General features: G+C 65.7%; 108 protein-coding genes, 13 tRNA genes, 1 other RNA gene and 1 pseudogene (2 of these 123 only partly in view). 39 read left to right on the plus strand and 84 right to left on the minus strand.

The genetic code is table 11. From position 1 onward, the window contains the following. The 3 genes from QE395_RS13840 to QE395_RS13850 all read right to left on the minus strand — a co-directional run. Positions 1-144, minus strand: the start of a protein-coding gene (locus tag QE395_RS13840) for an AraC family transcriptional regulator (RefSeq protein WP_306989630.1). Its footprint begins 237 nt before the window's first position; only the first 144 of its 381 coding nucleotides appear in the window; it begins with the start codon at positions 142-144; the stop codon falls past the left edge of the window. A gap of 109 nt (positions 145-253) precedes the next feature. Next, positions 254-640 carry a hypothetical protein gene (locus QE395_RS13845; RefSeq protein WP_306989632.1) on the minus strand — a complete coding sequence of 129 codons (387 nt, stop codon included), beginning with the start codon at positions 638-640 and terminating at the stop codon, positions 254-256. 112 nt (positions 641-752) lie between these two features. Beyond that, positions 753-1,178 carry a hypothetical protein gene (locus QE395_RS13850; protein ID WP_306989634.1) on the minus strand — a complete coding sequence of 142 codons (426 nt, stop codon included), beginning with the start codon at positions 1,176-1,178 and terminating at the stop codon, positions 753-755. 98 nt (positions 1,179-1,276) lie between these two features. Here QE395_RS13850 and QE395_RS13855 point away from each other — a divergent pair, with 98 nt between their 5' ends. The 4 genes from QE395_RS13855 (at position 1,277) to QE395_RS13870 (ending at position 4,208) form a co-directional block, all read left to right on the plus strand. Next, on the plus strand, positions 1,277-1,648 hold the full coding sequence (locus tag QE395_RS13855; RefSeq protein WP_306989637.1) for an H-NS family nucleoid-associated regulatory protein: 372 nt from the start codon (positions 1,277-1,279) through the stop codon (positions 1,646-1,648). Between the two features lie 20 nt (positions 1,649-1,668). After that, entirely contained in the window at positions 1,669-2,523 is an 855-nt protein-coding gene (locus QE395_RS13860) for a hypothetical protein (protein WP_306989639.1), read from the plus strand. 17 nt (positions 2,524-2,540) lie between these two features. Then, positions 2,541-3,770: a VCBS repeat-containing protein gene (locus tag QE395_RS13865; RefSeq protein WP_306989641.1), complete on the plus strand. Its 1,230-nt coding sequence runs from the start codon at positions 2,541-2,543 to the stop codon at positions 3,768-3,770. A 90-nt stretch (positions 3,771-3,860) separates the two neighbouring features. Beyond that, the gene (locus tag QE395_RS13870; protein ID WP_093533296.1) at positions 3,861-4,208 is read left to right on the plus strand and encodes an RcnB family protein; all 348 of its coding nucleotides are present in this window, start codon (positions 3,861-3,863) and stop codon (positions 4,206-4,208) included. A 181-nt stretch (positions 4,209-4,389) separates the two neighbouring features. Here the strand turns inward: QE395_RS13870 and QE395_RS13875 are convergent, their stop codons facing one another. Continuing rightward, the gene (locus tag QE395_RS13875; RefSeq protein WP_306989643.1) at positions 4,390-5,100 is read right to left on the minus strand and encodes a hypothetical protein; all 711 of its coding nucleotides are present in this window, start codon (positions 5,098-5,100) and stop codon (positions 4,390-4,392) included. After that, a complete protein-coding gene (locus QE395_RS13880; protein ID WP_068849669.1) occupies positions 5,100-5,333 on the minus strand; it encodes a cyclase in 234 nt (77 codons plus the stop codon). The genes QE395_RS13875 and QE395_RS13880 overlap by 1 nt, the downstream gene beginning before the upstream one ends. 192 nt (positions 5,334-5,525) lie before the next feature. Between QE395_RS13880 and QE395_RS13885 the strand changes: the two genes are divergently transcribed. Continuing rightward, positions 5,526-6,035: a DUF3011 domain-containing protein gene (locus QE395_RS13885; RefSeq protein ID WP_306989645.1), complete on the plus strand. Its 510-nt coding sequence runs from the start codon at positions 5,526-5,528 to the stop codon at positions 6,033-6,035. A 10-nt stretch (positions 6,036-6,045) separates the two neighbouring features. On the opposite strand, the gene QE395_RS13890 is transcribed toward QE395_RS13885, so the two are convergent. Then, complete coding sequence (locus QE395_RS13890; RefSeq protein WP_306989647.1) at positions 6,046-6,441, minus strand: hypothetical protein; 396 nt, start codon at positions 6,439-6,441, stop codon at positions 6,046-6,048. A 92-nt stretch (positions 6,442-6,533) separates the two neighbouring features. Continuing rightward, positions 6,534-7,367, minus strand: a complete 834-nt coding sequence (locus QE395_RS13895) for an oxidoreductase (protein ID WP_095363696.1) — start codon at positions 7,365-7,367, stop codon at positions 6,534-6,536. A 169-nt stretch (positions 7,368-7,536) separates the two neighbouring features. Between QE395_RS13895 and QE395_RS13900 the strand changes: the two genes are divergently transcribed. Further along, on the plus strand, positions 7,537-8,418 hold the full coding sequence (locus QE395_RS13900; protein ID WP_255220493.1) for an AraC family transcriptional regulator: 882 nt from the start codon (positions 7,537-7,539) through the stop codon (positions 8,416-8,418). Here QE395_RS13900 and QE395_RS13905 read toward each other — a convergent pair. The 22 genes from QE395_RS13905 to QE395_RS14010 form a co-directional block, all read right to left on the minus strand. Continuing rightward, positions 8,407-9,093, minus strand: coding sequence for a hypothetical protein (locus tag QE395_RS13905; protein WP_306989651.1), 687 nt, complete (start codon positions 9,091-9,093; stop codon positions 8,407-8,409). The two genes, QE395_RS13900 and QE395_RS13905, sit on opposite strands and share 12 nt — an antisense overlap. Before the next feature lie 247 nt (positions 9,094-9,340). Beyond that, on the minus strand, positions 9,341-11,308 hold the full coding sequence (locus tag QE395_RS13910; protein WP_255220492.1) for a PEP/pyruvate-binding domain-containing protein: 1,968 nt from the start codon (positions 11,306-11,308) through the stop codon (positions 9,341-9,343). Further along, positions 11,308-12,417, minus strand: coding sequence for a hypothetical protein (locus QE395_RS13915; protein ID WP_141236245.1), 1,110 nt, complete (start codon positions 12,415-12,417; stop codon positions 11,308-11,310). Before QE395_RS13915 ends, QE395_RS13910 begins: the two co-directional genes overlap by 1 nt. 68 nt (positions 12,418-12,485) lie before the next feature. Beyond that, positions 12,486-12,827 carry a hypothetical protein gene (locus QE395_RS13920; protein WP_306989654.1) on the minus strand — a complete coding sequence of 114 codons (342 nt, stop codon included), beginning with the start codon at positions 12,825-12,827 and terminating at the stop codon, positions 12,486-12,488. 134 nt (positions 12,828-12,961) lie between these two features. Further along, positions 12,962-13,315: a hypothetical protein gene (locus QE395_RS13925; RefSeq protein ID WP_095363692.1), complete on the minus strand. Its 354-nt coding sequence runs from the start codon at positions 13,313-13,315 to the stop codon at positions 12,962-12,964. Then, entirely contained in the window at positions 13,308-13,616 is a 309-nt protein-coding gene (locus QE395_RS13930) for a hypothetical protein (protein ID WP_095363691.1), read from the minus strand. Before QE395_RS13930 ends, QE395_RS13925 begins: the two co-directional genes overlap by 8 nt. A 939-nt stretch (positions 13,617-14,555) precedes the next feature. Beyond that, positions 14,556-15,044, minus strand: coding sequence for a hypothetical protein (locus tag QE395_RS13935; RefSeq protein WP_095363689.1), 489 nt, complete (start codon positions 15,042-15,044; stop codon positions 14,556-14,558). A gap of 146 nt (positions 15,045-15,190) precedes the next feature. Then, a complete protein-coding gene (locus QE395_RS13940) occupies positions 15,191-15,508 on the minus strand; it encodes a HigA family addiction module antitoxin (RefSeq protein WP_306989656.1) in 318 nt (105 codons plus the stop codon). A gap of 135 nt (positions 15,509-15,643) precedes the next feature. Then, positions 15,644-15,718, minus strand: a tRNA-Val gene (locus QE395_RS13945). A 65-nt stretch (positions 15,719-15,783) separates the two neighbouring features. Then, the gene (locus QE395_RS13950; RefSeq protein WP_068849648.1) at positions 15,784-16,137 is read right to left on the minus strand and encodes a PilZ domain-containing protein; all 354 of its coding nucleotides are present in this window, start codon (positions 16,135-16,137) and stop codon (positions 15,784-15,786) included. Next, positions 16,134-17,090 (minus strand): DNA polymerase III subunit delta', encoded by a 957-nt coding sequence (locus QE395_RS13955; protein WP_306989659.1) that lies wholly within the window; start codon positions 17,088-17,090, stop codon positions 16,134-16,136. Before QE395_RS13955 ends, QE395_RS13950 begins: the two co-directional genes overlap by 4 nt. After that, entirely contained in the window at positions 17,083-17,751 is a 669-nt protein-coding gene (tmk, locus tag QE395_RS13960; protein WP_306989660.1) for a dTMP kinase, read from the minus strand. The genes QE395_RS13955 and tmk overlap by 8 nt, the downstream gene beginning before the upstream one ends. Next, complete coding sequence (mltG, locus tag QE395_RS13965) at positions 17,748-18,812, minus strand: endolytic transglycosylase MltG (RefSeq protein ID WP_306989663.1); 1,065 nt, start codon at positions 18,810-18,812, stop codon at positions 17,748-17,750. The genes tmk and mltG overlap by 4 nt, the downstream gene beginning before the upstream one ends. A 74-nt stretch (positions 18,813-18,886) precedes the next feature. Then, complete coding sequence (locus QE395_RS13970) at positions 18,887-20,242, minus strand: aminodeoxychorismate synthase component I (protein ID WP_306989664.1); 1,356 nt, start codon at positions 20,240-20,242, stop codon at positions 18,887-18,889. Between the two features lie 86 nt (positions 20,243-20,328). Next, positions 20,329-21,591, minus strand: a complete 1,263-nt coding sequence (gene fabF / locus QE395_RS13975; RefSeq protein WP_068849639.1) for a beta-ketoacyl-ACP synthase II — start codon at positions 21,589-21,591, stop codon at positions 20,329-20,331. Between the two features lie 136 nt (positions 21,592-21,727). Further along, a complete protein-coding gene (gene acpP / locus QE395_RS13980; RefSeq protein ID WP_068849637.1) occupies positions 21,728-21,967 on the minus strand; it encodes an acyl carrier protein in 240 nt (79 codons plus the stop codon). A 153-nt stretch (positions 21,968-22,120) separates the two neighbouring features. Next, entirely contained in the window at positions 22,121-22,864 is a 744-nt protein-coding gene (gene fabG, locus QE395_RS13985; protein WP_093533269.1) for a 3-oxoacyl-ACP reductase FabG, read from the minus strand. 76 nt (positions 22,865-22,940) lie between these two features. Further along, positions 22,941-23,885, minus strand: a complete 945-nt coding sequence (fabD, locus tag QE395_RS13990; protein WP_095363789.1) for an ACP S-malonyltransferase — start codon at positions 23,883-23,885, stop codon at positions 22,941-22,943. Positions 23,886-24,002: 117 nt separating this feature from the next. Then, positions 24,003-24,785 (minus strand): serine/threonine protein phosphatase, encoded by a 783-nt coding sequence (locus tag QE395_RS13995; RefSeq protein WP_095363684.1) that lies wholly within the window; start codon positions 24,783-24,785, stop codon positions 24,003-24,005. A 63-nt stretch (positions 24,786-24,848) separates the two neighbouring features. Continuing rightward, on the minus strand, positions 24,849-25,826 hold the full coding sequence (locus QE395_RS14000; protein ID WP_068849631.1) for a beta-ketoacyl-ACP synthase III: 978 nt from the start codon (positions 25,824-25,826) through the stop codon (positions 24,849-24,851). Between the two features lie 66 nt (positions 25,827-25,892). After that, positions 25,893-26,090, minus strand: a complete 198-nt coding sequence (gene rpmF, locus QE395_RS14005; RefSeq protein ID WP_068849629.1) for a 50S ribosomal protein L32 — start codon at positions 26,088-26,090, stop codon at positions 25,893-25,895. Positions 26,091-26,199: 109 nt separating this feature from the next. Next, on the minus strand, positions 26,200-26,709 hold the full coding sequence (locus tag QE395_RS14010; protein ID WP_068849627.1) for a YceD family protein: 510 nt from the start codon (positions 26,707-26,709) through the stop codon (positions 26,200-26,202). A 102-nt stretch (positions 26,710-26,811) separates the two neighbouring features. Between QE395_RS14010 and QE395_RS14015 the strand changes: the two genes are divergently transcribed. Further along, positions 26,812-27,384 (plus strand): Maf family nucleotide pyrophosphatase, encoded by a 573-nt coding sequence (locus tag QE395_RS14015; protein WP_306989667.1) that lies wholly within the window; start codon positions 26,812-26,814, stop codon positions 27,382-27,384. A gap of 15 nt (positions 27,385-27,399) precedes the next feature. Here QE395_RS14015 and QE395_RS14020 read toward each other — a convergent pair whose 3' ends face one another. Then, positions 27,400-29,241, minus strand: coding sequence for a glycosyltransferase family 39 protein (locus tag QE395_RS14020; RefSeq protein ID WP_306989669.1), 1,842 nt, complete (start codon positions 29,239-29,241; stop codon positions 27,400-27,402). Between the two features lie 40 nt (positions 29,242-29,281). Here QE395_RS14020 and QE395_RS14025 point away from each other — a divergent pair, with 40 nt between their 5' ends. From QE395_RS14025 to QE395_RS14040, 4 genes are read left to right on the plus strand one after another with little or no spacing between them, the layout of a single operon-like run. Continuing rightward, entirely contained in the window at positions 29,282-30,235 is a 954-nt protein-coding gene (locus QE395_RS14025) for a MoxR family ATPase (RefSeq protein ID WP_306989671.1), read from the plus strand. Positions 30,236-30,277: 42 nt separating this feature from the next. After that, a complete protein-coding gene (locus QE395_RS14030; RefSeq protein WP_306989673.1) occupies positions 30,278-31,192 on the plus strand; it encodes a DUF58 domain-containing protein in 915 nt (304 codons plus the stop codon). Then, positions 31,185-33,131 (plus strand): transglutaminaseTgpA domain-containing protein, encoded by a 1,947-nt coding sequence (locus tag QE395_RS14035; protein WP_306989675.1) that lies wholly within the window; start codon positions 31,185-31,187, stop codon positions 33,129-33,131. Before QE395_RS14030 ends, QE395_RS14035 begins: the two co-directional genes overlap by 8 nt. Continuing rightward, complete coding sequence (locus QE395_RS14040) at positions 33,128-33,652, plus strand: Slp family lipoprotein (protein WP_068849617.1); 525 nt, start codon at positions 33,128-33,130, stop codon at positions 33,650-33,652. The genes QE395_RS14035 and QE395_RS14040 overlap by 4 nt, the downstream gene beginning before the upstream one ends. Positions 33,653-33,682: 30 nt before the next feature. Here QE395_RS14040 and QE395_RS14045 read toward each other — a convergent pair whose 3' ends face one another. From QE395_RS14045 to dnaX, 4 genes are read right to left on the minus strand one after another with little or no spacing between them, the layout of a single operon-like run. Next, positions 33,683-34,042 carry a histidine triad nucleotide-binding protein gene (locus QE395_RS14045; RefSeq protein WP_306989677.1) on the minus strand — a complete coding sequence of 120 codons (360 nt, stop codon included), beginning with the start codon at positions 34,040-34,042 and terminating at the stop codon, positions 33,683-33,685. A gap of 34 nt (positions 34,043-34,076) precedes the next feature. Continuing rightward, positions 34,077-34,673, minus strand: coding sequence for a recombination mediator RecR (recR, locus tag QE395_RS14050; RefSeq protein WP_093533261.1), 597 nt, complete (start codon positions 34,671-34,673; stop codon positions 34,077-34,079). 2 nt (positions 34,674-34,675) lie between these two features. Next, positions 34,676-34,996 carry a YbaB/EbfC family nucleoid-associated protein gene (locus tag QE395_RS14055; RefSeq protein ID WP_095363678.1) on the minus strand — a complete coding sequence of 107 codons (321 nt, stop codon included), beginning with the start codon at positions 34,994-34,996 and terminating at the stop codon, positions 34,676-34,678. A gap of 6 nt (positions 34,997-35,002) precedes the next feature. Next, the gene (gene dnaX, locus QE395_RS14060; RefSeq protein WP_306989679.1) at positions 35,003-36,919 is read right to left on the minus strand and encodes a DNA polymerase III subunit gamma/tau; all 1,917 of its coding nucleotides are present in this window, start codon (positions 36,917-36,919) and stop codon (positions 35,003-35,005) included. Between the two features lie 133 nt (positions 36,920-37,052). Between dnaX and QE395_RS14065 the strand changes: the two genes are divergently transcribed. The 3 genes from QE395_RS14065 (at position 37,053) to QE395_RS14075 (ending at position 38,949) form a co-directional block, all read left to right on the plus strand. Next, positions 37,053-37,145: transfer RNA gene (locus QE395_RS14065), tRNA-Ser, on the plus strand. 85 nt (positions 37,146-37,230) lie between these two features. After that, positions 37,231-38,688, plus strand: coding sequence for a site-specific integrase (locus QE395_RS14070; protein WP_306989681.1), 1,458 nt, complete (start codon positions 37,231-37,233; stop codon positions 38,686-38,688). A gap of 27 nt (positions 38,689-38,715) precedes the next feature. Continuing rightward, complete coding sequence (locus tag QE395_RS14075; protein WP_306989683.1) at positions 38,716-38,949, plus strand: hypothetical protein; 234 nt, start codon at positions 38,716-38,718, stop codon at positions 38,947-38,949. A gap of 187 nt (positions 38,950-39,136) precedes the next feature. Here the strand turns inward: QE395_RS14075 and QE395_RS14080 are convergent, their stop codons facing one another. From QE395_RS14080 to QE395_RS14095, 4 genes are all read right to left on the minus strand, one after another. Beyond that, a complete protein-coding gene (locus QE395_RS14080; protein WP_306989685.1) occupies positions 39,137-40,042 on the minus strand; it encodes a DNA adenine methylase in 906 nt (301 codons plus the stop codon). 2 nt (positions 40,043-40,044) lie between these two features. Beyond that, entirely contained in the window at positions 40,045-41,385 is a 1,341-nt protein-coding gene (locus QE395_RS14085) for a hypothetical protein (RefSeq protein ID WP_306989687.1), read from the minus strand. Between the two features lie 1,290 nt (positions 41,386-42,675). Then, complete coding sequence (locus QE395_RS14090) at positions 42,676-43,080, minus strand: H-NS family nucleoid-associated regulatory protein (protein ID WP_306989689.1); 405 nt, start codon at positions 43,078-43,080, stop codon at positions 42,676-42,678. 100 nt (positions 43,081-43,180) lie between these two features. Continuing rightward, entirely contained in the window at positions 43,181-43,720 is a 540-nt protein-coding gene (locus QE395_RS14095; protein ID WP_306989690.1) for a hypothetical protein, read from the minus strand. 464 nt (positions 43,721-44,184) lie between these two features. On the opposite strand from QE395_RS14095, the gene QE395_RS14100 reads away from it, so the two are divergent. After that, positions 44,185-44,805 carry a cation transporter gene (locus QE395_RS14100; RefSeq protein WP_249833820.1) on the plus strand — a complete coding sequence of 207 codons (621 nt, stop codon included), beginning with the start codon at positions 44,185-44,187 and terminating at the stop codon, positions 44,803-44,805. Positions 44,806-44,826: 21 nt separating this feature from the next. On the opposite strand, the gene sugE is transcribed toward QE395_RS14100, so the two are convergent. Beyond that, positions 44,827-45,144: a quaternary ammonium compound efflux SMR transporter SugE gene (gene sugE / locus QE395_RS14105; protein ID WP_306989692.1), complete on the minus strand. Its 318-nt coding sequence runs from the start codon at positions 45,142-45,144 to the stop codon at positions 44,827-44,829. A gap of 354 nt (positions 45,145-45,498) precedes the next feature. Here sugE and ffs point away from each other — a divergent pair. After that, positions 45,499-45,595, plus strand: an RNA gene (ffs, locus tag QE395_RS14110) — signal recognition particle sRNA small type. 38 nt (positions 45,596-45,633) lie between these two features. Here ffs and QE395_RS14115 read toward each other — a convergent pair. Beyond that, a complete protein-coding gene (locus tag QE395_RS14115) occupies positions 45,634-46,389 on the minus strand; it encodes an MBL fold metallo-hydrolase (RefSeq protein ID WP_068849606.1) in 756 nt (251 codons plus the stop codon). After that, positions 46,389-47,139, minus strand: a pseudogene (locus QE395_RS14120) (3-deoxy-D-manno-octulosonic acid kinase). The gene QE395_RS14115 and the pseudogene QE395_RS14120 overlap by 1 nt, the downstream one beginning before the upstream one ends. 21 nt (positions 47,140-47,160) lie before the next feature. Between QE395_RS14120 and QE395_RS14125 the strand changes: the two are divergent. Further along, positions 47,161-48,213, plus strand: a complete 1,053-nt coding sequence (locus QE395_RS14125) for a glycosyltransferase family 9 protein (protein WP_306989694.1) — start codon at positions 47,161-47,163, stop codon at positions 48,211-48,213. Here QE395_RS14125 and QE395_RS14130 read toward each other — a convergent pair. Together QE395_RS14130 and QE395_RS14135 are read right to left on the minus strand one after the other, a co-directional pair. Beyond that, complete coding sequence (locus QE395_RS14130; RefSeq protein WP_306989696.1) at positions 48,195-48,599, minus strand: DUF6165 family protein; 405 nt, start codon at positions 48,597-48,599, stop codon at positions 48,195-48,197. The genes QE395_RS14125 and QE395_RS14130 overlap by 19 nt on opposite strands. 238 nt (positions 48,600-48,837) lie before the next feature. Next, a tRNA-Ser gene (locus QE395_RS14135) sits at positions 48,838-48,928 on the minus strand. Between the two features lie 171 nt (positions 48,929-49,099). Here QE395_RS14135 and QE395_RS14140 point away from each other — a divergent pair. Next, positions 49,100-49,804, plus strand: a complete 705-nt coding sequence (locus QE395_RS14140) for a protein phosphatase 2C domain-containing protein (protein WP_068854556.1) — start codon at positions 49,100-49,102, stop codon at positions 49,802-49,804. Positions 49,805-49,850: 46 nt separating this feature from the next. Here the strand turns inward: QE395_RS14140 and dnaQ are convergent, their stop codons facing one another. Genes dnaQ through QE395_RS14155 form a run of 3 tightly spaced genes read right to left on the minus strand, consistent with a single transcriptional unit; the run spans position 49,851 to position 51,690 of the window. Further along, positions 49,851-50,576, minus strand: a complete 726-nt coding sequence (gene dnaQ, locus QE395_RS14145) for a DNA polymerase III subunit epsilon (RefSeq protein ID WP_068849589.1) — start codon at positions 50,574-50,576, stop codon at positions 49,851-49,853. A 4-nt stretch (positions 50,577-50,580) separates the two neighbouring features. Then, a complete protein-coding gene (gene rnhA / locus QE395_RS14150) occupies positions 50,581-51,033 on the minus strand; it encodes a ribonuclease HI (protein ID WP_068849587.1) in 453 nt (150 codons plus the stop codon). A 12-nt stretch (positions 51,034-51,045) separates the two neighbouring features. Continuing rightward, positions 51,046-51,690, minus strand: a complete 645-nt coding sequence (locus QE395_RS14155; protein ID WP_306989698.1) for a methyltransferase domain-containing protein — start codon at positions 51,688-51,690, stop codon at positions 51,046-51,048. An 11-nt stretch (positions 51,691-51,701) separates the two neighbouring features. On the opposite strand from QE395_RS14155, the gene gloB reads away from it, so the two are divergent. Continuing rightward, the gene (gene gloB / locus QE395_RS14160) at positions 51,702-52,469 is read left to right on the plus strand and encodes a hydroxyacylglutathione hydrolase (protein ID WP_306989700.1); all 768 of its coding nucleotides are present in this window, start codon (positions 51,702-51,704) and stop codon (positions 52,467-52,469) included. After that, positions 52,466-53,668, plus strand: a complete 1,203-nt coding sequence (locus tag QE395_RS14165; protein WP_306989702.1) for a lytic transglycosylase domain-containing protein — start codon at positions 52,466-52,468, stop codon at positions 53,666-53,668. Before gloB ends, QE395_RS14165 begins: the two co-directional genes overlap by 4 nt. Positions 53,669-53,740: 72 nt before the next feature. Here the strand turns inward: QE395_RS14165 and QE395_RS14170 are convergent, their stop codons facing one another. The 16 genes from QE395_RS14170 to QE395_RS14245 form a co-directional block, all read right to left on the minus strand. After that, the gene (locus tag QE395_RS14170) at positions 53,741-55,714 is read right to left on the minus strand and encodes a peptidyl-prolyl cis-trans isomerase (protein WP_184124957.1); all 1,974 of its coding nucleotides are present in this window, start codon (positions 55,712-55,714) and stop codon (positions 53,741-53,743) included. Between the two features lie 134 nt (positions 55,715-55,848). Next, positions 55,849-55,925 (minus strand) — tRNA-Asp (locus tag QE395_RS14175). An 88-nt stretch (positions 55,926-56,013) separates the two neighbouring features. Continuing rightward, a tRNA-Asp gene (locus QE395_RS14180) sits at positions 56,014-56,090 on the minus strand. Between the two features lie 101 nt (positions 56,091-56,191). Next, positions 56,192-56,268, minus strand: a tRNA-Asp gene (locus QE395_RS14185). A 27-nt stretch (positions 56,269-56,295) separates the two neighbouring features. Further along, positions 56,296-56,370 (minus strand) — tRNA-Val (locus QE395_RS14190). A gap of 11 nt (positions 56,371-56,381) precedes the next feature. Beyond that, positions 56,382-56,654: an HU family DNA-binding protein gene (locus tag QE395_RS14195; protein ID WP_068849578.1), complete on the minus strand. Its 273-nt coding sequence runs from the start codon at positions 56,652-56,654 to the stop codon at positions 56,382-56,384. A 205-nt stretch (positions 56,655-56,859) separates the two neighbouring features. Continuing rightward, positions 56,860-59,325 (minus strand): endopeptidase La, encoded by a 2,466-nt coding sequence (gene lon, locus QE395_RS14200; RefSeq protein WP_068849576.1) that lies wholly within the window; start codon positions 59,323-59,325, stop codon positions 56,860-56,862. A 141-nt stretch (positions 59,326-59,466) separates the two neighbouring features. After that, positions 59,467-60,756, minus strand: coding sequence for an ATP-dependent Clp protease ATP-binding subunit ClpX (gene clpX / locus QE395_RS14205; protein WP_068849575.1), 1,290 nt, complete (start codon positions 60,754-60,756; stop codon positions 59,467-59,469). Between the two features lie 125 nt (positions 60,757-60,881). After that, positions 60,882-61,508 (minus strand): ATP-dependent Clp endopeptidase proteolytic subunit ClpP, encoded by a 627-nt coding sequence (gene clpP, locus QE395_RS14210; protein ID WP_038690153.1) that lies wholly within the window; start codon positions 61,506-61,508, stop codon positions 60,882-60,884. Between the two features lie 65 nt (positions 61,509-61,573). Then, positions 61,574-62,869, minus strand: a complete 1,296-nt coding sequence (gene tig, locus QE395_RS14215; RefSeq protein ID WP_068849573.1) for a trigger factor — start codon at positions 62,867-62,869, stop codon at positions 61,574-61,576. Positions 62,870-63,060: 191 nt separating this feature from the next. Continuing rightward, a tRNA-Leu gene (locus QE395_RS14220) sits at positions 63,061-63,145 on the minus strand. 124 nt (positions 63,146-63,269) lie between these two features. Continuing rightward, a tRNA-Lys gene (locus QE395_RS14225) sits at positions 63,270-63,345 on the minus strand. Between the two features lie 179 nt (positions 63,346-63,524). After that, a tRNA-Lys gene (locus QE395_RS14230) sits at positions 63,525-63,600 on the minus strand. An 84-nt stretch (positions 63,601-63,684) separates the two neighbouring features. Beyond that, positions 63,685-63,761 (minus strand) — tRNA-His (locus tag QE395_RS14235). A gap of 47 nt (positions 63,762-63,808) precedes the next feature. Then, a tRNA-Arg gene (locus tag QE395_RS14240) sits at positions 63,809-63,885 on the minus strand. 46 nt (positions 63,886-63,931) lie between these two features. After that, a tRNA-Pro gene (locus QE395_RS14245) sits at positions 63,932-64,008 on the minus strand. 162 nt (positions 64,009-64,170) lie between these two features. Between QE395_RS14245 and QE395_RS14250 the strand changes: the two genes are divergently transcribed. Further along, the gene (locus QE395_RS14250; RefSeq protein WP_068849571.1) at positions 64,171-64,929 is read left to right on the plus strand and encodes a Bax inhibitor-1/YccA family protein; all 759 of its coding nucleotides are present in this window, start codon (positions 64,171-64,173) and stop codon (positions 64,927-64,929) included. A gap of 171 nt (positions 64,930-65,100) precedes the next feature. Here the strand turns inward: QE395_RS14250 and QE395_RS14255 are convergent, their stop codons facing one another. The 3 genes from QE395_RS14255 to grxC form a co-directional block, all read right to left on the minus strand. After that, complete coding sequence (locus tag QE395_RS14255; RefSeq protein WP_068849569.1) at positions 65,101-66,108, minus strand: isocitrate dehydrogenase; 1,008 nt, start codon at positions 66,106-66,108, stop codon at positions 65,101-65,103. Between the two features lie 190 nt (positions 66,109-66,298). After that, positions 66,299-66,691, minus strand: coding sequence for a carboxymuconolactone decarboxylase family protein (locus QE395_RS14260; protein WP_095364540.1), 393 nt, complete (start codon positions 66,689-66,691; stop codon positions 66,299-66,301). Beyond that, positions 66,688-66,984 carry a glutaredoxin 3 gene (gene grxC, locus QE395_RS14265; RefSeq protein WP_068849564.1) on the minus strand — a complete coding sequence of 99 codons (297 nt, stop codon included), beginning with the start codon at positions 66,982-66,984 and terminating at the stop codon, positions 66,688-66,690. The genes QE395_RS14260 and grxC overlap by 4 nt, the downstream gene beginning before the upstream one ends. A gap of 107 nt (positions 66,985-67,091) precedes the next feature. Between grxC and QE395_RS14270 the strand changes: the two genes are divergently transcribed. From QE395_RS14270 to lpxH, 9 genes are all read left to right on the plus strand, one after another. Beyond that, the gene (locus tag QE395_RS14270; RefSeq protein WP_095364538.1) at positions 67,092-68,732 is read left to right on the plus strand and encodes a M48 family metalloprotease; all 1,641 of its coding nucleotides are present in this window, start codon (positions 67,092-67,094) and stop codon (positions 68,730-68,732) included. 112 nt (positions 68,733-68,844) lie between these two features. After that, positions 68,845-69,534, plus strand: coding sequence for a phosphate regulon transcriptional regulator PhoB (gene phoB, locus QE395_RS14275; protein ID WP_068849561.1), 690 nt, complete (start codon positions 68,845-68,847; stop codon positions 69,532-69,534). A gap of 18 nt (positions 69,535-69,552) precedes the next feature. Beyond that, on the plus strand, positions 69,553-70,893 hold the full coding sequence (gene phoR / locus QE395_RS14280; protein ID WP_068849559.1) for a phosphate regulon sensor histidine kinase PhoR: 1,341 nt from the start codon (positions 69,553-69,555) through the stop codon (positions 70,891-70,893). Then, positions 70,890-72,971: a polyphosphate kinase 1 gene (gene ppk1, locus QE395_RS14285; protein WP_068849557.1), complete on the plus strand. Its 2,082-nt coding sequence runs from the start codon at positions 70,890-70,892 to the stop codon at positions 72,969-72,971. Before phoR ends, ppk1 begins: the two co-directional genes overlap by 4 nt. 125 nt (positions 72,972-73,096) lie before the next feature. Beyond that, positions 73,097-74,623, plus strand: a complete 1,527-nt coding sequence (ppx, locus tag QE395_RS14290; protein WP_095364536.1) for an exopolyphosphatase — start codon at positions 73,097-73,099, stop codon at positions 74,621-74,623. 345 nt (positions 74,624-74,968) lie between these two features. Further along, a complete protein-coding gene (locus QE395_RS14295; protein ID WP_306989716.1) occupies positions 74,969-77,887 on the plus strand; it encodes a TonB-dependent receptor in 2,919 nt (972 codons plus the stop codon). Positions 77,888-78,033: 146 nt separating this feature from the next. Beyond that, the gene (locus QE395_RS14300; RefSeq protein WP_093533244.1) at positions 78,034-79,170 is read left to right on the plus strand and encodes a glycosyltransferase family 1 protein; all 1,137 of its coding nucleotides are present in this window, start codon (positions 78,034-78,036) and stop codon (positions 79,168-79,170) included. After that, positions 79,151-79,690 (plus strand): phosphatase PAP2 family protein, encoded by a 540-nt coding sequence (locus QE395_RS14305; protein WP_068849550.1) that lies wholly within the window; start codon positions 79,151-79,153, stop codon positions 79,688-79,690. The genes QE395_RS14300 and QE395_RS14305 overlap by 20 nt, the downstream gene beginning before the upstream one ends. Before the next feature lie 67 nt (positions 79,691-79,757). After that, positions 79,758-80,498: a UDP-2,3-diacylglucosamine diphosphatase gene (gene lpxH, locus QE395_RS14310; RefSeq protein WP_093533243.1), complete on the plus strand. Its 741-nt coding sequence runs from the start codon at positions 79,758-79,760 to the stop codon at positions 80,496-80,498. A 47-nt stretch (positions 80,499-80,545) separates the two neighbouring features. On the opposite strand, the gene QE395_RS14315 is transcribed toward lpxH, so the two are convergent. After that, entirely contained in the window at positions 80,546-81,802 is a 1,257-nt protein-coding gene (locus QE395_RS14315) for a zinc-dependent metalloprotease (RefSeq protein WP_068849546.1), read from the minus strand. A gap of 217 nt (positions 81,803-82,019) precedes the next feature. On the opposite strand from QE395_RS14315, the gene QE395_RS14320 reads away from it, so the two are divergent. Beyond that, positions 82,020-83,507, plus strand: coding sequence for a DUF2235 domain-containing protein (locus QE395_RS14320; protein ID WP_306989720.1), 1,488 nt, complete (start codon positions 82,020-82,022; stop codon positions 83,505-83,507). 313 nt (positions 83,508-83,820) lie between these two features. Here the strand turns inward: QE395_RS14320 and QE395_RS14325 are convergent, their stop codons facing one another. The 7 genes from QE395_RS14325 to QE395_RS14355 form a co-directional block, all read right to left on the minus strand. Further along, a complete protein-coding gene (locus tag QE395_RS14325) occupies positions 83,821-84,621 on the minus strand; it encodes a ferritin-like domain-containing protein (protein ID WP_095364543.1) in 801 nt (266 codons plus the stop codon). Positions 84,622-84,693: 72 nt separating this feature from the next. After that, positions 84,694-86,160 carry an amidophosphoribosyltransferase gene (gene purF, locus QE395_RS14330; RefSeq protein ID WP_068849542.1) on the minus strand — a complete coding sequence of 489 codons (1,467 nt, stop codon included), beginning with the start codon at positions 86,158-86,160 and terminating at the stop codon, positions 84,694-84,696. A gap of 29 nt (positions 86,161-86,189) precedes the next feature. Beyond that, positions 86,190-86,987 carry a CvpA family protein gene (locus QE395_RS14335; protein WP_095364534.1) on the minus strand — a complete coding sequence of 266 codons (798 nt, stop codon included), beginning with the start codon at positions 86,985-86,987 and terminating at the stop codon, positions 86,190-86,192. Between the two features lie 16 nt (positions 86,988-87,003). Continuing rightward, positions 87,004-88,041: an SPOR domain-containing protein gene (locus QE395_RS14340; RefSeq protein WP_095364533.1), complete on the minus strand. Its 1,038-nt coding sequence runs from the start codon at positions 88,039-88,041 to the stop codon at positions 87,004-87,006. Positions 88,042-88,142: 101 nt separating this feature from the next. After that, complete coding sequence (gene folC / locus QE395_RS14345; RefSeq protein WP_306989723.1) at positions 88,143-89,417, minus strand: bifunctional tetrahydrofolate synthase/dihydrofolate synthase; 1,275 nt, start codon at positions 89,415-89,417, stop codon at positions 88,143-88,145. Between the two features lie 60 nt (positions 89,418-89,477). Then, positions 89,478-90,122, minus strand: a complete 645-nt coding sequence (locus QE395_RS14350; protein WP_306989725.1) for a histidine phosphatase family protein — start codon at positions 90,120-90,122, stop codon at positions 89,478-89,480. Between the two features lie 568 nt (positions 90,123-90,690). Beyond that, positions 90,691-92,856, minus strand: coding sequence for a S46 family peptidase (locus tag QE395_RS14355; RefSeq protein WP_306989727.1), 2,166 nt, complete (start codon positions 92,854-92,856; stop codon positions 90,691-90,693). A gap of 344 nt (positions 92,857-93,200) precedes the next feature. On the opposite strand from QE395_RS14355, the gene tdh reads away from it, so the two are divergent. After that, positions 93,201-94,223, plus strand: coding sequence for an L-threonine 3-dehydrogenase (gene tdh, locus QE395_RS14360; protein ID WP_093534614.1), 1,023 nt, complete (start codon positions 93,201-93,203; stop codon positions 94,221-94,223). Between the two features lie 116 nt (positions 94,224-94,339). On the opposite strand, the gene QE395_RS14365 is transcribed toward tdh, so the two are convergent. Further along, positions 94,340-95,041 carry a TorF family putative porin gene (locus QE395_RS14365; RefSeq protein ID WP_095364530.1) on the minus strand — a complete coding sequence of 234 codons (702 nt, stop codon included), beginning with the start codon at positions 95,039-95,041 and terminating at the stop codon, positions 94,340-94,342. Positions 95,042-95,189: 148 nt separating this feature from the next. On the opposite strand from QE395_RS14365, the gene kbl reads away from it, so the two are divergent. Beyond that, on the plus strand, positions 95,190-96,401 hold the full coding sequence (gene kbl, locus QE395_RS14370) for a glycine C-acetyltransferase (RefSeq protein ID WP_068849526.1): 1,212 nt from the start codon (positions 95,190-95,192) through the stop codon (positions 96,399-96,401). A gap of 13 nt (positions 96,402-96,414) precedes the next feature. Here kbl and QE395_RS14375 read toward each other — a convergent pair whose 3' ends face one another. The 4 genes from QE395_RS14375 to QE395_RS14390 all read right to left on the minus strand — a co-directional run bounded on the left by QE395_RS14375 (position 96,415) and on the right by QE395_RS14390 (position 99,451). Continuing rightward, positions 96,415-96,759 (minus strand): hypothetical protein, encoded by a 345-nt coding sequence (locus tag QE395_RS14375; RefSeq protein WP_095364542.1) that lies wholly within the window; start codon positions 96,757-96,759, stop codon positions 96,415-96,417. A 55-nt stretch (positions 96,760-96,814) separates the two neighbouring features. After that, on the minus strand, positions 96,815-97,654 hold the full coding sequence (locus QE395_RS14380) for a pseudouridine synthase (RefSeq protein ID WP_095364529.1): 840 nt from the start codon (positions 97,652-97,654) through the stop codon (positions 96,815-96,817). A 19-nt stretch (positions 97,655-97,673) separates the two neighbouring features. Beyond that, a complete protein-coding gene (locus QE395_RS14385) occupies positions 97,674-98,192 on the minus strand; it encodes a hypothetical protein (RefSeq protein WP_068849519.1) in 519 nt (172 codons plus the stop codon). Positions 98,193-98,371: 179 nt separating this feature from the next. Continuing rightward, positions 98,372-99,451 (minus strand): OmpA family protein, encoded by a 1,080-nt coding sequence (locus QE395_RS14390; RefSeq protein WP_068849517.1) that lies wholly within the window; start codon positions 99,449-99,451, stop codon positions 98,372-98,374. A 371-nt stretch (positions 99,452-99,822) separates the two neighbouring features. On the opposite strand from QE395_RS14390, the gene QE395_RS14395 reads away from it, so the two are divergent. The 5 genes from QE395_RS14395 (at position 99,823) to QE395_RS14415 (ending at position 105,105) form a co-directional block, all read left to right on the plus strand. Further along, positions 99,823-100,848 carry a zinc-binding alcohol dehydrogenase family protein gene (locus QE395_RS14395; RefSeq protein ID WP_095364528.1) on the plus strand — a complete coding sequence of 342 codons (1,026 nt, stop codon included), beginning with the start codon at positions 99,823-99,825 and terminating at the stop codon, positions 100,846-100,848. Between the two features lie 100 nt (positions 100,849-100,948). Further along, positions 100,949-101,560 (plus strand): hypothetical protein, encoded by a 612-nt coding sequence (locus tag QE395_RS14400; RefSeq protein WP_068849513.1) that lies wholly within the window; start codon positions 100,949-100,951, stop codon positions 101,558-101,560. Positions 101,561-101,621: 61 nt separating this feature from the next. Then, the gene (locus tag QE395_RS14405) at positions 101,622-103,655 is read left to right on the plus strand and encodes an NADPH-dependent 2,4-dienoyl-CoA reductase (protein ID WP_306989731.1); all 2,034 of its coding nucleotides are present in this window, start codon (positions 101,622-101,624) and stop codon (positions 103,653-103,655) included. 290 nt (positions 103,656-103,945) lie between these two features. Then, positions 103,946-104,404, plus strand: coding sequence for a cell wall hydrolase (locus QE395_RS14410; protein WP_068849509.1), 459 nt, complete (start codon positions 103,946-103,948; stop codon positions 104,402-104,404). Positions 104,405-104,493: 89 nt separating this feature from the next. Next, complete coding sequence (locus QE395_RS14415) at positions 104,494-105,105, plus strand: glutathione S-transferase N-terminal domain-containing protein (protein WP_249833803.1); 612 nt, start codon at positions 104,494-104,496, stop codon at positions 105,103-105,105. A gap of 19 nt (positions 105,106-105,124) precedes the next feature. Here the strand turns inward: QE395_RS14415 and QE395_RS14420 are convergent, their stop codons facing one another. From QE395_RS14420 to QE395_RS14435, 4 genes are all read right to left on the minus strand, one after another. Next, entirely contained in the window at positions 105,125-106,198 is a 1,074-nt protein-coding gene (locus QE395_RS14420; protein WP_306989733.1) for a suppressor of fused domain protein, read from the minus strand. Between the two features lie 66 nt (positions 106,199-106,264). Beyond that, positions 106,265-106,759, minus strand: coding sequence for a hypothetical protein (locus QE395_RS14425; protein WP_306989734.1), 495 nt, complete (start codon positions 106,757-106,759; stop codon positions 106,265-106,267). Between the two features lie 223 nt (positions 106,760-106,982). After that, positions 106,983-108,860, minus strand: a complete 1,878-nt coding sequence (prpE, locus tag QE395_RS14430) for a propionate--CoA ligase (protein WP_095364525.1) — start codon at positions 108,858-108,860, stop codon at positions 106,983-106,985. Between the two features lie 89 nt (positions 108,861-108,949). Continuing rightward, on the minus strand, positions 108,950-110,014 hold the full coding sequence (locus QE395_RS14435) for an aldo/keto reductase (RefSeq protein WP_306989737.1): 1,065 nt from the start codon (positions 110,012-110,014) through the stop codon (positions 108,950-108,952). Between the two features lie 140 nt (positions 110,015-110,154). Between QE395_RS14435 and QE395_RS14440 the strand changes: the two genes are divergently transcribed. Further along, positions 110,155-111,036, plus strand: a complete 882-nt coding sequence (locus QE395_RS14440) for an AraC family transcriptional regulator (RefSeq protein ID WP_210131964.1) — start codon at positions 110,155-110,157, stop codon at positions 111,034-111,036. Positions 111,037-111,092: 56 nt separating this feature from the next. Here the strand turns inward: QE395_RS14440 and QE395_RS14445 are convergent, their stop codons facing one another. Both QE395_RS14445 and QE395_RS14450 read right to left on the minus strand, forming a co-directional pair. Then, positions 111,093-112,079, minus strand: a complete 987-nt coding sequence (locus QE395_RS14445; protein ID WP_038690241.1) for a malate dehydrogenase — start codon at positions 112,077-112,079, stop codon at positions 111,093-111,095. A 114-nt stretch (positions 112,080-112,193) separates the two neighbouring features. Next, a protein-coding gene (locus QE395_RS14450) for a peptidylprolyl isomerase (RefSeq protein WP_095364522.1) crosses the window boundary here: on the minus strand, positions 112,194-112,669 show its 3' portion. Its footprint extends 19 nt past the window's final position; 476 of the gene's 495 nt are visible here — the last part of the coding sequence; the start codon falls outside the window, past its right edge; the stop codon is at positions 112,194-112,196.

Raw genomic sequence — 112,669 nt, forward strand, 5'->3', positions numbered from 1 at the left:
GCGGAACGTACGGGCAAAGTGGAAACGGCTCATGCACGCCGCCCCGGCAATGGCGCTGAGCTGCAGGGGTTCGGACAGGTTGGCCTCGATGTAGTCGACCGCCCGCCCCACCGCGCGCGAAGGTGCGCCCGGCACGGGTTCCACGGCAGATGCCGGATGGTTGGCATGCATTGGCTCGGACCTCGCGAAATCCACCCGTGCATGCTGTGCCTGCAGCGCGCCCCGCCCAAGCCCCGATTGGCTGGGCGCACGACTACTCTTTAGGGTGAGTGCCCTTGCTGTCGTCGCTGCCGCGCCGCGACGCCGGCCGCTCCAGCACCCGTCGACCGAACAGCACCGCATCCACCGAATACGCGCCCGGACCCAGTAACAGCAGCGCCAGCAGCAGTCCGGCCAACGGCCAGCCGTCCAGCGCGGCATCCACCCCGGCCAGGACCAGCGCCACTCCTATCCCCAACGGAAGCAGCCCGCCGAACGCGATCAGGGCGGCGGCGAGCCACGCCCACGCGATCAGGTCGGGAGGTGGCAGCGCCCCGCGCAGGCCCCACGGGCCTACCAGCATCAACGACAGCACCAGGCGAAACAACAGCAGGCCCACGCCGGGCGTGCGGTCGGGAAAGGTTGCGTACAACAGCTGCACCGGGGCGCCTCCAGCGTCGATCTGGCTGACGCCATTGGGGACCCATCGGCGCCGGCGCGCATGCCTCGAAAGAGTAATACGCCCCTCCCCCGCGGGTGGCCCCGGATCACGCTCAGCGCGCGTAGGTCCGCCAGTAGAGAACGCGGTCGCCGTCCTTGTTGGTGGCAATGAATACCGCCTTGTCGTATTCGGTATCGCATTGCAGGAACCGGTAAGAGCGTGCGAGCACGCGATCGCCGGGCCACCACAAGCGGTTGAAAGCGGCGGGCGCCGTCTGCGCATGGGCCACCGGTCGGCAATCCGGCGGGAGATTCAACCCGGTGCCCGGCGGCATGAAGAACGAAAGCTGGCTCGTATTCGAATCGAGGTCGTGCACCTCACGTAGATTCGTCGCATCGCGGGGAACCCATGCGGGAACCCATCCCTTCCCGATCATCTCGGCCTCGTCCGCCTCCTCCAGGGTGTCGTAGGCACTATCGATCACCAGGCTGCAGCCCGCCACCATCAAACAGAGCATCAACAGCGTGACAAGTCTCACGATATTCCTTCCTTGAATGGATGGCGGGGCGCCGAAGCGGGTTGATCACACCGGCATTTGTTATCTTGCCCGCCGACAACCCTCCTTTCTGGAATCATATGCCCCGCAAGCCATCCGCATCCCTCTCCCCGCAGGCCCTGCTGCGGGCAGCTACCAAGGAGGCGTATGAGCGCGTCACCCTGCTGCTGACCACCAGCTTCGACGATTTCAGCCCGGAACAGCAGCGCCGGCTGCGCGCCCTGCTGGGCAGCGAGGGAGCCGCCAACCCGGCCAACCCGGCCAAGCGGGCCAAACCCGCCAAGGCAGAACGCAAGGAACTGCCGCCGCGTTACTGGCTGCCGCATACCCAGGAAACCTGGTCCGGTCGCGGGCGCGTGCCGAACACCTTCCTCGCCTGGGAGGGCACCGTGGCCCATACCGAGTGGAAGAAGCACCACCCCGATGAGCGCTTCCCGGCCTATCCGGGCTGAACGCGAAGATGAGCGGTGACATGAAGATGCGCAGGGCCGTGGGAACGCACGGCACCCTGCATCGCATCGAGGGCCTGCAGAAGCGCCACGATACGCAGCAGTCCCTGCCTACCCTGCTTTGCGACAGTGAAGGGTGCGGCGCCCCGGTCAGGTTTGTGGCGGCGGACCCTTCCTATATCGCCCTGGCCAAGGGCGCCGAGCACCAGCCGGGCTGCCGGTACAACGCCCCCGGCCGCTTGCAGGCCATTCTGGCCGCCGGTTCGGATCCTGAGTTCCTGCCTGCGCTGGACGACGGCCGGCACGAGCTGCGCCTGCTGTTGCTGCAGCAGGCGCTGAAGCGCGGCGGCATCGAGCAGCACACCCTCGACGGCTGTCTGGGCACCCTTGCCGACCTGCTGGTGCTGCGCGTGATGTGTGAAAGCGACGACCTCGTGGCCTCGCAGGTCACCCTGCGCCTGGGCAAGAAACGCGTGGACTGGGAAAATTTCTTCTACGACCAGGAACGCTACGACCAGGCTTGGGAGCGTATTGGCACCGGGACTACCGACCTGCCGATGGCGCTGGTCGGCACGGTCAGGTCGCACCGCTCGCCGCAGCCGGATTCGCTGTTCCTCAACTGCGCGCCGAAGTACCAGCACACCGGCGTGGCAGATCGCCGTGATTTCTACGAAGTCACCGTCGGGCATGCCGACGCCGCCTGGCTGAAGTCCTTCCCGGTGGGCGCGGAGATCGTGATGTTCGGGCTGTGGCGCCAGGGCCGAAGCAGCACGTCATCCCGGCCACACCCCACCGACCCGCGCCGGAGCATCACCAACGTCACCCACAAGCTTGCACTATGGCCAGGCTTCAAGCGGCAACTGGCCCTGGTTGAATGAACTGGAGAACGAACAGCATGCGCCGACCGACCCCGTCATCCCTGCTGTTCACGGCCCTGTCCTGCGCCTCGATCACCGCCTGTGCGGCGCCAACGCCACCGGCCACCACGCTGTTCACCGACGTCACCGCCACCCATGTGCCGGCCGATGCCGAGCTGCACGCCTTGGATGCGGCGCTGCTGGATGCCGACGGTGACGGCGACCTGGATGTCGCGGTGGCGGTGGAGAACGGCGCCAACCGGCTGTACCTCAACGATGGCACCGGCAAGCTCAGCCATACGCCCGGTGCGTTCGGTTCCATCGCGGGCGACAACGAGCATGTACGCGTGGCCGACTTCAATGGCGACGGCCACCTGGATGTGGTGTTCGTGGCCGAAGATACCGAGCAGCACAACCTGTTCCTGGGCGACGGCAAGGGTGGGTTCACCCGGGTAAGCGAACGCCTGCCCGCGACCAGTCAGGCCAACGCAGTGGCGGTCGGCGATGTGAACGGCGACGGCCTGCCGGACATCGTGGTGGGCAACACCACCGAGGGAAAGGAGGGCGTGGCGCAGCCCTTCTTGTGGCTCAATGACCGCGCACGCCCCGGGTGGTTCATCGATGCCAGCACCTCCCACCTGCCGGCCATCGACGTGCAGGCGCAGGGCATCGTGCTGGCCGATCTGGATGGCGATGGCGACCTGGACATGGCCATTGCCAGCCAGGATCCGATCAACCGGCTGCTGTTGAACGATGGCGGCGGACGCTTCACCGATGCCACCGACCGGCTGGGCAAACAGGTACCCACGGAGACCCGCGAAGTGCATGCCCTGGATGCCAACGGCGATGGCCGGCTGGACCTGGTGTTCTTCAACCTCACCAGCAACAACCGGGACTGGGACAAGGACCCGCAGACGCGGTTGCTGATCAACCAGGGCAACGCGCGCTTCAAGGATGAGACCCGTACCCACCTGCCCACCCACCGCTTCTCAAGCTGGGGCGGCACCGTGGTGGACTTCAACCACGATGGTCATCCCGACCTGGTGGTCAGCGCCATCGACGTGCCCGGTTTCGTGCCGCTCCAAGTACGTGCGTGGCAGAACGATGGGAAGGGCAATTTCAGCGACGTCACCGCTTCGGTGATTCCAGCCGCCACCGTGGGCCGCAGCTGGAGCATGGCCCGTGGCGATCTGGATGGCGATGGCAAGCAGGACCTGTTCATCGGTGGCTGGCAGTCGCAGGCGCGGCTGCTGCTCAGCCGCCCATAAGCCCCCCACATTCCCACGGCTTTCTTCACAGAACCTGCTCTATATTCCGGACCACGCCGCCGCTCGCTGCGGCTGGAACGGGAGGTTGATATGAAAGCCGCACGTCTGATTGGCATTGCCGCACTTACCGTTGCCGCGTTGGCCGCAGCCCCTGCCTGGGCCGATCCGCCCCACCATGCACGCGGCAACGGCCCGCCCCCGCATGCCGGCGGCCCGGACAAGCGCCACGCACCGCCGCCGGGATGGCAGAAGAAGGCCTGGCACCGCGGCGACCGGCTCAGCTGGTCGGAGGTGGACCGCCGTTACTGGGTTGACGACTACTCGCGTTACGATCTGCGCGAACCGGGCCGCGGCCATCGCTGGGTGCGGCAGTCCGACACCGAGTACCTGCTCGTTGAGATCGCCACCGGCGTGATCATCGACGCCCTGCGCCGCTGACGCGGCGCCCGTCCTACAGGTTGCCGCCCACGCGCGGCACCTTCAGGACATCTTGAAACACGGCATTCGCGGCTGCAGGCGGCGGGCCAACGAATAGCGAAAGAAGCAACGCACCCATTCGACCCAGGAAGGCCGGCATTCCAGTATTCGGTTTCACGCTGCTGCTCACTCCTTGAGTCGATCAATGCGGAATATCAATCAGATCTCTCGGCGGGGACCTACCCAACAGAATCTTGATCTCAATACCGGCCACCGCTTCAAGTTCAGCTTTCGCGGTCAGGTAGCGCTGCTCGTCTGTCCCACTCACCATGACTTCGATCAAGCCAAGTTCCGGACGACCACTCAGGCCGGTCACATCCGGAAAAAACTCTAGAGCCCTGGCGCTTGCCTTGCTCATGATGTCGCTGAATTCCTGCGCCGTGTAGGGGTAGCCTTGCTCGAACTCAACCCTCACATCGGTCCCGCGTACTCTGATGAGCTGGACAGGCTCCGTTGCAGGCCCCTTCAAACCTACCACCAGGTGCTGGTAGGGCGTTGACTCGATCGAAATGAAGGCCATCCTCTCTCGATATCGCTCCCGTAGGTCCTGGACATGTGGCATAAGCTCTGACTCGATCAGCAGCCGCTCCCTGGCAACTTCAAGGGAAACGCCGTTGGCCTCCATGTAAGCGCTTGCCTCAACGTCGGGCACATCGTTACCCAGCACCGGAGCACTGCGCGGCATCCCACCCGGCGCTCTGGAGGGTTCAGCGCTGCTCCGTGCATTGGCCGCTGGAGCCGGATTGCCCTCTTCAACCCGCTGGTCCTGCTTGCCACCACAGGCCGAACCCAGCGCAATCGCCGCGAGAACGAATGCCCGCCGCAGGTTCGGCCCGATGCCGTGCCACGCCATCATTCCGCTCCGTCAAGCGCATCCAGTGGGCGCTTGTGCGGCTCTTCGATGATCCGCTTGTTGAGAATGCGCACCGTGCCGACCATCAGCAGCCGCATGTCGCGAACGATGTAGTCAGCAAGCGCGTCATCACTGATGTCGTCGCCTTCGATATCCAGCCGGAACTCCTGGCCCTGGATACCACCACCGTTGCTGAACTCGATTTCGAAATCAAAGCAGACACGCTTTTCCATTCAAGCCTTCCGATCCATGCGGCCGAGGTCTGCCGGATTCTCGCACGACACCCCGGCCAGGGCGACCGTCGAATTGCCGCCCGCACTCGCACGCAGGTCACTTCGACTTCACCACTGCACAACGATCCCGGCGGTACGTTTCCTGCGCCTGCACCGCCTCTGGCAGGGCGCAAAACACTTCAGGAATCAACCATGCGTACATGCATCGTTCTGGGTCTGTCGCTGTTGGTCGCTGCGCCTGCATGGGCCGCCGACGTCACCTGTGAATCCAAGGGCCGCGGTCGAACCGAGTGCCCGATGGACACCCAGGGGGATGTGCAGGTCAAGCGGCAGCTGAGCAAATCGCCCTGCACCGAAGGGGTGACCTGGGGCTTGAGCAAGCATGCCGTGTGGGTCGAACAGGGCTGCCGTGCCGTCTTCTCGAATGCATCCGATAGCGCGGCCGCAGCTCCCGCCGCCAGCGGGGGGCTGCCGTTGTTCAACGCCACCTGCCCCGGCGGCCTGGATGTCCATGGCGACCAGGGCGGCCCGGTGTACGTAAACGGCAAGGAGGCCACGCTGAAAAAGTCCAATGACAACTACTACGAAGCCAAGGACGCCGCCACGGGTACGGTCATCTCGCTGAGCAAAAGCCCGGATGGGTCGCTGTCGGTGTCTTACACCGGCCGCAAGGGCGCCAACGGCATCTGCCAGCTGCGGTGACCCGCGAACCTCACGCTTTGCGGGCGGACAGCAGGATGACCACGAACACCGGCAGTGGCGAGAGCATCATGATGATGCCCAGCCCGATGTTGGCGCCGCCGCCGGTGTTCATCCATCCATCGGCGTAGTACCAGCCCCACAGCGCAAGCGAAACCAGCAGCCCGGCGATGAAGCCTCGGCGCACGCGAGGTGGGCGGCGGATACCTACCCACAGCGAGAACAGAGCGAACGGTGCCAGGGCCAGAGCCGTGCGCACCCAGCGTGGCTGCAGCTCTGGCCCCATGCCAAACGTGCGTGAGCGCAGTGAATCGAGCACCCACTCAACGCCCCACACAATGGTGAGCGCGTAGACCACGGAAACCAGCAGCAGCGCTGCGCCGGGAATCCTTCTGGTATCAGACGGCATGGATGTCTCTCTGGATACATGCGGCAACATGCGATTCCAATGAAAGCACAGGCCGAAGTCTGCTCGCCACCCGCGATGCAACTGCCCCTCGTTCAGCCATCGGTGGAGCGGGTAACGCTCTCCCAGCGCACGAGGTCATCCAAGGCAGTCATGTGCTTCTCGCGAACCAGGGCCAGGGCATCGCTGCCAAGCAGCAGGTGCGCGGGGGGCGCTTCGCTGTCCATCAGGGCCAACATGGCCTGCGCGGCCTTCCGTGGGTCGCCGAGCTGCTTTCCACTGACCTCCTGCCGACGCTGGCGGATCGGGTCGAACACCGCGTCATAGTCGCTCAGGGTGCGCGGTGAACGCACCATCGAGCGGCCTGCCCAGTCGGTCCGGAAGGAGCCCGGCGCCACCGCCGTCACATGGATTCCCAGGTCACGGACTTCCTTGCCCACCGCTTCGCTGATGCCCTCCAGCGCGAACTTGCTTCCACAGTAATAGGCAATGCCCGGCATGGTGATGATGCCGCCCATCGAGGTGATGTTGAGGATCCGCCCCGCGCGGCGGGAGCGCATTCCGGGCAGTACGGCCCGCATCATCGCCACGGCGCCGAACACGTTGACGTCGAACTGCCGGCGCATCTCCGCCAGTGGCGATTCCTCCATTACGCCTTCATGGCCATAGCCGGCATTGTTGACCAGCACATCGATCGGCCCCAGTTCCGCCTCCACCGCGCCGACGACCGCGCCGATGGCCTGATCGTCGGTAACGTCCAGCAGGCGTGCATGGGCGCGCCCGGGCGCCAGCGCCTCGAACGCCGCGATGCCGTCGGCCTGGCGCAGCGTGCCAACCACCTCGTGGCCAGCGGCCAGGGCTTCGCGGGCGAGCGCAAGGCCGAAGCCGCTGCTCACACCGGTAATCAGAATTCGCTTGGGGTGCGTCATGGGGTGCTCCATCAGGGGATGGGGTGCACAATAGTTCCACCACCCGGTCCCGCTAAGGCGTAATTCACTCCGTTTATTGCCTAATCCTATGACACCCACCAACGCCATCTCCCACTCCGCACCGGCCAGCCCCCTGCCGCTGGCACCGCTTGTGCTCGCGTTGGCACCGGTGGAGGGCTACAACCTGACCGCGCTGCCAAGCGTGCGCGTGCTCCGCTCCGACCGCCCGCTTTCGCGAACCCCGGTGCTGTACGACCCGGGCATCGTGATCGTCTGCCAGGGCTGCAAGCGCGGCTACTTCGGTCAACGCACGTACGTGTATGACGCCAACCAGTACCTGGCCGTGTCCGTGCCGGTGCCGTTCACCATGGAAACGGATGCGTCGGCGGAATCCCCGCTGCTGGCGCTGTACCTGCACCTGGATTTTCCGCTTGCGGCCGAGCTGATGCTGGAGATTGAGCGCCACGGAATCAGCTCAGACGTGGCACAACCGCAGAGCATGATGTCCAGCCCATTGGATGACGACATGCAGCTCACCTTGGAGCGTCTGCTCCGCGCGCTTGCCGATCCCGTGGAATCGATCCTGTTCGGCTCCCAGCTGCTCCGTGAGCTGTACTACCGCGTGCTCACCGGCCCGCAAGGGGCCGTGCTGCGCGCGGCACTCTCCCAACAGGGAAGGTTCGGAAAGATTGCCAAGGCGCTTGAACGCATCCACTCGGACTACGACCAACCGCTGGATGTCGCACGATTGGCCGAGATCGCCGGCATGAGCACACCCTCGTTCCACAGTCACTTCAAGGCGGTGACCTGCACCTCGCCCATGCAGTACCTGAAATCAACGCGCCTTCATCAGGCACGCCTGCTCATGGTGCGCGAGGGCATGACGGCTGCTGCAGCCTGCCATGCGGTAGGTTTCGAAAGCACCTCGCAGTTCAGCCGCGAGTTCAAGCGGCTGTTCGGGCTGACACCTGCAAAGGAAGCACAGCGCATGCGCGAGAGCTTCGCCATTCCGCAGGCATGGCCCGGCGCAAGCTATGTTTCATCCCACTGACGGAGAGCGCCTGGAGGCCATCCGCCGTTTTCTTGGAAGGCCAATGTAAGGCTGCACAGCGAAGTGCGTCCCGTTGTACCCATCAAGGCGGTGGCCACCCGAGATGTCGGTTGTTTGGATGAAGTCTTTCGATGGGTCGACGCCTTTGACTTCTTCAATCCGTATGAAATCGACGACAGACAACAACTTGGCAAGTGCCTTTCTGGCAGCGCTTGCATCGTAAACACGTAGAGTCAGTTCCGAGGTCTTGATATCCGTACCACCTTCAAACTTGATTCCTGCAGCTGCCAGTTGGGCCGCCATCTCCTGTTGCGTTGCCAGCAGGAACTGAAGTGATCGCGGTGCCGACTGGGCAACGTAACGAGGATCCTTTGTGTAGCGGGCAAGTTGAGCCCGAGCATCGCCGGTGAATCGGACGACGACCTTGAAGGTCGGATAGTGCTCCATCCACATTCCGGCGAAGGAATCGGGGAGCTCTTTCTGAAGGCGCCGACTCAGCATCATTGCGTCATCTTGATTGATGGTTCGCGGTTTCGCTTGATCGATCGATAAGTTCATCTCTTCAGCGTACCCCTTGAGCCCGGCGTCGTCTGTCCGCGCATAGGCGTAAGGAGTAAGGAGGGCGGGGCCGGTCAGGGCCGCAATCAACGACAGGGATAGGGTTACGTACCGCATCGGTACTCCTTTCAATTGCTTGGGAGAGCAGATCCATGTTCGCAGAGCTTTTCCCGGATGCGTGCGGACAACTCCAACCATAGGCCGAATGACCCTCGTTGGACTTGCCCTGTCTCACAATTTTCTCCAGCGCCCGCCTCGCTTCCACCAGCGTCGCGTCCTGAGATTCGGCAGCGACAGCGCTCCGCAACGCGCGGATGGCAGCGTGCCTATCTCCGTCTGGCGACAGGTTGACTGATCAGATGCGCTATCGCGCAGCGCCATCCACATACGGCCGCGACTGCAGCATCACGATCTCATCGCCCACCACTGCCCACTCGATATCTTGATCCACCCCGCCCAGTGCCTGCTTGGTGGCCTTGCCCACCTTGGCCAGGCGCGCGATCAGCGCATCGGTAAGCACCTGGCGTGAGCCGGTGATGGGCACTTCGCGCACGCCGCCACCGGCCTTGGCCACCAGCTGGGTATCCTCGGCCGACCGGCTCAGCACCTGCACCGCCTTGGACCAGTCCGAATACATCACCTGTTCGGCCTGGCGCTTGCCCTCGACCACGCGGACGCCCAGCCCGCGCTTGGCCGAAATGTAGGTCGTGTGCTGGTGGGCGCGATCAAACGGATCGCGGGTGATCATCACCCCGGAACTGTCCGAGGGCGCCGCCAACTGCACCAGCACCGCCATGGCCACCGCATCCTGCTGCAGGCCCGCGGCGGTGCGCGCTTCGTAGGCCTCGAAGTTGTAGACCGAGGCCCACACCGTCTGTACGGCCTTGGCCACGGCATCGGCGCGGGTCACGTTGGGCACCGTGGTGTACAGCCCTGCCCCACTGAAACCCGGCAGATCCTCCGAGTTGGACGAGCTGCGTACGAACACTCCGCCGGCCTTCAACTGGCCCTGCCACTGTGCATCCAGGGCACGAATGAAGGCAGGGTCCGGCGCGGCATTGACGATCTCAGCACGCAGCGCGGCCAGCGCCTCGCGGCGGACGTTCGGGTCGGTGTTGAACCCGGGGCGGCGCTGCAGCGCCTGCAGGTGCTGAGGAATGTCCAGCCGCTGCGTGGTCGCCTGGTAATGCGCGAAGGGAATGCAGAAGCCATCGGGCACGCGCGCCAGCGGTGGCAGCGCCGCCTTCAGCGTGCCCAGGTTGGCCGCCTTCACCCCGCAGTGGCTGCTGTCGCGTGCACGCAGCGCGGCCAACGGCTTAAGCGCGACCACCGCCAGGTCCGGACGCGGCAGGTTGCGCACCGTGGCGCGTGCAGCCGCTGCAGACGGCGTGCGTGCCGGGCGTGCCAGCGGCGTGACCCGGTAGTCGTTGTTGCTGACCTCCAGCGCCACCCAGCGTCCGTCGTACTGGCGCAACGCGTTCTGGGCGTCGCGCACGTACACGTTGGGGATGCCCCACCCCTTCGCCAGCAGGTTCACGTGCGACAACAGCGTGGACGGCCGCTGCGTGACCAGCCCGGCCACCGGGGCCAGCGCGATCGGCACCTCGTCCAGCACCGGAATATCGCGCGGCGACAGCGTGCGCAGCTGCGCCTCGGTGCGCACGATGCGCAACCTGCCCTCAGCCTTTCCCGTGTTCAGCGGCAGGAAACGCTGCTCACGCAGCAAGGCCTCCTGGCTGACAAACGGCAGCTTCATGCTGCTGGCCAGCTGCTCATGCTGGGTGGAGTTGGTCTTGAAGCGGATCGGATCACGGAACGATGCGCGCACCACCTCGTCGGTCTGCCGCAGCAGGGCGGCGGTGAGCTTGTCGCCCTCCCAGAACTCGTATGTGTACCCCGGCAGGTCCTTCTGCCAGCTCACGGTACCGAACAGGAAGCGCCGCTGCGGATCACGGTACTGCGCATTGAGCGTGGCCTTGTCCAGCGAACGCACCAGCCCCTGGCGGCGCACGAAGTTCTCGTGCAGCTCGAAGCGCGGCGTGTTGATGTAGTACACGCGCGCCCCATTCTGCCGGTCGACCACGAAGATCAGGTGCGGCATTTCCAGCGCGGTGCCCGCGTTGTAGACACGGGCAAGCTGCATGAACTGCTCGCGGCCATCGATCCGCGACAGGTAGTCCGGCCCCACCGCTGGCTGCGCCGCAGCGTCACCGCCCGGGCGGTACTCGTAGGGGGAAGGCTTGCGTGCTGTCTGCGCCAGCACGGGCGCGACAGCACCCAACACCAGCGCGAGCGTCGCCACCCACGCCATCACACGCGTCTGCAAGGTCATCAGCGCATTCCGCAGGTCGGCCCCATGCAGCTGCCGGTTTCGATGAACCGCACCTGCGAGTGGCCGGGGTCACCCGTGGGTGCCGGCACACCCGCAGCGACGAAGAACGTGGCCGAATGCGCGCCGTGCAGGCCGGCGGGAATGGCAAACGCCTTGAGCACGGTGTAGCTGCGGTACGGCACTTCTGTGCCGCGCGAAACGCTGGCACCTTCAATGCGGGGAATATCCGGCGCGCCCTCGCTGCGCTGGCGCGCGGCATTCCAGGCACGCACGTCGGCGGGCGCGGTTGCGCGCAGGGTGCCATCGCGCATCGCGGCGTCGAGGCCGGCCTGGCCTGCGAGCGGCGCATCCTTCAACCGGAACGCCTCCACCGGCGCGGCAGCAGCATCGGTCACCAGCGCTGCACCCGGCGGCAGCTTGCCGACCACCGCGCGGCCATCGCGCGCCATGTAGGCCACATCCACGGGTCGGCCGAAGGCCTCGCGCGCCATCGGGTTGAGCTTGGCCGCGCCCTCTTCGCTCACGTAGGCATACCCACATGGGCCACGGTTGTCATAGGTACTCACCAGCACCGGCACGCCCGCCGGCAGGCCGGTCAGCTGCTGCCGGTGGTAACCGGTGACCAGCACGGCGGCGATACGGGTGCCACGGGTCCAGCCAACGGTCCACACGGTCGGCTCGTAGGCGCCCAGCAACAACGCCACCGGCGCATCGGGCTCATGCACTGCCACTTGGATGGTGGTCGCCGGGTGGCCGCTCTGGTCGATCTGGAAGTCGCTCTCCTTCCCGGAGTAAGCCCCGGCAGCCAACACCTTGGTGTTGGCCGGCAGCGCAAGGCCTTCGAACCGGCAGGCGGCGGGTGGAGTGTCGGCGGTAGCCGGGGCGTCGAAGGCGAAGGGCTTGGTGGCCTCGTTGCCCGGCTGGGCAACAGCGGCCACCGGGGCGGCTTCTGGCGGCGCCGCCGCCTCGGCGTGAGCCTGGGGCGCAGCCGCTGCATCAGGCGCTTTCACGCCCGGCTCGGACAGATTCATGTCGGTGCACCCGGCCAACAGCACCAGCCCCGCCACCGCGATGCACACCCTGCCGCGTCCCACGCCCCTGAGCTTCATGCCGTGATCCTTCACCGTTGGAAACCGGATTCTACGGCCAGCCGGTGCGTGGTGCGCGGGCGCGGGGTTCAGGCGCTCGGCTTGGTTGCGAACCTCTCTATCACCGACTGACAGGCCCGCCTCGCAGTGGGCATTGCCCACGCCACGGCCGCTTGGACGTCAGGCTCCAGCTCGGCCAACGCCGCCTTCGACCAGCGCTGCCGATCATTGCCGATCGGCAGCCCTTCGATCTCGCTGGAGATCATCGAGAAGGTGACAAAGTCGGAATCCCGCTCGTCCACCTCCACTTCCCATCGCAACGACGAGAGCTGATGGCACCCTTCCAGCACGCCGACCGACCCATCCAGAATGCCGGCGCAGGTTCTCACCGCTTCCCCGCGCACCTGGAGCACGTAATCTTCGTGACTCATGTGATCAGTCATCGGTGCATTCCTGGTCTCAGCCCTATCCATTGCTCCGCCACCCGGCAGTCACCATCGCGTTGGCGCCAGCTCCTCCGCAATCATAGCCGCCACCCGTTCTGTGGGCCTCCCACCCCGGTCTTTCAGCCCTCCGCCTCAGCAACCACCCGCCGCACCACCGAATGGCACCCTCGTTCCGTCATGGCCCGTGCCCGAGCGGCTATCTCCCTGCCATCCGGCACCGCCTTGGCCAGCTCTTCTTCCGACCAGTACCTGCGCCCTTCCCAGGCGCCCAGGCGGTCGAACTCTTCTGACATCTGAGCGAACACGGCGAAGTCCCTGTCCCATTCGTCAACGCCTGCCGCGCGCCGCAGTAAGGTGAGCCGGTGGCAGCCTTCCACCACATCCACCAACCTGACCAGCATGCCGGCGCAGATGCGCAGTGCCTCCCTTCGCGCCGGCGATACGTACCGTTTCTGACGCTCGTGCTCAGCCATGGGTGTTTCCTCCCGACACGCCACCAAAGACGCTGTCTTTCCATTGGCACTGCCGCTGGAACAGCGCTTCGACATCCCGCTCGTCGCGCTGCATGTGCAGCGGCCGCGTCAGCCTCGCCACCGCCTCGGCAGCAACCGGCACAGCGTTGCCAGGACGTCTTGCCACGGAATCGGCAGGCGCGCCCTGCACCGCCACGTACGCCTGCATCAGTTGCCGCAGCACCGTGGCTGCAGGCAGGAAATTGCGCGCCGCCGCAGCCTGGAAGTTGGCGCGCAAGGTGTCTTCCATCTTCGCCCGCATGAGTACACGCCTGCTCATGACAACCTCCCTGCGTGGGCCAGCTCCCGCTGCACTTGGCGGGGAACCTTCGGAGCCACCGGCGGCGGCGTTTCGATCACGGTGAGGGTGATGGAGCCCTCCTTCACCTCAACCGCCACCCTGGCACCGACCTCGAAGCCGACATCCCGCAACCAGCGGCCAGTCAGCTTGAGACAAGGAACGCGTTCGTAGCGCCCCATCCCGCCAGGCAGTTCGTACCAATGCCCACACATCCTGTAAGTGCTTGGCGGGCGGGAAAAGGCTTTGCGCTTGGGGCGCAGTTCGTCCTCGTAGGGCGTAACAGCCCGCGATCTAAACATGTTGGACCTCCGGCACGTGTGGCTCTCGTCGCGATGACAAGAGCGTCGGGAGGCTAGGAACCGTTAAGCAGAAGAAACGGCGGGCGTATTTCCCCGAGGGTGTTGTATTAGCCACCCTCCCGACAAAGGGACGTCCAACATTCTGCTTGTTTAGAGTTCCTAGGCTCTGCGCAACACCATGCAGGATGATGCGGATGCTGGGAAATCGTTTGTATCTCTTGATCTGGCGATCTTGGTTGACGAAACCTAATTGATGACGCAAGTGACCTTACTTACTCATCAATCAGCGAATTCATTTCACACTTCCGCATGAGAACTGCACATCACCTAACAAGAAGAACATCAAGCACTCTACAGAGAGTGTGTCGGAAACTACCGCTTCGGACGACTCGTCAAATCAAGCCCGGCCGCGATCGTGGATGCCTTGCTCCTGGCTGGATCCCTGAGTATTCGGTATGCCGCAGTCTTGGCCGCCGAGAACGTCGGGTAGCAATACCGGGGCTGAGACAAGTACAAACCCGCAGCCACTCTCGCCTTCTTACTGTTCTCCGGATCGTGCAGCACCTTGGAGACTGCCATTGCCACCTGACGAGAAGTTATTTCATCTTTCACTTTGCACCTCCTGAGCATGTTTGATCAGTCCAACAGGTGAAGGATCGCGCACCGCAACGAGCACGATCAATACAAGAAGAACTGAAAAAATGGCCGCTCCAACAACGCCGGCCGCCACATTGGCAACAAACTTCGGCCAGAATCTGTTGCTTGACCGGATCTCGGCAACAACGACCCCGTCACGTATCGATGCTCTATAGCTTTCGTCGATGGAGCGCGAAACGTCCTCGGAGTAGCCGTTCAACACGCCTTCCGCAGTGCTACGCGCCCGATTCAACGCCGAAACAGGCTGCTGCTCGTACCAATTGCAGACCTGCTCGCTGGTAGGAAGACATCCCGATCTGGTTTCGACGTGACGCATCCACTCGATCCGCTCCTGCTCAAGGACAGCGAAAGCCAACAGACCTAGCAGCCAGCCCTCGGGAGCGTTATCTACCAGGGCCTTATAGGCATCTTCCGAACCTGAGAGCATATCCATGCAATTCCTGCTTCGAAGACCGATGCATCACACTGACTCACAATGGCGACGACGGGAAATCGTTTGTTCCTGCTGATACTTGGAAATCCATCAGTTCCATCTACACACGTGACGCGAACTGCACGCCTTGGCGATCTACTGTTCGGTCAGCTCGCGCGTGGTCGAATGCGTGCGATCAACTGGGCCAGATCGCGGCTGGCGACTTCGAGGTCATAGTTCATCTGCAGGTTCAGCCACAACTCGGGAGTCGTGCCGAAATAGCGCGCAAGGCGCAACGCAGTGTCGGCGGTAACCCCACGACGACCGGCGATGATGTCCGAGATGCGGGCTGGAGTGACATCGATTGCCGCAGCCAAAGCCCGCGCAGACATGCCCAAGGGAGAGAGAAATTCCTCGGCCAGGATTTCACCAGGATGGACCGGCGGAAGCACGTGTGCAGCGCTCTTCGCGTTCGTGTTTTTCATCTGTACGGATATCGTTTTGGCTACACGCACGTATCGTATACCGATACACGATACACACCAAGGAAAACGGTTGAGAACGCGGTCACGACCACAACAAAAAAGCCCCCGTTTCCGGAGGCTTTTTTGACTGAATCATGGTGGGCGGTGCAGGGTTCGAACCTGCGACCCTTGCCGTGTGAAGGCAATGCTCTACCGCTGAGCTAACCGCCCGATGCTGCTGAGCCGCTCATTATAGGGCGGCAAAATTTCGCGTCAACGGGTTTGCGTAAATTTCTTCACATCGTATGCGTGGGCTTGTCCGAGTTCAGGGTGCCGGCCAGCGCAGTCTCGATCTTGTTGCGCACGTTCTCGCCTTCCTGGCCGTCGGCCAGCTGCACGCCGATGCCCGCCGCGCGGTTGCCCTGGGCGCCGGCCGGGGTCACCCAGACCACCTTGCCGGCCACCGGCAGGCGCTCGCTGGAGTCCGGCAGGGTCAGCAGCAGGAATACCTCATCGCCCAGGAAGTAGCGCTTGGGCGTGGGTACGAAGATGCCGCCGTTCTTCACGAACGGCATGTACGCGCTGTACAGCGACGCTTTGTCCTTGACGGCCAGCGACAGGATGCCCTGGCGGGCGTTGGTGGCGCTCATGCTCTATTCCCCTTTGCGTGCCGCTCGTTGACCTTGTTCCAGGCCAACAACAATTCCACCACCGCCAGGTCGGCGCGCACGGTGGTGCGCAACAGATCGCGGGTACGGTTGGCGGCGTCGAACCAGGCGCCCAGCTTGTGCAATCGCTCGGGATCGGTCAAGCCGCCCCCGGTGGCCTGGGCCAACGCCAGATCGGCGGCGTGGCGCAGGCGCAGCGCGGCGTGGTCATCGGCAGTCCAGCGCTGCGCCAGCTCCACCGCGCCGGAGCGCCCGGCCACCAGCGCCTCAAGGTCGCTGGCGACCTGCCGGCGCAGGGCCAGGCCGTCGTTGCGCAGCCAGTCGTCGGCCAGCCCGGGGTGGCCCCGGGCCGCATCCAGCGCTTCGCGGGCGCTGGCTTCGCTGTGGCCCTGGGCCTGCAGCCAGGCCAGGCTTTCCTCACGCGGCGGCAGTTTGAATTCCAGGCGCTGGCAGCGGCTGCGCACGGTGGCCGGCAGGCGCGCCGGGTCGCTGCTGATCAGCCACAGGTAGCGGCCGGGCTGCGGCTCTTCCAGGGTCTTGAGCAGGGCGTTGCAGGCGGCACGATTGATGGCGTCGGCCGGGTCCACCACCACCACCTGGGCGATGCCGTACTGCGGGGTGAGCGAGAGCTTCTGGGAGATCTCGCGCACCTGTTCGATCACGATCTCGGTGCGCAGCTTGTCGCCGGATTTGTTCGGAATGAACGACACCAGCTGCAGGTCCGGGTGGGTGCCGGCGGCGATCAGCTGGGCGGCGCGCTGGGCGGCGGCCGGCTCGCCCCGGGTCAGCACGTGGGTGGCCATGCGCAGCGCCACCTCGCGCTTGCCCAGCCCGGCCGGGCCGCAGATCAGCAGGCCATGGCCCAGCCGGCCAGCGTCGAGCGCGGCGATGGTCTGGTCATAGGCGCGCTGCTGCCAGGGGGAAAACTCAGCCATTGCCGCCCTCCTTGGTGAGGTATGCGTTGATGGCATCCACCACCTGGGCGGCCACGCCGGCCTGGTCCTGGCTGGCGTCGATCAGTCGGAACCGCGTGGGGTCCTGGGTGGCGCGCTCGCGGAACACCGCGCGCACGCGCTGGAAGAAATCGTCCTGCTCGCTTTCGATGCGGTCCGGCCACAGGTCGCGGCCGTTGGCGCGGGCGCGGCCCACGGCCACGTCCACATCCAGCAGCAGGGTCAGGCCGGGCAGCAGGCCCACCGCGCGGCGTTCGAGCTCGGCGATCCACGCCGGCTCCAGGCCACGGCCGCCGCCCTGGTAGGCGTAGCTGGAATCGGTGAAGCGGTCGCTGAGCACGTAGCAGCCCCGGCGCAGGGCCGGTTCGATCACCTGGCGCACGTGCTGGGCACGGGCGGCGAACACCAGCAGCAGCTCGGCTTCGGCGCTGAGCGGCTCGGCGGCGATTTCCGGATCGGGAGTCAGCACCAGTGCGCGGATGCGCTCGGCCAGCGGGGTGCCGCCGGGTTCGCGGGTGAGCACCACCTCACCGCCCTGCGCCTGCAGGGCAGCGCGGATGGCGTTGAGCGCGGTGGTCTTGCCCGCGCCCTCGCCGCCTTCCAAGCTGATGAACCGCGGGTGGCGGCGCAGTGCGGGGCTCATTGCGGTGCCGCCTGCGGCTGGGCGCGCTGCTGGCGGAGCTGCTGCAGGTAACGCGCCACGGCGGCGTTGTGGTCGGTGTAGTTGGCCGAGAACACGTGCGCGCCGCTGCCATCGCCGACGGCCACGAAGTACAGCGCATCGCCCGGGGCCGGGCGTGCGGCGGCCTGCAGGGCGTCGCGGCCCGGCATGGCGATCGGCGTGGGGGTCAGCCCGGCGCGGGTGTAGGTGTTGTACGGCGTATCGGTGGTGAGGTCACGCTTGCGGATGTTGCCGTCGTAGCTGCTGCCGATGCCGTAGATCACGGTGGGGTCGGTCTGCAGGCGCATGCCCATCTTCAGGCGGCGCACGAACACGCCGGCAATCTGCGGGCGCTCGCTGGGCAGCGCGGTTTCCTTTTCGATGATGGACGCCAGGATCAGCAGCTCATACGGGGAATTCAGCGGCAGGTCGTCGGCGCGGCTTTCCCAGGCGGCGGCCAGTTCCTTTTCCATGGCAGCGTGGGCGCGCTTGAGCACGTCCAGGTCGGTATCGCCGCGCTGGTAGACGTAGGTCTCGGGCAGGAAGCGGCCTTCCGGGTGCTGGCCGGGGAAGCCGAGCGCCTTCATCAGCGCGGCATCGTCCAGTTCGTCGGTTTTGTGGATGAGCGGATCGGCGCGCTTGAGCGCGGCGCGCAGCTGGCGGATGTTCCAGCCTTCCACGATGGTGACGCGGTGCTGCAGGGTGCGGCCCTGGCGCATGCGGGTGAGCAGTTCGCGCGGGGTGAGCCTGGCGTCCAGCGCGTACTCGCCGACCTTGAGCTTGCCGGCGGCGTCCAGCTGGCGCGCGAGCAGCTGCCACTGGGTGTCGTTGCCTTCATCCACGCCGGCGTCGCGCAGTTTGCGCACGACGGTCTGCAGGCCATCGCCCGGGGCGATGACGACGCTGGGCTGGTCGGGGCTGATGGCGGTGTCGGCGAAGCCGCTCTGGCTGTGCCAGAACCATGCGCCGGCGGCGGCCAAGAGAAGTGCGCCCAGCAGCAATACCGTCAGGACCGTTAGACAACCTCGTTTTACGCCTGCCATGCATTCCTCGGTGGGTGGTGCAGCCACGCAGGGCGTGGCTCTACGGGTTTGTTCGCCCTACAGCATACCTTGGCTCATTCCTGGCGGCCGAGCGCGCGCATCAGGCCGCGGGCCTTGGCGCGGGTTTCGTCCAGCTCCCTGGCCGGATCCGAATCGACCACGATGCCGGCGCCGGTGCGGAAGGCGGCGTGGGTGGCGGCGACTTCGGCAGTGCGGATGAGGATGTTCAGGTCCAGGTCGCCATCGCGGTTCAGCCAGCCGAACGCACCGGTGTAGGCGCCACGCGCGGTCTGTTCGAGCTCGGCGATGATCTGCATGCAGCGCACCTTGGGGCAGCCGGTGATGGTGCCGCCGGGGAAGGTGGCGGCAATCACCTGGCCGGGGCTCACGCCCGGGCGCAGGCGGCCGCGCACGTTGCTCACGATGTGGTGCACGTGGGCGTAGCTTTCCACGCTCATCAGCTCATCCACTTCCACGCTGCCGGCGGTGCAGATGCGGCCCAGGTCATTACGCTCCAGGTCGATCAGCATCACGTGTTCGGCGCGCTCCTTGGGATGGCCGACCAGTTCGCGGATGCGTTCGGCATCGTCGTCGCCGGCGAAGCGCGGGCGCGTGCCGGCAATCGGGCGGGTCTGCACGTCATCGCCATGCACCGAGACCAGGCGCTCCGGCGAGGAGCTCACCACTGCCCTGCCCTGCGCGATGAACAGGCCGGCGAACGGCGCCGGGTTGGCCACGCGCAGCTGCGCGTACAGCGCCTGCGGTGACAGCGCCTCATCGAAATGCGCGACCCAGCGCCGCGAGAGGTTTACCTGGAACACGTCACCGGCGCGCAGGTAGTCGATGACCTTGCCCACGCCGTCGGTGAAGCGCGTGGGTGCGTCCTCTTCCATCTGCGCCGGTGGCTGCCACTGCGGCAGCGGCGGCAGCGTGGCGGTCGCCGTCAGGTCCTGCAGCAGGGTGTCGAGCTGGGCGGCGTGGTCGGTTTCGCACACGGCGTGGAACTGGCCGAGCACGCGGTCATGCAGCACGGCGGCCGGGCAGCGAAGCGCAAGTGCACTGGGCAGGCCGTCGGCGCGCGCCGGCAGGTGGAGCACGGTTTCGATCTGGCCCGCCAGTTCGTAGTCGAGCATCAGCGCCCAGCCGCCCCGGAACGGGAGGGTGGTTTCTTCGCGCGGCAGGCGCAGCGTTTGCCAATGCGCGTCAAGCACGTCCAGGAAATAACCCGCATGCACCGCACCGTCGTGGTCGCGCACCACGCCATCGGCATGCAGCGCCAGCGATTCACCGTTGCCCATCAGCAACAGGTCCCAGCGGCCCTGCGCGGTGCCCGAGGCGGTGGATTCCATCAGCAGCGGGTAACGCTCCGGCGCCAGTCGCTGCAGCGCAAGCAGGTCGGTGGTGTCGGGCAGCAGGCGGGTCTGGAACATGGCAGGGCAACCAAAGTAAGTGCGGGGGCCAGATACACCAAGGCCGCCAAGATGGCGGCCTGGTGCGGTGACGTTGGGTGGCGCGCTCAGACGCGCTTGAACACCAGCGTGCCGTTGGTGCCGCCGAAGCCGAAGCCGTTGGACATCACCACATCCACCTTGGCCTCGCGTGCGGTGTTGGGCACGTAATCCAGGTCGCAGCCCTCGCCCGCTTCGTGCAGGTTGATGGTGGGCGGAATGATGTTGTCGCGCAGCGCCAGCACCGAGAAGATGGCTTCCACGCCGCCGGCGGCGCCGAGCAGGTGGCCGGTCATCGACTTGGTGGAGCTGACCATCATCTTGTAGGCGTGGTCGCCGAAGGCGGTCTTCATGGCCATGGTTTCGCCCAGGTCGCCCAGCGGCGTGGAGGTGCCGTGCGCGTTGAGGTAGCCCACCTGGTCCGGGGTAACACCGGCATCCTTGAGGGCCATGGTCATGCAGCGGGCGGCGCCTTCGCCGTTCTCGCTCGGGGCGGTCATGTGGTACGCATCGGAGCTGGCGCCGAAACCGGCCAGCTCGGCATAGATGCGCGCGCCACGGGCCTTGGCGTGTTCGTACTCTTCCAGGATCAGGATGCCGGCGCCGTCGCCGAGCACGAAGCCGTCGCGTTCCTTGTCCCACGGGCGCGATGCTTCGGCCGGGGCGTCGTTGCGGGTGCTCATCGCCTTCATGGCGCAGAAGCCGCCCAGTGCAGTCGGCGAGGAGCCGCGCTCGGCGCCGCCCACCACCATCACGTCCGCATCGCCGTACTGGATCATGCGCATGGCGGTACCGATGGAGTGGTTGGAGGTGGCGCAGGCCGACACCGCCGAGAACGACGGGCCCTTCAACCCGGTGATGATGCTCAGCTGGCCGGGCAGCATGTTGATGATGGTCTTGGGCACGTAGAAGGGCGAGATCTTCTTGCCCTCGTGGAACTCGATGGTCTGTTCCTCGATGCCCAGCAGGCCGCCGATGCCCGCGCCGACGATGGCGCCGATGCGTTCGGCATTGCCGTCGGTGATCTCCAGGCCCGAATCGTTCAAGGCCATGAAGGCGGCACCGAGGCCGTAATGGATGAACGGGTCCATCTTCTTGGCATCCTTGCCACTGACCCGGAACTTGCCGAACTGTTCGTTGTCGGCGGTGATGTCGAAGTCCCTGACCTCACCTGCAATCTTGGTGGTGAAACGGTCCAGGTAAGCCTGCGAAACGTTGGTCAGCGGGCCGATGCCGGAACGGCCTTCGGTGATGCCCTTCCAACTGGTGGCCAGATCATTGCCCAACGGCGAGACCATGCCCATGCCGGTAACGACGACGCGACGCTTCATTGCAGATTCTCCTGACCCGGGTAGTGCGGGGTTGACGCGGTGTAACGCTCAAAAGCACAGGGCCGCAAGCGCGGCCCCATGGGTTTGCTGCACGCGGTGGCGGTAAGCACCACGACCGCGCGCAAGCCGCCCGACATCACGCCTTGACGTGAGCCTTGACGTAGTCGATCGCAGCCTGGACGGTGCTGATCTTCTCGGCTTCTTCGTCCGGGATCTCGCACTCGAATTCTTCTTCCAGCGCCATCACCAGTTCAACGGTGTCCAGGGAGTCGGCACCCAGGTCATCGACGAACGATGCGGTGGTGACAACTTCTTCTTCCTTGACGCCAAGCTGTTCGACGACGATTTTCTTGACGCGTTCTTCGATGGTGCTCATTGGATATCGCTCCAGATGGAGTAGTGGTTCAAAAAGTGACGCCATCAAATGGCGATGGCCGTGGGATAGTGTAGTGGAAACCGCAGGGGCCTTGCATGGCTGCAAAACTCCATTTGGATCAACCACTTGCGGTGCAGTCCCTGCACCACATGCTTACGGCATGTACATGCCGCCGTTCACATGGAGGGTTTCGCCGGTGATGTAGCTGGCCGAGGGACCGGCCAGGAACGCCACCGCATTGGCGATGTCGGACGGCTCGCCCAGGCGTTCCAGGGCGATCGACTTGACCAGGCCGGTGCGCTGTTCTTCCGGCAATGCCTTGGTCATGTCGGTATCGATGAAGCCCGGCGCCACCACGTTCACCGTGATGCCGCGCGAGCCGATTTCCTTGGCCAGCGACTTGGAGAAGGCGATGATGCCGGCCTTGGCCGCGGCGTAATTGGCCTGGCCGGCATTGCCGGTCACGCCGATCACCGAGGCGATGTTGATGATGCGGCCCTTGCGCGCCTTCATCATGCCGCGGATGACGGCCTTGGAAGTGCGGTAGACGCTGGTCAGGTTGGTGTCGAGGATGGCCTGCCAGTCCTCGTCCTTCATGCGCAGCAGCAGGTTGTCGCGGGTGATGCCGGCGTTGTTGACCAGGATGGTGATGGCACCGAATTCCTTGGCAATGCCGTCCAGCACGGCCTCGAGCGCGGCCGGGTCGGTCACGTTCAGCGCGCGGCCGTGGCCACCTGCGGCAGCCAGGCGCTCGCCGATGGCGGCAGCACCGGATTCGGTGGTGGCGGTACCGATCACGGTCGCGCCCTGCGCGGCCAGTGCATCGGCGATCGCCGCGCCGATGCCACGGCTGGCGCCGGTCACCAGTGCGATTTCACCCTGAAGGGGCTTGCTCATGCTCAGTTTCCTCGAACGGGACCGGTCCGCAGCGCCGGCCCGGGGGCTGGCACGTGGCGAACGCGGTCGAAAGTCATCAGGCGGCCCAGGTCTCGCGGGCCGTCTCGAAGTCGGCGGGCGTGGACAGTGTGCGCGCATCCAGCGATTTGTCGATGCGCTTGATCAAGCCGCTGAGCACCTTGCCGGGGCCGCATTCGGCCACGCGGGTCACGCCGCGCGCGGCCAGGGCTTCGACGCAGCCGGTCCACTGCACCGGCAGGTACAACTGCTGGACCAGGGCGGTGCGGATGGCATCGATGCCGTCGTGCACGCGGGCATCCACGTTCTGCACCACCGGCAAGGCCGGCACGCGCCAGTCCAGGCCAGCCATGGTTTCCTGCAGGCGGTTGGCGGCTTCGCGCATGAGCGGGGTGTGCGAGGGCACGCTGACGGCCAGCTTCACGGCCTTGCGCACGCCCTTTTCGGCCAGCAGCGCCAAGGCGCGGTCGACGGCAGCGGCATCGCCGCCGATGACGATCTGGCCGGGCGAGTTGTAGTTGGCCGGCACCACCACCTGGCTGCCGGAGGCCTGTTCACAGACTTCCTTGACGAGGGCGTCTTCGGCGCCGAGCACGGCGGCCATGGCGCCCACGCCGGTCGGGGCGGCGTCCTGCATCAGCTGGCCGCGCAGGCGCACCAGGTGCGCGCCGTCACGCAGCGACAGTGCGCCGGCGGCCACCAGGGCGGTGTACTCGCCCAGGCTGTGCCCGGCCAGCACGGCCGGCTGGGCACCGCCCACGGCCTGCCATGCACGCCACACGCCGATGCTGGCGGCCAGCAGGGCCGGCTGGGTGTATTCGGTGCGGTTGAGCATCTCTTCCGGGCCGCCCTGCGACAGCGCCCACAGGTCCACGCCGGCGCCATCGGAGGCTTCGGTGAACGCTTCACGCACCTGCGGGTGCAGTTCAGCCAGTTCAGCCAGCATGCCCAGCGACTGCGAGCCCTGGCCGGGGAACACGAAAGCGAGATTGGAATCGGTCACGCGGAGTTCCGCCTGCAAAAATCGAACGGCGAATGATAAGGGGGAATACCGCGCTTCGTCTGTACTGGCGCGTATTGACCAGCCCCCGGCAGGTGCCGACCGTTGGTCGGCACGCCCTCAAACAAACAGTTGCAGAATGTCCAGGTCGCCATCGCTGAAGAAATCAAAGCAGATCGCCACCAACATCAACATGCCCAGCGTGGTCGCCCCGTGCACGATCACGATGGCGTGCGCCAGCGCGCGCGCCGAGCGCCCCATCTTCATGCTGTAGCGGGCCAGCCGCTGCAGCCGGCCGGAAACCTCGTGCGCATGCGCCAGCACCGGGGCGTCTTCGCCATCCATGGCCGCGGCCATCAGCGCCTGCAGCTGCTCGGGGCGGTGTTCGTAGTACTTGGCCACGCCATAACCGAACATCAGCCAGTCGCGGGCCTGGGCCTGGGCCAGGTCCATCACTTCCAGCGGATCTTCCTCGAAATCGATGAAGCCGATGGCCCGGCCATCCCAGGTCAGGTTGCGCGGCAGTGGCTGGCCGAAATAGGCGCCCTTGGCATGGGCGGCCACGATGGCCTCCATCGCCGCCGACACCAGTGCGTCGCGGCCGGCATCGTCGGCCTGGCGCAGGCAGGTGTTGAAGGAGCTGCCGTTGTCGCCCAGCACGAGCGAGGCATGGCCGCTGCCGATCACGTGCGGCACGTTCACCCCTTGCGCCTGCAGTTCGGCCAGGCGCCGCGCTTCGGTTTCCCGGGCGGCGTCACCGCCGCGGTGCGGCGGTGGGCGCAGCGCGTCCAGCTGGAAGCGGTTGGCCACGAAATTGAGCAGGCCCAGCGCGACCGCGCGGCTGCTTTCACCGTACTGCTTCAGCCAGGCGCGCTGACCCTCGATGACAATGGGTTCGACCATGACACACCTCCAGAAATGCAAAACGGCCCCATCGGGGCCGTTTCGTGTCAACCGATTAACGTATTAATAACGCAGCAGCGCCGAACCCCAGGTGAAGCCGCCGCCGAAGGCTTCCAGCAGCAGCAACTGGCCGCGCTGTACCTTGCCCGAGCGCACCGCCACGTCCAGCGCCATCGGCACCGAAGCGGAGGAGGTGTTGCCGTGCCTGTCCACGGTGACCACGACCTGGTCCATCGACATGTCCAGCCGCTTGGCGGTGGCTTCGATGATGCGCAGGTTGGCCTGGTGCGGAATCAGCCAGTCCAGGTCGGCCTTGGTCATGCCATTGGCGTCGAGGGTTTCATCCACGACCGAGTCCAGCGCCTTGACGGCGTACTTGAACACGTCGTTGCCCTTCATCAGGATCGCGCCGCGGGCCTGCTCGCCTTCGCCGAAGCCGGCCGAGACGCCCACCGGGTTCCACAGCAGCTCTTTCTTGCTGCCATCGGAATGCAGGTGGGTGCTCAGGATGCCGGTGTCTTCGTCGGCCTTGAGCACCACCGCGCCCGCGCCATCGCCGAACAGCACGCAGGTGGTGCGGTCGTTCCAGTCGACGATACGGGTCAGGGTTTCCGCACCGATGACCAGCACGTGGCGGGCATCACCGGAACGAATGAATTTGTCGGCCACGCCCAGCGCGAACACGAAGCCCGAACAGGCGGCGTTGACGTCGAAGGCAGGGCAGCCGCTCGCACCGAGCTTGGCCTGGATCAGGCACGCGGTGGACGGGAAGATCAGATCGGGGGTGGTGGTTCCCACCACGATCATGTCCAGCTGGGAAGCGTCGATACCGGCTGCTTCCAACGCACGTACCGCGGCGTGGTAGCCGAGGTCGCTGGTGGTTTCCGTGTCGGCGGCGATATGCCGCTCACGGATACCGGTGCGCGTCTGGATCCACTCATCGCTGGTGTCGACCATTTTCTCCAGATCCTGGTTGGTCAACACTTTTTCGGGCAAGTAACTACCAGTGCCCGCGATCCTCGAGTAGATCCGCTTGCTCATTGCATTTCCTGTAACGGAAGAAAGGGTAAAGGCCGCTGCCCGACCGGGCAGCGGCCCTCACACAGATCAATCTTCTTCGACGGCCGAGTTCGACTTGGTCGTGATCACCTTCTTGCCGCGGTAGAAACCGTCAGCAGTGATGTGGTGACGCAGATGCACTTCGCCGGTGGTCGGGTCGGTGGACAGCTGCTTGGCGCTCAGGGCGTCATGCGAACGGCGCTGGCCGCGGCGGGACGGGGTAACACGGGATTTCTGCACAGCCATGGGATTGCTCCAAACTCGGTTCGTTTTTGCTTCGTCGTATCGTCGCGCAGGACGCCAGCGCCCAGCACAGTCTTCGCTTTCGCCGCAGCCGCCGACGACAATCCGGCTGCTATTGTTTCTTCAGCGCCGCCAATGCCGCGAACGGATTGGCCTTGCTCTGTTCTTCTTCGGTCGGTGCCCAGTCCCGGTCCACCGCTTCACCCTCGGGCGACAGCGGCACCACCGGCACGGCCAGGACCAGTTCGTCCTCGACCAGATCCAGCGGACGCAGGCTGCCGTCTTCGGGCACCAGCATCGCCTCGTACTCTTCCGGCAGCGACGACTCTTCGTCTTCGCTGCGGATCAGGCCGAGCCGCTGCTTGACCGACACCGGCAGCAGGAAGCGCTGCAGGCTGCGCTGACAGATCAGCGGCAGCGCGGTATCGATGGTCAGGTCCACATAGGATACCCGCAGGATGTCGTCGTGGCCGAATTCAAGCGCAAATGTGCACTTGCCCTCGGTATCGGCAACAAGGCCTTGCAGGCGGGTCATTTCTGCCAGTTCTACCTGACCGTCGAAGCACCTTCGTGCTGCGACCATCCGCCAGGCATCCAGCAATTCGGGCACGTTCGCGGACATAAGCCGCTGAATGTTAAGGATGCCGCCGGCGGTTGTCAATTACCCGCGACACGAGGGCGTGCGGTAGAGTGCCGCCCACCCCTGTCACCCCGGTATTGTCGCATGCTTCCCCTGCTGCTGGCCTCCACCTCCCGTTACCGCCGTGAACTGCTGGAACGGCTGGGCCTGCCGCTGGAGACGGCGCGGCCGGAGGTGGACGAGTCCCCGGTCCCGGGCGAAGCGCCGCGTGCGCTGGCCGTCCGGCTGGCGCGGGCCAAGGCCGCCGAGGTGGCCGCCCGCCACCCGGGGCGATGGGTGATCGGCTCGGACCAGGTCGCGGACCTGAACGGGACCCCGCTGGGCAAGCCTGGCGATGTGCCGGGGGCGCACGCGCAGCTGGCGGCGATGTCCGGGCAGACGGTGGCCTTCCATACCGCGATCTGCCTGGTCCGCGATGACCAGATGCTGGAGGCCTGCGACCTGACCGAGGTCCGCTTCCGGGCACTGGGCGCGGACGAGATTGCCCGCTACGTGGCGGCCGAGCAGCCGCTGGACTGCGCCGGCAGCTTCAAGTGCGAGGGACTGGGCATCACGTTGTTCGAGGCGATCGACAACCGCGACCCGACCGCGTTGATCGGCCTGCCGCTGATCGCCCTCGGCGGGCTGCTGCGCCAGGCCGGCTACACCCTGCCCTGACGCCGATCCAGGCGATCAGCGTGCCGGAACGATGAAAGATTGTTCCTGCCACTGCTCCACACTGCCATCGTTGCCATACAGCGTCATGCCCAGCCAATGCTTGCCCGGCGCGAGCTGGCGGGTATCAAGCGTGGCATCGAAGGCCACGTGCGGGTGCTGGGGATCGGTGGAGATCTTCCACGCGGCCGTGATGTCACGCGCGCGGCCGTACACCGCATCGCCTACCGGCTGGCCATCGATCGACAGCGCCACGCGCGACAGCCCGACCCCGTCCTTGAACGCCCACCCGCGCACGTCCATGCGCCCGGCCACCTTCTCATCCTGCAGGGGCGCATCCACCCAGGCCATGGCCGGGGTCACGCAGGGGCCATCGATGCGCTGTGCGGGCAGCTTGAACAGCAGGAAGCGCTGGTAGCCATGATCCTGGCTGACCACGCGCGGCGGCGGCAACGGCCCCACCTGCGCGCAGATGTCGTGGTAGCGCTCCAGCAGGTCGCGGTAACGCTGGTCACTGGGCGACAGCACCAGCAGCATCGGCGCATCGCGCTGGCCATCGTGCAGCAGGCCCCACAGGCCGAGCTGCGCGGTGCGGCCGTGCTTGTCGTTGAGCGGGTGGCGCAGCACTTCAATGCGGGGATCGCGCAGCTGGAAGCCAAGCTCGGCCCCTACCTTGAAGTTGCCGGCCAGTACGCGCGTGCCCGGCGGCATGCCCGCCAGCTCCTTGCGCACCTCATCGGCCAGCGGCGCCCAGCCGGCAAAATTGCGCGGGTAATACTTGTCACCGGCCAGCTGCTCGCGCAGGCCCGGACTGGAGGCCACCAGATAATAGGAGAACGCCAGTGCCAGCCCTGCGCCGGCCAGCCACCAGCCGGTCCGGCGCAACCAGCGCGGCCAGCCATTGAGCACCACCGGCACCGCCACCAGCAGCGCCAGGTAGCCAGGCAACGGCCAATGGAAGCTGATGCGCTCCACGTCGGTGAAGAAGCCCAGCGCGAAAATCGCCAGCGTGGACACCGCACCGACCAGGCCGAAGTAGCGCCACTGCGCACGTGCGCCACCGCCGGAACGGGTGCCGGCCAATGCCACCTTCCACATCGCGATGCACAGGATCGGCGTGACCAGCATCGGCTGGATCACCAGGAACCACAGGCCGCTCCACTGGAATGCCCACGGGTGGCGTTCGACCACCTGGAACTTCAGGCCGGCATCCTGGTTGTCGGCATTCCACGCCAGCAGCGGAAGCCAGGCCATCACGCCCACCGCCAGCGCGACCCACACGCGCGGATCACGCAGCGTGCGCCGCCCTTGCGGCAACAGCAGCAGGGCAATGAAACCGACCACGATCACGCCGATGAAGCGGTAATGGCTCAGCGCGCCGATCACCAGCCCCAACGACAGCTTCACCGCCGCCGCCGCATCGACGTTGCGCAGCAGGCGCGCGCCGGCATCCAGGCACAGCACCGCCGCCAGCGCCATCGGTACATCGGGCACGGCCAGCATGCCCAGCGTGGCCGACAGGGGCATCAACACGGTCAGGCTGCCCGCCTGCCAGCCCGCTACCGCGCCAAACCAGCGGGTGGCGATGCGTGAGACCAGCCACGGCAGCATCGCGCCGATCGCCAGGAACGGCAGGCGTAGCGCCAGCACGTGGTTGCCGCCCAGCTCCACGCCCAGGCGCGCCAGCCAGGCGGTCAGCCCGGGCAGGTCGGAATAGGCGGCGGCCAGGTGCTGGCCTTCCTGCCAATAGAACGCTTCGTCCACGAACAAGGGCAGACGCGCGGCCACCACGAGCTTGACGGCCGTGATGAGCGTCCACAACACCAAAAAAATTGTGCGTGCGCGTTGTTCGCCCTGCATTGCTCTATAGAATCGAAGGAATCATCGACACGAGACGAACATGGATACTTCGCCCCGCGTGCCCGCCATGCTACCCGAAGAACTGCGACAGTCCCTGCGCAACGCGCAGGACCAGGTCAATGGGCTGGTGCTGGGCAAGGCCCATGAAGTCCGCCTGGCATTTGTCGCGCTGCTCTCCGGTGGCCACCTGCTGATCGAGGACCTGCCCGGCCTGGGCAAGACCACGCTGGCCCACGCGCTGGCCTCCAGCCTGGGATTGGGCTTCCAGCGCGTGCAGTTCACCTCGGACCTGCTGCCCGCCGATGTGCTCGGCGTCTCGGTTTACGAGGCCGCCAGTCGCCAGTTCCAGTTCCATCCCGGCCCGGTCTTCACGCATGTGCTGCTGGCCGATGAAATCAACCGCGCGCCGCCACGTACGCAGAGCGCGCTGCTCGAGGCGATGGCCGAGCAGCAGGTCACCCTTGATGGCGTGACCCATCCACTGCCCGATCCCTTCTTCGTGATCGCCACCCAGAACCCGGTGGATCTTTCGGGCACGTTCCCGCTGCCCGATTCGCAGCTGGACCGCTTCCTGCTACGGCTTGCATTGGGCTATCCCAACCCCGAATCCGAACGCGAGCTGCTGCGCGGCACCGACCGCCGCCACCTGATCGCACAGGCCACCGCCTGCCTGGATGACAACCAGGTGCGTGCCCTGCGCGAGGCGGTCAGCCAGGTGCATGCCAGCGAAGCGCTGATCCAATACGTACAGGCACTGCTGGCGCGCAGCCGCCAGCACGCCGGCGTGCGGGTCGGCCTTTCGCCGCGCGCGGGACTGGCGCTGCTGCGTGCGGCCAAGGCGCATGCCCTGCTGCTGGGCCGCACCCACGTGGTGCCCGAAGACGTGCAGACGCTGTTCATCGCGGTGGCCGGACACCGGCTGGTACCCGAAGCCGAGGCCAGCACCGGACCGGCGCTGGCCCGCGCCATCCTCCAGACCGTTCCGGTGGACTGAGTGCGCAGCGGCTGGGGAGACCGCTGGCGCAGGCTGGTATTGATGGCCCGGCCACGGCAGCCGGAGAGCCTGCCGCGCCGCATGGACCGCCGCCGCATCTACGTGCTGCCGACCCGCTTCGGCCTGTTCGTGGCCCTGTTGCTGGGGACGATGCTGATGGGCGCGCTGAACTACAACAACAACCCGGCATTGCTGCTGGCGCTACTGCTGGCCACGGTGGCCGTTGCCAGCGCGCTCAGCGCGCACCTGCAGTTGTCGGGCCTGCAGATCGATGCGGTGTCCGCCGAACCGGTGGTGGCCGGCGCCACGCTGCGCCTGCGCATCAACCTGTCGCGTGCCGATACGCGCGTGCGCCGCGGCCTGGTGCTGGCGCTGGGCGACAGCCAGGGCTACGGGCACCTGGTGGATACCGACCAGATCGAAGTGGACCTGTTGCTGCCCACCACGCGTCGCGGCTGGCTGGACGTGGACCGCATCCGCATTTCCACCACCCAGCCGCTGGGGCTGGTGCGGGCATGGTCATGGGTGTGGCCGGACACGCCGTTGCTGGTCTACGCCGCGCCCGAGCAGCAGCCACCGCCGCTGCCCGAGGGCGATGGCGACCCGCTGCACACCCGCGTGCATGCCAGTGGCGATGAACTGCACCAGCTGCGCCCCTACCGGCCGGGCGACCCGCAGCGAAGCATTTCCTGGAAGCACTCCGCACGCCGCGACACGCTGCTGGTACGCGAGTACGAGAGGCCGCTGGGCGTGGATGTGCTACTGGACTGGCGGCAGATGGGTCCGCTGCCGCTCGAAATGAAGATCTCGCGGCTGGCGCGCTGGGTCGACCTGGCCGAACGCGAGGGCCGCCGTTACACGCTGCAGCTCCCCGGCCAACCGGCGCTGGGTCCTGGCCAGGGCAGCAGCCACCACCACCTCTGCCAACGCGCACTGGCGCTGATGCCGCATGGCTGACCCTTCCGCCCCGCTGCTGTCCCCCGCCGCCCGCCGCTGGACCCTGGCCAGCGCGGCGCTGGCCCTGGTGCCACTGCTGCTGCAGCTGCCGCCGCTGCTGGCCAGCGTGTTCGCCGTAGCGGCGGTGCTCACCGCACTGGTGTCCGGGCAACGCGTGCTGCCCGGCCCGGTCCGCGTGCTGCTGGTGCTGGGCATGCTGGCCGCGATCTACTGGCAGATGGGCGCCCGCCCGGGCCGCGATACCGGCTGTGCGCTGCTGGCGGCGATGCTGGCACTGAAATCCAGCGAGCTGCGCAGCCTGCGCGATGCGCGCAGCCTGCTGGGCTTTGCGCTGTTCGCCCCGTTCGCTGCGTTCCTGCTCGACCAGGGCCCGCTGACAATGGGCCTGGCGGTAATGGCGGCGCTGGCCACGCTGCTCACCCTGCAGCGCCTGGCGCGCGCGGAAGGGCATGCGCCCGGCGCCGCGTTGGCCGAACAGATGCGCGGGGTGGGCAAGCTGGTGGCGCTGGGCCTGCCGCTGGCGCTGGCCGCTTTCTGGCTGTTCCCGCGACTGAGCGAGCCGCTGTGGGGGCTGCCGGACCGCGCGGTGGGCAAGCCCGGCCTGTCTGACCACATGGAACCTTCCGAGTGGCTGGACCTGATGGCCGATGATGCCACCGCGCTGCGGGTGAGCTTCATCGGCGCCGCGCCCCCGCCTGAGCAGCGCTACTGGCGCGGCCCGGTGATGACCCGGTTCGACGGTCGGCGCTGGGACCGCGATCCCTACAGCGAGCGACGCCCGCCACCGCCGGTGACCCGCGGCGCGGCGAGCTGGGACTACCAGATCGATTACGAGCCCACCGATCGCCGCCAGCTGGTGGCGCTGGACCTGCCCCTGCAGGCACCGGCCGGCACCACGCTGGATGGCACCTACAGCCTGCGCAGCGATCGCAACCTGTCGGCACTCACCCGTTGGCGCCTGCAGTCGGCACCGGCGGCGGCGTACACCGAGCCGCTCAGCGCGTTCCAGCGCCAGCTGGCGCTGCAGCTGCCGCCCGACCTCAATCCGCGCACGGCGGCATTGGGCCGGCAGTGGCGGCAGGAGGCGGGCAGCAACGATGCCGCCATCGTGGCGCGGGCGCTGGACTGGATCCGCTCGCGCTTCGCCTACACGCTTTCAACGCCGGCACCGGGCCGGCACAGCGTGGACGAGTTCCTGTTCGACCAGCAGGCCGGCTACTGCCAGCACTTCAGTTCGTCCTTCGTGGTGCTCATGCGCAACGCCGGCATTCCCGCACGGGTGGTCACCGGCTTTGCCGGCGGCCAGCGCAATCCCTACGGCAACTACTACGTGGTGCGGCGCATGGATGCCCATGCCTGGGCCGAAGTGTGGCTGCCGCAGCGCGGCTGGGTACGGGTGGACCCGACCGCGGCGGTTGCCCCCGAGCGCATCTATGACACCCTGGAAGACCGCCTGGGCGACGGCGCCGGCACCACCCTGGAAGGCCGCTGGCTGCAGCTGGGCCAGGTGGGCGATTTCCTGCGCCGGGGCTGGAACGACCTGGTGCTGTCCTTCGACGCCAACCGCCAGCAGCAGCTGCTGCGTCCCCTTGGCATCGACAAGCTGGAGCCGGCGCAGCTGGTTGGCATTTTCATTGCCTTCGCAGGCGCCGCGCTAGGCTGGATGGCATGGCTGCTGGCCCGCGGGGAGCGCGAGCGCGATCCCCTGCTGCGGGCCTGGCACCGGCTGGGGCGGCGTTACGCGCGGCATGGCCTGGCCCGGGAACCTGCGGAAACCGCCACGGAGTGGGCGCAGCGCGTCCACCGGCAACGCCCCGACCCGGCGTTGATTCCGCTCAGCCAGCGTTTCGTTCACGCGCGCTACGCTGGCGCTGAGCTCGACCCTTCACTCGTGCGTGACCTGCACAGGCATCGCCCGTCCACCGGAGCAACCTCATGAACGTCAAGATCCTGCTTCCCCTTGCCGCGTCGCTGGCGCTGGCCGCCTGTGCCACGGCCCCCAAACCGCTGCAGGGGCAGTTCAGCGTGGTCAGCCCACGCGATTCGGTCGCCACCCAGCAGGTGGGCACGCCGGTCCGTTGGGGCGGCCGCATCATCGAAACCACCCCGGGCCAGGGCCAGACCTGCTTCCAGCTGCTGTCGCGCCCGCTCAATGGCAGCGGCCGCCCGAACACCAGCTCCAATGACGCCAGCGATGGCCGCTTCGTGGCCTGCCGTGCCGGCTTCTACGACCCGGCCGTGTTCGAGGAAGGCCGCGACGTGACCTTCATCGGCAAGATTGCCGGCTACGAGAACACCCGCATCGGCGATTACGAGTACCGCCTGCCCAAGCTGGAAGCCGACGTGATCTACCTGTGGCCGGAACAGCGCCAGGTGGATGTGGTGCCGGTCTATCCGTATGGCCCGTGGGGCCCGGGTTGGGGTCCCGGCTGGGGCTACCGCGGCTGGGGTTGGTGGTAAAAAAAATCGCCCTTCGGGGCGATTTTTTTTTCATGCACTCGGCGTACCGAACTGCCCCAACGGCGCGCCGGCCAACAGGTGCAGATGGATATGGAACACCGTCTGCCCTGCGTGCTCGCGGCAGTTCATGACGATGCGGTAGCCATCCTGAGCGAAGCCCTCGCGGCGTGCGTACTCTGCCGCCGCCAGCGCCAGCTTGCCGATCAGGTGCGCCTGCGAGGGCTGCACGTCATCCAGCGTGGGAATGGCTTCGTTCTTGGGAATGAACAGCACGTGCACCGGCGCCTGCGGCGCGATGTCCTTGAACGCCAGCACCTCGTCATCCTCGTAGACGATGGTGGCCGGAATTTCGCGGCGGATGATCTTTCCGAACAGGGTGTCTTCAGACATGGGTCACCTTGAAGGTTGCCGGCAACGCCGGTGGTCAGGTTGCTTCGGTACGGGTGCCGAACGCGTGCGAGAGCGTGCCGCGGTCCACGTATTCCAGCTCGCCACCCAGCGGCAGGCCCTGCGCCAGCCGGCTGGGCCGCACCTTGTGGGCGCGCGCCAGCTGCGCCAGGTAATGCGCGGTGGCCTCGCCTTCGACGGTGGCGCTGGTGGCGATGATCAGCTCCTGCACCTCGCCCTGCCCCAGCCGTGCTTCCAGCTGGTCCAGGCCGAGTTCGCGCGGGCCGACGCCGTCCAGCGGCGACAGCCGCCCCTGCAGCACGAAGTACACGCCGCGGAACCCGGTGGCGGTTTCAATGGCCAGCCGGTCGGCCGGCGATTCCACCGCACACAGCTGCTGGCGTTCGCGGCTGCCATTGGCGCACACCGCGCAGATTTCGGTTTCGCTGAAATCGCGGCACTGCGCGCAATGGCCGATGCGTTCGATCGCTTTGGCCAGGACCTCGGCCAGCTTTTTGCCGCCCTCGCGCTCGCGCTCCAGCACGTGGTAGGCCATGCGCTGGGCGGTCTTCTGACCCACCCCGGGCAGTACCCGGAAGGCCTCGATCAGCTGTTCGAGCAGGGGCAGGCTCACGCTTAGAACGGCAGCTTCATGCCGGGCGGCAGCTGCATGCCGGCCGTGGCCGAGCCCATGCGGTTCTTGGATTCGGCATCGATCTTGTTCGAGGCGTCGTTGAAGGCGGCCACGACCAGGTCTTCGGTCATTTCCGCATCGGACAGGATCGACGGATCGATGCGCACCTTGCGGCACTCCTTGGCGCCGGTCAGGGTCACGCTGACCATGCCGCCGCCGGCAGTGCCGGTGACTTCCAGCTTGGCGAGTTCTTCCTGGGCCTTCTGCAGGTTTTCCTGCATCTTCTGGGCCTGCTGCATCAGTTGGGCGATGTTGCCGCGCATGTCGTGTTACTCATCAAAAGGACGGATGGAATCGGTCACGACCCGGGCGCCATGCTGCTGGATCAGCAGCTGCACCGACGGGTCGGCCATGAAGGCGGTTTCGGCCGCCTGCTGTCGTTCGCCACGCTGGCGGTCGGAACGCTGGTGCAGCGTTTCGGCCTCGGCGTTGCCATGTTCGATCACGATCTTCGGGGTCATCCCGAGCGGGCCCGACAGGGCCTCGGTCAGGGCCGCCAGCGAACGGTCCGAACACAGGTACTCAAATCCGGGCGATACGGCCAGTTTCAAGACGCCGTGCTGGAACCCGATGAAGGCCGCATGCGCGGCCAGCTGCCGCGACGGACCATTCAGCTGGCTCTGGGCGACCAGTTCCAGCCAGGTTTCAGCCGAGGCCAGCGCGACCGGACCGGCGTTGCCGGCCGCCGGCGACGGGCTGATGGCGATGCCCTGCGGGCGAGGCGCGGGTGCCACCGCCTGGACGGGCGCGGGCGCGCGTACCGGCGGGGCTTCCCACGGCGCGGCCATGGCGGCGTCGGGGCTGGCCAGTTCCACCGCCAACGCTTCATCACGCTCGTCGCTGCCGGCCTGGTGCCACGGCGGCAGATCGTCTTCGGCGGCGGGTTCTGCTGCCGGCGCAGGTGTCGGTTTCGGCGCGGCCGGGGTGACCAAGGGCGCCGCAGGGGCCGCCGGTGCCGAAGCGGCCACAGGCGCGGCGACGGCGGCGGCGGCGGCGGGCGCGGCCACGGCGGCCGGCGCGGCGGCCATGCCACCCTGCTCCGCACCGCGCGAACCACTTCCCACCTCGGTCCCGGTGCCCGGGTCACGCGGCACCGGCGGCACCGCAGCGGCCGGGCGGAACGCCAACATGCGCAGCACGGCCATTTCAAAGCCGGCGCGCGGGCTGGGCGCCAGGTGCAGGTCACGGCGGCCACTGAGTGCCATCTGGTACCAGAGCTGCACCACTTCCGGGCGCAGGCGCTGGGCGAAGGCGGCGGCATCGATGCCTTCGCCATCGGCCTGGGCGCCGGGCACCAGCTGCTGCACCTGGATGCGGTGCAGGGCTTCGGCCAGCGCTTCCAGCACACCGCTCCAGTCGGGCGAGAATTCGGCCAGCGCGGCCACTACCTGCAGCAGGCGCACGCCATCGCCGTCGGCCAGGGCCTCGAGCATGGCCGCCACCTGGGTGCGGTCCACGGTGCCCAGCATGGTGCGCACCACGTCTTCGCGGAGCGCGCCACCGGCATAGGCGATGGCCTGGTCGAGCAGCGACAGGCCATCACGCAGGCTGCCGTCGGCGGCCTTGGCCAGCTGCACGATCGCGGTCGGGTCCGATTCGATTTCTTCGGCGGCCAGGATGCGGGTCATCTGGCCCTGGATCTGGTCCTCGTCAAGCCGCTTGAGGTTGAACTGCAGGCAGCGCGACAGCACCGTGACCGGCAGCTTCTGCGGGTCGGTGGTGGCCAGCAGGAACTTCACGTGTTCCGGCGGTTCTTCCAGCGTCTTCAGCAGCGCATTGAACGCCGCCTTGGACAGCATGTGCACTTCGTCGATCAGGTAGACCTTGTACTTGCCGCGCGAGGGCATGTACTGGGCGTTCTCGATCACCTCGCGGACATCATCCACGCCGGTGTTGGACGCGGCATCGATCTCCAGCAGGTCGATATAGCGCCCGGAATCGATATCCAGGCAGGCCGGGCACTGGCCACAGGGATCGGCGCTGGTGCCCTGCTCACAATTCAGCGATTTGGCGAAAATGCGCGCGATGGTGGTCTTGCCGACCCCTCGGGTGCCGGTAAACAGGAATGCATGGTGCACCCGGCCGCTGTCCAGCGCATTGCTGAGCGCACGGACCACGTGTTCCTGGCCTACCAGCTCGGCAAAACGCTTCGGACGCCACTTGCGGGCAAGGACGAGATAGGACATCAGGCCACCGTCTTCATCGGGACGTCCATTGTGCCACGCCTGTCCAGCCCCCCAGCCGGGTGATCGTGGTGCTTGTGCCAATCGCATTCCCCGGCTAGAATCTGCGCCCCTGCAGCGTCAATGCAGCAGGTCCGGAGAGGTGTCCGAGTGGTTGAAGGAGCACGCCTGGAAAGTGTGTAAGCGTCTAAACCGCGCTTCGGGGGTTCGAATCCCCCTCTCTCCGCCAGTTCTCGCAACCCCCCTGATTTATCAGGGGGTTTTGCTTTTTCTGGGGGTGACCTTCGGCGGGACACAAATCGGGACACAACCCGATGCGAATTCCCCACCATCTCATCCGCTCCCCCGCTGGCCGTTGGTCCTTCCGGCAGCGAGTCCCGTACGAACTCCAAGCCCTGCTTGGCCGGACGGTCGTCAAACGTAGTCTGCGAACCACGGATCTGCGCCAAGCCCAAGTGCAAGCCATCATCTTGGCGTCGCGCTATGCTCAGGTCTTCGATGCAGTTAGGGGACTGCCGATGGACCGAATGACCACTACGGATGTGGATGCGCTCATCGAGCGTTTGACCAAGGAAACAGGTCGGCAAGATCTGACGCTCCATCGCACCCAAGCGCCAGACGGGACCGTCAGTGAGCGCTGGCAGATCGACAACGACGAAGACGTCCGGCTCTTTCGAAAGGCTCAGGTCTGGAACGCAGCTTCGGAAGTGGCGGGCATTGGTGCTCTTCCGCCAGATCTTGTTCGCCAGCCGGAAGCCCAAGCGAAAGTTGCAGAAGTCATCTCATTGCGTAAAGCCCGAGACGGCTGGCTTGCGTCATTGAAAGCAACGACCCTTCCGAAGACCTATGTCATCAAGAAGTCTGCCATCGACTTCTTCGTCAAATACATCGGTGAAAAAACCAAGGTCCATACGATCAAGCGCCCCGACTTGGCCCGCTGGTATCAGCACATGCGGGAAGGTGGTGCTTCGACTCCGACTTTGACCAATAAGCAAAGCTACATTGGAGGCAAGGGTGGGTTCTTTGAGTGGTGCATGGCATCAGGCTACTACCCGCAGGGCGACAACCCGGCAAGTGGCCACATCACCTACTCTGTCCGGGAAAAACGTGTTCGGCGTAAGTTGGGCTTCAAGGCTTATGACTTGCACCAGATCCAAGCGCTCTTTGACCCCAGCAATTTTGAAAAGCTTTCACCTAGCGCAAGGTGGGCGTCATTGATTGGCCTTTATACCGGAGCCAGAGCCTCGGAAGTTGGCCAGCTTCTGCTCTCTGACGTTTTCAAAGACGGCGACATCGTTTGCATCCGCATCAATGATGAAGGCGAGTTCCAAAAAGTTAAAACCGAATCGAGTCTCCGCACTGTCCCCATCCATCCCGACCTTTTGAAGCTTGGTCTTTGGGAATGGACCGAAGAACTTCGATCCAAGGGCCATGATCGGCTTTTCCCACAAGCCAAAGCCAATGCAACTAATGGTCCTGGCAACTGGATCAGCAAGGCATTCAGTCGTCATGTCGCGGAAGTGGGGAAGAACTGGCCGAAGGCAAGGCGTGGCTTCCACTCTTTGCGCAAGACGTTGATTCAAGAGATGCAAGGCGCAGGTGTGGCTTCGGAACTTAGGGCTCAGATCGTTGGGCATGAGCTCGATGATGAGCATCATGCAACTTACAGCCGAGATTTCACCAATGCAGAAAAGTTCAACGGCTTTGGCATCGCATCACCCGGTCTATCCACCGTAAACTATGCGTTATCGTTGCAACGCGATCACATTTGATCCACCACTACAGCAAGGAGCTAAGGGATGTTAATTGATTTCGTTAATAAAATGCTTAAAACCGCACCTATCTCGACCGGGTTTCTTGCCATTGGACTCGCCTTAATAATTGGCGGATTTGGCGTTTACCTTACATACAGCAGAAAGGAAAGGAACGACGAGAGCAAGCCATGGCTTATCGCTGGCTACATCGGGACAGCGTTGTTCTTGATCTGTACTTACTCTGTCTGGCAAGCATTTAAAGATGTTGCCCAACAATAATAAACAAAAAACCGTAGATTCAGCAACCGCGGCAAGACACCCGAACACAGATATTAATCTAAGTCGGCGAACTTTATTATTTTTGTCACAAACTATTTTCTCCATGCAATACTTTTAGCTCGTAATTCATCAATGTCAAGCAAAAGGGGCCCTGTCGCAGGGCCCCTTTTTTTGGACATAGTAAAAACTAACCAGCACCTTTCGCGTCTAAAGTTGACTCAATCAAGTGCATCGGCCTAACCAAGTCCGGAATTTCAAGCTCATCAGAAAAGAACATGGCCTCAGATCCCTTATACCGATCCTGAGCGCTATAACTTAACCCATAAACTATTCCACGGAATTCGTCATACATCGCGTGAATCGGCTCTGCGTTATCGTAAGAAACTATCCAGTTCTTACTTTTCAGCCTAGCCACCCGCCTAGCAATCTTCACGTGATCATCGTGCTTATAGTGATGCAGATAAAGATCACTACCTTTAACGTAGTACGGCGGGTCCAGATATATTAGGTTCTTGGCCGGAAGTTTTGGGGCAACGAGATCGATGAATTTAATCGCATCCAGCTGATGGAACTCAATCCGATCTCTGACCCTGGCAATGGCATGAATACGGCGAATCAGGTCGTCTTTATTAAAGCGTGCGTCAAGCTTCCACTCCCCGGCCTGCGCCTTACCTCCGATGACCCCCGCACCTAGAATTCCAGAGCGATTAGTACGGTTTAAGAAAAAAGTAGAAAAACCCAACTCCAAATCGTCGGATTCTTCTATATTGGACTGTACCGCCTTCTGCCGGTGCCACTCCTCAATTGTCACTTCTGTGTCCGTGATGATTGCGCATAGTTCGTCCGTTCGATCAAGCAAAGAACGCCAGAACGAAGCGACACCATCACTGATGTCGTTGATATAAACCTTCTTCGCGTATTCCTGAAGAACCAATTCCATTGCCACCGCAGCACCGCCTGCGTATGGCTCAACATAAGATCCGTCGACCAAATTATTGGCTTCCATGATCTTTTTGACATACGGCACTAGCTTTCCCTTCCCGCCTGGATAGCGAAGTGGCGTATAAAATGATGGTCGCGGTTCATTCTTCATAATTAAGCCCAAATCTTAGTAAAAGCCACCTGCACCTCAGACCAGCCAGAGCGAAGCTCGGAGGGCGTAGGCAGTGAATATTTACTATGGATTATGCCATGCAACCGGTCGATGCTCAAAGCCTTATTTGGATTTGACACTAAGGCACGAAATTCCTGCAAATCTCGTTTAGTAGCCAATCCTTTCTCTTGGAGATAAGAAGCCACTTTCTCGACCTTCTGCTTCAAACTAATATCTGCATTGTATTGCGGCAATTTGTTCTCAACACCGAAATGGTCGAGTGATAACTCCAAGAAAACTCTGAAAGATGAAGCAATTGCAATCGGATAGTTTTCCAACGGAAGTTTCCGCAACTCTTTGCACATCTGTTGGAGCTTATGATCGTTAATATTCAACGGGCACTGCGAATTGGGCGGAATGAGAGTCTTACGATCAATGAGGGACTTGCTCTTCGAGCCAACACCCGCTTTCGAGGTGCCCTTGCTGCTCTGGGCAGACAATTGGTCAAGAGGCTCCAACGTCCCTGTCCGCTTGCTTAAATCCGGCAACGACGAGGTCAGAGAGCCAAGGTAACTCAGGCGGTCATCTTTACTTTTAATTTTACTTACGTTTACTTTTTTCAGTGCAATGTCAGTAACAATCCTCTTCAGCGGCTTGATCAGCTCACTCTGAGGAAGATCCGAAAGAAGTTCCCCGTCTTCTAAGGCCAAACCCAGCCGCTCTCGAACCTCTGGCGTTCCGAGCATTCGATCCAAATTGGTAATAGGAAATCGCTCCAATGCCGCTTCTTCTTCGGCTGAAAGCTTGCCTGCGGCGCGAACGAAATCCAAAACCTTCAATGACGAGGTATGTCCCCGATAACGGGCGGTTGCGATACCGTCCCAGCCCACAACGCCTCGACCGTCGTTTTCACCCGTGTGTATCGCCTCAATCCAGTGACGCGCTTCATCTTCATCTTTGCAAACCGAGACATCGATGGGTTGAACATCTGCAAGAGAAAAGTCCTTGGCCAAGTTCCGCAATCGTCTGGCCGTAATATCCCCAACACCGTTCATCCCATCAAGAACACTCGGGTTTGCCAGCACTCTAAGGGCAGCAAGTCTGCGATTCCCGTCAAGAGCAACATAATTCGTGCTCTTTTTCCCGGGTGCCTTCATCACCAACATTCTGTGTGCGGGACTGAGGCCATTGAGTAAAATATCTTCCGCCAAATTCACGAGCTTTATGCCTTGGTTTACGACAATCTTCTCCAAGGCCTCCCGCTGACTGGTCAGACCGGCAAACCGAGGATTCTTTAGATCCAGGTCCAACTCATCAATATTCAATTCCAAAGTGGTGCTCATTCGTTCCTCCTTGAGACACGTAAGTGTTGAACCTTGGGCGGCCAATCCTGACTGCCCAAGCTGACCTCGCCAGTGCTTTCGTCCCCCTGACGTCTCCTGCTCTCACATCGTCGGCCTTGGCGGTCGAAACTTCAACTCCCAGCTGCCTTCGACCGGGCCGTCCGATAGACGCTCTGGACTAGATGGAAGTGAAGATGCCACGACCGGAGAGATGCCAAACGTCCTATTCAGGCCCATGTGTGCCCTGATCATTATTTCCCTGCAAACCCCCATCCGTCGCTCTTGGATCTGCAAGATTCGCCTGGACACCAGATTTTTCTTCCGCTGGTAGATCTGTCGAGCCCGAGCTGCTTCTGGTGAGGTGGGGTCATCATCATGCTCCGACATGGCCCTCGCCATCAAATAGGCCATCCGAGCTCTGTGAGGCCTTGCGATCATGCACGCGTAGCGCATGACGGATCTTGCCAACGCCTCCGTGTCTTCGAAGAGGAACGGCTTTCCTTTGTATTCGCCTGCGGAACGACAAACGAGCGCCCCATAGGCCTCCTGGAAGGCTGGTTCTACCGCTAGCCCAGGGATGGTCCGAAGCAACTCAAACGAGTCCTCAGCCGCCTGGCGTTGAATTTCAAGCCACTTCTCAATGAGCTCGGCCTCGGCATTGAGCACTTCTGCATCGCGACCGTGCGAGCGAGCCAATCGACTGGTCCGGCTGAGATGCCGAGTGAGGCTCGGAGCTAACTGACGGACCCTTGGGCCCAGAGGATGTTTGGGACGACCAACGGGAGCCGGCGTCACATGCCCCATTGGAGAGAACCTGATCTCCGAATGATTTTGCCCAGCACAAGCCCTTGATCTTCTCTCTCTCACACGGTCACGCAGTGCTGCTCCATGGCTGTGGCCGTTCGGCACTTCTTGCGCTGTTTTTTCAAACATCGCTGAGATCAGATCAAGTGTTAGCCTCTTCACCTCGGCCTCTGGGCCGGTGATCTTCGTCGACAACTTCGTCTTTCTCACCATAGCGACCTGGCTTTTTCCCAAGTGCTTGGTGGGTTGACGGGTCAGCTCACGAGGACATCTCGACTCCCCAGGCAGTAGAGCCGGAGCCACACTCACCAAGCATTACCTGCATAAAAAGCCAAAAAATATTGTGCAGAAAGACTTTGCAACAATTAAAATGCTGCGTCCCTTAGTAGATGTTCCCGCCTACGAGCCAAGCGCCTTCGCGGCATCGCTTGCCAGGAAGAAGAAATTTCATCCATAAAAAAAGCCCCTCGCGGGGGCCTTTTTATTTTATCCCGGATATTTTGGGAACTTTTCATCCGGATGCTTCGCTTTCCATTCCTTGTAAGCGGCGGAGCCTTCCCAGGCTGCGAAAGCGCGCGGTGTCCGGCCACGACCGGTCCAAGTCTCTTGCGTATGCGGCAGCCAATACTTCGGCGCTACTTCTTTGCGCGTGCCAGCGGATTTCTTCGGGCGACCAGGCCCATTGGACGAGCCGCCCACCTGGTTAGCAATGTCGGCCTTCTGCTTAGCGGTGAGGTGCTGGCCAAAACGGCTCAGCAGATCTGAAATCTGCAAGAACGCGTCAGACGCTTCATCTTCAATGAGCTTCGCTTCCTGCTCTTCCAGCTTACGCAGTTCTTCGGCAAGCTTGGCTTTGGCCGAAGCGATTGAATCAAGGGTCGGTTTGCTCATTTCTAAAGACCTAGCAATTGGAGATCAAATGACAGCAAAAAGCTATTGCCCAAACCTATCAAACAAATGATAACGAATGAAACCTTGATAAACCAACATATCAAACAAGACCAAGTTCAGAATGATAATTTTGAAGCGTAGAAAATCTATACCCACGCAGCACGTGTTGATCAGCTTTTGAAAATCCACCTACATACTTCTCAACATATTTCCCGAACTTATCAGAAATGAAATGCGCGCGATCCTTAATCTTCACATACTCGTCGACTGGAATTACAAATGGTTGGTCGGAAATATATCCATCCTTTTGAAGCAACACCGCTTTGGTGTAATCCAAGCCCTTACCTTCCGAGGTCTTGAAACAATAATTGTGCGCTATATTGCTTCTGAGTGGAATGCCAAAGCGCAGGTTCCTATACGAGATGACCGCAATTCCGTAACCGCGCTCCTTCTCGCCGTCCCACTGCCCTCGCTTATTTTTATCCATGACTTCCACGAGATGGGTGTTCTCTTGGAAAAATAGCGGCTCGAGTTTCAAAATAAGCATGGCTTCCCTTCCAGTTCGCAAGAAAAAAGGGTCCTTTCGGACCCTTTTTTCTTTCATTCTAACGAGCGCTTCTTTTTTTAACGTGGGGATCACTCTTCCTCCACATCTTTCGCTTGAGCATTTCTTTTTTTAACGTGGGGATTGCTCTTCCACCACTTCTTGCGAAACATCCTACGACCTTCCAGACAGCTTGTCAACCCTGCCTGCATCGATAGATGTTGGGCGAGCGCGACGCATAGCGCTACAATAGGCGCACTATACAGGACATAGGTCCGGTTTGCGTTCCGGTTGAAGATCAGGATGTTAGAGCCGATTCAATCAGCTCCCCCTCTCTCCGCCAGACAAACGCAAAAGGTCTCCGCCAGACAAACGCAAAAGGTCTCCGCCAGACAAACGCAAAAGGTCTCCGCCAGACAAACGCAAAAGGCCGCCCAATGGGCGGCCTTTTGCGTTTGCCCGGCGGAGAGTCGGTGGACGAGAAGCCATCCGCCCAGCACCGCGAAGCCACGCATGGCGTGGCTCTACAATGGGGTACCCCCTTCAGATCCCCTACCCCCATGTCCGACTGCTGCGGCTGCGGAAAAATCGTCGACGTCGCCGCCCTTCAGGCGAAACAGCGCCGCGTCCTGCGCATCGTGCTGGCGATCAATCTCGCCACCTTCGTGATGATGGCGGCCGCCGCCTGGTGGAGCCATTCCTCCTCCCTGCTCTCCGGCAGCCTGGACAACCTGGGTGACGCACTGACCTACGCGATCAGCCTGGCCGTGGTCGGCGCATCGATGCAGGCCAAGGCACGGGTGGCGTTGTTGAAAGGGCTGCTGATTCTCTGCGCGGCCATTGCCGTAGCCGTGCAGATCGGCTGGCGGCTCACCCACCCGGCCGTGCCGCTGTTTGAAGGCATGGGCATTGCCGGTGCGCTGAACCTCGCCGCCAACGGTGTGTGCCTGTGGTTGCTGAATCCGTTCCGCAACGGCGACGTCAACATGGCCTCGGCGTGGGAATGCTCGCGCAATGACATTTTCGAGGGCGTGGCGGTGCTGCTGGCCGCGCTCGCGGTGTGGGCGTTCGGCGCGGGTTGGCCGGACCTGCTGATCGCCGCCGCCTTGCTGGTGATGTTCCTGCGCTCAGCGTTGCGGGTGCTGCGTTCGGCGTGGCGGGAGATGCGGGTTCAGGGCTGAACCCGCCGTCTCCTTCCGCCGTTACGCGCTCGACACCTTCATCAGCACCAGCCCGCTCACGATCAGCACCGCCGCGGCAATGCGCATCGCGCTCACCTGTTCGCCCAGCAACACGATGCCGACGATGAACGCACCGACCGCGCCAATGCCGGTCCAGATCGTGTAGGCGGTGCCCAGCGGCAGCGTGCGCATGGCCAGGGCGAGCAGCCAGAAGCTGGCAGCCATGGCGGCGAAGGTGATGAGCGACGGGGTGAGTCGGGTGAAGCCCTCGGACTGTTTCATCGAGAACGCCCAGACGATTTCCAGAACACCAGCAACAAGCAGATAGATCCAGGCCATGTGGCCCTCCTTATGGGGCCAGGTCGTCCTGGTCATTGTTGCCCGGTATGGGGGAGGCCGTTCCTCCTGGGGTGCGTGCAGCGGGGCAGAGTCCCGCTCTACGGTGAGGGCGATTCTAGGGGATGGGGCGCAGGATGGGGGCCGAGGGCATGTTGGGGGTTACGAGGTGGTCAGGGTGGGTCGGGGGCACGCGCGGCGTGTTGCTACTCGGGAGGTTGTGCGCCAAGTGCCGAATCCGACTAACAGTCGGATCTACCGCGCCTGCGGGTCTACCGCGCTTTCGGATCTTCCGCGCTTGGCTGCGCCGCGCTATACTGGGTGACTGCACTTCGGTGCAACGTCTCTATGGCGGCCCCGTCGGCCCCTCGCGACGCTAGGTCGAAAATCCCGCCAGGGCCGGAAGGCAGCAACGGTATCGATCGACGCGGGCGCCGAGGTCAGCCGGCGGGGCCGTCACCCGTTTGGGCGGTCCATTCCACGTCTGGGTGATCAGGCCGTGGGCCTGGGAGCCGTTGGCTCGGCCAACGCCACGCACTCGCCCGGCATTGCGACCCGATGCCCCCGCTGCCGCAGCGCTTCGCCGTCGGCCTCGCTCGCATAGTGGTAGAGCATCATCCGCGCCTGCAGTTCGGCGCTGTACTCGCGTTCGAGATCGTCCACGCCGGTGTGCGACGGGTTGCCGTGCAGGCCGCAGTCGTGCGCGATCAGTTCGTTGTCGCCGGCGTAGCGCGCCAGCATTTCCGGAATCGGGCGGGTGTCGCCGCTCCACACCAGCGCGCCCTGCAGGCGCAGGCCGTAGGCGGTTTCGGGCCAGTGGTGGCGGACCGGGAATACTTCCAGGCGCACGCCGTCATGCCAGAACGCCTCGCCCACCACGATCAGCTGGAAGGCATCCCAGAAGTTGGCGCCACCTTCGGCCAGCACGTTGGGGTAATCGGCCACGCGCCGGTGCAGCAGCGGCACCACGGTGGCGGGTACGTACAGCCGGATGCGGCCGCGCCGCTGCGGCGAGAAGTAGGCATCGACGAACAGCCGCTCGAAGCCGGCCACGTGGTCCAGGTGCACATGGGTGACGAACAGCGCCTCGGGCATGCGTCCGTATTGGGCGAGGAAGGCGGTTAGCCCCTCGCCGCCGCAGTCGATGGTCAGCCACGGCTCGCCACCGCGCTCGATCACCGCCATCGGCGAACCCAGCTGCACGGCCGACGCGTTGCCGACCCCCATGAAGCGCAGTGCCCAGTCCATCAGTAGCCCCGGTTCCAGGCCAGGTCGTAGGCCCGGCGCAGGCGCGCGAAGTCCTTCTCGACCTCGTCGTGGCTGCGCTCGCCACGCAGCTTCACCAGCGACCGGTGCAGGCGCTTGAGGTTGCGCTCGCGCCAGGCGGTGGCCGGGATGCGCTGCACGCCACGGTCGAAATCGATCAGCCAGCCGTGGCCGTTGGCATCAAACAGGATGTTGTGGGCGTTGAGATCGGCATGGTCCAGCCCGGCGCGGTGGAAACGCGCGATCAGCCGGCCGGTCTCTTCCCAGGGCGCGCCCCGCCCCGCCACCAGAGCGCGGTCGGCCAGCGAACGCACGCCTTCCAGCCGTTCCATCAGGATCGCCGCGCGGTAGCGCATGCCTTCGCGCATGTAGAACGCAGCGATCGGGCGCGGCACCGGCAACTTCAACGCGCGCAGGGCGCGCATCAGCCGGAACTCGGCGAAGCTGCGGGTGCGGTTGGCGCCCCGCCACAGGTACTGGTCGTGGCTCAGCTTGGCCGCCATGCCGCCGCGCAGGTACTGGCGCAGCACGCAATGGCCGAACGGCGCATCGACGAACCAGGCCCCACCCCGTCCACCATCGCCGACCGGGGCGCGCCCGGTCGCCCCAGTGGCCGGGGGAGAACAGGCTCATCTCGGCTTGCCGCAGCCGTTCGCGGTCGAACAGAATGGCACCCATGCCGCGTCCATCGCGGCAGGGCGTCAGCGCTTCAGTGGCGTCGAATGCGACCATTCCTTCGAGTCTAACAACACCATGGCATCAGCGTCCTCTTCCTTGTGTCTTTTGCGTTTGTCCGCGCTGGGCGATGTCACCCACGTGGTGCCGCTGGTGCGCACCCTGCAGCAGGCACGGCCGGGGACCGAACTGCACTGGATCATCGACAAGGCCGGGCACAAGCTGCTGGACGGCCTGCCGGGCGTGGTGTTCCATGCCTACGACAAGAAGACCGGCCTGGCCGGCATGCGCGCCCTGCGCGCGTCGCTGCCGCCGGGCCGCTTCGAGGCGCTGCTGCAGATGCAGGTGGCCTTCCGCGCCAATGTGCTGTCGGCGTTTGTCCCGGCGGTGCGCCGGATCGGCTACGACAAGGCGCGCTCCAAGGACCTGCACGGTCTTTTCATCAACGAACGCATCCCCGACCGCCCCGGCATCCACGTGCTGGATGCGATCGGCAGCTTCTGCGAACCGTTGGGGATCCGCCAGACCGAGGTCAGCTGGGACCTGGCGATCCCGCCGGCGGCGGTGGAATGGGCGCAGGCGCAATGGCAGGACGATGGCCGGCCGGTACTGATGATCTCGCCCTGCTCCAGCCACGTACGCCGCAACTGGTATGCCGACCGCTACGCGGCAGTGGCCAACCATGCGGTTGCACGCGGCTGGCGGGTGGTGCTGTGCGGTGGCCGCAGCGAACTGGAGCGCGGCATGGCCGACGCCATCCAGGCCCAGCTCACCACCCCGGCACTGGACCTGGTGGGCAAGGACACCCTCAAGCAGCTGCCGGCCCTGCTGGCCCGCGCGGCGCTGGTGATGACCCCGGATTCGGGCCCGATGCACATCGCCAACGCGATGGGCACCAAGGTGCTGGGCCTGCACGCGGCCAGCAACCCGCACCGCAGCGGCCCCTATTCGGACCGCCGCTACTGCGTGGACCGCTATGACGACGCGGCGCGGAAGTTCCTGGGCAAGCCGGCCAGCGAACTCAACTGGGGCACCAAGATCGAGTTCGATGACGTGATGCAGCTGATCACGGTCGAGGACGGCATCGCCGCCTTCGAACGCTACGTGGCCGATCAGCCGCGCCCGCTGTAATCCTTGTAGGACTTCTCTTCGACGTAGACCGAGCCAAGCGCCAGGTTGATGTCCTTCTTGATCCGGGCGCGGGTGTCGTTCTTCTGGTAGACGCTGCGCGCCAGGGCGACGAACGCCTCATCGAACTCAGCGGCCTGGTCCTTCAGCCGGATGTTGTCCTCGATATCCCAGAGCTGCTCATTGATGTCCTTCAGCTCCATGCGCAGCTTGGCGATATCCGTGCCGCCGGCCGGATGCGCCATCCAGGTCTTCTCCAGCGCACTCAGCTCGGCCCGGATGTTGGCCAGCTTGCCCGGATCACTGATCCGCTCGGACTTGATCTGCAGGATCGAGATCTTGTCGAGCAATTCGCCAAAGGACACGGGAACAGAAATTTCAGCGTTCATAGGGGGATATTCCGTTTCGAATGGGACCAGTCTAGCGAACCCAGCGAAGCGCAGCGCCCGCCCCTCACCGTTCGCACAACCCAACGCCGTAACAAGCCCCTCTGTTGAGGGGCTGCCCCGACAGGGGCGGGGAGAGGAAGCATCGCGGGGGCAACGGCGCTACGCGCCGTTGCAATCCCCCCCTCGAACGTCAGAGACGCAAAAAAGGCCACCCAAAGGGCGGCCTTTTTTGCGTGTCTGGCGGAGAGGGGGGGATTCGAACCCCCGAGGCGCTATAAACGCCTGCCTGATTTCGAGTCAGGTACATTCAACCGCTCTGCCACCTCTCCAGATGGTCCCCGGCGAACCGGGGAGCGAATAATACGGTCAGGAGCCGCCGACGGCAAGCCATTCCCGCGCTTCCGATGAATTTCTTCTGTATCGATGCCTTGCCGGATGTCCGCAGGGCCGCGATCATGCCGTTATCCCTCAGCAATGACACTCCTGGCCTGCGCACCTCCATGATCGAATTCGGACACCTGACCCACCCTGGCCTGCGCCGTGATCTCAATGAGGACACCTACTACGGGGACGGGGAGCTGGCACTGTGGCTGGTGGCCGATGGCATGGGCGGGCACGCCTGTGGCGAAGTGGCCAGCGCACTGGCGCGCGAGACCATCGTGCGCGAGATCCGCCAGGGCGCCACGCTGGCGCACGCGATCCGGGTGGCCGATGAGGAAATCATCCGCACCTCGCGCCGCCGCAACGACAGCCTGCCGATGGGCACCACCGTGGTGGCCGCCCGGGTCCAGGGCAACCGCTATGAAGTGGCCTGGGTCGGCGACAGCCGCGCCTACCTGTGGCGCGACGGCAAGCTGGCGCAGCTCAGCCAGGACCACAGCGTGGTGCAGGAAATGGTGGCGCAGGGCAACCTGACGGCCGAAGAGGCGCGCGCGCACCCGCATCGAAACGTGGTGACCCAGGCGCTGGGGGTGACCGATCCGGCCCACCTGAACGTGGCCACCACCGCCGGCGAGCTGCGCCCGGGCATGCAGCTGCTGCTGTGCAGCGACGGGCTGACCGAGGAAGTGGAAGACACCGGGATCGCCCGCACCCTGGCCTACGACGACGCCAGCGCGCAGGAGTGCGTGGATACGCTGGTGGCCGCCGCGCTGGATGGGGGCGGGTCGGACAACATCACGGTGATTCTGGTGCGTTGCCATTGATTTAACCGGTTGCCTGCCAACGGCAGGGGCTACCGAATCGACGGCATTACGCCGCCGATTCTTCCACCTTAGGGCCATCCCAGATGGCATGCCCGGCTTTCTTGCGCAGCTTGGCCAGGCGCGCTTCGTGCGCCTCCCGTTCCGAGGCCGTTGCCACCACGCGCGGGCGCGGCAACAGGCGGCTGGTATCGAAGGCCTGCGCGTGTGCCGTACCCGGGCGGACGTCATCGGCTGAACCAAAGCCGATTTCCTCCTGACCGGAGGTCAGTGCGATGTACACATCGCCCAGGATCTGCGCATCGAGCAGGCCGCCGTGCAGCTGGCGGTGCGCGTTATCCACGCCCAGCCGCTTGCACAGCGCATCCAGCGAGTTGCGCTGGCCCGGATAGCGCTCGCGCGCCATCTTCAGCGTATCGATCACCGTGCAGCGGTCGGTGATCTTCCCGTACTGGTCGCCCAGCAACGACAGCTCGTAATCCAGGAAGCCCAGGTCGAACGCGGCGTTGTGGATGATCAGCTCGGCGCCGTCGATGTAGGCGAGGAATTCTTCGGCCACCTGCGCGAACACCGGCTTGTCGGCCAGGAACTCCAGGGTCAGCCCGGTGACTTCCTGGGCGCCCTGTTCGAACTCGCAGTCCGGCTTGAGGTACTGGTGGAAGTTGTTTCCGCTCGGGCGGCGTTCCAGCAGTTCCACGCAGCCGATTTCGACGATGCGGTTGCCCTTGCGCCATTCCAGGCCGGTGGTTTCGGTATCGAGGATGATCTGACGCATGGGCTTAGTGTACCGGGCCGGCGGCACGGATCCGGATCGCGGCGTCGCGCGCCAGCGTATCCACCCGCTCGTTGTCCGGGTCACCGGAATGGCCCTTCACCCAGCGCCAGTCGATGCTGTGCTTCTGGGTGGCCGCATGCAACCGTTCCCACAGGTCGCGGTTCTTGACCGGGTCGCCACCGGCGGTCTTCCAGTTCTTGCGGATCCAGCCCGGCAGCCACTGGGTCAGGCCCTGGCGCACGTACTGCGAATCGGTGAACAGCACGATCTCGCAGGGTTCGGTCAGTGCTTCCAGGCCGGAGATCGCGGCCATCAGCTCCATCCGGTTGTTGGTGGTGTGCGCTTCGCCACCGCTCAGCTCGCGTTCGTGGCCCTTGTAGCGCATCAACGCGGCCCAGCCGCCGGGGCCGGGATTGCCGAGGCAGGAACCGTCGGTGTGGATTTCAATGGTTTTCAATACAACTCCAGATCAGGTCGCCACGGTGCCGTGCCAACGGCGAACCGGCAGTGGCGTAGGTCCTGGCAGGGCCAGGGTGCGTTTTTCGGCGGTGAACAGGCAGGCCGCGCGCAGGGCGGCGATGCTGCCGCGCTCGGGCGCGCGGCTGTGCCACATCGGGCCCAGCCAGGCCAGGTCGTCGCAGGCCAGCCCGGCCCGCTCCAGGGTGTGGCGCAGCCGCTGCGGGGTGCGCACCACCAACCCGTGCCGGCGCCACTGGCTGCGGAATGGGCTGAACGGATTGAGCGTGGACAGCCACAGCCGGCCGCCGGGCATCAGGACCCGCTCGCATTCGGCGATCAGCTGTTCGGCGTCGCGGGCGGTCACGTGCTGCAGCACGATGGCGTTGAGGCTCTCGGTCTGGAACGGCAGCGGCAGCGCGCAGGTAACGTCGCCGGTGTAGCCGCCCGCGCTGCGGTGCAGGCGCACGCCCTGCCCCGGCAACGCGGCATCTTCCAGCCACGCCGGGGTCGGCGCGATCCACAACCAGGGGTTCAGCGGGTGCGAGGCCAGCACCGGCTCCAGGGCCTTGCGCTCCAGCTCACGCAGCGCCTGCGCCGGTTCAGTATCAAACCAGGATGCGACGGAAGCTTGACGGGGGCTCGGCGCGGCGGGCATGGTCCAATTCTATGCGACTGACTGCCCTACCCGCATTCGCGGACAACTACATCTGGGCGCTGGTCGCCGACGACGGCCGCGCGATCGTGGTCGACCCCGGCCAGGCGGGCCCCGTGGTGGCCGCCGCAGCGCAGCAGAACTGGCGCCCGCACACGATCCTGCTCACTCACCACCACGACGATCATATCGGCGGCGTGGCGGAGCTGCAGGCCCGGTTTGCGGGGCTGGAGGTGATCGCCCCGCACGATCCGCGCATTCCCGCCGCCACCCGCCGGGTAGGGGAAGGTGAACGCATTCAGGCACTGGGGCTGGAGATCGACGTAGTATCCGTGCCCGGACACACCCGGACGCACATCGCATTTCACAGCGCTGAACATCTTTTCAGCGGAGATGCGTTGTTCAGCCTGGGCTGTGGCCGGATGTTCGAAGGTACGCCACCCCAGCTTCTGGCTTCCCTGCACAAGCTGGCGTCCCTGCCGCCGCACCTGTTGTTGTGCTGCGGCCATGAGTACACCGTGTCAAATGCCGTCTTCGCGCGGCATGTCGACCCCGCCAACGCCGCGCTCGCGCGACGCCATGAGGAGGCACTGGCCATGCGCCGCGATGAACGCCCTACGCTGCCCGTTACGTTGGCAAGCGAGCTGGAATGCAACCCGTTCCTGCGAACCGATAACGCCGCTGTCCGCGCTGCCGTCAGCCAGCACCTCGGTCGTCCCGTCACCGATGAAGTCGATGTCCTGGCAGGTCTGCGGGGCTGGAAAGACGGATTCCGAACATGAGTCGGCGATGGTTGCCGCTCGCGGCAGGCCTGGCGATCGCCATCGCCGGCACCGCGGGCGCCCAGTCGTTGAGTGCGGGGATGTCGCAGAACGTGGCCGGTTTGTCGCAGTTGCCGCTGGACGGTACTGCCCTGCCCCCCGCTTCGGTCCGCAACGGCCAGGACATCTTCGCCAGTTTCCGCGATGGCCTGGCCGAGCCGACCTGCGACGTCGAGGCCACCAGCCCACGCTGGCAGAAACAGTTCGCCCATGCGCCCTCGCGCCTGGCCAACCAGGATGACGATGCACTGGTGCTGTTCGGCTATGTGGTCGAAGAGCTGCGCGCTGCCAACCTGCCCACTGAGTTCGCGCTGATTCCGTTCGTGGAAAGCGGCTACCGGCCCAACGCGCGGAATGGGGCCGGCCCGGCCGGGCTGTGGCAGTTCATCGCCTCCACCGCCAGGAACCACCGCGTGCAGATGACCGGCGGCTACGACGGCCGGCTGTCGGCGGCCGATTCCACCCAGGCCGCGGTGCGCTACCTCAAGACCCTGCACGGGATGTTCGGCGGCGACTGGCGCCTGGCCACCATGGCCTACAACGCTGGCGAGTACCGCGTGCTGCAGTCGCTGCGCAAGGCCGGCATGAACGCGCAGAACGCGCGCCCTGCCGAGCTGCCGGGGCTGTCGCCGGTGACCTACGCGTACGTGGAGAAGCTGCACGCGCTGGCCTGCGTGCTGGAAAACGCCGAAACCACGCCGGCGGTGATGGCATCGCTGGACCGCACCGTGCCGGTCCTGAAGGGCCACACCCTGCCAGCCGGCACCAGCGTGCAGCAGTGGGCCGTACAGCGCTCGCTGGACCCGGCGCGCATCGCCCGGCTCAATCCGGCCCTGGCCAGCGGCAAGGGCCGCCCCAGCGGCCAGGTGACCGTGCTGGCCCCGGCCACCCACGCGCCGGTGGACCCTTCGGTGATGCTGGCCCAGGCTGACGCGCCCGTGGCTGACACGGTCAGCCCGCGTACGCAGACCCAGGTCGCCAGCCGCGCCGTTGCCAGCGCGGACCGCCCCAAGGCGCGCCGCCACACCGTGCGCAACGGCGAGTCTGCGTGGACGATTGCCAAGCGCTACGGGATGCCGCTCAAGGCGCTGCTGTCGCTGAACAACCTCAGCGGCAGCAGCGTGCTCAAGCCCGGTGCGGTGTTGCGCGTCGAGGATTGAGGCGGATAAGGCGCAACAAAAAAAAGGCCCGGCATTGCCGGGCCTTTTTCGTAAGCGGACGCCAGCCAACCCTTAGAGGTTGGCTTCTTCGACCTGCACTTTGTAGTGCTTGCGCATGGCCTGGATGAAGGCCTTGGCCGAGGCCATGCCGTCTACCTGGTCCAGCTGGTCCTTGAACTGCTGCTTCTGCTCGGCCGGGACCTCAGCCAGGTTCGGCGGGGTCACCTTGTTGACCGCGAACACCACGTAACGGTCCTGCACGGCGACCTTGCCATAGCTCGGCTTGCCTTCGGCCGGGGCCGGGGCGGCGAACACGGCGCGGTTGATCTCCGGGGTCGGCACCGGCTGGGTGCGCGGCAGGCCCGGCAGCGGGCTGAGCTGCAGCTTCTCTTCGGCGGCCAGCGCCTGCAGGGTCTGCCCGGCGTTGAGCTTGGCCAGCAGCGCGTCAGCGGCCTTGGCCGAGACCTGGCGGTTGCGGTCGGCGCGGATCGCGGCGATCACGCCGTCGCGGGCCTTGTCCAGCGGCAATGCCTGTTCCGGGCTGTGGTCGGTCACGCGGATCATCACGCTGTGGTCGGGCGTGATCGCGATCGGGTCGCTCACGGTGCCGTCCTGCACCAGCACATCGGAGAACGCCGCGCGCAGCACTGCCGGGTTGGCGGCAATGCCACTGGCGGTGTCGCGGGTGAACGGGCCGAGGGTCTGCACCTTCAGCTTCAGCGCATCGGCCGCGCCCTGCAGCGAGGTCGGGTTCTTGTAGACCTGGTCGACCAGGCGGCCGCTCAGTTCGGAGAACGCGCCTTCGTTGTCGGCCTTGAGCTGTTCGGCGGCGAGCTGGTCGCGGACCTCCTCGAACGGACGCTGCTGGCCACCACGGACCTCGCGCAGCTGCAGCACGTGGTAACCGAACTCGGTCTTGACCGGCGCGCTCACCTCGCCTGCCTTCATGCCAAACAGCGCGTCTTCGAACGGCTTGACCATGGAATCGCGTTCCACCCAGCCCAGGTCACCACCGGTTGCCTTGGAGCCGGTGTCGTCCGAGTTGGCCTTGGCCAGCGCGGCGAAATCCGCACCCGGCGCCTTGGCCTGCGTAGCCAGTGCGGCGGCCTTTTGTTCAGCGGCCTTGAGCTTGGCCGGGTCGCTGCCATCGGCGGCGATCAGGATGTGCGATGCAAGACGGGCTTCGGGCGTGGAGAAGCGCGCCTTCTCGTCGGCGTAGCGCTTGCGCAGGGTGGCTTCATCGGCGGCGGCCGCCGGCGGCAGCGCGGCCGCGTTGATTTCCACGAACTCCAGCGACACGGTTTCCGGCTGACGGAAATCCTTCGGGTGGCTGTCGTACCACTGCTTGATCTGTGCGTCGGTCACTTCTGCCGTATCGGCCGGCAGCTCCGGCAGCGCGGCGATTTCCACGTCACGCGTTTCGCCCAGCAGCTTCATCAGCCGCTCGGCCTCCACGCTGGTGACAAAACCCGATTCCTGCAGCGCCTGCGGAATGATCGACTGCTGCAGGCTCTCGCGCACCAGCGTTTCGAACTGCGCCGGGGTGCGCGGTGGGTTGCCGGTGGTCAGCGCCAGGCGGTACTGGTCCTGGTTGAACTTGCCATCGGGGCCGATGAAGCCCGGGATGGAGGCGATGGTTTCGCGCACGGCGGCGTCGCCGATGACGATGCCGGACTGTTCGCCGGCCAGGCGCACGACCTTCTCATCGATCATCTGGTCGAGCACGGCGCGCTTGTTCTCGGCGCTTTCGAATTGGCGCGGGTCGAAGTTCTCGCCCTGCTGCTGGCGGGCCTGCTGGCGCGCCTGCTCGAAACGGGTACGGAATTCTTCCGCACTGATTTCATGGTGCTGCCAGAGGAAGGACATCGGCCACCACGACGGCGCCGAGCGCCACCAGGTCGGCGGCGCTGCCACCTTGGCCACGTTCTGCGCGCCGACACCACCCAGGTAGCTGGAGTCGATCACGAACAGGAACGGAATCATCAGCAGCCCCAGGATCACGGTAACGATCCAGCCCGAGGTCTTGTCGCGAAGTTTCTGCAGCATGGGAGAAATCAAGGCCCGATTGGCGAATCCGGCAGTGTACCCCGCTTCGCGCCACTCCCCAACAGGGGCGCCCGGCGCCCGGGCATCGCAGCAAAAAGAAAAGCCCCTGGTTTGCACCAGGGGCCTTCAAGAATTGGCGGAGCGGACGGGACTCGAACCCGCGACCTCCGGCGTGACAGGCCAGCATTCTAACCAGCTGAACTACCGCTCCGCGCTTGAAACTTTGCAGGCGCTCATTATATCCGAAGATATTCAGAAAACCCACCCCGAAGTACTGCTTTTCGAGGATTTTTTGTAACTGGCGGAGCGGACGGGACTCGAACCCGCGACCTCCGGCGTGACAGGCCAGCATTCTAACCAGCTGAACTACCGCTCCGCGTTTATTTTTTCAAATTTTTTCAAAGTCGACTAACAGTCGACTCTACAGCCTTGTTACAGAAAACAAGGCCCCCGATTGCTCAGGGGCCTCGTTGAAACTGGCGGAGCGGACGGGACTCGAACCCGCGACCTCCGGCGTGACAGGCCAGCATTCTAACCAGCTGAACTACCGCTCCACATTTCAAACTTTTACTGGCGGTGCATGGTGGGTGCTGAGGGTTTCGAACCCCCGACCCTCTCCGTGTAAAGGAGACGCTCTACCGCTGAGCTAAGCACCCCAGCAAGCCGCTTAGTTTACGGCATCCTTCAGGGCTTTGCCAGCCTTGAACGACGGATTCTTCGACGCAGCGATCTTGATGGTGTCGCCGGTCTTCGGGTTGCGGCCGGTACGGGCGGCGCGGTCGCGCACCTGGAACGTACCGAAGCCCACCAGGGTCACCGCATCACCGCCCTTCAGGGCCTTGGTGACAGCAGCGATGACGGCATCGACAGCGCGTTGCGACTCGGCCTTGGTCAGGTCAGCGGATTCGGCAACGGCGTCGATCAATTCGGTCTTGTTCATTCTGTACAGCTCCTTTGGCGGGGATTCCGCATGTTCGACAGTGAAGCATCCGGCCCGCTACGTGGCCGGACGCCAGTGAAGTTCTCGATTCGCACCCGTCAGCGTCTGCTGACTTGCGAGTGGTGCTTTTATACCAGCGCACCCCTACCCGCGCAAGCTGAAAAGCCAATAACGACGCGGGTTTCGGGCATTTCCCATGCGCGCGTCAGTGCTTGACGCGCGTTGTGGATGCTGTCTTGCTCTTGCCCCGCACTGTGACGCGTTGCCCATCCTTCTTTGGCTTGGGCGCGGTCAGCGGCGTTTCCAGGGCCAGGTCCAGCACCTCTTCAATCCACTTCACCGGAATGATCTTCAGGTCGCGGGTGACGTTGGCCGGAATGTCGGCAAGGTCCTTGCGGTTCTCTTCGGGGATGATCACGGTGGTGATGCCACCGCGCAGCGCCGCCAGCAGTTTTTCCTTCAGGCCACCGATGGCGGTGACGCGACCACGCAGGGTGATTTCGCCGGTCATCGCCACTTCGGCGCGGATCGGCACCTTGGTCAGCATCGACACCAACGAGGTCACCATCGCGATGCCGGCGCTGGGGCCGTCCTTCGGGGTGGCGCCATCGGGCACGTGCACGTGCACGTCGTGCTTCTGCAGGAACTCGGCATCGATGCCCAGCCGCTCGGCGCGCGAACGCACCACCGACAGCGCGGCCGAGGCCGATTCCTTCATGACGTTGCCCAACTGGCCCGTCAGGATCAGCGCGCCCTTGCCCGGGACCAGGGTGGATTCGATCTGCAGCAGGTCGCCACCCACTTCGGTCCAGGCCAGGCCGGTGACCAGGCCGATCTCGTTCTGCTCTTCGGCGCGGCCGAAGTCGAAGCGGCGCACGCCCAGGTACTTCTCCAGGTTCCGGCCGTTGACCACCACCAGTGCCTTCTTCTTCGCCGCCGCCTTCTTGCCGGCCTTGGCCGGCTTGGCCAGCACCGCCGGACCGCCCAGCGCGATTTCCTTCACCACCTTGCGGCAGATCTTGGCTACTTCGCGCTCGAGGTTGCGCACGCCCGATTCGCGGGTGTAGTAACGCACCACGTCCTGGATGGCGTCGGCCTCGATTTCCAGCTCCTCCGGCTTCAGGCCGTTGGCCTTCAGCTGCTTGGGCACCAGGTAGCGCATGGCGATGTTGAGCTTCTCATCCTCGGTGTAGCCGGGGATGCGGATCACTTCCATGCGGTCCAGAAGCGGGCCGGGGATGTTGAGCGAGTTCGAGGTCGCCACGAACATCACTTCGGACAGGTCCAGGTCCACTTCCAGGTAGTGGTCGTTGAAGGCGTTGTTCTGTTCCGGGTCGAGCACTTCCAGCAGCGCCGAAGACGGGTCGCCACGGAAGTCCATCGACATCTTGTCGATCTCGTCCAGCACGAACAGCGCGTTCCTGCTGCCCACCTTGTTGAGGTTCTGCACGATGCGGCCCGGCATGGAGCCGACGTAGGTGCGACGGTGGCCACGGATCTCGGCCTCGTCGCGCACGCCACCCAGGCTCATGCGCACGAACTTGCGGTTGGTGGCCTTGGCGATGGACTGCCCCAGCGAGGTCTTGCCCACGCCCGGCGGCCCGACCAGGCACAGGATCGGGCCCTTCATCTGCTTCACGCGCGACTGCACCGCCAGGTATTCCAGGATGCGGTCCTTGACCTTGTCCAGGCCGAAGTGGTCGGCATCCAGGGTGTCCTGGGCAACCTTGAGGTCCTTGCGCACCTTGGTGCGCTTCTTCCACGGCACGCCCAGCAGCCAGTCCAAATAATTGCGCACCACGGCCGCTTCGGCCGACATCGGCGACATCTGCTTGAGCTTGTTGAGCTCGGCCTTGGCCTTGGCTTCCACCGGCTTGGGCATGCCCGCTTCGGCGATCTTGCGCGCCAGCTCTTCCAGCTCGCCTGGCGCATCGTCGAGGTCGCCCAGTTCCTTCTGGATGGCCTTCATCTGCTCGTTGAGGTAGTACTCGCGCTGGCTCTTTTCCATCTGCGACTTGACCCGGCCGCGGATGCGCTTCTCCATCTGCTGCACGTCGATCTCGCCGTCGACCAGGCCCACCAGCATTTCCAGGCGGTCGCCGACCTGCAGGGTTTCCAGCAGGCGCTGCTTGTCGGCCAGGCGCACGCTGATGTGCGCGGCGATGGTGTCAGCCAGGCGCGCCGGTTCATCGATGCCGGCCAGGGTCTGCAGCAGCTCCGGCGGCAGCTTGCGGTTGGTCTTGACGTACTGTTCGAACAGCGACATCAGCGAACGGGCGATCGCCTCGACCTCACGCGGCTCGCGCGCGTCGTCCGATTCGATTTCCTCGGCCACGCCGTGCAGCGAACCGTCGCGCTCGGTAACCTGGGTGACGTTGACGCGCGACAGGCCTTCCACCAGCACCTTGATGGTGCCGTCGGGCAGCTTCAGCAGCTGCAGCACCTGGGCCAGGGTCCCGACCTGGTAGAGATCGGCGGCGGTGGGGTCGTCGGTCTCGGCCGACTTCTGCGCCAGCAGCAGGATGCGCTTGTCCGCCTCCATCGCCTGCTCCAGCGCGTGCATGGATTTGTCGCGGCCGACGAACAGCGGAATGACCATGTGCGGGAACACCACCACGTCGCGCAGCGGCAGTACCGGCAGGTCGAGAGTCTCAGTTGGGGAACGGGCCATGTGGGCTCCAGTTGAGCAGTGGGGATGGCCTCCGGGCAGCGTCACCCGGATACAAAAAAGCCGATGGCCCCGTTATGGGGCCATCGGCGTCCAGATGCAAGATGCTCTGAAAAAATCCCATCAATTCAAATGCTTGATGGATTATTCAGCGCCAGCGGCCTTCTGTTCAGGAGCCGGCGGAGTCTGGTAGATCAGGTAGGGCTCGGACTTGTGTTCGATCACCGATTCGTCCACCACCACCTTGCTGACGTTTTCTGCCGAAGGCAGGTCGTACATGGTGTCCAGCAGGACCGATTCGACGATGGTACGCAGGCCGCGGGCACCGGTCTTGCGCTTGAGCGCCTTGCGGGCAATGGCCGACAGGGCGTCTGGCCGGAACTCCAGCTCCACGTGCTCCATCTCGAACAGCTTCTTGAACTGCTTGGTGATGGCGTTCTTCGGCTCGGTCAGGATCCTGACCAGGGCCGCTTCGTCCAGCTCTTCCAAGGTCGCCACGACCGGCAGGCGGCCGACGAATTCCGGGATCAGGCCGAACTTGATCAGGTCTTCCGGCTCGACTTCGGCCAGCACCTTGCCCACTTCCTGCTTGCGCTCGGAGCTCTTGACCTTGGCACCGAACCCGATGCCGCCCGAATCGTTGGAGCGGGCCTGGATCACCTTGTCCAGCCCGGCGAACGCGCCGCCGCAGATGAACAGGATGTTCTTGGTGTCCACCTGCAGGAATTCCTGCTGCGGGTGCTTGCGACCGCCCTGCGGCGGAACGCTGGCCACGGTGCCTTCGATCAGCTTCAGCAGCGCCTGCTGCACGCCTTCGCCGGACACGTCACGGGTGATCGACGGGTTCTCGCTCTTGCGCGAGATCTTGTCGATTTCATCGATGTAGACGATGCCCTGCTGCGCCTTTTCGACGTCGTAATCGCACTTCTGCAGCAGCTTCTGGATGATATTTTCCACGTCCTCGCCCACGTAACCGGCTTCGGTCAGCGTGGTGGCGTCGGCCATGGTGAACGGCACGTTGAGCAGGCGGGCCAGGGTTTCGGCCAGCAGGGTCTTGCCCGAACCGGTCGGACCGACCAGCAGGATGTTGGACTTGGCCAGTTCGACTTCGTCGTTCTTCTGGCGGCTCTCGATGCGCTTGTAATGGTTGTACACGGCCACGGCCAGCGTGCGCTTGGCCCGGTTCTGGCCAATCACGTACTGATCCAGGACTTCGAGGATCTCGCGCGGCTTGGGCAGCGAACTGCGCGCCGACTGCGCCTTTTCCTCGAGCTCTTCACGGATGATGTCGTTGCACAGCTCCACGCATTCATCGCAGATGAACACGCTCGGCCCAGCAATCAGCTTGCGCACCTCGTGCTGGCTCTTTCCGCAGAAGGAGCAGTAGAGGATCTTGCCGGTTTCCGTGGAACGACCTTGGCGGTCTTCGCTCATGCTTCGCTTACCCAGTTACCCCACCCGCTGAACGGGGGTTCGATTCGAGAATAGCACAGGGTCGGGAGGACGCCAGTCCAGCCCGACCCTGCGGAAACAGGCCGGTTTCCCGGCCTGGCGGCACATCAGGCCGGGGTGATCGACTCTTCCGGACGGCGCTCGAGCACCTGGTCGACCAGGCCGTAAGCCACCGCATCGGCCGCGCTCTTGAAGTTGTCGCGCTCGGTGTCGCGCGCGATGGTCTCCAGCGACTGGCCGGTGTGCTTGGCCAGCACTTCGTTCAGGCGCGAACGCAGGGTCAGGATCTCACGGGCGTGGATGTCGATATCCGTGGCCTGGCCCTGGAAACCGCCCAGCGGCTGGTGGATCATCACGCGCGAATTCGGCAGCGCGTAACGCTTGCCGGCCGCGCCGGAAGCCAGCAGCAGCGCGCCCATCGAGGCGGCCTGGCCGACGCAGATGGTGCTCACGTCCGGCTTGATGTACTGCATGGTGTCGTAGATCGCCATGCCGGCGGTGACCACGCCACCGGGCGAGTTGATGTAGATGCTGATGTCCTTTTCCGGATTGTCCGCTTCCAGGAACAGCAGCTGCGCCACCACCACGTTGGCCATGTGATCGTCGATCGGGCCCACGAGGAAGATCAGGCGCTCCTTCAACAGGCGCGAATAGATGTCATAGGCGCGCTCGCCGCGGCTGGTCTGTTCGACCACCATCGGAACCATGTTCAGGGCTGTGGTTCGGTTGTCCATTGTGAGGCACCTATTTTGGGGGGAACGACCCCGCGCCGGGGCGCGGGGCGTAAAACGCGGGCCGCTTACTGGCGGATCGCGTCCTGGAACGACAACTGCTCTTCCGTGTGCTGGGCGCGCTCGGCGATCCAGTCGATCACCTGCTCTTCCATCACGCGGTTCTGCAGCCCACTCATCAGCTGGGGGTCGTTGCGGTACATCTCAATGACCTGCTCCGGCTCTTCATAGGTCGAGGCGATCAGGCGCATGGTTTCGTTCAGGCGCTTGGGGTCCAGGCGCAGGTCGTTGCGGCGGGCCACTTCGCCGACCAGCAGGCCGACCAGCACGCGCTTGGCGGCCGCGTCCTTGAAGCCTTCATGGGCGTCGGCCGGGATTTCGCCCGGGTTGCGGCCGCTGCGGCGGATCTGCTCGACCTGCTGGGCCAGCATGGCGCGGGCTTCGTTGTCGACCAGGCGCGGCGGCATCTCGACCGAGGCGTAGGCGGCGATCAGCTGCTCGCCCACTTCACGGCGCAGGCGGTTCATCAGGGCGCCCTTGAGCTCGCGCTCCAGGTTGGCACGGATGTCCTTGCGGAACTGCTCCACGTCGCCGCCCTTCACGCCGAAGCTCTTGATGAACTCGGCATCCACCTCCGGCAGCACCGGCGCGGACACGTCCACCGCCTTGACGGTGACCTTGACCTGCTTGCCAGCCAGCGCCGGCACGCGCCAGTCGGCCGGGAACTCGACGTCCAGGGTCTTTTCTTCACCCTTGGCCAGGCCGACCAGGCCCTGTTCGATCTGCTCGAACATCATGCCCTGGCCCACCACCACGCTGCCCTTTTCGGTGCCTTCGGCCGGCAGGCGCTCATCGCCGGCCTGCGACCAGGTTTCCAGCGCCACCAGATCGCCCTCCTGGGCGCCACGGTCCACCGGGCTCCAGCTGCGGCGCTGTTCGCGCAGGTTGGTGATCATCTGGTCGATGTCGGCGTCGTTGATCTCGGCGGTGTGGCGCACGACGGTCAGCTTGCTGACGTCGACGTCGCCGAAGTCCGGCACCAGCTCGACGGTGGCCACGAAGGAGAACTCACCTGCGTCGCCCTTGTCGATGCGCGGCGCGCCGGCAATGCGCAGTTCGTGCTCGCGGATGGCGGCATCGAAGGTCTCACGCAGCAGGCCGTCAACGGCTTCGCTGCGAACCTGCTGGCCGAAGCGCTGCTCGATCACCTTGGCCGGCACCTTGCCCGGGCGGAAGCCCTTGATGCGCGCGGTGCGGGCGATTTCGCCCAGGCGGCCGCTGATGTGGGTCTGCAGGCGGTCTTCCGGCAGCGAGAAGGTCAGGCGGCGTTCCAGATTGCCGGTGGATTCGATCGAAGCTTGCATGTTGACTCCTGCCAACCGGTGGCGACGCCCCCGGCACGATGTGATTGGATGAAACGGGTTGAGAACGCGGGGTCGTGGACGCGCCTGCCCGCCGCAGCCCTGTAGTTTGGCCGATAACGGCCAGCGCCGCCAGCAGGGTGCCGGGAACGTCATTCCGGGGCGTGTTCAGGGGAGTCCCCTGCCCTGTCAGCTGGTGCGAAAGGGGGGACTCGAACCCCCACGCCTTGCGGCACTGGAACCTAAATCCAGGGCGTCTACCAATTCCGCCACTTTCGCGCTGGTGCGCATTGTACGTGAAGACCGGATGCAGGTCGCCGGTAGGGACACGCCATGCGTGTTCGCGCGATACCGGATCGCGCGCAAGAAAAAAGCCACCCGGCGGACCGGATGGCTTTCGTCTTGGTGGGCTGTCAAGGATTCGAACCTTGGACCTATTGATTAAGAGTCAACTGCTCTACCAACTGAGCTAACAGCCCGAAAATCGGGAGGCGAATTATGACGCAATGCCGCACGGGGTTGCAAGGGGTTTCTGCGGACATGGTTCAGACGCGGACGACGGGAGCGGGCACCGCGTAGGGACACGCCATGCGTGTCCGCGCGATACAGGATCGCAGGCAAGAAAAAAGCCACCCGGCGGACCGGATGGCTTTTGTCTTGGTGGGCTGTCAAGGATTCGAACCTTGGACCTATTGATTAAGAGTCAACTGCTCTACCAACTGAGCTAACAGCCCTGAAATCCCAGGCGCATAGTGTAGCGTTTGCGCCTTTTTTTGCAACCCCGATTCACTTCCGGTGAAACGGGTCCTTCAAATCAGTGGGGTGGCTGAGGGGATTCGAACCCCCGACCACCGGAATCACAATCCGGTACTCTAACCAACTGAGCTACAGCCACCACTGAAACCTGTTTATTCGTTTGAAACATCCTGACGCTTGCACCGATGGTGCGCCCGACAGGAATCGAACCTGTAACCGCCGGCTTAGAAGGCCGGTGCTCTATCCAGTTGAGCTACGGGCGCCCGGACCGGATTGTCGCATTCCCATCCCGTTTTGAGCAGCGGGATGTGGTCGGGGTAGAGGGATTCGAACCCCCGACATCCTGCTCCCAAAGCAGGCGCGCTACCAGACTGCGCTATACCCCGGTGGTTTGATCCCTCGAGGTTCCCCCCGAAAGAGTCGGCTATTGTGGGAATCGGCGAGGCATCTGTCAACGGTTTTCACAAGGTTTTTCACATTCGTGATCGGGCGCTATGCTTTCTGCAGCGGCCGGACGGCCCTACCCCTACCCTTCAAGGAGATTGGCAATGCGCAGCGGCAATCCCGCACTTTCGGAGTCGACGTTCCTCGACCTGGCCAGCGGCTCGGTGGTGACCTCGCCCGACCAGGTGATGACCATCAACGGCACGGTCAACAAGACCGGCATCCTGCTGTTGCTGACCGTGCTCACTGCTGCCTTCGCCTGGAGCCAGACCATCGGCGCCGACGGCCAGATCGCCCCGGGCGCGATGATCTATGCCATCGGCGGCGCCATCGGCGGGCTGGTCCTGGCCCTGGTGACGGTGTTCAAGAAGGAATGGTCGCCGGTCACCGCGCCGATGTACGCACTGGTGGAAGGCTTCTTCCTGGGCGCGATCTCGGCGGTGTTCGAAGCGCGCTTCCCGGGCATCGTGTTCCAGGCCGTGCTGCTCACCTTCGGCACCCTGTTCGCCCTGCTGGCGGCCTACCGCAGCGGCCTGATCAAGGTCACCGAGAACTTCAAGCTGGGCGTGGTGGCAGCCACTGGCGGCATCGCGCTGCTGTACCTGGCCTCGTTCGTGCTCAGCTTCTTCAACATCAACGTGCCGGTGATCCATGAAGCCAGCTGGCTCGGCATCGCCTTCAGCCTGTTCGTGGTGGTGGTGGCCGCGCTGAACCTGGTGCTGGACTTCGACTTCATCGAAACCGGCGCCGCCGCGCGCGCACCGAAGTACATGGAGTGGTACGGCGCGTTCGGGCTGATGGTCACCCTGGTGTGGCTGTATGTGGAATTCCTGCGGCTGCTGTCGAAGTTGCAGCAACGTTGAGGCGTAGCATCAACGCGGGTAGAGCCGACTGTTAGTCGGCTGCTGTTCGACCGCGCGTAAACGCAACGAAAAAGGGCACCCGATGGGGTGCCCTTTTTTTTTGGAGCAGCCGACTGACAGTCGGCTCTACCTGTGGAGCAGCCGACTGACAGTCGGCTCTACAGCGCCCGGTTACAGGCGGCTGGCGATGGCCTGGGCGAAGCCCATGGTGTTGCCGGTGCCGCCGAGGTCGCCGGTCAGCGAGTCCTTGGCTTCCAGCGTGGCCACGATGGCCTTGCGCAGGCGCTCGGCGTTTTCAGTCTGGCCGACATGGTCCAGCATCTGCGCGGCCGCCAGCAGCAGCGCGCACGGATTGGCCTTGCCCTGGCCGGCGATGTCCGGGGCGGTGCCGTGCACGGCTTCGAAGATCGCCGCGTTCTCACCGATGTTGGCACCCGGGGCCAGGCCCAGGCCGCCGACGAGGCCGGCGCACAGGTCGGAGATGATGTCGCCGAACAGGTTGGTGGTGACGATCACGTCGAACTGCTCCGGACGCATCACCAGCTGCATGCAGCAGTTGTCGACGATCATTTCCTGGAACTCGATGTCCGGGTACTTGGCCGCCACTTCGCGCGCCACGGCCAGGAACAGGCCCGAGGTCGACTTGATGATGTTGGCCTTGTGCACGGCGGTGACCTTCTTGCGGCCGGTGCTGCGGGCCAGCTCGAAGGCGTAGCGCACGATGCGCTCGGAGCCCTTGCGGGTGATGCGGGTGCCGGAGAACGCGGTTTCACCGTCGGCCGACACTTCCTGGCCTTCGGCCAGGTAGGCGCCTTCGGTGTTCTCACGCACGGTGACCAGGTCCACGCCGTCTCCGAAGCGCGACTTGGTGTTCGGGAACGACACCGCTGGACGCACGTTGGCGTACAGGTCGAAGTGGCGACGCAGGCTGACGTTGATCGAGGTGAAGCCACCACCGACCGGCGTGGTCAGCGGGCTCTTCAGGGCGATCTTGTTGCGTGCGATCGATTCCAGGGTGGAGGCCGGCATCAGGTCGCCGTGTTTTTCCAGCGCGACCAGGCCAGCGTCGGCATCTTCGTACTCAAAGCCGGTGTCCAGCTTGCCGAGCACGAACAGGGTGGCGTCCATGATCTCCGGGCCGATGCCGTCACCGCGGATGACCGTGATTTTCTGCGTCATTTGATCTGTTTCCGAACCGAGGGGGAGCGCCGTGGGTCCGGGGTCCGGAGCGTCGGCGCAAGGGAAGTTTCACCCGCAATTATGCCCCAGCCAGCCCCCGGACCCCAAATAGACCAAGGTAGCGCCGGCCGTTGGCCGGCCCACGGTGCACCCGGGTAGCGCCCGACCGTTGGTCGGGCGGCGTCATGCATCAATGCTCGTGGACGGTCGGGGCCGCAGCGCCGCCTTCCAGCTGGTCCAGAAAGTCCACGGCCCGGCGCAGATGCGGGATCACGATCGAACCGCCCACCACCAAACCGACCGAGAAGGTCTCGAAGAACTCCTCGCGGGTCACCCCGGCGTCCTTGCACTGGGCCACGTGGTAGCTGATGCAGTCGTCGCAGCGCAGCACCATCGAGGCGACCAGGCCCAGCAGCTCCTTGGTCTTCACATCCAGTGCGCCGGCCTGGTAGGTCTGGGTGTCGAGCGCGAAGAAGCGCCGCACCACCTGATTGGGCTCACCCAGGATGCGCTGGTTCATGCGCTGGCGGAACTCGGTGAACTCGGCGATCCGGTCCTTGCTGCCGTCGTCCGCAGCGCTCATGCCCCTTCCCCGTTCAGCAGCGGCTCAAGCTTTCCTTCGCGGTGCAGGGCCATCATGTCGTCGTACCCGCCCACATGGACCTCACCGACGAAGATCTGCGGCACGCTGGTGCGGCGGGTCTTGGCCATCATCTTCTCGCGCTCGACCGGGTCCAGGTCAATGCGGACCTCGGTCCAGCTCTGGCCCTTGCTCTTCAGGAAGTTCTTGGCCGCCACGCAGTACGGACAGACGGCAGTCGAATAGATGGTGATGGGCGGCGTCCCACCCGGGTTGGAAGCGACATCTTGGCTCACGGGAAACTCCACGGCAGAACGAGTGTCTGTATATGGTAGCCCTGCGCTGGATTTTCCATGTCATCACCGCAACACTGCGGATCACCCGCAGCCCCAGGAGTTCCTGTTTGCGCCCTTTGCTGCTCTCTGCCGCGTTGACCCTGGCCTTGGCCGCCCCCTTGGCGTCGGCCCAGGACAGCAAGCTGCCGGACATCGGCTCGTCGGCCGGTGAACTGCTGACCCCGGCGCGCCAGGCCGAGTACGGCGGGATGATGCTGCGCGAGCTGCGCAACTACGGCTTCCTGCTGGATGACCCGCTGGTGGACGACTGGCTGCAGACCATGGGTGCCCGGCTGGGCTCCAACAGCGCCCAGCCGCGCCAGTCCTATACGTTCTTCATGCTCCGGGACCGGCAGATCAACGCCTTCGCCACCCTGGGCGGCTACGTGGGGGTCAACGCCGGGCTGGTGCTGACCGCCGAGCGTGAGGACGAGGTGGCCGCGGTGCTGTCCCACGAAATCGCCCACGTCACCCAGCAGCACGTGCTGCGCGGGGTGGAACGGGCCCAGCGCGACCAGATCCCGATCCTGCTGGGCATGCTGGCGGCGGTGGTGGCCGCGCAGCAGGCTGGCGGCAACTCCTCCGGCGATGCCACCATGGCCGCGATCACCTCCGGCATGGGGCTGATGCAGCAGCGCCAGATCAACTACACCCGCAGCAATGAATCGGAGGCCGACCGCCTGGGCATCCGCACCCTGGCCCGCAGCGGCTACGACGTGGATGCGATGGCCGGCTTCTTCGAACGCATGTCCGCCTCGATGCGCGGCAATGCCGGCGGCTATTCGGTACCGGATTTCCTGCAGACCCACCCGGTCAACACCACCCGCATCAGCGAAGCCAAGGCCCGCGCCGAGCAGATGAAGAAGGACACGGTGCTGCTCACCACCGAAGTGCCCGGCGGGGTGCGCCAGGAACGGGTGGACCCGGCCGACCCGGCGCTGTCCGACCCGCTGGTCCGGCGCACCAACCCGCTGCTGCCTTCCTCGATGCAGATCTCGGTGAATTCGCTGAGCCGGGGCGGCACTGGCCAGTTCGAGTGGGCGCGCGAGCGCCTGCGCGTGCTCAGCGCCGATACCCCGGGCGAGCTGGCCACCGAGTACCAGAACCTGCAGCGCGCGCAGAAGAGCGGCCTCAACGACGCCCAGCGCTATGGGCTGGCCCTGGCGCGCCTGCGCAACAGCGGCGCGGCCGAGGCCCGGCGCGACCTCACCGAACTGCTCAAGGATCACCCGGACAACCTGTGGGTGGCACTGGCGCTGGCCGAGTCCGAGTCGCGCTCGGGCCAGCCGGCCCAGGCCAACGCCCGCTTCGACGCGCTGCTGCGCCAGCACCCCGGCAGCCGCCCGGTGGCGCTCACCTACGCCGAGATCCTGAACGAACAGGGCGGGCGCGAAGCCGGCCAGCGCGCGCAGGCGATGCTGCGCCCGCTGCTATCGCAAAGCGGCAATGATCCGGTGTTCCAGCAGCGCTATGCCCGCGCCAGCGAGCTCGCCGGCGACACCCTGCGCGCCAGCGAGGCCTACGCCGAGGCCGCGTTCCTGAACGGGCGGCCGGAGCAGGCGTTGATGCAGCTGCAGGCGCTCAAGAAGCAGCCCGCGCTGGATTACGTGGGCCGGGCCCGGGTGGATGCGCGGATCGAGAGCATCACCCCCACCGTGCTGGAGATGCGCCGGCAGGGCATCAACGACCCGGAGCTGGAACGGCGCTGAACCGCGCCCGGATGACCGTGGGATGGCAATGCCCTCATGGCCGTCACAAACATGTCATGAAACCGTAGTCTACTGGGCTCAATCCCGGTCTGATGAGCAATACGGTGGGCACGTGCAGAAACGCATCCTGATCGTCGATGACGAACCCGCGATCCGCGAAATGGTCGCCTTTGCCCTGCGCAAGGGTGATTACGACCCGATCCACGCCGGTGACGCCCGCGAAGCGCAGACGGCCATCGCCGACCGCGTACCGGACCTGATCCTGCTGGATTGGATGTTGCCGGGCACCAGCGGGCTGGACCTGGCCCGGCGTTGGCGCAAGGAGGCCCTCACCCGCGAGGTGCCGATCATCATGCTGACCGCGCGCGGCGAAGAGAACGACCGCGTCGGCGGGCTCGAAGCCGGGGTGGATGACTACGTGGTGAAGCCGTTCTCGGCCCGCGAACTGCTGGCCCGCATCCGCGCCGTGATGCGGCGGGCGCGCGACGACGACGAGGACGGCAGCGTGGCGGTGGGCAGCATCCGCATCGACGGTGCCGCGCACCGGGTGTTCGCCGGCGACCAGCCGGTGCCGATCGGCCCGACCGAGTACCGCCTGCTGCACTTCTTCATGACCCACCCCGAGCGCGTATACACCCGTGCCCAGTTGCTGGACCATGTGTGGGGCGGCAGCGTATATGTGGAGGAGCGCACCATCGATGTGCACATCCGCCGGCTGCGCAAGACGCTGGAACCGTTCGGCGCTGAAAACATGGTGCAGACCGTGCGCGGTGCAGGCTACCGGTTCTCGACCTCGACCTGATTTTTCCCTGGGACCGCAATGCCGCGCCACATCCGCTCCGCCTGGTTGAAAACCCTTGCCACCCTCGCCGTGCTGCTGCTTGCCGCCGGCCTGGTGGGCCTCGCCACCGGGCATGTGTGGATGTGCATCGCACTGGCCTCCATTGGTGCGCTGGCCTGGCACTACTGGCGGCTGCGCAAGGTGCTGCGCCGGCTCACCGCGCGCCAGCGCTGGGACATGAGCGGCGGCAACGGGGTCTGGAACGAACTGGACCGGCTGCTGTACCGCAACCAGCTGGAAATGCGCACGCGCAAGCGGCGCCTGCTGGACATGCTGCGCAGCTACCGCGCGGCTGCCGCCGCGTTGCCGGATGCGGTGGTGGTGGTGGACCGCAACAGCCAGCGCGTGCAGTGGTTCAACGAATCGGCCACCACGCTGCTCGGCCTGCACCATCCCGGTGACCTGGGCGAGGCCCTGGTCGCGCGCCTGCAGCCAATGCCGCTGGCGCACTGGCTGGCCGGCGGCCGCAACGCCGAACCGATCCTGGACGTGCCCTCCCCGGTCGATCCGGCGATCCGGCTCAACCTGCGCCTGATTCCCTATTCGCCCGACTACTGGCTGCTGATCGCGCGCGATGTGAGCAAGCTGCTGCGGCTGGAGCAGGTGCGCCGCGACTTCGTGGCCAACGTCTCGCATGAGCTGCGCACGCCGCTGACGGTGGTGCACGGTTACCTGGACATGATGGAGCCGGAGGATTTCCCCGGCACCGGGCCGATGCTGGAGGAAATGCGCAGGCAGTCGCAGCGCATGGCCCAGCTGGTCGAAGACCTGCTGACCCTGTCGCGGCTGGAATCGCAGGAACACACCGAAGAAGAAACCGTGGCGATGGCGCCGATGCTGGCCACGCTGCGCCGCGAAGCCGAGGCGCACAGCCAGGGCCGCCACCAGATCAGCGTGATCGACAGCGCCGGGGTGGACCTGCAGGGCTCCAACAAGGAACTGCACAGCGCCTTTTCCAATCTGGTCACCAACGCGGTGCGCTACACCCCGGCCGGCGGCCGGGTCGAGGTGGAGCTGGCCCGCGAAGGCCACGGCGTGGTGTTGGCGGTACGCGATACCGGCTATGGTATTCCCGCCACCCACCTGCCGCGCCTGACCGAGCGTTTCTACCGCGTTTCCAGCAGCCGCTCGCGCGAAAGCGGTGGCACCGGGCTGGGCCTGTCGATCGTCAAGCACATCCTGGGCCTGCACCACGCGCGCCTGGAGATCCAGAGCGAGGTCGGCAAGGGCAGCGTGTTCTCGTGCCACTTCGATGCCGACCACGTGCGCGAGCGCACGGACGTGGCCACCCTTTCCTCTGCAGAAGACTCCTCCGCATGAGCACCCTCGTTCCCATCGCCATGCCGGCCGAAACCGATCCACTGCGCGACCCGGCCCTGTACATCAACCGCGAGCTGTCGCAGCTGGATTTCAACTTCCGGGTGCTGGCCCAGGCGATGGACCCGCAGGTACCGGTGCTGGAGCGGCTGCGCTTCATGTGCATCTCCTGCACCAACCTGGACGAGTTCTTCGAGATCCGCGCCGCCGCGGTGCGCCACGCGCAGGAATTCGGCCTGCCGCCGGCACCGGATGGCATGACGCCGCAGGCCATCCTCAACGCCATCCATGACCGCGCCGCGGAGCTGGTGGACCAGCAGTACCGCTGCTGGAACGACACGCTGCGCCCGGCGTTGCACGAGGCCGGCATCGACGTGCTGGGCCGGCACTCCTGGAACCACCGCCAGAAGCGCTGGCTGCGCGCCTACTTCCGCAACGAGATCATGCCGGTGCTGTCGCCGCTGGGCCTGGATCCGTCGCACCCGTTCCCGAAAATCCTCAACAAATCACTGAACATCGTGGTGGTGCTCAAGGGCACCGATGCGTTCGGCCGCGCCGGCCACCTGGCCATCGTGCGCGCGCCGCGCTCGCTGCCGCGCATCATCCAGTTGCCGCAGACCCTCGGTGGCCCGCAGACTTTCGTGTTCCTGTCCTCGGTGCTGTCCACCTTCGTCGGCGAGCTGTTCCCGGGCATGGAAGTCCAGGGTGCCTACCAGTTCCGGGTGACCCGCAATTCCGAGCTGGTGGTGGACGAGGAAGAAGTGGAGAACCTGGCGCTGGCGCTGCGCGATGAGCTGGTCGATCGCGGCTACCGGCCGGCGGTGCGGCTGGAAATCGCCCAGGACTGTCCGCGCGACATCGTGCGTACGCTGCTGCAGAACTTCGGCCTGACCGAGAACGCGGTGTACCGCATCGACGGCCCGGTCAACCTCAACCGTGTCATCCAGCTGTACGACCTGCTGGCCCGACCGGAACTCAAATACCCGCCGATGAGCCCGCGCACGCTGCGCGACAGCGACGGCATCTTCGAGGTGGTGGCACGCAAGGACGTGCTGCTGCACCACCCCTTCGACGCCTTCACCGCCGTGCTGGACCTGATCAAGCAGGCCGCGGTGGACCCGAACGTGCTGGCGATCAAGCAGACGCTGTACCGCACCGGCAAGGATTCGCTGATCGTCGATGCGCTGATCCAGGCCGCACGCAACGGCAAGGACGTTACCGTGGTGGTGGAGCTGCGCGCGCGCTTCGACGAGGAAGCCAACCTGGGCCTGGCCGACCGCCTGCAGGAAGCCGGCGTGCAGGTGGTGTATGGCGTGGTGGGCTACAAGACCCACGCCAAGATGCTGCTGATCGTGCGCCGCGAAGGCCGCAAGCTGCGCCGTTACGTGCACCTGGGCACCGGCAACTACCACAGCGGCACCGCGCGGGCGTACACGGACCTGAGCCTGATCACCGCCGATGCCGATATCGGCAACGACGTGCACCTGCTGTTCCAGCAGCTGTCCGGGCTGGCCCCGCGCACGCGCCTGAAGCGCCTGCTGCAGTCGCCGTTCACCCTGCACGACGGGCTGCTGCAGCGGATCGAGCGCGAGATGCACCTGGCCCAGAACGGCCGCCCGGGGCGGATCATCGCCAAGATGAATGCCCTCAACGAACCGCAGGTGGTGCGTGCGCTGTATGCCGCATCGCAGGCCGGGGTACAGATCGACCTGATCGTGCGCGGGGCGTGCACGCTGCGCCCGGGCGTACCGGGGGTCTCGGACAACATCCGGGTGCGCTCCATCGTGGGCCGTTTCCTGGAACACAGCCGCGTCTACTGGTTCGGCAACGACGGCGCGTCCGAGCTGTACTGCGCCAGCGCCGACTGGCTGGAGCGCAACCTGCTGCGCCGTGTGGAGACCTGCTTCCCGATCCTGGACCCGGAGCTGGCCCGCAAGGTCTACCGCGACGTGCTGCAGAACTACCTGGACGACAACCTCAATGCCTGGGAACTGCACGCCGACGGCGAGTACCGCAAATGCAGCCCCGGCCCCGACCAGCCCCCGCACTCGGCGCAGATGGCGTTGATGCAAGGGTTGTAGATCGAAGATCTACAACCCGGGTAGATCCCGACCGTTGGTCGGGATTCGTCCGGTGCGGCCTCCGGTCGCATCATGTGAAGGCCGTGCGGTGACGCCGCGACCCACCCATCGGCTACCATTCGCAAATGCCGCATACCTCCACGACTCCGCCCGCCCTGCAGGATGGCGACCTGCTCGCCGCCGTCGACCTCGGTTCGAACAGTTTCCACATGGTCATCGCGCGCTACACGCTCGGGCAGCTGCGCGTGGTCGACCGCTTGCGCGAGACCGTGCGGATGGCCGATGGCCTGGATGGCAAGGGCGGCCTGTCGGCCGACGCGCGCCAGCGCGCGCTGGAGTGCCTGGCCCGGTTCGGCCAGCGCATCCGTGGCATTCCTTCGGTACGCGTGCGCGCGTTGGCTACCAACACCGTGCGCCAGCTGCGCTCGCCGCAGGCGTTCCTGATGCCGGCCGAAACCGCGCTTGGGCATGCCATCGAAGTGGTCAGCGGGCGCGAAGAGGCCCGCCTGATCTACCTGGGCGTGGCCCATGCGCAGCCGCCCAAGCCGGACCAGCGCCGGCTGGTGATCGACATCGGCGGCGGCTCCACGGAATTCATCATCGGCCAGGGCATGCAGACCCTGGAGCGCGAAAGCCTGCAGGCCGGCTGCATCGCCAGCACCCGGCGCTTCTTCCCGGGCGGCAAGCTGAGCAAACGGCGCTGGAAGGATGCGCTGACCGAGATCGGCGCCGAGTTCCAGCAGTTCGCCACCAAGTACCGCGCGCTGGGCTGGCACGAAGCGCTGGGCTCGTCAGGCACGCACAAGGCGATCAGCGAAATCTGCGCCACCATGAAGCTGAGCAAGGGCGCGATCACCGCCGAAGCGCTGCCGCAGCTGCGCGATGAGCTGCTCAAGGCCAAGCGCATCGAGGACATCAACCTGCCCGGGCTGTCGCCCGACCGCCGGCCGATCATCGCGGGCGGCATCCTGGTGCTGGAAGCGGCGTTCCAGGCGCTGGGCCTGCAGAAGCTGCTGGTCAGCAAGGCGGCGATGCGCGAAGGCATCCTGTACGACATCCTCGGCCGCGCCAGCGAGAACGACCTGCGCGACGAATCGGTGGACGCGCTGACCCTGCGCTACGGCATCGATACCGTCCAGGCCGCGCGCGTGCAGCGCACCGCGCTGGACCTGTTCGCCCAGGTCGAAGGCAGCTGGAACCTGGACCCGGACGACGCGCGCATGCTCGGCTGGGCAGCGCGCCTGCACGAGCTGGGCCTGATGATCGCCCACAGCGGCTACCACGTGCATGGCAGCTACGTGCTGGAGAACTCGGACATCGCCGGCTTCTCGCGCCAGGAACAGCAGCTGCTGGCCGCGCTGGTGCGCAGCCACCGCCGCAACGTCTCCAAATCCGCGTTCGATGCCCTGCCCGAACGCCTGCTGTTGCCGGCCCGGCGCATGACCGCCCTGCTCCGGCTGGCGGTGCTGCTCAACCGTGCCCATGAGGACACCCCCGTGCCGGCGCTGGAGCTCAGCGCCGACGACAGCCGCATGTCGCTGATCCTGCCGCAGGCCTACATCGATGCCCGCCCACTGCTGCGCGCCGACCTGATCGGCGAAACCGACGGCATGGCCGGGCTCGGCGTCCAGTTCCGCCCGTTCGTGGCCTGAGCCGCGTCCGCGGCACCCGCCTCGCTGCCGCTACAGACACTGCGCCACCATACGTGACGGTGTGCGCAGATCCATGTGCTGCGTCGCAGCATACTGATACATTGCGACATATCCGGACACATTGGACAGACTCAGCAAAAATTCACAATCTATTGATTCATAGGGATATTTGTCTCTTTGGTTACGGATAAGTGAATTTTTTTTGGCAAAAAGCTTTACAAGGGCTTAACGACTGGGACTAAGATCGAGTCACCGGCCCATTTGGGCTGGTTTTCGAGGGACGCGGTGCACTTGGGACCCCCGCCGACCTCTTTTGATTCAGTTCTGAACCAGAGAGAGAGCCAAATGACTTCACGCATCAACGTACTCGGGCAGGCGATCCGCTATGCCCTGGTCGCCGGTACTGCTGGCCTGGTGGCCGCCCCGGCCATGGCACAGGACGCGCCGAACCCCACCAACCTGGATCGCATCGAGATCACGGGTTCGCGCATCCGTACGGTGGACGTGGAAACCGCGCAGCCGGTGTTTGCGATCAGCCGCACCGACATCGAGCGCCAGGGCTTCAGCTCGGTCGCCGACATCCTGCAGAACGTGACCGCCATGGGCAGCCCGACGATCAGCCGCGCCAACGCGCTGACCGCCGGTGAGAACGCCGGCGGCACCTACATCGACATGCGCAACCTGGGCACCCAGCGCACGCTGGTGCTGGTCAATGGCAAGCGCCTGGGCATCAGCACCTCCGGCTACCAGGACGTGTCGACCCTGCCCGTCTCAGCCGTCGAGCGCATCGAAGTGCTGAAGGACGGCGCCTCGGCCATCTATGGTTCCGACGCGATGGCCGGCGTGGTCAACATCATCACCCGCGGCAATGTCACCGGCGTCACCGCCAACGTCTACCACGGGCAGTACAGCGAAGGCGACGGCGCCCGCGACCGCTTCGACGTGGTGGCCGGCTGGAGCAATGACCGCATCTCGCTGACCCTGTCGGCCGAACACGCTGAAGAGAAGGGCGTGTGGGCGCGCGACCGTGGCTTCAGCCAGTACGGCATGACCGATCGCCACCCGCTGGATTCCAGCAACTGGACCACCATCAGCCAGTACGGCCAGATCACCGGCCTGCGCGGCCCGGGCTGCACCGCCACTGCCGGCTGCGGCTACTCGCTCAACCGCGGTTCGGACCCGACCCTGCCGGGCAACTACCACCGCACCGACACCACCCCGTTCACCGGTGATGTGAGCAACGCCAACGACCAGATGCACGTGATGTATCCGCTCAAGCGCGATTCGGTGTACTTCGATGGTCGCTTTGCGATCACCGACAGCATCAACTTCCGCACCGAGCTGGGTTACAACGAGCGCGAGTCGAGCCGCCAGATCGCCGGTTACCCGCTGCAGTCCAGCACTGCCGGGGTCGGCTCGATGTCGATCAACAGCTACTTCAATCCGTTCGGCAACCAGCACGGCTATGCCACGCCGACCGCAGTGGCCTGGAATCGTCGTACCTGGGAAGTTCCGCGCGTTACCACCAGCAACCTGAAGACCTACCGCGCGGTGGCCTCGTTCGACGGTTCGTTCGACATCGGCGAGCGCTACGTCGACTGGGAAGCGGGCTACCAGTACAACCGCAATGAACTGGAATCGGTGGCCACCGGCAACCTGCACAAGGCGCGTGTCGCCGGCGGCGTGGGTCCGTCGTTCCTCAACGCGCAGGGCCAGGTGCAGTGCGGTACCGCCGCCGCCCCGATCTCGTTCGACGTGTGCAAGCCGTGGAACCCGCTGGTGGCGTACGGCGTGACCGCGCCGAATGGCCTGTATGGCAATGACGAGCTGCAGGCCTGGCTGTTCCCGGAAGAAACCACCAAGGGCCGCACCACCTCGAAGAACTTCTTCGCCAACATCGCCGGTTCCATCTTCACCCTGCCGGCCGGCGACCTGGGCTTCGCCTTCGGCGTTGAAAGCCGCAAGGAAGAAGGCAAGTACACCCCCGATGCGCTGGCCCAGACCGGTGCCACCACCAACCTGGCCGCCGGCCCGACCGGTGGCGACTACACCGTCAACGAAGCCTACCTTGAGCTCAACATCCCGGTGCTGGCCGACCTGCCCGGCGCGAAGGAACTGACCTTCAACGGCGCCACCCGCTTCTCGGACTACGACACCTTCGGCAACACGCTCAACAGCAAGTTCGGTTTCAAGTGGAAGCCGATCGACTCGCTGATGGTGCGCGGTACCTGGGCCGAAGGCTTCCGTTCGCCCACCATCAACGACCTGTTCGGTGGCGGTTCGGAAACCTTCGCGCAGTTCAGCGATCCGTGCGACACCGTGTTCGGCTCCTCGCGCACCAGCGCCGAAGTGCGCGCCCGCTGCTCGCGTGACATCGCCAGCGCCGCCACGTTCCGCCAGCTGCGCCAGGGCGGCACGCCGGTGACCGTGGCTACCGATGCCACCCCAGTGCCGTTCACCTCCGGCTCCAACCCGACGCTGACCCCGGAAACCTCCAAGAGCAAGACGCTGGGCCTGGTGTGGAGCCCCGGCTTCATCCAGAACTTCAACGCCTCGCTGGACTGGTGGAAGATCCGCATCGACAACACCATCATTGCCGACACCCCCACCCAGATCCTGATCGACTGCTATGAGCAGGGCATCGACGCGCGCTGCTCGCGCTTCGAACGCGATCCGGTCACCGGCATCGTGACCAACCTGAAGTTCGGCAACCGCAACGCCGGTTTCCTCGAAACCGAAGGCTACGACCTGGACCTGAACTACCGGATGGACACCGACTTCGGCAAGTTCTCGCTGAACTCGGCCACCACCTACGTGTCGAGCAACATCTACCGTTCGACCAATGACGCCAGCGTCGTGCCGACCCCCACCAACGGCATCGGCAGCGGCTTCCGCGTCCGCTCCAACCTGGTGCTGGGTTGGGACCTGGAAAACTTCGGCATGAGCTGGACCGCCCGCTACTACTCCGGGGTGAAGGAACAGTGCGCCAACATCGCGCTGTACCCGGAAGAGTGCTCGGATCCGAACCAGTACGCACCGTGGTACAAGGGCTCGCGCAACTACAACGAGCGTGGTTCGGTCACCTTCCACGACCTGCAGTTCCGCTACAACCTGCCGTGGGAAGCCACCGTGTCGGTCGGCGCCAACAACGTCTTCGACAAGCTGGGCCCGATCATGTACAGCAAGCCGAACTCGGCCTTCTCGTACTACGGCGGTTACGACATCGGTCGCTTCATCTACATGAAGTACCAGCAGCGTTTCTGATCGCCCCGCGCGGTTGATGCACGATGACCACGGCCCTTCGGGGCCGTGGTTTTTTTGTGCCCGGCGCGGCGTCATGTGCCGGTCATGTCGATGTCATGTCGGCTACATCGCCAGCCCCGAGCATGCCTTCAAACCGGAGGCCCGCCATGCGCTATGCCATCGTCACTGAAACGTACCCCCCCGAAGTCAACGGCGTTGCCCTGACCGTGCAGGGACTGGAACAGGGACTGCGCGCGGCCGGGCATGAGGTGGACCTGGTGCGCCCGCGCCAGGCCGACGACACCGATGCCGGCGGCGCGCTGCTGGTGCAGGGCGCCGGGCTGCCCCGCTACCCCGGCCTGCGCTTCGGACTGCCGGCCCCCAAGCGGCTCGCCCGGCAGTGGCAGCAGCAGCGCCCGGACGCCATCTACATCGCCACCGAGGGCCCGCTGGGCTGGTCGGCACTGCGCACCGCGCGGCGCCTGGGCATCCCGGTCGCCACCGGCTTCCACACCCGCTTCGACGAGTACCTGCCCGACTACGGCGTGGCCTGGTTGCAGGCCGCTGCCCTGCGCTGGATGCGGCGCTTCCACAACCAGGCCGATGCCACCCTGGTGCCCACCCAGGAACTGCAGCAGTTCCTCGGCGACCAGGGCTTCGACCGGGTGCGCCTGCTGGCCCGCGCGGTGGACAGCAGCCAGTTCGAGCCGACGCGGCGCGACCCGGCACTGCGCGAGGAATGGGGCATCGACGGCAGCGGCTTCGCGGCGATCTACGTGGGGCGCATCGCTGCTGAAAAGAACCTGGCGCTGGCGGTGAAAGCGTTCCGCCGGCTGCAGCAGGTGCGGCCCAAGGCCCGCTTCGTGTGGGTGGGCGATGGCCCGGCCCGCGAGAAACTGGCCCATGAAAACCCGGACTTCATCTTCTGTGGGGTGCAGCGCGGCGATGCGCTGGCGCGCCATTTCGCCAGCGGCGACCTGTTCCTGTTCCCCAGCCGCAGCGAGACGTTCGGCAACGTCACGCTGGAAGCGATGGCCAGTGGCGTGACTACGGTGGCATTCGACTACGGCGCGGCCCGCGAGCACCTGCGCACCGATGAGAACGGGGTAGCGGTGGACGCTGACAACGCCTTCGTCGATGCGGCCGTGCGCCTGGCCGGCGACGACGCCGAGCGCGAACGGTTGGGCCGCAATGCGGCCGTGGCGATGACGCGGCTGCATCCGCAGCAGGTCGTGGCCGAGTTCGAGGCCCTGCTTGCCGAACTGGCCAGTGCCCGGAGGTCGCATGCGGACCACGCCGCTTGATGCCCTGCGCGGGCGCGAAACCCGCTGGTGCCGGCGCGCCAACCACTATTGCCGGCACCGCCGCGTGCGCCGCGCGTTCTCGGTGGTCAGCCGCCTCGGCGACGGGGTGTTCTGGTACGCGCTGATGGGCGCACTGGTGCTGCTGGACGGCTTCGATGGCCTGCGCGCGTCGCTGCACATGGCCGCTACCGGCCTGATGGCGTTGCTGCTGTACAAGAGCCTGAAGCGCTGGACCCGGCGCCCCCGCCCCTATGCGGCCGACCTGCGCATCCGTGCCTGGGTAGCGCCGCTGGACGAATTCAGTTTCCCGTCCGGGCACACCCTGCATGCGGTGTCGTTCACCATCGTGGCGCTGGCCTACTACCCGTGGCTGGCGCCGGTGCTGGTGCCGTTCACGGCGGCGGTGGGGGTGTCGCGGGTGGTGCTGGGGCTGCATTACCCCAGCGACGTGCTGGCCGCCACGGCGATTGCCACGGCGTTGGCAGGCGCCAGCCTGCAATGGTTGCCCCTGCCGGTGTGAGGGATGGCAGATTTCGCGCAGCCACGCCGGGCGTGGCTCTACGGACCTGACGATCTACAATACGGGCATGACTACGCTGTTCATCTCCGATCTGCATCTGGACCCGAGCCGTCCAGCCATCACCGACCTGTTCCTGGACTTCCTGCGCCGCGAGGCGATGCAGGCCGATGCCCTGTACATCCTGGGCGACCTGTTCGAGGCCTGGATCGGCGATGACACCCCCTCCCCCGCCGCCGATGCGGTGGCCGACGCGCTCAAGGCGGTCGCAGACGCCGGGGTGCCGGTGTACTTCATCCGCGGCAACCGCGATTTCCTGGTGGGCGAAGACTACGCCCGTCGCGCCGGCTTCCGCATCCTGCCCGACCCCAGCGTGATCGACCTGTACGGCACCCCGGTGCTGCTGCAGCACGGCGACCTGCTGTGCACCGATGACGTGGCCTACCAGCAGTTCCGCGCACAGACCCGCGACCCGGTGTTCCAGGCCCAGTTCCTGGCCCAGCCGCTGGCCGCACGCATCGCCTTCGCGCAGAAGGCGCGCGATGCCAGCCAGGCACGCCAATCGGAAATGAAACAGGGCGACCGCGCCACCTTCGAGACCGTGACCGACGTGGCGCCCGATGAGGTCACCGCCACGTTCGTACGGCATGGGGTGGACACGATGATCCACGGCCACACCCACCGCCCTGCCATCCACAGCCTGCAGGCCGGCGGCCGCGCGTGCACGCGCATCGTGCTGGGCGACTGGTACGAGCAGGGCTCGGTGCTGCGCGTCACCCCGCAGGGGTGGACGCTGGATTCGCTGGCCTGACGCCAACCAGCACGCGGCGGATCTATATCCGCCGCGTGCCTTGTGGATTACCGGAACGCAGCCACCGCCGCCTTGGTGTTGACCAGCACCCGCTGGTTGTCGGCACTGGAGGCGATGCCCATCGGAATCCCGTTGTAGCTGATGTTGGGATTGGACCAGAAGTTCAGGCGCGGGCAGCCTGAGGTGCAGTCGTAGGCCATGATCGTGCGCCAGCGCGCGCCGGTGGCCGGCTGGTAGCGATACCCATGGCCGTACGCATACGGCGAGGTGCTGGAGTCGGTGGCGATATCGTGCCGCGCGCTCTGCAGGTGGCCGATCTCATGCGCGAACGAGTAGTAGCCGGTAGCGCAGTCCCAATACACGGCCGCGAAGGCGCTCGATGCCGTCGAGCCGATCCCGGATGCCAGCCCGCAGTAGCTGCTGTTGTTGATGATCAGCACTGCCACGTCGGCTGCGGTGCTGTTGCGGGTGGTGTGGATGGCATCCATGTAGCCATCATTGGTCGAGCGGAAGCGAGCCAGGTCGGTGCTGAAGTTCCCGGTCTCGGTGTACGCCACGGCCTGGTACCCGGCCAGCTGCATGGTGATGCCGACGTTGCTGTTGGTGTAACCCTGGTTCGACTCGGCCACCGCCAGCTGCACCAATGACTGCATGTTGCCGCCGTAGGCGTTCACCGCCGCGTTGGTGGCCACCACCAGCACCCGGATGGTGGCCGGCGTGCCCGACGAGGCCGCCGCAATGCCGGCGCGATCACTGGCCGGCATCTCGATCTTCGGCAGCGTGTTGTAATCGGCCGGGTGTTCGGCCGGCATGCGCGACTCATCCACCTGCACCAGCACATGGCGGCCATCGCTGAGCGGGCGCAGCCGGTACAGCGTGCCGTCCTTGCGGATTGAACCGGTGACGGTGTCGCCATTGCGCACCAGGATCACCGAGTTGCCCGGATCCTGCGTACCGGCCTGGCGGGTCAGTTTCGACCCCGCGTTCTGCAGGCTGCCGTACCAGATGCTGCCACCATCGGGCAGGTTCTCCACCCGCTGCTGCAGCGCCTGCACGGGCGTGCCGAGCAGCTCGAACTCCAGCTGCCGTTGCGCCGCCACCACCGCGCCGGCCTCAACGCGGACTTCCTGCACGGCGGCGCTGGAGGGCGCCGACAACACCGCCTGCGCGGCCGGCTGGCTGGCCGCAGCGGCCCGGCTCAACACCGTCACCGGCTGGAACAGGGGAGCCGCCGCCGCCGTACCCACGGCGGCCAGGAACAACGTGATCGCACCTGCGGTCTTTCTCATCGAACTGGACATCATGTCGCCTCTCTCGTTGAGTGAACTTCGGAAGTGAACGTGTTCGCGCCACCGCCCCTGTCGGCAGCCACACCATCTGGCGCCAATCGATCACGTGAATTCAATAGAGCGCACCGATGGGATTTCCGAACTGTGACCGGCGGCCACAGCGGTTCAGTTACGTCGCGCCTGTGTCGCTTTCGCGCTACCTTAAACGCGCATCGACAGGGGAACCGAGGCCATGGCAGGGCAGCCCACTCCGACCACCACCGTGCCGGTCACGCTGCAGATCGGCCTGTTCTTCGACGGCACCCGCAACAACGCCGACAACCTGCTGCACGCCTCGCGCCCCCCCGGCAGCACCACCCCCACACCGCGCCCACCCGCCCCCGCCGTCCTGGCCGACGACGCCTCGCCCTACCAGAGCCGCCTGACCAGCAGTTTCAGCAACGGACTGACCAACATCGCGCGACTGCACGCGCTCTACCCCGACCACCGGCGAACTACGCCCACACTGCCCGGCACGCTGTCCCTGGCGATCTACATCGAAGGCGCCGGCACCCGCACCGGCAAGGACGACGACCTGATGGGGCTGGCGTTCGGCATCGGCCCCAGCGGCGTGATCGCCAAGGTCCACCGCGCGCTCGACGTGCGCCTGCCCGAAGCACTACGCGCCTTGGCCAGCACCCTGCCGCCCCACGCATTGACCGGGGTCCGCCTGGACCTGTTCGGCTTCTCGCGCGGCGCCGCCTCCGCGCGCGACGCGATCAACCGGCTCAACGCCCCCGACGGCCGCCTCTGGCTGCAGGAACAGCTGCGCCGCACCGGCTGGACACTGCCATCGGCCCCTGCGATCCGCCCGGTGCGCTTCGTCGGCCTGTTCGACACCGTGGTCGCGATCGACGCGCGCCAGCGCGACGAACTGCCCTACGTCAACCTGCCCGCCGGCTGCGCCGACAAGGTGGTCCAGCTCACAGCGCGCGACGAGCACCGCCACTACTTTGCACTGACCTCCGTCGCGCCCGAACATGAAGAGATCGCGTTACCCGGCGTGCACGCCAACATCGGCGGCGGCTACGACCAGCGCATCGAAGGGCCAAAACTACTCACCCGCCCGCAGGGCCAGCGCATCCGCACCCACGACGTACCCGACACCACCACCCCGCCGCTGGCCCTGCTGCGCAGCACCCAGGTCTACGCAAGCGCGCAGGCCGCCTGCCGGCGATGGCAGGCCGCACTGGGCCTGGGCGAAGACAACGTCTGGGTCGACGTATGGCATCGCTGGCAGCAGATGCGCGTGGCCGGCAGCGACAGCGTGCTGCCGCAGTGGGTGCTGTTCGCGCATGCCGCAGTAGTGCTCAAACGCGAGATCGACTGGCGCTACCAGCTGGTCGCACTGCGGCTCATCCACCAGCGCGCGGCAGCCGCCGGCGTGATGTGGGCACGCACCCCGGATGCGGATCCGGCGATGGCGTTGCCGGATGAGCTGAAGCCCATTGCCGCACACCTGGTGGCAGGCCAAGCGCTGGATGCAGCGCAGGAACACCTGTTGCGGCAGCGCTACCTGATGCAGTCGGCGCATTGGAATTTCGACGCGCTCGGCGACACCGCATTGTTGTATGCGGCCGACGATGCAACGCGCGAATTGCCGTATCGGCCCGGGCCGGGGTTGTTTTACATCAACCGACCTACGGAAGACGGAAAGCGGGTGGTATTGCGGAACGTTTAGTGCGGTTTTGAGTTCCGTGGACGTCGATTGTTTTCATGCACCACCGAACGTTTCACCGTTATCGGCAGTCGATTGGGATTCGACCCTACCGCAACGCGGCCCGCTGTTTCCGCGACGACCGATACACCGTCGAAGGTGGGTCGGGGCGGGTTTGCGGGGGTGTGAGCCGCATGGATGCGGCGACCAAGCCTACAGGGACGTACTTGCGGCGTCCCCCGCAAACCCGCACCGACCCGCCAAACCGCGGAACCGATGGCCACCGGCTGTTCGCCCAGATGCATGAAGCCGGGCAACGCCCGGCACAACGGCACGGTTATCCCGCCGATTGCGATGCGGGGCCGGTGCGACCCGCCTGCTCGATCAGGTCCGCCAGCTCGTCCTGCTCGAACCCAGCCAACAACCGCGCCTCAAGATTGAACGGACCATACAGAAACCCGTTGGCATATTCCTTCAACAGCGCGATGAAACGCGCCCGAGGCTCCACACCGGCACGCTCGCAATACCAGCGGTACCAGCGCGTCCCCGCCGCCACATGCGCCACTTCCTCGCGCAGGATGATCTCCAGCACATCGGCAGTAGCGTGGTCATTGGCCGAACGCAGCTTGGTGATCATCCCCGGCGTGACATCCAGCCCGCGCGCCTCCAGCACCCGCGGCACCAGCGCCATCCGCGACAGGCCATCGTGCGCCGTCTTCTCGCACATCTCCCACAGCCCGTTGTGCGCGGCGAAATCGCCGTAATCGTGGCCGTGCGCCTGCAACCGCCCATGCAACAGCAGGAAGTGCCGCGACTCATCATCGGCCACCCCCACCCAGTCCGCATGGAACGACCCAGGCAGCCCGCGGAAGCGATACACCGCATCCCACGCCAGATCGATGGCATTGAGCTCGATATGCGCGATCGCATGGATGAACGCCGCCCGCCCCTCCGCATTGCCCAAGCCCCGCCGCGGTACATCGCGCGGATGCACCAGCTGCAACTGCGATGGCCTTCCCGGCATCCGGATCGGCTCGGGCGGCGGCGCATCCGCGCGCACCTTCAACTGCCCCGCGCGAAACTGCGCCGCGTAGTGCTGGGTCAGCGCCACCTTGCGCAGCGGGTCCGCCTCGGCCATGCACTGCTGCGCCGCGCGCAGCAGATCACCGGCCGCCTCGTCCCGCGGCAACGTCGCGCTCACCGCCAGGCCTCAGGCGCGGCGCTTATGCTTGGCATCGTCCGAACGCAACTGCTGGATGCGCTCGAAATAGCCCGGCTCGATACCGGTCGGGTACACGCCGTTGAAGCACGACGAATCGAACGACTTCAGCTCCGGGTTGCCTTCGCGCACCGCCGCTTCCATGTCCTCGATGTCCTGGTAGATCAACCAGTCGCAGCCCAGGTGCGCCTCGATTTCCTCCACGCTGCGGTTGTGCGCCACCAGCTCTTCGGCCGCCGGCATGTCGATGCCGTAGATGTTCGGATAGCGCACCGGCGGTGCCGCGCTGGCCAGGTAGACCTTGCGCGCACCGGCGTCGCGCGCCATCTGCACGATCTGCTGGCTGGTGGTGCCGCGCACGATCGAATCGTCCACCAGCAGCACCACCCGGTTGCGGAACTCCAGGTGGATCGGGTTGAGCTTGCGGCGCACCGACTTCACCCGCTCACCCTGCCCCGGCATGATGAACGTGCGGCCGATGTAACGGTTCTTGATGAAGCCCTCGCGGTACTTCACCCCCAGCACATTGGAGATTTCCAGCGCGGCATCGCGCGAGGTATCCGGGATCGGGATGATGGTGTCGATATCGTGGTCCGGGCGCAGGCGCAGGATCTTCTCGCCCAGCTTGATGCCCATGCGCATGCGCGCCTTGTGCACCGACACGTTGTCGATCATCGAATCGGGGCGCGCGAAATACACGTACTCGAAGATGCACGGGCTGTGCTCGGCCGGCTCGGCACACACTTCCGAGAACAGCTCGCCACGCGCGGTGATCACCAGCGCCTCGCCCGGGCGCACATCGCGCACGCGCTGGAAGCCCAGCACGTCCAGCGCCGACGATTCGGAGGCCACGATGTACTCATCACCTTCGGCGTGGGCGCGCTTGCCCAGCACCAGCGGGCGGATCCCGTGCGGGTCGCGGAACGCGACCAGGCCCAGGCCCAGCACCACGCTGATCACCGCATAGCCGCCCTTGCAGCGGCGGTGCACGCCAGCCACCGCACGGATCGCCGCTTCCGGGGTCAGCTGGCGCTGCGCGTCCAGCTCGAACGCGAACACGTTCAACAGCACTTCGCTGTCCGAATCGGTGTTGACGTTGCGGCGGTCCTGTTCGAACACCTGCTGGCGCAGCGCCTCGGTGTTGATCAGGTTGCCGTTGTGGGCCAGCGCGATGCCGTACGGCGAATTGACGTAGAACGGCTGCGCCTCGTCCATGCCTTCCGAACCGGCGGTGGGGTAACGCACATGGGCGATACCGACGCGGCCTTCCAGGGTGGACATGGTCTTGGCGTCGAACACATCGCGCACCAGGCCGTTGGCCTTCTGCACGCGCAGGCGGGTGCCATCGGCAGTGGCGATGCCTGCCGCGTCCTGGCCGCGATGCTGGAGGACGGTCAGGCCGTCATACAACTGCCCGGCGACGTTCTGGTTGCCGACAATACCGACGATGCCACACATGGTGCGAATCTCCGCTGGGCTGGGCCCATCTACTGTGAAGGTGGCCGTGCCTGGCCGGGGGAACCGTTCCGTGCCGGAGCGGTGTCGTCCGGGCGCACGAGCGCCGGGTCGATGTTCTGGGGGGAGCCTGGCCGTGCCTGGTTGGCCCACACATCGGCGGGGTCCACCGCCTGCTGCGGGGTCTCATCCAGCGGTCGCGGCCATCCGCGCCCACCCAGCAACTGGCCAAGGACGCCATTATCGCCTGTCGCGCCCGGCTTGCCCAACTCCCCGATGGGCAGTTGCGCCATGTTCACCTCCGGCAGCGCCGTCGGTAGGGCCTGCAGGCCCTGCATGTCCTTCAGGTTGGGCATCTGGGGAAGCTCCGGCATGCGCGGCATCTTGGCCTGCATCCAGCCCACCCCGGGGTCGAGCATCGCGCGCAGGTGCGAGTCGCGCCAGGTCGCTTCACGGGTCAGCGGGGTGTACGAACCCAGCAGCAGCAGCGCGCAGGCGATCAGGCCGCCCCGGGCCAGGCCCAGGCCGCCACCCATCATGCGATCGGCGCCGTTCAGGCTGGTCGAGCGCACCGCCTGGCGGATCACCAGGCCGATCGCCCAGACCGAGACCATGACCAGCAGGAACACGGTGAGGTAGCCGGCGAAATAGTGGCCGGTGCCCGGCGCGGCCGGGGCGGACCACCACGCGGCGGCGCTGCGCCCGAACATCAGCGCGGCCCAGCCGCCCAGCAGCCACGAGAACGTGCTGATGACGATGCTGACGAATCCGCGCATGACCCCGAGCAGGGTCGAGATGCCGATCACCGCCAGCAGCACGAAATCAATCATGTGCGGGGGGGCCGCATCAGGGATGCGGCCGGACCATGCCGGCCACGCCGACCTTCGACGCAACCTGGGCCTTGAGGTTCTCCGCCTCGGCACGGTTGGCGACCGGGCCGACGCGCACGCGGTTGAGCGTGCCCTTGTCGGTACGTACCTGCTCCACGAAGGCGCTGAAGCCGGCCGCGCGCACTTTGTCGCGCAGCGCGTTGGCTTCGGTCGCCTGGCCGAACGCGCCCAGCTGTACGGCGAAGCCGACGCTGCTGGCCGCCGGTGCGGTCGGCACGGCCACGGGCTTGGTGGCCGCGGTGGCGGGTTCGGGCTTGGCCACCGCCGGCTTCGGCTCCGGCTTGGGGGCCTCGGGCTTCGGCGCCGGCTTGGCGGCCGCCACCGGTTCCGGTGGCAGCGTTTCGGTCTTCACGGTCGCGGTGGCCGGCGCGGCAGCGGCGCTGGATGCAGCCGGTGCCGGCGCGGTGGCCGGCGTCGGCGTCGGCGTCGGCGCCGCAGCCACGGCGGTATCGGCGCGCGCGTCCAGCGTCACCACTTCGGCCTTGACGTCATTGCGCACCTTGACCGCTTCCAGGCGTGCCGCTTCGGCCTGCGCGCGATCGGCATACGGCCCCACGCGCACCCGCCAGGCCTGGCGGCCGTTGATCGTCGCCGGTTCGCTGAAGCCCGGCAGCTGGGCCTTCTTCAGGAACGCGATCACCGCGTTGGCGTCGGCCTGGCTGCCATAGGCGCCAAAGCTGACCGCATAGTTGCCTGCGGCCACGGCCGGCGAGGTATCGGCGGCTGCCGGCTCGGCCGGTGCGGCTGCGTCGGGCTGCAGCGGCTGGGTGGTGGAGACCCCGCTCTGCAGGCCGGTGGCGCCACCGGTGGGGGCCACCAGCGGCAGTTCGCGGGTCTGGAACTGGCCATCGGCCGGCGCGTCCGGCGCGGTGATCGGCACGTTGGCCACGCCACTGTCAGGGGCAGGCCCCTTGACCAGCATGGGCAGGAAAATCACGGCCAACGCCACCAGGACGATGGCACCAATCAGTCGCTGTTTCAGAGGAGTATCCACGGAAGGCTGGCAGGGCGGCGCGGCGGAATGCCACGGCGATTATACGGGCGCGCGCGTGTGCGGCGTCGAAGACTGCTGAACGTTGTCGCTTGTTGCCCGCCTCAGCGGGCGTTCTCGAGCCACAGCAAGGCCTGCGCGGCAGTGTGGAAGGAACCAAAGACCAGCACGCGGTCACCAGCCTGGGCCGCCGACAGCGCCTGCTGCAACGCAGTGTCCACATCGTCATGGGTGGCAGCCGCAGCGGCGGCGGTGCCCGCCAGGCGGGCAAGCAATGCCGTCGCACTCTGTGCGCGCGCACCTTCCAGCCCGGCCAGGTGCCAGCCATCGACGCGTTCGGCCAGGGCCTCGACCACACCGACGGCATCCTTGTCCTGCAATGCGGCGAACACGGCCACGGTACGCCCGGTGGTCGTTGCGGCCTTCAGGGCAGCCGCCAGCTCGCGCGCGGCCTGCGGGTTGTGGCCGACATCGACCAGCACCTCCACGCCATCACGCTCGAACGCCTGCAGGCGGCCGCGGATGCGGGCCTGGGCCACGCCCTCGACGATGGCCGCACGTGGCAGTGGCTTGTCCAGCGCGCGCAGCGCGGCAATCGCCGAGGCGGCATTGCGCAGCTGGATCGGGCCACGCAGCGCGGGCATCGGCAGTTCGATGCGGAAGCCCACGTCACGCCAGGACCAGTGCTGGGCGTCGATGGTATCGGCGAAGAAATCGCTGCCACCACGGATCGCGTTGGCGCCCAGCAGGTAGGCGCGCGCCAGCACGCTGGAGGGCGGATCGGTCTCGCCCAGGATCACCGGCTTCCAGCCGCGGATGATGCCGGCCTTTTCCACACCGATCGCTTCGCGGTCCTCGCCCAGCCAGTCGGCATGGTCGATGTCCACGGTGGTGATCACCGCAACGTCGGCATCGACGACGTTGACCGCATCCAGGCGCCCGCCCAGCCCCACTTCCAGCACGGCCAGGTCGAGCCCGGCCTGCGCGAACAGGTGCAATGCGGCCAGCGTGCCGTACTCGAAGTAGGTCAGCGTGGTGCTGCCGCGCGCGTCTTCAATGGCATTGAAGGCGGCAATGAGCGCCGCGTCGGAGGCGTCTTCGCCGTCGATGCGCACGCGCTCGTTGTAGCGCAGCAGGTGTGGCGAGGTGTACGCCCCCACCCTCCAGCCCGCCGCCCGCGCGATCGCCTCGATGAAGGCCACGGTAGAGCCCTTGCCGTTGGTGCCGCCCACCACGATGGTGTGCGGCGCCGGCTGGCCCAGGCCCATGGCCGTGGCCACTGCACGCACGCGCTCCAGCCCCATGTCGATGGTGGCCGGGTGCTGCTGCTCGATGTAGCTGAGCCATTCGGCGAGGGAATGCGGGCGGGTACTGGTCATGGCAATAAATCGTGGTAACGGCAAATGTAGTGCCGACTGTCAGTCGGCAACCCGAAAAACTCACAACGCCCGATGCTTCGCTTCACCAAAGAACGGCGTGTGGTGCGCGCAGTCGTTCAGGCGCACGACTTCCAGGCTGTCCAGGTCGGCGCCTTCGAGCAGGTTGAGCGTGGTCGGCGCCTGGCGGAAGGTCCACAGCCGCGATAGCGGCAGGCCCAGGATCCGGCACAGGATCACCCGGTTGACCGCGTCGTGGGCCACTACCAACAGCGTGTCGTGCTCGCCCAGCCCTTCGGCGGCGCGGGCCAGGCCGCGCCAGCTGCGGTCCAGCACCAGCCGCAGCGATTCGCCACCTGGCATCAGCACGGTGTCGGGCTCGTCGCGCCAGGCCTGCAGGCGCGAGGGGTCTTTTTCATTGATTTCGCTGGCCAGCAGGCCTTCCCACTCACCGTGGGCGATTTCCTGCAGTTCCGGTTCGGTCAGCAGCATGCCGGCGCGCTCGGAACCGAGGGCCAGCTGCGCGGTGCGCTGCGCGCGCGACAGCGGCGAGGCGACAGCACGGGTGATGTCCACCGACTTCAGGCGTTCACCCAGGGCCTGGGCCTGGGCTTCGCCGATCGGCGACAACGGGATATCGATCTGGCCCTGGTAACGGCCTTCGGCATTCCAGGGGGTTTCGCCGTGGCGGGCAAGCAGGATGCGCATGCGAACTAGAGGTCCTTGGGGGAGAGGAGAACAGTCGCAATCGTTCACGTGATGTGAATGATCGGGGGGGAGCGGCCATCATACCTTGCCGAGCAAACGGTTCTTCTCCCTTCTTCGATCAGGTTCATCGCGAGCGTGTGGGGCCCCGCCGCGACCGGTAGGCCCCTGTGCAAATGTCCCCCGGCGGTCGCCCTGCGGCGACGGCCTCCTCCTTTACTTTGCCAGGGACCTACCGGCCGCGACGGGGCTCGGCTTGCGGTTGGCAGGGAAAAGCGGACGTCACGGTGCAACGCCGGTGGATCGAGTGCCGGGGCGGCATACCCTTGGAGGCGAAGTAAAGGAGGAGGTGTCGGCCTCTGGCCGACGCCGGGGGACATTCGCCGGAAAGGGTATGCCGCCCCGGCGCTCGATTCACCGGCAGCCGCGTTTGATCCTGCACGAAAAAAACCCCGCGGCATTGCCGCGGGGTTTTTTTAACCGGTGTAACGACCAACGGTATGCCCACCGGGGTGGGCACCCTTCGGGCCGTCGACAAGCGACGTTAGGGCCGGCTGCGCCGTCCCTTGCGTTACCTGGCCGTGAGGTTCAGTTCTTTGAGCAGCTGCGGGGCCGGAGCCACTTCCTGCATGATCCACTGCATGTAGCGGCTGTCCACCGCGATCATGCGGGTCATCACCGGGTCGAACACCCAGTTGGAGCTGACCGATTCCCAGTTGCCGTCGAAGGCCAGGCCGACCAGCTTGCCGTGCGCATCCAGCACCGGCGAACCGGAGTTGCCGCCGGTGATGTCCAGGTTGGAGAGGAAATTGACCGGCACCGAGCCGATCCGCTTGTCTTCCAGGCCGCCGTAACGCTTGGCCTTGACCGCTTCCAGCAGGGCCTTGGGCGAATCGAACGGATCTTCGCCCGTTTCCTTGGCCGCCACGCCTTCCAGGGTGGTGAACGGCGTGTAGTTCACCCCGTCCTTGCCATAGCCCATGACGTTGCCGAAGGTGATGCGCAGCGACAGGTTGGCGTCCGGGTAGACGAATTCGCCCTTGCTCTTCTTGTAGTCGGCCACGGCCTGCAGGTAGGCCGGGCGGGCCAGCAGCGATTCGCCTTCACGGGTCTTCTTCTGCTCTTCCTGCTGCAGCAGGGCCGGCATGGTCGCCACGGCGTACTGGATGACCGGGTCGGTGCTGGCTTCGAAGGCGGCGCGGTCGGCCTTGAACCAGGTCAGGCGCTCGTCGAGGCTGCCCAGCGTCGTGCCGGACAGTTTCCTGACCAGGCCGTCCACGGCAGCGGCATCACTGCCGGCCAGCCACTGGTTCAGCACCTCATTGGTGCGCTGGGCCGGCGGCAGGGCCACGTACTGGTTCAGCCAGTACTGCTGCAGCTGCTGGTCCATGCCCGCCACGTAACGGCGGTCCATCTGGCGCAGGCTGCCTTCGATGGTCGGCAGGTCGCGTTCCTGGTAACCGGCTTCGCGCTGCGCGTCCGGCTTGGCGCGCTCGATCGACAGGCGGTACAGGGCCAGCGCGGCGCCGACAGCGGAGGTGTTGTTGAACTGGCCCACGAACAGATCGCGCTCGCGGGTGCTCTTGCTGGTATCGAGGTGCTTGACCAGCTGCGCGTGCGCGGCCAGCGCCGGCTTGCCGGCAGCGCCCTGCTTCTTCAACCAGGCCAGCACCGCAGCCTCTTCGGCCTGCTTCTGGCCCGCCGCGTCGATGCGCTTGAAGCCTTCCAGCTGGCCCACGTAGTTCTTCGCCACGTTGTTCATGCTGGCGGCAGTGGCGGCGTATTTCACCTTCACGTCCGGATCGGCCTTGCCGGCCTTGGCGATCAGGTCCAGCACCGCGTTGTAGTGGCGGGCGATGGTCGGGTAGGTGAAGCTGGCGGTTTCGTTGAATTCCGCAGCCAGTGCGTAGCGGTTGGTGCGGCCCGGGTAGCCGGCCACCATCACGAAGTCGTCGGCGCCCAGCGGCTGGTCGGCGAACTTCAGGAAGTGCTTCGGCTGGTACGGCACATTGTCGGCCGAGAACGCGGCCGGCTTGCCGTCCTTGCCCACGTAGGCGCGGTAGAAGGAGAAGTCACCGGTGTGGCGCGGCCACATCCAGTTGTCGACGTCGCCGCCGAACTTGCCGACGCTGCCCGGGGGCGCGTAGACCAGGCGCACGTCCTTGATTTCCATGTTGCGGAACAGGCGGTAGGTGTTGCCGCCGGAGAAGCTGTACAGGCGGCAGCGGAAGCCGGCATCGGCCTCGCAGGCGGCGGTCTGTGCCTTGTCGAACGCTTCCAGCGCGCGGGTGCGGGCCAGCGGGTCCTTGCCGGCGGCGGCGATGGCGGCCTTGGCCTGGTCGGTCACGTCGGTGATCTGGTCGAGCACGAACACGCGCGCGTTCGGGCCGGCGCTCAGCTCATCCTTCAGCGTCGGGGCGTTGAAGCCGTCCTTGATCAGGTTCTTCTCGGCGGTGGAATTGAGCTGGATCGCACCGTAGGCGCAATGGTGGTTGGTCACCACCAGGCCCTGCGGGGACACGAAGCTGGCGGTGCAGCCGCCCAGCGCGACCACCGCGCCCATCGGGTCGCCGGTCAGGTCGGAAATCTGTTCCGGGGACAGCTTCAGGCCCGCCTGCTTGAGCGGACCGGCGATCTCCGGCAGCTGTTGCGGCACCCACATGCCCTCAGCGGCATGGGCGGCCTGGACCAGCGCAAGGCTGGCGACGACGGAGAAGGCAAGCAGGTTCGAGCGCATGGGCGGCCCCTGATGAAAGAACCGCCGATTGTAGCCGGGCCAATGGTTGATTTATCTGGATCCCGGTGTGCCCGTAACATTTCGTAGGTCCGGCCGTTGGCCGGACACCGCGCGCAGCGCGGCGCAAGCGTCCGGACCCGGTTGCCCACCTGATCAATGCCATCCGTCCGACGTTTAGACCCACCGAAGCCACCCGTCAGGCGTTCATGGCGCCTGAATGAAGAGCAGCCGGCCAACGGCCGGCGCTACCGGCAGGTACGGCAGCGCAACATATGAATCCCCCGCCCCGCCCTATAATTCCGCCTTTCCCCCAGACGAGTTCCACCCCGATGGCGCAGCAAACAATGAAGGCCCTGGTCAAGCGTGAAGCCGCCAAGGGCATCTGGCTCGAAGAAGTGCCGGTGCCGGTGCCGGGCCCAAACGAGGTCCTGATCAAGCTGGAGAAGACCGCCATCTGCGGTACCGACCTGCACATCTACCTGTGGGACGAGTGGAGCCAGCGCACGATCAAGCCGGGCCTGACCATCGGCCATGAGTTCGTCGGGCGCATCGCCGAGATCGGCCCGGGGGTGACTGGTTACGAGATCGGCCAACGCGTGTCGGCCGAAGGCCACATCGTGTGCGGCCACTGCCGCAACTGTCGCGGCGGCCGCCCCCACCTGTGCCCGAATACCGTGGGCATCGGCGTGAACGTCAACGGCGCCTTCGCCGAATACATGGTGATGCCGGCCAGCAACCTGTGGCCGATCCCCGACCAGATCCCGTCCGAGCTGGCCGCCTTCTTCGACCCGTACGGCAATGCCGCGCACTGCGCGCTGGAATTCGACGTGATCGGCGAAGACGTGCTGATCACCGGTGCCGGCCCGATCGGGATCATCGCCGCCGGCATCTGCAAGCACATCGGTGCGCGCAACGTGGTGGTGACCGACGTCAACGACTTCCGCCTGAAGCTGGCCGCCGACATGGGCGCCACCCGCGTGGTCAACGTGGCCAACACCTCGCTGAAGGACGTGATGAAGGAACTGCACATGGAGGGCTTCGACGTGGGCTTGGAAATGAGCGGCAACCCGCGCGCGTTCAACGACATGCTGGACTGCATGTACCACGGCGGCAAGATCGCGATGCTCGGCATCATGCCCAGGGGCGCCGGCTGCGACTGGGACAAGATCATCTTCAAGGGCCTGACCGTGCAGGGCATCTACGGCCGCAAGATGTACGAGACCTGGTACAAGATGACCCAGCTGGTGCTGTCCGGCTTCCCGCTCGGCAAGGTGATGACCCATCAGCTGCCGATCGACGAATTCCAGAAGGGCTTTGACCTGATGGAACAGGGCAAGGCCGGCAAGGTGGTCCTGAGCTGGAATTGACTGCGCGCTGTCACGACCAACGGTCGTGACCTACCAGATTGCGGTAGGTGCCGACCGTTGGTCGGTACGAAAAAGGCACCCATCGGGTGCCTTTTTCTTTGCCGGTCCGGCGCGCGTTATTGCCCGACGGCGACCGTGAACACCACGCGGTTGTCGGCCAGCTTCCCCGAGTTGTCGCGGCCGTTGCCGTCCGTGCCGTAGTAGCCCAGGCCGAGGGTGAACAGGCCCCAGGTGCGGTTCACGCCGATGTTCCAGTCGGTGTAGTCCTTGGCAACACCGTCTTCGAACGTGCTGCGGCCGACGTTGGCGGTCAGGTTGAACTCATTGGGCAGCGTCCATTCGGTGCCTGCGGCGAAGTACCAGCCATCGGTGTCGGTGTTCCAGACATCGTTGGTGTAGGCCACGGTCACGTTGTAGTGCTCGGCGAAGCTGGTCTTGGTGATCAGCTCGGTGTACGCCAGTTCGCTGGAGCCGGGGTAGCTGTAGTGGTTGAGCATCACGTCGAAGTTGACGCTGTCGGTGACGTCCACGCCGTAGCCGATGAAGTAATCGACTTCGGCATCCGGTCCGCCGTCGCCGAAGTCCACGCCCGAACCCCACACACCGGCGTACAGGCCGACCGGCGAGGTGTAGGTGAAGCCGGCCTGCACGGTCGGGTCTTCGTCGGTCTGGGAGACACCGCGGAACACGTAATCGGACACGCCGGTCACGTTCCAGCTGAACGGCGATTCGGCCTCGTCCTGGGCACTGGCGGCAAACGGGGCAAGCAAGGCGGCGCAGAGCACAGCGGCGGCAGTACAGCGCGTGGTGTGGTTCATGCGGGGTCTCTCCGGGACGTGGGGTGGATGCAGCGCGTGTTTACGGATTCTTAACCTGATTGATATTGCGATGCAACAATCCCATCTGCAACCGTTTCCTGCGGTGGCCTGTAAAATCCCGGTTTTCCCGTGCCGATGACCGCCTGCCATGACCGATGCCCCGACCGCCCCGCTCACCCAGCACTATGTTGAGGAACTGGAGGCGATCCGCGCCCAGGGCCTGTTCAAGTCCGAGCGCGTCATCACCAGCCCGCAGTCGGCCGAGATCACCCTGGACGACGGCCGCACGGTGCTGAACTTCTGCGCCAACAACTACCTGGGACTGGCCGACCACCCGGACCTGATCCAGGCGGCCAAGGACGCGCTGGACAGCCACGGCTTCGGCATGGCCTCGGTGCGCTTCATCTGCGGCACCCAGGACCTGCACAAGCAGCTGGAGCAGCAGATCGCCGGCTTCTTCGGCAAGCAGGACACCATCCTGTACGCGGCCTGCTTCGACGCCAACGGCGGCCTGTTCGAGCCGCTGCTGGGCGAGAATGACGCGATCATCTCCGACGCGCTCAACCATGCCTCGATCATCGACGGCGTGCGCCTGTGCAAGGCCAAGCGCTTCCGCTACGCCAACTGCGACATGGCCGACCTGGAAGCCCAGCTGCAGGCGGCCGATGCGGCTGGCTGCCGCACCAAGCTGATCACCACCGACGGCGTGTTCTCGATGGACGGCTTCATTGCCCCGCTGGATGAGATCACCGCGCTGGCGAAGAAGTACAACGCGCTGGTGCACATCGACGAGTGCCACGCCACCGGCTTCCTGGGCGCCACCGGCCGCGGCTCGGCCGAGGTCAAGGGCGTGCTGGAGAAGATCGACATCATCACCGGCACCCTGGGCAAGGCCATGGGCGGCGCGCTGGGCGGCTTCACCACCGCCAGCGCCGAAGTGATCGAGCTGCTGCGCCAGCGTTCGCGCCCGTACCTGTTCTCCAACTCGCTGCCGCCGCACGTGGTCGCCGCCGGGATCAAGGCGTTCGACATGCTGGCCGCTGCCGACGACCTGCGCACCACGCTGGCCGACAACACCGCCTACTTCCGCCAGAAGATGACCGCCGCCGGCTTCGACGTGAAGCCCGGCGTGCACCCGATCAGCCCGGTGATGCTGTATGACGCGCCGCTGGCGCAGAAGTTCGCCGAACGCCTGCTCGAGGAAGGCATCTATGCGATCGGTTTCTTCTTCCCGGTCGTGCCCAAGGGCCAGGCCCGCATCCGCACCCAGATCAGCGCCGCGCACACCCGCGCACACCTGGACCGGGCGATTGATGCGTTCACCCGGATCGGCCTGGAGCTGGGCGTGATCAAGGGCTGACGCGCATCGCGCGTCATTTCTTTTTCTTCTTGCCCTTCGCGTCTTCCTTGCTGGCCACCACCACCGGCTTGGCCGCCGGCGTCGCATTCGGGTTGCCCTTGGCGACCCGGATGCCGTTTGCCTTCATCCACGCATCGAACTCGTCGGCGCTCATGCGCTTTTCGCCGTTGCTCATGTGGAAGCGATAGGCGCCCCGCCCATCGCGTTCGGTGGGCTGGATCTCCACGATCTTGTCGGTCACCGGCGGCGGCGTGGCCTTGGCCACCTCCTTATGGCCGCCGCAGGCGCTGAGCAGCGCGGCAGGCAGCAGCAGCCAGGCGCTGCGCAGCAGGGAACGGGTCAGGGGGTGGGCGTACATGGCATTCTCCCGGTAGGTGACGAAATCTCGGTCGCAGGCCATCCCTTGCCCAATCTCAGGTATCGGCCACGGCGACATCGGCCGTGGCGGTCAGCAGGTCCAGCTCGTGCGGCTCCAGTTCGCGCCAGGCACCCTTGGCCAGCGTGCCCAGCGGCAGGCGGCCGATGCCTACGCGCACCAGCCGCAGCACGTTGATGTCGAAGGCCGCCAGCAGGCGGCGGATATGGCGGTTGCGGCCTTCTTCCAGCACCACTTCCAGCCAGGCGGTCTTGTCGCCACTGCGCAGCAGGCGTGCCTGGCGGGCGCGCAGGAATTCGCCGTCGTCGTCCACGCCGCTGCACAGCGCAGCCAGCTGCGCGGCATCGGGAATGGCATCGATCTGGACGTGGTAGGTCTTGTCCGGCCCAGTGCTGGGGTCGGTCAGCCGCGCAGCCCACTGCGGGTCGTTGCTGAACAGCAGCAGGCCTTCACTGGCCTTGTCCAGCCGCCCGACCGGCGCCAGCCACGGCAGCCCCGCCCCATCGAAGCAGCGGTACACGGTGTCGCGGCCCTGCTCGTCCTGCGCGGTGGTGACCAGGCCGCGCGGCTTGTTGAGCACGATGTGCAGGCGGCGCGGTGCATCCAACGGCTGGCCATCGACACGCACCACGTGACGGCCGTCGATGATCGGGAATTCGGGGTTGTTGATGGTGCGCCCATCGACCGTCACCCGGCCCTCGCCGATCCAGCGCGCCGCTTCGGTGCGCGAGCACAGCCCGGCCTTGGACAGCACGCGCGCCAGCCCGTGGCGTGGCGCATCGCTGGGCTGGGCTGCAGGTCTGGCGGCAGCGGACGCACGCCGCGGATCGCGGCGTGGTCGAGCGGTGGGCGCGGCGGGGGGGCGACGGTTACGCATCGGGCGCCGCGCGCGTTGCTTACTTCTTGCCGCCCGGCTTGGTCTCAGCCGGTGCTTCGGCGGCCGGCGCGGGCGCGGGTGCAGCGGCGGCGGCCGCACGCGGCTTGACCACGCGCACGCCGCGCGACTTCATCCAGGCGTCGAACTCATCGGCGGTCATGCGCTTGCCGTTCTGGCTCATGTCGAAGCGCCACGGCGTGTTGTCGAACTCGGTCTGCGGCTTGTAGGCGGCCGGATCGTTCGGCTTGATCGCAGGAGCGCCCGGCATCGCCTTGGCGATGTTCTGGCAGCCATCGATGCGCAGGCGCTGCAGCACGCGGTCGAGCGACTGCTGCTGGTCGAAGTTGGAGGTCAGCACGCCGGCGGGCATGCCCAGCTGCACGTTGCGGATGTACAGCTCGGACGCCACCGGGGCGATCGCGGTGGCCGGCAACGGCAGCGGCTTGACGCTGGTGGCCGAAGCGGAGCAATCCACGGCTGCGTAAGCGGTGGGAACCAGGGCCAGGCCGAGTGCGGCGGCCAGTGCGATACGCAGCATGGGATGCATCCAGGAAAGAGGGTGACGCACCGAGTTTAACAGCGCCACAACGCCTTTCAAGATCCCACATTCAATGAATACGGCAACTTGTTGGATTTATTGTTGATTCCTGGCAAACAAGGCAAAAAAAAGGGCCCGGCAATGCCGGGCCCTTTCCTGAAACTGATGTTCCGGAACGATTAGTTCTGGACGTTCAGCTCGGTACGACGGTTCTTCTCGCTCTTGCAGGCCGGGAAGGTCTGCGGGGTCTGCTCCAGCGGACGGCTCTCGCCATAACCGATCGGACCGGCCAGACGGCTGGCGGCGACGCCGTTCTGGGTCAGATAGTTGTACACGGCGGTCGCACGACGCTCGGACAGCTTCTGGTTGTAGTCATCCTTGCCGCACAGGTCGGTGTGGCCAGCCACTTCGACGCGGATGTCCGGGTAACGCACCAGGATCTGGGTAGCTTCGGACAGGATCGCCACGGCGTCCGGACGCAGGTTCGACTTGTCGAAGTCGAAGTTGACGCCCTTCAGGTCGATGGAGACCGGCACCGGGCAACCGTCCGGACCGATGGTCTGACCCGGCTGCGAGTTCGGGCACTTGTCGTCGCAGTTGTTGACGCCGTCACCGTCGTCATCCAGGTCTGCGCAGCTCGGGGCAACCGGCGGCGGGGCAACAACGGCAGCAACCGGCGGCGGGCCCAGCGGGATCACGACGCCGACCGAGGCCAGCACGTCGCCGAACCAGCTTTCGTCCGCAGCGGCAATGCTCTTGTCGTCGAAGTCACCGCGGTAGGCCACTTCGGCGCGGACTGCAACGCGCTTTTCGAAGGTGGTCTGCAGGCCGACGCCGACCTTGGCGGCGAAGTTGCCGTCCTTGCGGTCACCCGGACGATCGTTCAGGCGCGAGAACTCTTCTTCCGACTTCTGGTAGCCCAGACCCATCAGCAGGTACGGGTTCCAGCCACGGCCTTCGGAGATGAAGTGGCGGCGCAGGTCGACCGAGGCGCCGTACTGGCTCCAGTTCAGGTCCTGGTTGTCGTCGAAGTTCGGGTTCTGGTAGTTCAGCTCGCCGTCCAGCGACCAGTTGGGGCTGATGAACTTGCCGAGACCCAGGGTAACGAACGGAGCGTCGTTGGTCGTACGGTCGCTATCCTGGAAGTTGAAGCCGGCCGAACCGGTCAGGTACCAGCGGTCATCAAAATCCTGCGCGGAGGCTGCCTGGGCAAACGCCAGGCCGCCCAGCAGCGCGGCAGTGAGGATCTTCTTGTTCATGTAATACAGCTCCTATTTCGGGGGTATGAAACCGGTAGAGGCATGGGCCAGCACTACTGCGTCGTTTAAGACTGCCGATTCAGCACGCCACCGCCGCGAACATTATGCTCAGGGGAGTGAAGGCGATGTTAACGGTCACGTAACATGTGAAATCAGCGACCAGACCTCCTCCGGGTCCAGCTGGTGGCACCCTATACAGGTTGGTGAACTTCCGCAAGACCCAACAATGGCAAGGCTTTTCAGGACTTTCCCAGAGTTTTCAAAGGCTCGCCACAGTATTTGATGCAGTTTGTCGCAGGCCGGCGATTCAGCTCGCAAACAGGTTCAAAAGCGACCTTATGATGACGTTGTTCATCTCCACAGGAGCTGCCATGAAAGCCGTCGGCCTCTCTCGGTACCTGCCCATCGACCACGTCGATTCGCTTCTTGACCTCGCGTTACCTGAACCCGGCGCGCCCCAGGGGCATGACGTTCTGGTGCGCGTTCATGCCGTCTCAGTGAATCCGGTCGACACCAAGCAGCGCGCGCCGCGCGCCGGTGAGGTGTCGCCCCCGCGCGTCCTGGGATTTGACGCTTCAGGCACCGTTGAAGCCGTGGGTGCGCACGTGACCGCGTTCGCTCCGGGCGACGAGGTGTATTACGCCGGCGACGTAACGCGACCCGGCAGCAATGCGCAGTGGCAGTGGGTGGATGAGCGCCTGGTGGGACGCAAGCCGACCACGCTGGATTTCGCTGAAGCCGCAGCGCTGCCACTGACTGTATTGACCGCATGGGAACTGCTGTTCGAGCGCATGCCGCTGCATTTCGATGATCGCCGCCACGTTGGCCAGACCCTGCTGGTCATCGGCGGTGCAGGCGGTGTCGGTTCCATCGCGATTCAACTGGCACGCCATGCCGGCTTCACCGTGGTGGCCACCGCATCGCGTGACGACTCGGCTGAATGGTGTCGCCGGATGGGCGCCGACCATGTGGTCGATCACCGCCAGCCGCTGCCGGCGCAGCTGCAGGCACTGGGCATTGCGCAGGTGGAGGTGGCGCTGAACCTGGCCGACACCGACCACTACTGGGAGGTGCTGGGCGAGCTGCTGGCACCGCAGGGGCATGTCGGCCTCATCGTGGAGCCGCGTGGCCCGCTGCGCATCGGCGATCCCTACAAGGCCAAGTGCATCGGCATCCATTGGGAATTCATGTTCGCCCGATCGCGATTCCAGACCGCCGACATGGTGGAACAGCACCGCATCCTCAGCCGGGTGGCCAGCCTGGTCGATGCCGGTGAACTGCGCAGCACCGCGCACACCTCGTTGGGCAGCATCAATGCGGCCAACCTGCGCGAAGCCCATCGCCTGCTGGAAGGCGGCGGGGTCACCGGCAAGCTGGTGCTGTCCGGCTGGGAGTGAGCGTCGGCGCGCACGGTGTGTGCGCGCTTTCGCCTGCATCTGTATCTGTCGGCGCGACAGCGCGCGCCCTACAGTCAAACGCCCTGTCGATGACGCCGCCATGCCCACCTCCCTGCCCCTGCGCCTGCTGCAACTGCTGATCGGCCTGTTCCTGTACGGGATGGGCGCGGCGGTGATGATCCGCGCCGCAATCGGCGTGGCGCCCTGGGATGTGCTCTCCCAGGGCATCGCGCTGCAGACGCCGCTGTCGTTCGGCGTAGCCACCAACGTGATCGGAGCGCTGGTGCTGCTGCTGTGGTGGCCGATCCGGCAGAAGCCGGGACTGGGCACGGTGCTGAACGTGCTGCTGATCGGCCCCAGCGCGCAGTTCGGCCTGTGGCTGCTGCCGGAAGTGCACGGGCTGGTGTGGCAGGTGCCGATGTTTGCCCTGGGGCTGCTGCTGGTGGCAGTCGCCACCGGCCTCTACATCGGTGCCCGTTTCGGACCGGGCCCGCGCGATGGCCTGATGACCGGCCTGCATGCCCGCACCGGCTGGCCGATCTGGCTGGTGCGCAGCCTGATCGAGGGCACCGTGCTGGTCATCGGCTGGTACCTGGGCGGCAACGTCGGCCTGGGCACCCTCGCCTTCGCGCTACTGATCGGCCCCCTGTGCGGCTACACGCTGCCCCTGTTTGGCGTGCGCAGACCGGAGCCGGCGCCCGCCCTGCGCTGACCCTTGCGTGCAATGGCGATACGCGGCACCCTTCGCACCTACCGTACGCAAGCGTATCTTCATGTCGCCAGCCGCCGAAACTCCCGCCTACCCCCACCTGTTCGCCCCGCTCGACCTGGGCTTCACCACCCTGCGCAACCGCATCCTGATGGGGTCCATGCACACCGGGCTGGAGGACCGCGCGCGCGACTTCCCGCGGCTGGCCGCGTACTTCGCCGAACGCGCGGCGGGTGGGGTCGGGCTGATCGTCACCGGCGGCTATGCGCCCAACGTGGTGGGCTGGCTCAAGCCGTTCGGCGGCAAGCTGTCCTGGCCGTGGGAAGTGGGTCCGCACCGCCAGCTCACCGCGGCGGTGCACGGCCATGACGGCAAGATCTGCCTGCAGCTGCTGCACGCCGGCCGTTACGCCTACCACCCCCTGTCGGTGGCGCCGTCGAAGAAGAAGGCGCCGATCAATCCGTTCACCCCCCGCGCGCTGTCGGCACGCGGCGTGGAACGGCATATCGCCGATTACGCGCGCAGCGCGCGGCTGGCCCGCGAAGCCGGCTACGACGGTGTGGAGGTGATGGGCTCGGAGGGCTACCTGATCAACGAGTTCATCGCCCCGCGCACCAACCTGCGCGGCGATCGCTGGGGCGGCGACGCTACCCGGCGCATGCAGTTCGCGGTGGAGATCGTGCGCCGCATCCGCGAAGCGTGCGGCCCGGATTTCATCATCATCTACCGGTTGTCACTGGTCGACCTGGTGGAGGACGGCAGCAACTGGGATGAGATCGTGCAGCAGGCCAAGGCCATTGAAGCGGCCGGCGCCACCCTGATCAATTCGGGCATCGGCTGGCATGAAGCACGCGTGCCCACCATCGCCACCTCGGTGCCGCGCGCGGCGTTTGCCGGGGTCACCGCCAAGCTCAAGCCGCATGTACGCGTGCCGGTGATCGCTACCAACCGCATCAACATGCCCGACGTGGCCGAACACATCCTGGCCGGTGGCGGTGCGGACATGGTGTCGCTGGCGCGGCCGCTGCTGGCCGACCCGGAATGGGCCAACAAGGCGCGGGCCGGTCGTGCGCACGCGATCAACACCTGCATCGCCTGCAACCAGGCATGCCTGGACCACGTGTTCGAGAACAAGACCGCCAGCTGCCTGGTCAACCCGCGCGCGGTGCACGAAACCGAACTGGTCTACCGCCCCACCACGGCCCCGAAGAAGGTCGCGGTGGTCGGTGCCGGTCCGGCCGGCCTTGCCTGCGCCACGGTGGCCGCCGAACGCGGGCATGCGGTCACCCTGTTCGACGCCGGCAGCGAGATCGGCGGCCAGTTCAACGTGGCCAAGCGCATTCCCGGCAAGGAAGAATTCCACGAAACGCTGCGCTACTTCCGCCACAAACTGGACGAAACTGGCGTGAGCGTGAAGCTCGATACCGTGGCCGACGTCGCCACGCTGGCCGGCTTCGATGCGGTGGTGGTCGCCACCGGCATCACCCCGCGCCAGGCCGACTTCCCCGGCGCCGACCATCCCAAGGTGGTCAGCTATCTCGATGTGCTGCTGGGCCGGGTGGAGGTTGGCGCGGAAGCGGCGATCATCGGTGCCGGTGGCATCGGCTTCGACGTGGGCGAGTTCCTGGTCCACGAGGGCCCCTCCCCCGCGCTGGATCCGGCCCGCTGGATGGCCGAATGGGGCGTTGACCCGAACTTCGAGGCACGTGGCGCGCTGGCCCGGCCGCAGCCCGAGCCCCCCGCCCGCAAGGTCTGGCTGCTGCAGCGCAGCCCGGGCAAGCCCGGCGCACGGCTGGGCAAGACCACCGGCTGGATCCACCGCGCCACGCTCAAGGCCAAGGGCGTGAAGATGCTGGGCGGCGTGGAATACCTGGGCGTGGACGACGACGGCCTGCGCATCCGCATCGATGGCCAGGAACAGACCCTGCCGGTGAGCCACGTGGTGGTCTGCGCCGGCCAGGAACCGCGCCGCGACCTGCATGCCGCACTGCTGGCCGCAGGCGTGGATGCGCACCTGATCGGCGGCGCCGATGTGGCCGCGGAACTGGATGCAAAGCGCGCGATCAACCAGGGCAGCCGCCTGGCGGCAGGCCTGTAACCGGCGTGCCGGCCACCGGCCGGCACTGCCTGAATGGGCGAAAATGGCCCCCTTCCGAACCTGAATGTCAAGCCTTTCGGTTCAGGATGCGTTGCGAAATCCCCCCCTATCGTGCGCCAACTTTCCCGCTCACCACCCAGTTCGAGTGAGCGCGCGGCCCCCACGTCTTTCGGGTGCCGCTCCCGGGCGGCCCCGATGGCCGCCTCCCCATGACGCCAAGTCGTACACCCCGCCCCATCCCGTTGATCGGATGGACAGCCAGGTGCGGCCCATACGGAGCAAGGAGATTTATGAAACTGGCCTGGATTCTCTGGCTGTCGCAGTTGTTGCCCCAGCCGGCCGCCGATTCGCTGTGCTTGAGCACGACCGTCTACCTCGAAGCGCGTGACCAGACTCTGCGCGGCCAGCAAGCCGTTGCGGAAGTGGCCCTGCGCCGGCTGGACAGCGGGCTGTGGGGCGATTCGATGTGCAAGGTGGTCACCGCACGCAAGCAGTTCGCACCGACCATCGTGGCGCCGGGCACCCAGCTGGGCAACACCGATGCGTGGGAAGAAGCCATGACGGTGGCCTTTGATGCCGAGCGCAACTGGGCGCTGCCGGAAGGCGAGCGCAAGGAAATCGTGCCCGGTGCCAGCCACTTCGCCGCGCTGTCCATCGCCAGCCCCAGCTGGCGCAATGCCTACCAGGTGGCCACCATCGGCGACCACACGTTCTATCGCGTGCAGAAACTCAAGCCACGCGCGTCGTAACGATCTGTTACGGCCATACCGTTGAGGATGCGGGGCCGGCTCTGGAATAGTGGGCCGCTTACCTTTCCTGCATTCCGACGGAGTTCCCCATGAAGCTGTACAGCAAGCCCGGTGCCTGCTCCACCGCCGACCACATCGCCCTGCAGTGGACCGGCCAGCCGTTCGAGGTGGAACTGCTCGACAAGGACACCCTGAAGGCCCCCGCCTATCTTGCGATCAATCCGGCCGGCTCGGTGCCGACCATCGTGGACGGCAGCTTCGTGCTGACCCAGAACGCGGCCATCATGGGCTACATCGCCGACAGCTACCCGCAGGCCGGCCTGGGCGGCGACGGCAGCCCGCAGCAGCGCGCTGAAGCCAACCGCTGGCTGGCCTTCGTCAACTCGGACGTGCACCCGGCGTTCTCCCCGCTGTTCGCACCAGCCAAGTTCATCGCCGATGACAGCCAGTACGACGCGATCCGCGACGCCGCCCGCAAGCGCCTGCGCGGCCTGTTCGAGACCGCCAACCGCCAGCTGGCCGACAAGCCCTGGCTGGCCGGCTTCCGCAGCTACGCCGACGCCTACTTCTACATCACCCTGCGCTGGGCAGCCGGTGCCAAGGTCGACCTGAGCGGCCTGGACAACCTGGCTGCGTTCAAGACCCGGATGGAAGCCGACACCGGCGTGCAGGCCGCGCTGAAGGCCGAAGGCCTGCAATAAACAAAAGTGGTGCGCGCGATCAGCCGATCTCGCGCACCACATTGCCCTGCGCATCGCGCAGTGCGGTCGGCACCACTTCCACCACCAGCGCCGTACCCGGTACGGAATAGCGCCCGCGCCCAGGCTGCACCTGCTGCTCCAGCGCATCCAGGCCCTGCGCAGTCAGCGTGCAGCGCACGCCCTCCCCGTCCTTGGCGACAGCATCGCGGTCACCGGGGGCGAACACCCACTCGTGTTCGCGGCTGACGATGGTCAACGGATTGCCATGGCGCAGGCGCAGCGGCAGCAGTTCAAGCACATTGGGCACCTGCCCCGCACCCAGCACCAGCACGACCTGCTTGCCTTCTTCGCGCCAGGCCAGGGTCTCCACGAACAGGACCGCGGTACTGGACCCTTCGCGTTCGCTGCCTTCCTGCAGTTGCCGTACCAGCGCCGGGTCATCCAGCAGGCTGGCACGGTGCAGGTCGGTGATCCACAACGGCATGCGCGGCGCCAATGCCTGCAGCACCCCGTCGGTCGACCAGCGCTTGATCGCCGCCATCTCGTCGTCGCTCAGCCCGATCACCTGCAGGAACGCCAGTTCACCATTGGGCGTGGCCCGCGCCGGCAGCTGCGGATCGGGCATGAAGGCCAGGTGGCGCAGGCAGGTGTCGGTATCCAGCGCGATCGGACCGTTGGCATTCATGTGGTGCCCGGCCTCGAACACGTTGCCGCTGCCGAACACGTAGCGCGCCAGGTTCTGCAGCAGGTTCATCGGCCATGCCGGCGGGGTGTCATCGCCGCTGTCGATGGCCAGGCGGAAGGTGAGCTCGAAGCCGAAGCCGCTGCTGTCAGCGTCATCGCTCTGCTTGTCGTACAGCTCGGAGAAACCGTAGGTGACGTAATGCCAGTGCGGGCGCGGCAGCTCGGCACGGTACACGCTGATGCCATCGAGCGGATCGCGCCCACCCAGCGTGTACGGCAGCGCGGTGCCGTAATGGCGCGGCTCCTGGCCGGGGTACAGCGCGGCCAGGGCCGCGTTGATGGCGTCCCAGCCCGGGGTGCCGTCGTCGTTGCCGGCGTCGAGGCTGTTGTCGATGTGTTGTTCGTCCACGCGCTGCTCCTGGCGCCCCGGAAGGACGCCAATGTACGCCATCATCGCTGCGCCGTGCCGCTCTCCTCAGGCGGGCTGCGCATCGCTGTGCAGCAGCGCGCGGGTTTCCTCCAGCCAGCGGTTGGCCAACGCGGGACTCTTCGCCTTGGACACGGCGGCGGCCATCTCCGGCCACAGTTTTTCCAGGCTGGCCGCATCGGTACAGCGCTCGATCTTGAGCTGCATGAAGTAGCCCTTCAGGCCGAGATGCCTGCGGACCGATTCGCTCATCCAGTCATACAGCTGCCTGTACAGCACCGGGTCCTGTTCGCGACCGGAGGTCAGCGCCCGTGGCGCGGCTGGCGCCAGCGCACCACCGACCACTTCGATCAGGCCCATCTCCGCCAGCTGGGCCAGCGCGTCGTCCGGCGCGCGCAGCCCGGGCAGCATCGCGGTCAATTCGTTGTCATCGCGCTGACCATCAACCATCAGCAGAATGGAGCGCAACCCCGGCACCAGCCGGCGCGCGCGGTCTTCGATTTCCTGACGGCCAGCGGCCGTCTTGGCATGGATGTACGCCATGTGTTCCCCCTGTTACCTGGTCCCCCTGCACGCACGCTCCCCGGCGGTCACCGGAACCCGTACGCCCCCTTGCGGTCGTCCAGACAGCAGCCCGGGCCGCGCACGCCATCCCCGGCGTGTCGCGCATCGGACCCACAACGATCACCCCCGCAGCTTAACCGAGGTCCCGCGCGGCGGATAATGCACCGCAGCACGGGACACGGTCGCTGGGCGTCGGAGGGAGTTACCGCCCCAGCGCCCTGCGGATCTCGTCCAGCGCGCCGGGGTCGTCCAGGGTGGACAGGTCGCCCGGGTCGCGATGCTCGGCCAGGGCCTGCAGTGAACGGCGCAGCAGCTTGCCCGAGCGGGTCTTGGGCAGGGCGTTGACCAGGTGGATGTGCGCCGGGCGCGCGACCGCGCCCAAGGTATCGGTCACGCGCTTCATCATCTCGGCCACCACCGCGCTGCCATCGCCGTCGACCGCCTGCTTGAGGGTGACGAAGACCAGCGGCACCTGGCCCTTGAGCTCGTCCTTGACCCCGATCACCGCCGCCTCGGCCACCAGCGGGTGCCCGGAGATGCATTCCTCGATTTCGCGCGTGCCCAGCCGGTGTCCGGCTACGTTGATCACATCGTCGGTGCGGCCAAGGATGAAGGTGTAGCCGTCTTCGTCGCGGATCGCCCAGTCCAGCGAGCTGTACAGCAGTTCCTTGAAGTGGCTGAAATAGCTCTGGATGAAACGGTCGTCGTCGTTCCAGACCGTGCTCATGCAGCCCGGCGGCAGCGGCGGCACCATCACCAGCACGCCCTTCTGCCCGGCCTGCACTTCGGCGCCGGTGTTCTCATCGATCACCTTCATGCGGTAACCGAGGTTGGGGAAGCCCGGCGAACCGAAACGCACCGGCTTGAGGTCCACGCCCGGCAGCAGGGTCAGCGCCGGCCAGCCGGTTTCGGTCTGCCAGTAGTTGTCGATGATCGGCTTGCCCAGCGCATCGTTGATCCAGTGCGCGGTCGGCTCGTCCAGTGGCTCGCCGGCAAGGAACACGTACCTGAGTGCATCGAGGTCATGGCGTCGGATGAAGTCGGCATCGTGCTTCTTCAGCACACGGATCGCGGTCGGCGACGAGAACAACGTGCGAACGCCGTACTGCTCGCACAGCGCCCACCAGATGCCCGGATCCGGGTTGGTGGGCAGCCCTTCGTACAACAGCGAGGTGCAGCCGCCGATCAAAGGGCCGTATACGTTGTAGGAGTGCCCCACCGCCCAGCCGACGTCCGAGGTGGAGAACATCACCTGGCCCGGCCTGCAGTCGAACACGGTTTCCATGGACTGCGCCATCGCCACCGCATAGCCACCCACGTCGCGCTGCACACCCTTGGGCTTGCCGGTGGTGCCGGAGGTATACAGCAGGTAGCTGGGTTCGCTTGATTCCAACCAGACCACCGGCACGTCCTGGTCGCCGACTTCGTCGCGCAGGGTCGCGTAGTCGACGTCACGGCCCGGCACCTTCGGCTCGGCCGGGTCCAGCCCGCGCGAGACGATCAGCACGTGCGGCGGCGGCGACTGCGCTTCGGCGCAGGCCGCATCCACCATCGCCTTGTATGGAATCACCTTGCCGCCGCGCTTGCCGGCATCGGCGGCGATCAGCAGCTTGGGCGCGGCATCGTCGATGCGCAGCGCCAGGTTGTGCGCGGCAAACCCACCGAACACCACCGAGTGGATGGCGCCGATGCGGGCGCAGGCCAGCATGGCGAAGACCGCCTCGGCCATGTTCGGCATGTAGATCACCACGCGGTCGCCGCGCTGCACATCCAGCCGCTGCAGCACGGCGGCGAACGCATTCACTTCGCGGTACAGCTCGCGGTAGGTGATTTCGCGGGTGACGTTGGTCTCGGTGGAAATGGCCACCAGCGCCAGCTGGTCGGGGCGCTCGGCCAGGTGCCGGTCCACCGCGTTGTAGCAGAGGTTGGTCTGGCCACCCACGTACCAGCGCCGGAATGGCGGGTTGCTGTAATCCAGGATCTGCTGCGGCGGTACATGCCAGTAGATCCGGTGCGCTTCCTCGGCCCAGAACGCTTCGGGTTCCTCCACCGACCGACGGTAAACCTCTTCGTAACGCATGACAGCCCTCCCAGACAAAGTCATGGGATCGAGCATAGTCCGATGGCGGTGGACCGGCCGTCCGACCTTGGTCGTAGGCGGGCCCGGTGCTACCGGCTCCGGATCCGGCTTCCACCACTGATCAGCTGCTGCGCCATCGGCCGTGCGATGAAACGCGCGGGGAAGATCGGTGCCGGCGCGCTCGCCGCGTCCAGGCGTTGCAGCTGCGCATCACTGAACACGATGTCCAGCGCACCGATATTGTCCTGGAACTGCGCCAGGGTGCGCGCGCCCATGACCGGCGAGACCACGGCCGGATGCCGCAGCGTCCAGGCCAGGGCGACCTGCGAACGGCTGGCACCCAGCTCCTCGGCGATCGCACCGACGACGTCGGCGATATCCAGGGCGCGCCCGGTAAGATGTCCGGTGGACGCGATCACGCCCTTGCGCGTGGGCGATACGTCGGCGGCATTGTCGTCGGTCAGATCCGCGCGGCTGTACTTGCCGGTGAGCACCCCGCCGCCCAGCGGCGACCAGGGCAGCACGCCGAGACCGAGCGCTTCGGCCATCGGCATCAACTCGTGCTCGACGGTACGCTCGAGCAGGCTGTACTCGATCTGCAGCGCGACGAACGGCGACCAGCCGCGCAGGTCGGCCAGGGTCTGCATCTGCGCCACGCGCCATGTCGGCGTGTTGCAGATGCCCAGGTAAAGCACCTTGCCCGCGCGGACCAGATCGTCGAGCGCGCGCATCACCTCCTGCGGCGATGTCGTGAAGTCCCACGCGTGCAGGTACAGCAGGTCGACGCGATCGGTATCGAGCTGGCGCAGGCTGGTTTCCACGGAGCGCACCAGGTTGAGGCGGTGGTTGCCGCCGGCATTGGGATTGCCCGCCTCGCGCGCCATGGTGAACTTGGTGGCGAGCACGATGCGTTCGCGCATGGCCCTGATCAGCCGGCCGAGGATGCGTTCGGCGCTGCCGTTGGTGTAGTTCACGGCGGTGTCGATGAAGTTGCCGCCACGCTCGACATACGCATCGAAGATGCGCGCGGCCTCGGCGTCGTCGGCGCCCCAGCCCCAGTCGGCACCGAAGGTCATGGTGCCCAACGAGAGCGGCGACACGCGCAGGCCGGATCGTCCGAGCAGGCGGTAGTGATTGAGGGCGGTGGTGGTCATCGGCAGGGCCTCGGGCCAGGGAAGTGCCGGGAATCTTCCGGCGGCGGCTCCGGGAGGCGATAGCCTGTGCGTCCGGCAGGCTTGCACGATCGTCCATCTCCCACGCGCCCCGCGCCGGTCGGCCTGTACCATCCAACGGCATGGACCGACTCGCTGCCTTCGTTGCCCTGCTGGACCGCCACGCGCCGTCCGACGGCATGCATGCCGTCGCACTGCCGGGGGTCACGCTGATCCGTGCCGCATCGCCGACGCTGCCCATGCCGGTGATCTACGAACCCACCGTGTGCCTGGTTGGCCAGGGCGTCAAACAGGCGCACCTGGGCGCGACCTCGTACCGCTATGACCCGCAGCATTACCTGATCGCCTCGGTGGACCTGCCGGTGATGGGCTCGGTGATCCAGGCCAGTCCCGAACGGCCCTATCTGTGCCTGCAGCTGGATCTGGACATGGCCACGTTGTCCGAACTCGCCCTCGCCCACCCGGCCGCGCCGGCACCTGCGCCGGCGCCCGCCAGCGGGCTGTCGCTCAACCGCACCAGCCCGGAACTGCTGGATGCTGCAGTTCGCCTGCTGGCGCTGCTGGACGCACCGTCTGATATCGACGCGCTGGCGCCCCTGACCGTGCGCGAACTGCTGTACCGGCTGCTGCAGGGGCCCGGTGGCGGGATCCTGCGCCACATCGCGCAGGCCGACAGCCGGCTCAACCAGATCGCCCGCGCCATCGCGTGGATCAAGACGAATTTCCACCAGCCGTGCCGGATCGAACAGGTCGCCGAGGTGGCCGGCATGAGCCGCTCCAGTTTCCACCAGCACTTCAAGGCGATCACCACGCTGAGCCCGCTGGAGTTCCGCACCCGCCTGCGCCTGCAGGAGGCGCGCCGGTTGATGGTCGGCGATGCACTGGACGCGGCCAGCGCCGGCTTCCGCGTCGGCTACGAAAGCCCCTCGCAGTTCAGCCGCGACTACGTCCGCGTATTCGGCGCGCCGCCGGCGAAAGATGCAGGGCGGTTGCGCGCCGGGTAGCGGAAAAAAAAACGCCGGGCAAGCCCGGCGTTTTTCAATGCGTACCGACCAAGGGATCAACCCAGCAGGTGGGCCACGCCGCTGCGCTCTTCTTCCAGCTCGGCCAGGGTCTTGTCGATGTACTTCTGGCTGAAGTCGTCGACCGGCAGGTCCTTGACCAGGGTGTACTCACCGTTTTCGGTGGTCACCGCGAAGCCGAAGATCACGCCTTCCGGGATGCCGTAGGAGCCGTCAGACGGCACGCCCATGGTCACCCACTTGCCGTTGCTGCCCAGCACCCAGTCGCGCACGTGGTCGATGGCGGCATTGGCGGCCGAGGCAGCCGAGGACGAGCCACGGGCTTCGATGATCGCCGCGCCGCGCTTGCCCACGGTCGGAATGAAGGTACCGGCATTCCATTCCTGGTCGTTGATCGCATCGGCGACGGAGGCACCGTCGGCGGTGGCGAAACGGTAGTCCGGGTACATGGTCGGGCTGTGGTTGCCCCACACGACCAGCTTCTCGATGCCACCCACCGACTTGCCCAGCTTGGACGACAGCTGGCTCAGCGCACGGTTGTGGTCCAGGCGCAGCATGGCGGTGAAGTTGCGCGGGTTCAGGTCCGGCGCCGACTTCATGGCGATGTAGGCATTGGTGTTGGCCGGGTTGCCGACGACCAGCACCTTCACGTTGCGGCTGGCGACCTTGTTCAGCGCCGCGCCCTGCGCGGTGAAGATCTTGGCGTTTTCCAGCAGCAGGTCCTTGCGCTCCATGCCCGGGCCGCGCGGACGCGCGCCGACCAGCAGGGCGATGTCGGCATCCTTGAACGCCACTTCGGCGTCATCGGTGCCGACCATGCCGGCCAGCAGCGGGAACGCGCAGTCTTCCAGTTCCATCATCACGCCGCGCAGGGCGGCCTGGGCCTTGTCGACCGGCAGCTCGAGCAGCTGCAGGATGACCGGCTGGTCCTTGCCCAGCATTTCGCCGGAGGCGATGCGGAACAGCAGGGCGTAGCCGATCTGGCCGGCGGCGCCGGTCACGGCAACACGAACAGGTGCTTTCATGGGGATTTCCTCTGCTAAGAAGCTGTGTGGGAGTGGCCACCGGGCGGGGAGAGACCTGGCGGGGCGGCCGGAAATGCGCAACGGCCTCCCGCGAGGGAGGCCGTTGAAAGGGAATTACCTGGCCGGGATCAGCTTGTTCCACTCGGCCACGCGGTCGGCCTGGGCGGCCAGCACAGCGTCGGTGTCGCCTTCCAGGGTGATCGAATGGATCACGTCGCCCTGCTTGACCGAGTCCACGATGGCCTGGCCATCCAGCACCTGGCCGAACACGGTGTGCTTGCCGTCCAGCCAGTCGGTCTTGATGTGGGTGATGAAGAACTGGCTGCCGTTGGTGTTCGGGCCGGCATTGGCCATGGACAGCGAACCGACCTGGTGCTTCACGCCGTTCTTCTCGTCTTCGAACTTGTAGCCCGGGCCGCCGGTGCCCTGGCCCTTGGGGCAACCGCCCTGGATCATGAAATCGGGGATCACGCGGTGGAAGATCAGGCCGTCATAGAAGCCCTTCTGGACCAGGTTCACGAAGTTGGCGACGGTCAGCGGCGCCTTGTCGGCGAACAGCTCGACCTTGATCGGGCCCTGGGTGGTGTCGA

Source organism: Stenotrophomonas sp. SORGH_AS_0282 (assembly GCF_030818125.1).
Taxonomy (GTDB): domain Bacteria; phylum Pseudomonadota; class Gammaproteobacteria; order Xanthomonadales; family Xanthomonadaceae; genus Stenotrophomonas; species Stenotrophomonas rhizophila_A.

Coding starts and splice junctions, on each gene's coding strand:
- dnaQ (WP_068849589.1), bottom strand. CDS start 50,576: ATGCGTCAGATCATCCTCGATACCGAAACCACCGGCCTGGAATGGCGC.
- QE395_RS14380 (WP_095364529.1), bottom strand. CDS start 97,654: ATGCGTAACCGTCGCCCCCCCGCCGCGCCCACCGCTCGACCACGCCGC.
- QE395_RS13970 (WP_306989664.1), bottom strand. CDS start 20,242: ATGTTCCAGACCCGCCTGCTGCCCGACACCACCGACCTGCTTGCGCTG.
- QE395_RS13890 (WP_306989647.1), bottom strand. CDS start 6,441: ATGCCGTCTGATACCAGAAGGATTCCCGGCGCAGCGCTGCTGCTGGTT.
- QE395_RS14405 (WP_306989731.1), top strand. CDS start 101,622: ATGTCGCCAGCCGCCGAAACTCCCGCCTACCCCCACCTGTTCGCCCCG.
- QE395_RS13860 (WP_306989639.1), top strand. CDS start 1,669: ATGAAGATGCGCAGGGCCGTGGGAACGCACGGCACCCTGCATCGCATC.
- QE395_RS14170 (WP_184124957.1), bottom strand. CDS start 55,714: ATGCTGCAGAAACTTCGCGACAAGACCTCGGGCTGGATCGTTACCGTG.
- fabG (WP_093533269.1), bottom strand. CDS start 22,864: ATGAGCAAGCCCCTTCAGGGTGAAATCGCACTGGTGACCGGCGCCAGC.
- clpX (WP_068849575.1), bottom strand. CDS start 60,756: ATGAGCGAAGACCGCCAAGGTCGTTCCACGGAAACCGGCAAGATCCTC.
- QE395_RS14000 (WP_068849631.1), bottom strand. CDS start 25,826: ATGAGCAAGCGGATCTACTCGAGGATCGCGGGCACTGGTAGTTACTTG.
- QE395_RS14085 (WP_306989687.1), bottom strand. CDS start 41,385: ATGAGCACCACTTTGGAATTGAATATTGATGAGTTGGACCTGGATCTA.
- QE395_RS13855 (WP_306989637.1), top strand. CDS start 1,277: ATGCCCCGCAAGCCATCCGCATCCCTCTCCCCGCAGGCCCTGCTGCGG.
- rpmF (WP_068849629.1), bottom strand. CDS start 26,090: ATGGCTGTGCAGAAATCCCGTGTTACCCCGTCCCGCCGCGGCCAGCGC.
- QE395_RS14410 (WP_068849509.1), top strand. CDS start 103,946: ATGAAACTGGCCTGGATTCTCTGGCTGTCGCAGTTGTTGCCCCAGCCG.
- ppx (WP_095364536.1), top strand. CDS start 73,097: ATGCCGCATACCTCCACGACTCCGCCCGCCCTGCAGGATGGCGACCTG.
- QE395_RS14390 (WP_068849517.1), bottom strand. CDS start 99,451: ATGAACAAGAAGATCCTCACTGCCGCGCTGCTGGGCGGCCTGGCGTTT.
- QE395_RS14040 (WP_068849617.1), top strand. CDS start 33,128: ATGAACGTCAAGATCCTGCTTCCCCTTGCCGCGTCGCTGGCGCTGGCC.
- QE395_RS14130 (WP_306989696.1), bottom strand. CDS start 48,599: ATGAACGCTGAAATTTCTGTTCCCGTGTCCTTTGGCGAATTGCTCGAC.
- QE395_RS14025 (WP_306989671.1), top strand. CDS start 29,282: ATGGATACTTCGCCCCGCGTGCCCGCCATGCTACCCGAAGAACTGCGA.
- QE395_RS14415 (WP_249833803.1), top strand. CDS start 104,494: ATGAAGCTGTACAGCAAGCCCGGTGCCTGCTCCACCGCCGACCACATC.
- QE395_RS13885 (WP_306989645.1), top strand. CDS start 5,526: ATGCGTACATGCATCGTTCTGGGTCTGTCGCTGTTGGTCGCTGCGCCT.
- QE395_RS13880 (WP_068849669.1), bottom strand. CDS start 5,333: ATGGAAAAGCGTGTCTGCTTTGATTTCGAAATCGAGTTCAGCAACGGT.
- dnaX (WP_306989679.1), bottom strand. CDS start 36,919: ATGTCCTATCTCGTCCTTGCCCGCAAGTGGCGTCCGAAGCGTTTTGCC.
- QE395_RS13910 (WP_255220492.1), bottom strand. CDS start 11,308: ATGACCTTGCAGACGCGTGTGATGGCGTGGGTGGCGACGCTCGCGCTG.
- QE395_RS13950 (WP_068849648.1), bottom strand. CDS start 16,137: ATGAGCGCCACCAACGCCCGCCAGGGCATCCTGTCGCTGGCCGTCAAG.
- QE395_RS13995 (WP_095363684.1), bottom strand. CDS start 24,785: ATGGTCGAACCCATTGTCATCGAGGGTCAGCGCGCCTGGCTGAAGCAG.
- QE395_RS13940 (WP_306989656.1), bottom strand. CDS start 15,508: ATGAAAAACACGAACGCGAAGAGCGCTGCACACGTGCTTCCGCCGGTC.
- QE395_RS14100 (WP_249833820.1), top strand. CDS start 44,185: ATGTCCGACTGCTGCGGCTGCGGAAAAATCGTCGACGTCGCCGCCCTT.
- QE395_RS14125 (WP_306989694.1), top strand. CDS start 47,161: ATGGCATCAGCGTCCTCTTCCTTGTGTCTTTTGCGTTTGTCCGCGCTG.
- QE395_RS14010 (WP_068849627.1), bottom strand. CDS start 26,709: ATGTCCGCGAACGTGCCCGAATTGCTGGATGCCTGGCGGATGGTCGCA.
- QE395_RS14335 (WP_095364534.1), bottom strand. CDS start 86,987: ATGATTGATTTCGTGCTGCTGGCGGTGATCGGCATCTCGACCCTGCTC.
- phoR (WP_068849559.1), top strand. CDS start 69,553: ATGCCGCGCCACATCCGCTCCGCCTGGTTGAAAACCCTTGCCACCCTC.
- QE395_RS13920 (WP_306989654.1), bottom strand. CDS start 12,827: ATGAGTCACGAAGATTACGTGCTCCAGGTGCGCGGGGAAGCGGTGAGA.
- QE395_RS14015 (WP_306989667.1), top strand. CDS start 26,812: ATGCTTCCCCTGCTGCTGGCCTCCACCTCCCGTTACCGCCGTGAACTG.
- QE395_RS14070 (WP_306989681.1), top strand. CDS start 37,231: ATGCGAATTCCCCACCATCTCATCCGCTCCCCCGCTGGCCGTTGGTCC.
- QE395_RS14140 (WP_068854556.1), top strand. CDS start 49,100: ATGATCGAATTCGGACACCTGACCCACCCTGGCCTGCGCCGTGATCTC.
- QE395_RS13930 (WP_095363691.1), bottom strand. CDS start 13,616: ATGCGGGCGAAGATGGAAGACACCTTGCGCGCCAACTTCCAGGCTGCG.
- tmk (WP_306989660.1), bottom strand. CDS start 17,751: ATGAGCCCCGCACTGCGCCGCCACCCGCGGTTCATCAGCTTGGAAGGC.
- QE395_RS14365 (WP_095364530.1), bottom strand. CDS start 95,041: ATGAACCACACCACGCGCTGTACTGCCGCCGCTGTGCTCTGCGCCGCC.
- QE395_RS14075 (WP_306989683.1), top strand. CDS start 38,716: ATGTTAATTGATTTCGTTAATAAAATGCTTAAAACCGCACCTATCTCG.
- QE395_RS14305 (WP_068849550.1), top strand. CDS start 79,151: ATGCGGACCACGCCGCTTGATGCCCTGCGCGGGCGCGAAACCCGCTGG.
- QE395_RS14375 (WP_095364542.1), bottom strand. CDS start 96,759: ATGTACGCCCACCCCCTGACCCGTTCCCTGCTGCGCAGCGCCTGGCTG.
- QE395_RS14400 (WP_068849513.1), top strand. CDS start 100,949: ATGCCCACCTCCCTGCCCCTGCGCCTGCTGCAACTGCTGATCGGCCTG.
- QE395_RS14440 (WP_210131964.1), top strand. CDS start 110,155: ATGGACCGACTCGCTGCCTTCGTTGCCCTGCTGGACCGCCACGCGCCG.
- QE395_RS14055 (WP_095363678.1), bottom strand. CDS start 34,996: ATGCGCGGCAACATCGCCCAACTGATGCAGCAGGCCCAGAAGATGCAG.
- QE395_RS14260 (WP_095364540.1), bottom strand. CDS start 66,691: ATGAGCGCTGCGGACGACGGCAGCAAGGACCGGATCGCCGAGTTCACC.
- QE395_RS14020 (WP_306989669.1), bottom strand. CDS start 29,241: ATGCAGGGCGAACAACGCGCACGCACAATTTTTTTGGTGTTGTGGACG.
- mltG (WP_306989663.1), bottom strand. CDS start 18,812: ATGGCAGGCGTAAAACGAGGTTGTCTAACGGTCCTGACGGTATTGCTG.
- QE395_RS14350 (WP_306989725.1), bottom strand. CDS start 90,122: ATGCGCATCCTGCTTGCCCGCCACGGCGAAACCCCCTGGAATGCCGAA.
- lpxH (WP_093533243.1), top strand. CDS start 79,758: ATGACTACGCTGTTCATCTCCGATCTGCATCTGGACCCGAGCCGTCCA.
- QE395_RS14195 (WP_068849578.1), bottom strand. CDS start 56,654: ATGAACAAGACCGAATTGATCGACGCCGTTGCCGAATCCGCTGACCTG.
- QE395_RS13870 (WP_093533296.1), top strand. CDS start 3,861: ATGAAAGCCGCACGTCTGATTGGCATTGCCGCACTTACCGTTGCCGCG.
- ppk1 (WP_068849557.1), top strand. CDS start 70,890: ATGAGCACCCTCGTTCCCATCGCCATGCCGGCCGAAACCGATCCACTG.
- QE395_RS14165 (WP_306989702.1), top strand. CDS start 52,466: ATGAGTCGGCGATGGTTGCCGCTCGCGGCAGGCCTGGCGATCGCCATC.
- QE395_RS13935 (WP_095363689.1), bottom strand. CDS start 15,044: ATGGATATGCTCTCAGGTTCGGAAGATGCCTATAAGGCCCTGGTAGAT.
- QE395_RS14325 (WP_095364543.1), bottom strand. CDS start 84,621: ATGGCCGAGGCGGACCCGCTGCGCAAGGTGGCGCTGACCCAGCACTAC.
- QE395_RS13875 (WP_306989643.1), bottom strand. CDS start 5,100: ATGGCGTGGCACGGCATCGGGCCGAACCTGCGGCGGGCATTCGTTCTC.
- QE395_RS13925 (WP_095363692.1), bottom strand. CDS start 13,315: ATGGCTGAGCACGAGCGTCAGAAACGGTACGTATCGCCGGCGCGAAGG.
- QE395_RS13865 (WP_306989641.1), top strand. CDS start 2,541: ATGCGCCGACCGACCCCGTCATCCCTGCTGTTCACGGCCCTGTCCTGC.
- kbl (WP_068849526.1), top strand. CDS start 95,190: ATGACCGATGCCCCGACCGCCCCGCTCACCCAGCACTATGTTGAGGAA.
- QE395_RS14255 (WP_068849569.1), bottom strand. CDS start 66,108: ATGACGCAGAAAATCACGGTCATCCGCGGTGACGGCATCGGCCCGGAG.
- QE395_RS14385 (WP_068849519.1), bottom strand. CDS start 98,192: ATGCTGCGTATCGCACTGGCCGCCGCACTCGGCCTGGCCCTGGTTCCC.
- QE395_RS14030 (WP_306989673.1), top strand. CDS start 30,278: ATGGCCCGGCCACGGCAGCCGGAGAGCCTGCCGCGCCGCATGGACCGC.
- tdh (WP_093534614.1), top strand. CDS start 93,201: ATGAAGGCCCTGGTCAAGCGTGAAGCCGCCAAGGGCATCTGGCTCGAA.
- QE395_RS13955 (WP_306989659.1), bottom strand. CDS start 17,090: ATGGCTGAGTTTTCCCCCTGGCAGCAGCGCGCCTATGACCAGACCATC.
- QE395_RS14080 (WP_306989685.1), bottom strand. CDS start 40,042: ATGAAGAATGAACCGCGACCATCATTTTATACGCCACTTCGCTATCCA.
- QE395_RS13905 (WP_306989651.1), bottom strand. CDS start 9,093: ATGCGGTACGTAACCCTATCCCTGTCGTTGATTGCGGCCCTGACCGGC.
- QE395_RS14300 (WP_093533244.1), top strand. CDS start 78,034: ATGCGCTATGCCATCGTCACTGAAACGTACCCCCCCGAAGTCAACGGC.
- QE395_RS13895 (WP_095363696.1), bottom strand. CDS start 7,367: ATGACGCACCCCAAGCGAATTCTGATTACCGGTGTGAGCAGCGGCTTC.
- fabF (WP_068849639.1), bottom strand. CDS start 21,591: ATGAAGCGTCGCGTCGTCGTTACCGGCATGGGCATGGTCTCGCCGTTG.
- QE395_RS14355 (WP_306989727.1), bottom strand. CDS start 92,856: ATGCGCTCGAACCTGCTTGCCTTCTCCGTCGTCGCCAGCCTTGCGCTG.
- gloB (WP_306989700.1), top strand. CDS start 51,702: ATGCGACTGACTGCCCTACCCGCATTCGCGGACAACTACATCTGGGCG.
- QE395_RS13915 (WP_141236245.1), bottom strand. CDS start 12,417: ATGAAGCTCAGGGGCGTGGGACGCGGCAGGGTGTGCATCGCGGTGGCG.
- QE395_RS14295 (WP_306989716.1), top strand. CDS start 74,969: ATGACTTCACGCATCAACGTACTCGGGCAGGCGATCCGCTATGCCCTG.
- QE395_RS14315 (WP_068849546.1), bottom strand. CDS start 81,802: ATGATGTCCAGTTCGATGAGAAAGACCGCAGGTGCGATCACGTTGTTC.
- lon (WP_068849576.1), bottom strand. CDS start 59,325: ATGGCCCGTTCCCCAACTGAGACTCTCGACCTGCCGGTACTGCCGCTG.
- folC (WP_306989723.1), bottom strand. CDS start 89,417: ATGACCAGTACCCGCCCGCATTCCCTCGCCGAATGGCTCAGCTACATC.
- QE395_RS14435 (WP_306989737.1), bottom strand. CDS start 110,014: ATGACCACCACCGCCCTCAATCACTACCGCCTGCTCGGACGATCCGGC.
- QE395_RS14115 (WP_068849606.1), bottom strand. CDS start 46,389: ATGGACTGGGCACTGCGCTTCATGGGGGTCGGCAACGCGTCGGCCGTG.
- tig (WP_068849573.1), bottom strand. CDS start 62,869: ATGCAAGCTTCGATCGAATCCACCGGCAATCTGGAACGCCGCCTGACC.
- QE395_RS14425 (WP_306989734.1), bottom strand. CDS start 106,759: ATGGCGTACATCCATGCCAAGACGGCCGCTGGCCGTCAGGAAATCGAA.
- QE395_RS14155 (WP_306989698.1), bottom strand. CDS start 51,690: ATGCCCGCCGCGCCGAGCCCCCGTCAAGCTTCCGTCGCATCCTGGTTT.
- QE395_RS14445 (WP_038690241.1), bottom strand. CDS start 112,079: ATGAAAGCACCTGTTCGTGTTGCCGTGACCGGCGCCGCCGGCCAGATC.
- QE395_RS14045 (WP_306989677.1), bottom strand. CDS start 34,042: ATGTCTGAAGACACCCTGTTCGGAAAGATCATCCGCCGCGAAATTCCG.
- acpP (WP_068849637.1), bottom strand. CDS start 21,967: ATGAGCACCATCGAAGAACGCGTCAAGAAAATCGTCGTCGAACAGCTT.
- QE395_RS14250 (WP_068849571.1), top strand. CDS start 64,171: ATGCGCAGCGGCAATCCCGCACTTTCGGAGTCGACGTTCCTCGACCTG.
- purF (WP_068849542.1), bottom strand. CDS start 86,160: ATGTGTGGCATCGTCGGTATTGTCGGCAACCAGAACGTCGCCGGGCAG.
- QE395_RS14035 (WP_306989675.1), top strand. CDS start 31,185: ATGGCTGACCCTTCCGCCCCGCTGCTGTCCCCCGCCGCCCGCCGCTGG.
- QE395_RS14090 (WP_306989689.1), bottom strand. CDS start 43,080: ATGAGCAAACCGACCCTTGATTCAATCGCTTCGGCCAAAGCCAAGCTT.
- QE395_RS14320 (WP_306989720.1), top strand. CDS start 82,020: ATGGCAGGGCAGCCCACTCCGACCACCACCGTGCCGGTCACGCTGCAG.
- sugE (WP_306989692.1), bottom strand. CDS start 45,144: ATGGCCTGGATCTATCTGCTTGTTGCTGGTGTTCTGGAAATCGTCTGG.
- prpE (WP_095364525.1), bottom strand. CDS start 108,860: ATGCGTTACGAAGAGGTTTACCGTCGGTCGGTGGAGGAACCCGAAGCG.
- QE395_RS14395 (WP_095364528.1), top strand. CDS start 99,823: ATGAAAGCCGTCGGCCTCTCTCGGTACCTGCCCATCGACCACGTCGAT.
- clpP (WP_038690153.1), bottom strand. CDS start 61,508: ATGGACAACCGAACCACAGCCCTGAACATGGTTCCGATGGTGGTCGAA.